Origin of the sequence: Curtobacterium sp. 1310, from assembly GCF_017834105.1 — a bacterium.
In the GTDB taxonomy this organism is placed as follows: domain Bacteria; phylum Actinomycetota; class Actinomycetes; order Actinomycetales; family Microbacteriaceae; genus Curtobacterium.
This window is the reverse complement of record NZ_JAFICY010000006.1, coordinates 56,952-172,294: the sequence shown is the minus strand read 5'-3', so window position 1 is coordinate 172,294 and position 115,343 is coordinate 56,952. Positions and strand designations below refer to the sequence as shown.

At 72.3% G+C, this 115,343-nt stretch carries 98 protein-coding genes and 3 tRNA genes (2 of these 101 cut by a window edge); 48 read left to right on the top strand and 53 right to left on the bottom strand.

Annotated features, from left to right (window positions below; all coding sequences use genetic code 11):
- Positions 1–1,471, top strand: partial view of a glycoside hydrolase family 127 protein gene (locus JOD95_RS14560; protein WP_066655652.1) — the 3' portion only. It extends 599 nt beyond the left edge of the window; the window shows 1,471 of its 2,070 coding nt (coding positions 600–2,070); its start codon lies off the left edge, out of view; the stop codon is at positions 1,469–1,471.
- Between the two features lie 117 nt (positions 1,472–1,588).
- On the opposite strand, the gene JOD95_RS14555 is transcribed toward JOD95_RS14560, so the two are convergent.
- Positions 1,589–2,638, bottom strand: coding sequence for a substrate-binding domain-containing protein (locus JOD95_RS14555; protein ID WP_066655657.1), 1,050 nt, complete (start codon positions 2,636–2,638; stop codon positions 1,589–1,591).
- A gap of 181 nt (positions 2,639–2,819) precedes the next feature.
- Here JOD95_RS14555 and chvE point away from each other — a divergent pair, with 181 nt between their 5' ends.
- From chvE to mmsB, 3 genes are all read left to right on the top strand, one after another.
- On the top strand, positions 2,820–3,953 hold the full coding sequence (chvE, locus tag JOD95_RS14550; protein WP_066655659.1) for a multiple monosaccharide ABC transporter substrate-binding protein: 1,134 nt from the start codon (positions 2,820–2,822) through the stop codon (positions 3,951–3,953).
- A gap of 102 nt (positions 3,954–4,055) precedes the next feature.
- Positions 4,056–5,606 (top strand): multiple monosaccharide ABC transporter ATP-binding protein, encoded by a 1,551-nt coding sequence (gene mmsA / locus JOD95_RS14545; protein ID WP_066655660.1) that lies wholly within the window; start codon positions 4,056–4,058, stop codon positions 5,604–5,606.
- The gene (gene mmsB, locus JOD95_RS14540; protein ID WP_066655663.1) at positions 5,593–6,774 is read left to right on the top strand and encodes a multiple monosaccharide ABC transporter permease; all 1,182 of its coding nucleotides are present in this window, start codon (positions 5,593–5,595) and stop codon (positions 6,772–6,774) included. The genes mmsA and mmsB overlap by 14 nt, the downstream gene beginning before the upstream one ends.
- Before the next feature lie 103 nt (positions 6,775–6,877).
- Here mmsB and JOD95_RS14535 read toward each other — a convergent pair whose 3' ends face one another.
- Positions 6,878–8,158 (bottom strand): alpha-amylase family glycosyl hydrolase, encoded by a 1,281-nt coding sequence (locus JOD95_RS14535; RefSeq protein WP_066658547.1) that lies wholly within the window; start codon positions 8,156–8,158, stop codon positions 6,878–6,880.
- 124 nt (positions 8,159–8,282) lie between these two features.
- Here JOD95_RS14535 and JOD95_RS14530 point away from each other — a divergent pair, with 124 nt between their 5' ends.
- The 3 genes from JOD95_RS14530 to JOD95_RS14520 all read left to right on the top strand — a co-directional run bounded on the left by JOD95_RS14530 (position 8,283) and on the right by JOD95_RS14520 (position 10,118).
- Positions 8,283–8,681, top strand: a complete 399-nt coding sequence (locus JOD95_RS14530; protein WP_066658549.1) for a DUF3253 domain-containing protein — start codon at positions 8,283–8,285, stop codon at positions 8,679–8,681.
- 35 nt (positions 8,682–8,716) lie between these two features.
- The gene (locus JOD95_RS14525) at positions 8,717–9,811 is read left to right on the top strand and encodes an SDR family oxidoreductase (protein WP_209685696.1); all 1,095 of its coding nucleotides are present in this window, start codon (positions 8,717–8,719) and stop codon (positions 9,809–9,811) included.
- 130 nt (positions 9,812–9,941) lie between these two features.
- Positions 9,942–10,118, top strand: a complete 177-nt coding sequence (locus JOD95_RS14520) for a CsbD family protein (protein ID WP_126891475.1) — start codon at positions 9,942–9,944, stop codon at positions 10,116–10,118.
- Between the two features lie 65 nt (positions 10,119–10,183).
- Here JOD95_RS14520 and JOD95_RS14515 read toward each other — a convergent pair whose 3' ends face one another.
- Positions 10,184–11,257: a spore photoproduct lyase family protein gene (locus tag JOD95_RS14515; protein WP_245172420.1), complete on the bottom strand. Its 1,074-nt coding sequence runs from the start codon at positions 11,255–11,257 to the stop codon at positions 10,184–10,186.
- A gap of 45 nt (positions 11,258–11,302) precedes the next feature.
- Here JOD95_RS14515 and JOD95_RS14510 point away from each other — a divergent pair, with 45 nt between their 5' ends.
- On the top strand, positions 11,303–11,641 hold the full coding sequence (locus tag JOD95_RS14510; protein WP_209685694.1) for a biopolymer transporter Tol: 339 nt from the start codon (positions 11,303–11,305) through the stop codon (positions 11,639–11,641).
- Positions 11,638–12,072 (top strand): hypothetical protein, encoded by a 435-nt coding sequence (locus tag JOD95_RS14505; protein WP_209685692.1) that lies wholly within the window; start codon positions 11,638–11,640, stop codon positions 12,070–12,072. The genes JOD95_RS14510 and JOD95_RS14505 overlap by 4 nt, the downstream gene beginning before the upstream one ends.
- A gap of 145 nt (positions 12,073–12,217) precedes the next feature.
- On the opposite strand, the gene JOD95_RS14500 is transcribed toward JOD95_RS14505, so the two are convergent.
- The 4 genes from JOD95_RS14500 to JOD95_RS14485 all read right to left on the bottom strand — a co-directional run bounded on the left by JOD95_RS14500 (position 12,218) and on the right by JOD95_RS14485 (position 17,469).
- Positions 12,218–14,044 carry a beta-galactosidase family protein gene (locus tag JOD95_RS14500; RefSeq protein WP_209685690.1) on the bottom strand — a complete coding sequence of 609 codons (1,827 nt, stop codon included), beginning with the start codon at positions 14,042–14,044 and terminating at the stop codon, positions 12,218–12,220.
- 75 nt (positions 14,045–14,119) lie between these two features.
- On the bottom strand, positions 14,120–15,451 hold the full coding sequence (locus JOD95_RS14495; protein WP_209685688.1) for a sugar ABC transporter substrate-binding protein: 1,332 nt from the start codon (positions 15,449–15,451) through the stop codon (positions 14,120–14,122).
- A 102-nt stretch (positions 15,452–15,553) separates the two neighbouring features.
- Positions 15,554–16,537: a carbohydrate ABC transporter permease gene (locus JOD95_RS14490; protein WP_066655680.1), complete on the bottom strand. Its 984-nt coding sequence runs from the start codon at positions 16,535–16,537 to the stop codon at positions 15,554–15,556.
- On the bottom strand, positions 16,534–17,469 hold the full coding sequence (locus JOD95_RS14485; protein ID WP_066655681.1) for a carbohydrate ABC transporter permease: 936 nt from the start codon (positions 17,467–17,469) through the stop codon (positions 16,534–16,536). Before JOD95_RS14485 ends, JOD95_RS14490 begins: the two co-directional genes overlap by 4 nt.
- Before the next feature lie 188 nt (positions 17,470–17,657).
- Between JOD95_RS14485 and JOD95_RS14480 the strand changes: the two genes are divergently transcribed.
- From JOD95_RS14480 to JOD95_RS14470, 3 genes are all read left to right on the top strand, one after another.
- A complete protein-coding gene (locus tag JOD95_RS14480; RefSeq protein ID WP_066655683.1) occupies positions 17,658–18,686 on the top strand; it encodes a LacI family DNA-binding transcriptional regulator in 1,029 nt (342 codons plus the stop codon).
- A gap of 63 nt (positions 18,687–18,749) precedes the next feature.
- On the top strand, positions 18,750–19,607 hold the full coding sequence (locus JOD95_RS14475; protein WP_209685686.1) for a 3-hydroxyacyl-CoA dehydrogenase: 858 nt from the start codon (positions 18,750–18,752) through the stop codon (positions 19,605–19,607).
- An 85-nt stretch (positions 19,608–19,692) separates the two neighbouring features.
- Positions 19,693–21,201: a GNAT family N-acetyltransferase gene (locus JOD95_RS14470; protein WP_209685684.1), complete on the top strand. Its 1,509-nt coding sequence runs from the start codon at positions 19,693–19,695 to the stop codon at positions 21,199–21,201.
- 279 nt (positions 21,202–21,480) lie between these two features.
- On the opposite strand, the gene JOD95_RS14465 is transcribed toward JOD95_RS14470, so the two are convergent.
- A complete protein-coding gene (locus JOD95_RS14465) occupies positions 21,481–22,983 on the bottom strand; it encodes an alpha-N-arabinofuranosidase (RefSeq protein WP_209685681.1) in 1,503 nt (500 codons plus the stop codon).
- Positions 22,984–23,214: 231 nt separating this feature from the next.
- Here JOD95_RS14465 and JOD95_RS14460 point away from each other — a divergent pair, with 231 nt between their 5' ends.
- The 3 genes from JOD95_RS14460 (at position 23,215) to JOD95_RS14450 (ending at position 26,521) form a co-directional block, all read left to right on the top strand.
- Positions 23,215–24,582: an extracellular solute-binding protein gene (locus JOD95_RS14460; protein WP_209685680.1), complete on the top strand. Its 1,368-nt coding sequence runs from the start codon at positions 23,215–23,217 to the stop codon at positions 24,580–24,582.
- A gap of 123 nt (positions 24,583–24,705) precedes the next feature.
- On the top strand, positions 24,706–25,602 hold the full coding sequence (locus JOD95_RS14455; RefSeq protein ID WP_066655692.1) for a carbohydrate ABC transporter permease: 897 nt from the start codon (positions 24,706–24,708) through the stop codon (positions 25,600–25,602).
- A gap of 1 nt (position 25,603) precedes the next feature.
- Positions 25,604–26,521, top strand: coding sequence for a carbohydrate ABC transporter permease (locus JOD95_RS14450; RefSeq protein ID WP_209685678.1), 918 nt, complete (start codon positions 25,604–25,606; stop codon positions 26,519–26,521).
- 226 nt (positions 26,522–26,747) lie between these two features.
- Here the strand turns inward: JOD95_RS14450 and JOD95_RS14445 are convergent, their stop codons facing one another.
- Together JOD95_RS14445 and JOD95_RS14440 are read right to left on the bottom strand one after the other, a co-directional pair.
- Positions 26,748–27,125: a VOC family protein gene (locus tag JOD95_RS14445; protein ID WP_209685676.1), complete on the bottom strand. Its 378-nt coding sequence runs from the start codon at positions 27,123–27,125 to the stop codon at positions 26,748–26,750.
- A 23-nt stretch (positions 27,126–27,148) separates the two neighbouring features.
- On the bottom strand, positions 27,149–27,976 hold the full coding sequence (locus JOD95_RS14440; protein ID WP_066655700.1) for a siderophore-interacting protein: 828 nt from the start codon (positions 27,974–27,976) through the stop codon (positions 27,149–27,151).
- 29 nt (positions 27,977–28,005) lie between these two features.
- Here JOD95_RS14440 and JOD95_RS14435 point away from each other — a divergent pair, with 29 nt between their 5' ends.
- From JOD95_RS14435 to JOD95_RS14420, 4 genes are all read left to right on the top strand, one after another.
- Complete coding sequence (locus JOD95_RS14435) at positions 28,006–29,085, top strand: iron ABC transporter permease (protein WP_235426357.1); 1,080 nt, start codon at positions 28,006–28,008, stop codon at positions 29,083–29,085.
- Entirely contained in the window at positions 29,082–30,203 is a 1,122-nt protein-coding gene (locus tag JOD95_RS14430) for an iron ABC transporter permease (protein WP_209685674.1), read from the top strand. Before JOD95_RS14435 ends, JOD95_RS14430 begins: the two co-directional genes overlap by 4 nt.
- Positions 30,200–31,105, top strand: a complete 906-nt coding sequence (locus JOD95_RS14425) for an ABC transporter ATP-binding protein (protein WP_245172419.1) — start codon at positions 30,200–30,202, stop codon at positions 31,103–31,105. The genes JOD95_RS14430 and JOD95_RS14425 overlap by 4 nt, the downstream gene beginning before the upstream one ends.
- Before the next feature lie 73 nt (positions 31,106–31,178).
- Positions 31,179–32,204, top strand: coding sequence for an ABC transporter substrate-binding protein (locus JOD95_RS14420; RefSeq protein ID WP_209685672.1), 1,026 nt, complete (start codon positions 31,179–31,181; stop codon positions 32,202–32,204).
- An 81-nt stretch (positions 32,205–32,285) separates the two neighbouring features.
- On the opposite strand, the gene JOD95_RS14415 is transcribed toward JOD95_RS14420, so the two are convergent.
- The gene (locus JOD95_RS14415; RefSeq protein WP_245172418.1) at positions 32,286–34,346 is read right to left on the bottom strand and encodes a transglycosylase domain-containing protein; all 2,061 of its coding nucleotides are present in this window, start codon (positions 34,344–34,346) and stop codon (positions 32,286–32,288) included.
- Positions 34,347–34,565: 219 nt separating this feature from the next.
- Here JOD95_RS14415 and JOD95_RS14410 point away from each other — a divergent pair, with 219 nt between their 5' ends.
- Positions 34,566–35,558, top strand: coding sequence for an alpha/beta hydrolase (locus JOD95_RS14410; RefSeq protein WP_209685670.1), 993 nt, complete (start codon positions 34,566–34,568; stop codon positions 35,556–35,558).
- A 20-nt stretch (positions 35,559–35,578) separates the two neighbouring features.
- On the opposite strand, the gene bla is transcribed toward JOD95_RS14410, so the two are convergent.
- Together bla and JOD95_RS14400 are read right to left on the bottom strand one after the other, a co-directional pair.
- Entirely contained in the window at positions 35,579–36,526 is a 948-nt protein-coding gene (bla, locus tag JOD95_RS14405; RefSeq protein WP_209685668.1) for a class A beta-lactamase, read from the bottom strand.
- Between the two features lie 183 nt (positions 36,527–36,709).
- A complete protein-coding gene (locus tag JOD95_RS14400) occupies positions 36,710–38,191 on the bottom strand; it encodes a mannitol dehydrogenase family protein (protein ID WP_066655718.1) in 1,482 nt (493 codons plus the stop codon).
- Between the two features lie 182 nt (positions 38,192–38,373).
- Between JOD95_RS14400 and JOD95_RS14395 the strand changes: the two genes are divergently transcribed.
- The 6 genes from JOD95_RS14395 to JOD95_RS14370 all read left to right on the top strand — a co-directional run bounded on the left by JOD95_RS14395 (position 38,374) and on the right by JOD95_RS14370 (position 45,170).
- Positions 38,374–39,009 (top strand): TetR/AcrR family transcriptional regulator, encoded by a 636-nt coding sequence (locus tag JOD95_RS14395; protein WP_209685666.1) that lies wholly within the window; start codon positions 38,374–38,376, stop codon positions 39,007–39,009.
- Positions 39,010–39,081: 72 nt separating this feature from the next.
- Entirely contained in the window at positions 39,082–41,790 is a 2,709-nt protein-coding gene (locus tag JOD95_RS14390; protein WP_209685664.1) for an MMPL family transporter, read from the top strand.
- Between the two features lie 152 nt (positions 41,791–41,942).
- Positions 41,943–42,389: a MarR family winged helix-turn-helix transcriptional regulator gene (locus JOD95_RS14385; RefSeq protein ID WP_209685662.1), complete on the top strand. Its 447-nt coding sequence runs from the start codon at positions 41,943–41,945 to the stop codon at positions 42,387–42,389.
- 49 nt (positions 42,390–42,438) lie between these two features.
- Positions 42,439–42,651 (top strand): hypothetical protein, encoded by a 213-nt coding sequence (locus JOD95_RS14380; RefSeq protein ID WP_209685660.1) that lies wholly within the window; start codon positions 42,439–42,441, stop codon positions 42,649–42,651.
- Positions 42,652–42,704: 53 nt separating this feature from the next.
- Positions 42,705–43,799 (top strand): alkene reductase, encoded by a 1,095-nt coding sequence (locus JOD95_RS14375; protein WP_209685658.1) that lies wholly within the window; start codon positions 42,705–42,707, stop codon positions 43,797–43,799.
- Between the two features lie 129 nt (positions 43,800–43,928).
- Entirely contained in the window at positions 43,929–45,170 is a 1,242-nt protein-coding gene (locus JOD95_RS14370; RefSeq protein WP_066655735.1) for a mannosyltransferase family protein, read from the top strand.
- Here the strand turns inward: JOD95_RS14370 and JOD95_RS14365 are convergent.
- The gene (locus JOD95_RS14365) at positions 45,078–45,836 is read right to left on the bottom strand and encodes an NTP transferase domain-containing protein (protein WP_235426360.1); all 759 of its coding nucleotides are present in this window, start codon (positions 45,834–45,836) and stop codon (positions 45,078–45,080) included. The two genes, JOD95_RS14370 and JOD95_RS14365, sit on opposite strands and share 93 nt — an antisense overlap.
- Positions 45,837–45,850: 14 nt before the next feature.
- Positions 45,851–46,792 (bottom strand): factor-independent urate hydroxylase, encoded by a 942-nt coding sequence (gene pucL / locus JOD95_RS14360; RefSeq protein ID WP_209685656.1) that lies wholly within the window; start codon positions 46,790–46,792, stop codon positions 45,851–45,853.
- Between the two features lie 283 nt (positions 46,793–47,075).
- On the opposite strand from pucL, the gene JOD95_RS14355 reads away from it, so the two are divergent.
- From JOD95_RS14355 to JOD95_RS14340, 4 genes are all read left to right on the top strand, one after another.
- A complete protein-coding gene (locus JOD95_RS14355) occupies positions 47,076–47,909 on the top strand; it encodes a xanthine dehydrogenase family protein subunit M (RefSeq protein ID WP_209685654.1) in 834 nt (277 codons plus the stop codon).
- Positions 47,906–50,701, top strand: coding sequence for a molybdopterin cofactor-binding domain-containing protein (locus JOD95_RS14350; protein WP_209685652.1), 2,796 nt, complete (start codon positions 47,906–47,908; stop codon positions 50,699–50,701). The genes JOD95_RS14355 and JOD95_RS14350 overlap by 4 nt, the downstream gene beginning before the upstream one ends.
- On the top strand, positions 50,701–51,693 hold the full coding sequence (locus JOD95_RS14345; RefSeq protein ID WP_209685650.1) for an XdhC family protein: 993 nt from the start codon (positions 50,701–50,703) through the stop codon (positions 51,691–51,693). The genes JOD95_RS14350 and JOD95_RS14345 overlap by 1 nt, the downstream gene beginning before the upstream one ends.
- Positions 51,694–52,058: 365 nt before the next feature.
- A complete protein-coding gene (locus JOD95_RS14340; protein WP_209685648.1) occupies positions 52,059–53,456 on the top strand; it encodes an amidohydrolase family protein in 1,398 nt (465 codons plus the stop codon).
- A gap of 31 nt (positions 53,457–53,487) precedes the next feature.
- On the opposite strand, the gene JOD95_RS14335 is transcribed toward JOD95_RS14340, so the two are convergent.
- The 10 genes from JOD95_RS14335 to JOD95_RS14290 form a co-directional block, all read right to left on the bottom strand.
- Positions 53,488–53,868, bottom strand: a complete 381-nt coding sequence (locus tag JOD95_RS14335; protein ID WP_066655762.1) for a hypothetical protein — start codon at positions 53,866–53,868, stop codon at positions 53,488–53,490.
- Between the two features lie 101 nt (positions 53,869–53,969).
- Entirely contained in the window at positions 53,970–55,496 is a 1,527-nt protein-coding gene (locus JOD95_RS17000) for a CdaR family transcriptional regulator (protein WP_209685646.1), read from the bottom strand.
- Positions 55,493–56,575 carry a DUF917 domain-containing protein gene (locus JOD95_RS14325; protein WP_209685644.1) on the bottom strand — a complete coding sequence of 361 codons (1,083 nt, stop codon included), beginning with the start codon at positions 56,573–56,575 and terminating at the stop codon, positions 55,493–55,495. The genes JOD95_RS17000 and JOD95_RS14325 overlap by 4 nt, the downstream gene beginning before the upstream one ends.
- 28 nt (positions 56,576–56,603) lie before the next feature.
- The gene (locus tag JOD95_RS14320) at positions 56,604–57,719 is read right to left on the bottom strand and encodes a DUF917 domain-containing protein (protein WP_209685641.1); all 1,116 of its coding nucleotides are present in this window, start codon (positions 57,717–57,719) and stop codon (positions 56,604–56,606) included.
- Positions 57,716–58,870 carry a DUF917 domain-containing protein gene (locus JOD95_RS14315; protein WP_209685640.1) on the bottom strand — a complete coding sequence of 385 codons (1,155 nt, stop codon included), beginning with the start codon at positions 58,868–58,870 and terminating at the stop codon, positions 57,716–57,718. The genes JOD95_RS14320 and JOD95_RS14315 overlap by 4 nt, the downstream gene beginning before the upstream one ends.
- Positions 58,867–60,423, bottom strand: coding sequence for a hydantoinase/oxoprolinase N-terminal domain-containing protein (locus tag JOD95_RS14310; protein WP_209685637.1), 1,557 nt, complete (start codon positions 60,421–60,423; stop codon positions 58,867–58,869). Before JOD95_RS14310 ends, JOD95_RS14315 begins: the two co-directional genes overlap by 4 nt.
- Positions 60,424–60,644: 221 nt before the next feature.
- Positions 60,645–62,036, bottom strand: a complete 1,392-nt coding sequence (locus JOD95_RS14305) for a cytosine permease (RefSeq protein ID WP_209685636.1) — start codon at positions 62,034–62,036, stop codon at positions 60,645–60,647.
- Between the two features lie 270 nt (positions 62,037–62,306).
- Positions 62,307–62,379, bottom strand: a tRNA-Arg gene (locus JOD95_RS14300).
- 112 nt (positions 62,380–62,491) lie between these two features.
- Positions 62,492–63,277 carry a dienelactone hydrolase family protein gene (locus JOD95_RS14295; RefSeq protein WP_066655775.1) on the bottom strand — a complete coding sequence of 262 codons (786 nt, stop codon included), beginning with the start codon at positions 63,275–63,277 and terminating at the stop codon, positions 62,492–62,494.
- A 102-nt stretch (positions 63,278–63,379) separates the two neighbouring features.
- Positions 63,380–64,804, bottom strand: coding sequence for a glucose-6-phosphate dehydrogenase (locus JOD95_RS14290; RefSeq protein WP_209685634.1), 1,425 nt, complete (start codon positions 64,802–64,804; stop codon positions 63,380–63,382).
- 81 nt (positions 64,805–64,885) lie between these two features.
- Between JOD95_RS14290 and JOD95_RS14285 the strand changes: the two genes are divergently transcribed.
- The 3 genes from JOD95_RS14285 to JOD95_RS14275 all read left to right on the top strand — a co-directional run bounded on the left by JOD95_RS14285 (position 64,886) and on the right by JOD95_RS14275 (position 70,393).
- Positions 64,886–66,055 carry a Gfo/Idh/MocA family protein gene (locus JOD95_RS14285; RefSeq protein ID WP_245172416.1) on the top strand — a complete coding sequence of 390 codons (1,170 nt, stop codon included), beginning with the start codon at positions 64,886–64,888 and terminating at the stop codon, positions 66,053–66,055.
- A gap of 52 nt (positions 66,056–66,107) precedes the next feature.
- Positions 66,108–67,922 carry a thiamine pyrophosphate-requiring protein gene (locus tag JOD95_RS14280; protein ID WP_209685632.1) on the top strand — a complete coding sequence of 605 codons (1,815 nt, stop codon included), beginning with the start codon at positions 66,108–66,110 and terminating at the stop codon, positions 67,920–67,922.
- A gap of 122 nt (positions 67,923–68,044) precedes the next feature.
- Positions 68,045–70,393 carry a bifunctional UDP-sugar hydrolase/5'-nucleotidase gene (locus tag JOD95_RS14275; RefSeq protein WP_209685630.1) on the top strand — a complete coding sequence of 783 codons (2,349 nt, stop codon included), beginning with the start codon at positions 68,045–68,047 and terminating at the stop codon, positions 70,391–70,393.
- 253 nt (positions 70,394–70,646) lie between these two features.
- Here JOD95_RS14275 and JOD95_RS14270 read toward each other — a convergent pair whose 3' ends face one another.
- Genes JOD95_RS14270 through efeU form a run of 3 tightly spaced genes read right to left on the bottom strand, consistent with a single transcriptional unit; the run spans position 70,647 to position 74,753 of the window.
- A complete protein-coding gene (locus JOD95_RS14270) occupies positions 70,647–71,930 on the bottom strand; it encodes a Dyp-type peroxidase (RefSeq protein ID WP_209685628.1) in 1,284 nt (427 codons plus the stop codon).
- On the bottom strand, positions 71,927–73,177 hold the full coding sequence (gene efeO, locus JOD95_RS14265; protein ID WP_209685626.1) for an iron uptake system protein EfeO: 1,251 nt from the start codon (positions 73,175–73,177) through the stop codon (positions 71,927–71,929). Before efeO ends, JOD95_RS14270 begins: the two co-directional genes overlap by 4 nt.
- Entirely contained in the window at positions 73,164–74,753 is a 1,590-nt protein-coding gene (efeU, locus tag JOD95_RS14260; RefSeq protein WP_209685624.1) for an iron uptake transporter permease EfeU, read from the bottom strand. Before efeU ends, efeO begins: the two co-directional genes overlap by 14 nt.
- Before the next feature lie 69 nt (positions 74,754–74,822).
- Here efeU and JOD95_RS14255 point away from each other — a divergent pair, with 69 nt between their 5' ends.
- Entirely contained in the window at positions 74,823–75,596 is a 774-nt protein-coding gene (locus JOD95_RS14255; RefSeq protein WP_066655795.1) for a trimeric intracellular cation channel family protein, read from the top strand.
- A 415-nt stretch (positions 75,597–76,011) separates the two neighbouring features.
- Positions 76,012–76,620, top strand: coding sequence for a TetR/AcrR family transcriptional regulator (locus tag JOD95_RS14250; protein WP_209685623.1), 609 nt, complete (start codon positions 76,012–76,014; stop codon positions 76,618–76,620).
- A gap of 412 nt (positions 76,621–77,032) precedes the next feature.
- Here JOD95_RS14250 and JOD95_RS14245 read toward each other — a convergent pair whose 3' ends face one another.
- The 7 genes from JOD95_RS14245 to JOD95_RS14215 all read right to left on the bottom strand — a co-directional run bounded on the left by JOD95_RS14245 (position 77,033) and on the right by JOD95_RS14215 (position 85,749).
- Positions 77,033–79,390, bottom strand: coding sequence for a DUF3488 and transglutaminase-like domain-containing protein (locus JOD95_RS14245; protein WP_209685621.1), 2,358 nt, complete (start codon positions 79,388–79,390; stop codon positions 77,033–77,035).
- A complete protein-coding gene (locus JOD95_RS14240) occupies positions 79,387–80,718 on the bottom strand; it encodes a DUF58 domain-containing protein (protein ID WP_209685619.1) in 1,332 nt (443 codons plus the stop codon). The genes JOD95_RS14245 and JOD95_RS14240 overlap by 4 nt, the downstream gene beginning before the upstream one ends.
- On the bottom strand, positions 80,718–81,710 hold the full coding sequence (locus JOD95_RS14235; RefSeq protein ID WP_235426362.1) for a MoxR family ATPase: 993 nt from the start codon (positions 81,708–81,710) through the stop codon (positions 80,718–80,720). The genes JOD95_RS14240 and JOD95_RS14235 overlap by 1 nt, the downstream gene beginning before the upstream one ends.
- A gap of 187 nt (positions 81,711–81,897) precedes the next feature.
- Positions 81,898–82,896 (bottom strand): glycosyl hydrolase family 18 protein, encoded by a 999-nt coding sequence (locus tag JOD95_RS14230; protein WP_209685617.1) that lies wholly within the window; start codon positions 82,894–82,896, stop codon positions 81,898–81,900.
- Between the two features lie 147 nt (positions 82,897–83,043).
- Positions 83,044–83,133 (bottom strand) — tRNA-Ser (locus JOD95_RS14225).
- 343 nt (positions 83,134–83,476) lie between these two features.
- On the bottom strand, positions 83,477–84,151 hold the full coding sequence (locus tag JOD95_RS14220; protein ID WP_209685615.1) for a GntR family transcriptional regulator: 675 nt from the start codon (positions 84,149–84,151) through the stop codon (positions 83,477–83,479).
- A 149-nt stretch (positions 84,152–84,300) separates the two neighbouring features.
- Positions 84,301–85,749: an MFS transporter gene (locus JOD95_RS14215; RefSeq protein ID WP_307810459.1), complete on the bottom strand. Its 1,449-nt coding sequence runs from the start codon at positions 85,747–85,749 to the stop codon at positions 84,301–84,303.
- Between the two features lie 201 nt (positions 85,750–85,950).
- On the opposite strand from JOD95_RS14215, the gene JOD95_RS14210 reads away from it, so the two are divergent.
- The 3 genes from JOD95_RS14210 (at position 85,951) to JOD95_RS14200 (ending at position 90,701) form a co-directional block, all read left to right on the top strand.
- A complete protein-coding gene (locus tag JOD95_RS14210; protein ID WP_307810457.1) occupies positions 85,951–87,150 on the top strand; it encodes a cobalamin-independent methionine synthase II family protein in 1,200 nt (399 codons plus the stop codon).
- Between the two features lie 124 nt (positions 87,151–87,274).
- Positions 87,275–88,690, top strand: a complete 1,416-nt coding sequence (locus tag JOD95_RS14205; RefSeq protein WP_209685614.1) for an AAA family ATPase — start codon at positions 87,275–87,277, stop codon at positions 88,688–88,690.
- Positions 88,683–90,701 (top strand): VWA domain-containing protein, encoded by a 2,019-nt coding sequence (locus tag JOD95_RS14200; RefSeq protein WP_209685612.1) that lies wholly within the window; start codon positions 88,683–88,685, stop codon positions 90,699–90,701. Before JOD95_RS14205 ends, JOD95_RS14200 begins: the two co-directional genes overlap by 8 nt.
- 120 nt (positions 90,702–90,821) lie before the next feature.
- Here the strand turns inward: JOD95_RS14200 and JOD95_RS14195 are convergent, their stop codons facing one another.
- From JOD95_RS14195 to JOD95_RS14175, 5 genes are read right to left on the bottom strand one after another with little or no spacing between them, the layout of a single operon-like run.
- Complete coding sequence (locus tag JOD95_RS14195) at positions 90,822–91,598, bottom strand: SCO1664 family protein (protein WP_066655828.1); 777 nt, start codon at positions 91,596–91,598, stop codon at positions 90,822–90,824.
- A complete protein-coding gene (locus JOD95_RS14190; protein WP_066655829.1) occupies positions 91,595–92,122 on the bottom strand; it encodes a DUF3090 domain-containing protein in 528 nt (175 codons plus the stop codon). The genes JOD95_RS14195 and JOD95_RS14190 overlap by 4 nt, the downstream gene beginning before the upstream one ends.
- A 33-nt stretch (positions 92,123–92,155) precedes the next feature.
- Positions 92,156–92,956, bottom strand: a complete 801-nt coding sequence (locus JOD95_RS14185; protein ID WP_209685610.1) for an MSMEG_4193 family putative phosphomutase — start codon at positions 92,954–92,956, stop codon at positions 92,156–92,158.
- A 10-nt stretch (positions 92,957–92,966) separates the two neighbouring features.
- On the bottom strand, positions 92,967–93,671 hold the full coding sequence (locus JOD95_RS14180; RefSeq protein ID WP_209685608.1) for an ABC transporter ATP-binding protein: 705 nt from the start codon (positions 93,669–93,671) through the stop codon (positions 92,967–92,969).
- On the bottom strand, positions 93,668–94,762 hold the full coding sequence (locus JOD95_RS14175) for an ABC transporter permease (RefSeq protein WP_209685606.1): 1,095 nt from the start codon (positions 94,760–94,762) through the stop codon (positions 93,668–93,670). The genes JOD95_RS14180 and JOD95_RS14175 overlap by 4 nt, the downstream gene beginning before the upstream one ends.
- Positions 94,763–94,912: 150 nt before the next feature.
- Here JOD95_RS14175 and JOD95_RS14170 point away from each other — a divergent pair, with 150 nt between their 5' ends.
- From JOD95_RS14170 to JOD95_RS14160, 3 genes are read left to right on the top strand one after another with little or no spacing between them, the layout of a single operon-like run.
- Positions 94,913–96,082: a sensor histidine kinase gene (locus JOD95_RS14170; protein ID WP_209685604.1), complete on the top strand. Its 1,170-nt coding sequence runs from the start codon at positions 94,913–94,915 to the stop codon at positions 96,080–96,082.
- A complete protein-coding gene (locus JOD95_RS14165) occupies positions 96,079–96,699 on the top strand; it encodes a response regulator transcription factor (RefSeq protein ID WP_066655832.1) in 621 nt (206 codons plus the stop codon). The genes JOD95_RS14170 and JOD95_RS14165 overlap by 4 nt, the downstream gene beginning before the upstream one ends.
- Before the next feature lie 49 nt (positions 96,700–96,748).
- Positions 96,749–97,207: a BLUF domain-containing protein gene (locus JOD95_RS14160; RefSeq protein WP_144411358.1), complete on the top strand. Its 459-nt coding sequence runs from the start codon at positions 96,749–96,751 to the stop codon at positions 97,205–97,207.
- Positions 97,208–97,239: 32 nt separating this feature from the next.
- Here the strand turns inward: JOD95_RS14160 and JOD95_RS14155 are convergent, their stop codons facing one another.
- From JOD95_RS14155 to JOD95_RS14135, 5 genes are all read right to left on the bottom strand, one after another.
- Positions 97,240–97,851, bottom strand: a complete 612-nt coding sequence (locus JOD95_RS14155; RefSeq protein WP_158407764.1) for a ScbR family autoregulator-binding transcription factor — start codon at positions 97,849–97,851, stop codon at positions 97,240–97,242.
- Between the two features lie 76 nt (positions 97,852–97,927).
- Complete coding sequence (locus JOD95_RS14150) at positions 97,928–98,398, bottom strand: BLUF domain-containing protein (protein WP_209685602.1); 471 nt, start codon at positions 98,396–98,398, stop codon at positions 97,928–97,930.
- Positions 98,399–98,512: 114 nt separating this feature from the next.
- Positions 98,513–99,886 (bottom strand): sugar ABC transporter substrate-binding protein, encoded by a 1,374-nt coding sequence (locus tag JOD95_RS14145; RefSeq protein ID WP_209685600.1) that lies wholly within the window; start codon positions 99,884–99,886, stop codon positions 98,513–98,515.
- A 12-nt stretch (positions 99,887–99,898) separates the two neighbouring features.
- Positions 99,899–100,852: a carbohydrate ABC transporter permease gene (locus JOD95_RS14140; RefSeq protein WP_209685598.1), complete on the bottom strand. Its 954-nt coding sequence runs from the start codon at positions 100,850–100,852 to the stop codon at positions 99,899–99,901.
- Between the two features lie 32 nt (positions 100,853–100,884).
- On the bottom strand, positions 100,885–101,856 hold the full coding sequence (locus JOD95_RS14135; RefSeq protein WP_081985026.1) for a carbohydrate ABC transporter permease: 972 nt from the start codon (positions 101,854–101,856) through the stop codon (positions 100,885–100,887).
- Positions 101,857–102,050: 194 nt separating this feature from the next.
- On the opposite strand from JOD95_RS14135, the gene JOD95_RS14130 reads away from it, so the two are divergent.
- From JOD95_RS14130 to JOD95_RS14120, 3 genes are all read left to right on the top strand, one after another.
- On the top strand, positions 102,051–103,286 hold the full coding sequence (locus JOD95_RS14130) for a Gfo/Idh/MocA family protein (RefSeq protein WP_144411460.1): 1,236 nt from the start codon (positions 102,051–102,053) through the stop codon (positions 103,284–103,286).
- 204 nt (positions 103,287–103,490) lie between these two features.
- Positions 103,491–104,504 (top strand): LacI family DNA-binding transcriptional regulator, encoded by a 1,014-nt coding sequence (locus JOD95_RS14125; protein WP_066655849.1) that lies wholly within the window; start codon positions 103,491–103,493, stop codon positions 104,502–104,504.
- A gap of 82 nt (positions 104,505–104,586) precedes the next feature.
- Positions 104,587–105,981, top strand: a complete 1,395-nt coding sequence (locus JOD95_RS14120) for a PepSY domain-containing protein (protein WP_209685596.1) — start codon at positions 104,587–104,589, stop codon at positions 105,979–105,981.
- Positions 105,982–106,039: 58 nt separating this feature from the next.
- Here the strand turns inward: JOD95_RS14120 and hxlA are convergent, their stop codons facing one another.
- Both hxlA and hxlB read right to left on the bottom strand, forming a co-directional pair.
- Positions 106,040–106,678 carry a 3-hexulose-6-phosphate synthase gene (hxlA, locus tag JOD95_RS14115; RefSeq protein WP_066658574.1) on the bottom strand — a complete coding sequence of 213 codons (639 nt, stop codon included), beginning with the start codon at positions 106,676–106,678 and terminating at the stop codon, positions 106,040–106,042.
- Positions 106,679–106,754: 76 nt separating this feature from the next.
- Entirely contained in the window at positions 106,755–107,327 is a 573-nt protein-coding gene (gene hxlB, locus JOD95_RS14110) for a 6-phospho-3-hexuloisomerase (protein ID WP_209685594.1), read from the bottom strand.
- A gap of 198 nt (positions 107,328–107,525) precedes the next feature.
- Here hxlB and JOD95_RS14105 point away from each other — a divergent pair, with 198 nt between their 5' ends.
- Together JOD95_RS14105 and JOD95_RS14100 are read left to right on the top strand one after the other, a co-directional pair.
- Entirely contained in the window at positions 107,526–108,266 is a 741-nt protein-coding gene (locus JOD95_RS14105; RefSeq protein WP_245172414.1) for a LuxR C-terminal-related transcriptional regulator, read from the top strand.
- A 201-nt stretch (positions 108,267–108,467) separates the two neighbouring features.
- The gene (locus JOD95_RS14100; protein ID WP_209685592.1) at positions 108,468–108,872 is read left to right on the top strand and encodes a hypothetical protein; all 405 of its coding nucleotides are present in this window, start codon (positions 108,468–108,470) and stop codon (positions 108,870–108,872) included.
- Positions 108,873–109,038: 166 nt separating this feature from the next.
- Here JOD95_RS14100 and JOD95_RS14095 read toward each other — a convergent pair whose 3' ends face one another.
- The 5 genes from JOD95_RS14095 to JOD95_RS14075 form a co-directional block, all read right to left on the bottom strand.
- Positions 109,039–109,566, bottom strand: a complete 528-nt coding sequence (locus tag JOD95_RS14095; RefSeq protein WP_209685591.1) for a GNAT family N-acetyltransferase — start codon at positions 109,564–109,566, stop codon at positions 109,039–109,041.
- Between the two features lie 3 nt (positions 109,567–109,569).
- Positions 109,570–109,654 (bottom strand) — tRNA-Ser (locus JOD95_RS14090).
- A 62-nt stretch (positions 109,655–109,716) separates the two neighbouring features.
- Positions 109,717–110,661 (bottom strand): HAD family hydrolase, encoded by a 945-nt coding sequence (locus JOD95_RS14085; RefSeq protein ID WP_081985027.1) that lies wholly within the window; start codon positions 110,659–110,661, stop codon positions 109,717–109,719.
- Positions 110,658–111,926 (bottom strand): serine--tRNA ligase, encoded by a 1,269-nt coding sequence (gene serS / locus JOD95_RS14080; protein WP_209685589.1) that lies wholly within the window; start codon positions 111,924–111,926, stop codon positions 110,658–110,660. Before serS ends, JOD95_RS14085 begins: the two co-directional genes overlap by 4 nt.
- 74 nt (positions 111,927–112,000) lie before the next feature.
- On the bottom strand, positions 112,001–112,462 hold the full coding sequence (locus JOD95_RS14075; protein WP_209685587.1) for a MarR family winged helix-turn-helix transcriptional regulator: 462 nt from the start codon (positions 112,460–112,462) through the stop codon (positions 112,001–112,003).
- 60 nt (positions 112,463–112,522) lie between these two features.
- On the opposite strand from JOD95_RS14075, the gene JOD95_RS14070 reads away from it, so the two are divergent.
- Both JOD95_RS14070 and JOD95_RS14065 read left to right on the top strand, forming a co-directional pair.
- Positions 112,523–112,888 (top strand): VOC family protein, encoded by a 366-nt coding sequence (locus JOD95_RS14070; RefSeq protein WP_066655875.1) that lies wholly within the window; start codon positions 112,523–112,525, stop codon positions 112,886–112,888.
- Between the two features lie 181 nt (positions 112,889–113,069).
- Complete coding sequence (locus JOD95_RS14065) at positions 113,070–114,152, top strand: diacylglycerol kinase family protein (RefSeq protein WP_066658581.1); 1,083 nt, start codon at positions 113,070–113,072, stop codon at positions 114,150–114,152.
- A gap of 234 nt (positions 114,153–114,386) precedes the next feature.
- Here the strand turns inward: JOD95_RS14065 and pheA are convergent, their stop codons facing one another.
- Positions 114,387–115,343, bottom strand: the 3' portion of a protein-coding gene (gene pheA / locus JOD95_RS14060; RefSeq protein WP_209685585.1) for a prephenate dehydratase. 18 nt of this gene lie beyond the right edge of the window; the window shows 957 of its 975 coding nt (coding positions 19–975); the start codon falls outside the window, past its right edge — the gene reads right to left on this strand; it ends in the stop codon at positions 114,387–114,389.

Below are 115,343 nucleotides of genomic sequence, written 5' to 3'. Positions count from 1 at the left end.
TGACGACCGCACCCAGGACGTCGACGGCCACCCCGTCGTCGAGATGGGGCTCGTCGAGCTGTACCGCGAGACCGGCACCCGCGCCTACCTCGACCTGGCGCACTGGTTCGTCGACGCCCGCGGGCGCGGCATCATCGAGCGCGCCGGCGGCGAGCCGACGTACTTCTCCGACCGGGTCCCCGTCCGCGAGGCCACCACCGTCGAGGGCCACGCCGTCCGCGCCGTCTACCTGGCCGCCGGTGCCGTGGACGTCGCGATCGAGACCGGCGACACCGAGCTCCTCACGGCGAGCGAGCGCCAGTTCGCGGACATGACGGCCACGAAGGCGTTCATCACCGGCGGCCTCGGCGCCCGCTGGGACTGGGAGGCGTTCGGCGACCCGTACGAGCTCCCGACGGACCGCGGCTACGCCGAGACGTGCGCGGCCATCGGCGGCATCCAGTGGGCGTGGCGGCTGCTGCTCGCGACGGGGAAGCCCGTGTACGCCGATGCGATCGAGCGCCTGCTCTACAACGCGTTCCTGCCCGGCGTGAGCCTCGCCGGCACCGAGTACTTCTACGTCAACCCGCTGCAGCACCGCGACGGCGCGCACCAGGACGAGAACCGCTCCCCCGCCCACGGACGTCGCGGCTGGTTCGACTGCGCCTGCTGCCCGCCGAACATCATGCGCACGTTCGCGAGCCTCGACGGGTACCTGGCGACGGCGACCGACGGCGGCCTGCAGGTCCACCAGTACGCGGACGCCGACCTCGGCCCCGTCCGCGTCGCGACCGGCTACCCGCACGACGGCCGCGTGGTCGTCACGGTGACCGAGGACGGCCCCCTGGCGCTCGGACTCCGCATCCCGGCGTGGTCGGACACCACCACCGTGACCACCCCCGACGGCACCGCGACCCCGGAGCCCGGCACCCTGCACGTGGTCGAGCGCGCGTGGACGGCCGGTGACACCGTCGAGCTCGCCTTCGACACGACGCCGCACCGCTACGTGGCGGATCCCCGCATCGACGCGGCACGGGGCCAGGTGGCGATCGAGCGCGGGCCGCTCGTCTACGCCGTCGAGCAGGCGGACCAGCAGGGCTTCACGGTCGACGACCTGACGGTCGACGCGAGCGCGCCGGTAACCGAGGAGCGCCGCGACGACCTGCTCGACGGCGTCGTCACGCTGCGCGTCGCCGGGCACGCTCCGGCGCGGCACGAGCAGGCGGCGTGGCCGTACCGACGGCTGGAGCGGACGGGAGGCGCGACGCACCCCGCCGACGCCACCCCCGTGACCGAAGCGGCCGGCTCCGCGACCGCGGCCGGTCCCGCCGGGGCGACCCCCGTCACCGACGCGGCCGGCTCCGCGACCACGGCCGGTCCCGCCGACGCGACCACCGGCCTCCAGGCCGTCACCGCGACCGCCGTGCCGTACTACGCCTGGGCGAACCGCGGCCCCGCACCGATGCGCGTCTGGCTGCCGCTCGCCCACTGAGCGCGGCACCGCCCAGGTCGCACGACGTGCCGTCCGTCCGCGCGACGGACGGCACGTCGTGCGACCGGGACGACCGCTGGCGGCACGTCGTGCGACCGGGACGACCGGCGCCGCCGCTCAGGCGGAGCGCCGCACCACGAGCTCGGGCAGCAGCAGCGTCTCGTCGAGGGGCTCCCCCTCGACGACGGCCCGGACCGCCTCGAGCACCCGCTGCCCCATCGCCATGAAGTCCTGGCGCACGGTGGTGAGCGGCGGGGTGAAGTGCGCGGCCTCGGGGATGTCGTCGAACCCCACCACGGCGATGTCGTCCGGCACGCGGAGTCCCTCGTCGGCGAAGGCGTGCAGCACCCCGAGCGCCATCTGGTCGTTGCCGGCGAAGACCGCGTCGACCGCGTGCACGTCGATCGTCCGCGCCGCCGCGAAGCCGCTCGCCGGGGTCCAGTCGCCGTCGAGCACGACCGGTTCGAGTCCGGCGTCGCGCATGATCCGCCCGTAGGTCTCCCGGCGGACCTCGGACTCCTGGGACACCGCGGGCCCGGCGATGTGCACGACCCGGCGGTGCCCCCGGGCGAACAGGTGCTCCATCACGAGGGTGGTGCCCGCGGCCTGGTCGATCGCGACGGCGGCGACACTGCGTGCCGCCGGGGTCCGGACGGCGTCGCGCTGCACGGCGTTCGCGACGACGACCGGCACGGTGACCGGGATCGTCAGCGACGCGAGCGCGTCGAGCACGCGGTTGTCGGCGGCGACCAGCACGATCGCGGCGACGTCCTGCGCGAGCAGCGTGGTGAGCGCCCCGGACAGGTCCACGGGGCGCGGGTCGTCCGGCAGCGTCGAGAGCAGCACGTGGTACCCGGCCGACCGCGCGGCACGCTCGAAGCCGACCGCGGTGCTCGACGGTCCGTACAGCGCGTCGCCCGCGGTGATGATGCCGAGCGCGCGACTGCGTCCGCCGGCGAGGGCGCGGGCGGCGGCACGCGGCCGGTAGCCGAGCTCGGCGACGGCGTCGGTGACCTGCGACCGGTAGGCGTCGCGGACGGTCGGATCGCCGTTGATCACGCGGGAGACGGTCTGGTGGGAGACCCCGGCGCGCTCGGCGACGTCGAAGATCGTCGGGGCCTTCCGGCGTCTGCCGCCGGGACCCCCGAGCGCGGTCGTTGTCGTCACGTGGCCGAGCGTAGCGTCCGGTCCGCTCGGCGCAACAACATCTCGGAACGGTCACGACGAGTTGACACCCCGGTACGGAACCCTCAGTATGTGAGCGCTCACACGAGCACATCCCACGGGGCACAGCAGCCCCAGCACCCGAGCGCGTCGAGGACGACGCGAGAGGAACAGAGGTACTTCGATGATGAAGCGCAGGATCATCGCGGGGGTCGCGGCCCTCGGCATCGCGTTCTCCCTGGCAGCATGCTCGGCCGGCGGCCGTGCGTCCACCGAGGGCGGCGGCGACACCGCGGACGGCAACAAGGGCGCCCTCGTCGGCGTCGCGATGCCGACCAAGGTCTCCGAGCGGTGGATCAAGGACGGCAACGCCGTCAAGAGCGACCTCGAGAAGGCCGGCTACAAGGTCGACCTCGAGTACGGCGACAACAAGGTCCAGCAGCAGGCCCAGCAGGTCAGCAACATGATCACCAAGGGCGCGAAGGTCCTGATCATCGCGTCGATCGACGGTGGTGCACTCTCCGACCAGCTCGACGCCGCCGCCAAGGCCGGCATCAAGGTCATCTCGTACGACCGCCTGCTCACCGGCAACAAGAACGTCGACTACTACGTGTCGTTCGACAACTACAAGGTCGGCGTCGACCAGGCCACCTCGCTCCTCACGGGGCTCGGCGTGCTGGACGACAAGGGCGAGAAGACCGGCAAGAAGGGCCCCTTCAACATCGAGGTCTTCGCCGGCTCGCTCGACGACAACAACGCCGGGTTCTTCTTCAACGGCGCGATGGACACCCTCAAGCCGTACCTCGAGGACGGCACGCTGAAGATCGGCTCCGGCCAGGACCAGCTCTCGCAGGCCGCCACGCAGCAGTGGGACCCGGCGACCGCCAAGGCCCGCATGCAGAACCTCGTCGCGTCGACGTACTCCGGCGGCACGAAGCTCGACGGCGTGCTCTCGCCCTACGACGGCATGTCGATCGGCATCATCTCGGCCCTCCAGGGCGCCGGCTACGGCTCGGGTGACCGTCCGCTGCCGATCGTGACCGGCCAGGACGCCGAGGCCGCCTCGGTCAAGTCGATCATCGCGGGCCAGCAGTACTCCACCATCTACAAGGACACCCGCAAGCTCGCGAAGCAGTCCGTGACGATGGCCGAGGACCTGCTCTCCGGCAAGACCCCCGAGGTCAACGACACCAAGAGCTACGACAACAAGGTCAAGGTCGTCCCGACCTACCTGTTCCAGCCCACGGTGGTGACGAAGGCCAACTACAAGGAGGTCCTCGTCGACAGCGGGTACTACACCGAAGCCGACCTCAAGTAGGACGCAACCATCCACAGGACTGGAGGCGCGGTGCACCCCCGCACCGCGCCTCCAGTCCGTCTCCACCCGCGCCCAGGCGCGGACGACGGAAAGGCGGTCCACATGGCGGACACCATCCTCGAGATGCGGGACATCACCAAGACCTTCCCCGGTGTGAAGGCGCTCCAGGGCGTCTCGATCGAGGTCGAGCGCGGTCAGGTCCACGCGATCTGCGGCGAGAACGGCGCCGGCAAGTCGACCCTGATGAAGGTGCTGTCGGGCGTCTACCCGCACGGCTCCTTCGACGGCGAGATCCTGCTCGACGGCAAGCCGGTGCAGTTCGGTGACATCAACGGCTCCGAGAAGGCGGGCGTGGTGATCATCCACCAGGAGCTCGCCCTCAGCCCGTTCCTGTCGATCGCCGAGAACATCTTCCTCGGCAACGAGCGCGTCAAGGGCGGGCTCATCGACTGGAACCAGACGAACCTCGAGGCGGCGGCGCTGCTCAAGCGCGTCGGACTCAGGGACAACCCGGTCACCAAGGTCACGGACATCGGTGTCGGCAAGCAGCAGCTCGTCGAGATCGCGAAGGCGCTCTCGAAGGAGGTCCGGCTCCTCATCCTCGACGAGCCGACCGCCGCGCTGAACGACGACGACTCGGAGCACCTGCTCGAGCTCATCCGCTCACTGCAGGCCGAGGGCATGACGGCGATCATCATCAGCCACAAGCTCAACGAGATCAAGGCGATCGCGGACAAGGTCACGATCATCCGCGACGGCAAGACCATCGAGACGCTCGACATGCACGCCGACGACGTCTCCGAGGACCGGATCATCCGCGGCATGGTCGGTCGCGACCTGTCCAGCCGCTACCCGGAGCGCGAGCCGAAGATCGGCGAGGAGCTCCTGCGCATCGAGGACTGGACCGTCCACCACCCGCTCGACGGCTCCCGCGAGATCATCCACCAGGTGAACCTGAACGTCCGCGCGGGCGAGGTCGTCGGCATCGCCGGCCTCATGGGCGCCGGCCGCACCGAGCTCGCGATGAGCGTCTTCGGGCACTCGTACGGCACCGGCATCTCCGGCACCGTCTACAAGCGCGGGGTGCCGATCAAGACGAACACGGTGACCCGGGCGATCGACAACGGCATCGCCTACGCCACCGAGGACCGCAAGCGGTACGGCCTCAACCTCATCGACGACATCAAGCGGAACATCTCCGGCTCGGCACTGGGCAAGCTCGCCGACTGGGGTTTCGTGAACGCCTCGAAGGAGACCACCGTCGCCGGCGGCTTCCTGAAGAGCATGAACATCAAGGCGCCGAACGTCGACGCCGTGACGGGCAAGCTCTCCGGCGGCAACCAGCAGAAGGTCGTCCTGTCGAAGTGGATGTACGCCGACCCGGACGTGCTCATCCTCGACGAACCGACCCGCGGCATCGACGTCGGCGCGAAGTACGAGATCTACACGCTCATCAACGACCTGGCCGACCAGGGCAAGGGCGTCATCGTGATCTCGTCCGAGCTGCCCGAGCTGCTCGGGATCTGCGACCGCATCTACACACTCTCCGAGGGCACGATCACCGCTGACGTGCCCCGCTCCGAGGCCACGCCAGAGGTCCTCATGCAGTACATGACCCAGGAACGGGAGACCCCAGTCAATGAACGCGCTTAAGTCCGCCGCCGGCTACCTCACCGGGCAGCTCCGACAGATCGGCCTGTTCATCGCGCTGATCGTCATCGTCATCTTCTTCCAGGTGGCGACGAACGGCATCACGCTGGCCCCGATCAACGTCTCGAACATCATCGTCCAGAACAGCTACATCCTGATCCTGGCGATCGGCATGGTCATGGTGATCATCGCCGGCCACATCGACCTGTCCGTCGGGTCGGTCGTCGCCTTCAGCGGTGCGATGGCGGGCGTCATGATCACCCAGTGGGGCCTCCCCTGGCCGGTCGCGGCGCTCCTCTGCCTGGTCGTCGGCGCCCTCGTCGGTGCCTGGCAGGGCTTCTGGATCGCGTACTTCGGCATCCCGGCGTTCATCGTGACGCTCGCCGGCATGCTCGCGTTCCGCGGCGCCACCCAGATCGTGCTGCAGAACCAGCAGATCTCGCCCTTCCCGGAGGGCTTCCGCTCGCTCGGCTCCGGCTTCCTGCCGTCGTTCGGCACCACGGGCTACGAGCCGCTCACGATGATCCTCGGCATCGCGGCCGCCGCCGTCATGGTGATCTCGGCCTTCCGGGGCCGCATCACGCGTCGCAAGTACCAGCTCGAGAGCGAGCCGTTCGCCTGGTTCATCGTGAAGACGGCCTTCGGCGCCGCGCTCGTGATCTACGTGGCGCTGCTCCTCGCCAGCTACAACGGCACCCCGATCGTGCTCGTCGTCCTCGGTCTGCTCGTGGTCGTCTACTCGGTCGTCATGCGCAGCTCGGTGTTCGGTCGCCACGTGTACGCGATCGGTGGCAACGCCCTCGCCGCGCAGCTGTCCGGCGTCAAGACCAAGCGCGTCACGTTCCTGCTCTTCGTGAACATGGGCGTCATCGCGGCCCTGGCGGGCGTGGTCTTCACGGGCCAGCTCAACCTGGCCGCCCCGGGTGCCGGCAACGGCTTCGAGCTCGACGCCATCGCGGCCGTGTTCATCGGTGGCGCCGCCGTCACCGGCGGCATCGGCACGGTGCCGGGTGCGATCGTCGGTGGTCTCATCATCGGCATCCTGAACAACGGCATGTCGATCCTCGGTGTCGGCACCGAGTTCCAGTCCCTCATCAAGGGCCTGGTGCTGCTCGCCGCCGTCGCGTTCGACGTGTTCAACAAGCGCCGGGCGGCGTCCGCCCGCAAGTAGCGGTCGATCCCCCTTCGCCGAGGCTCGGGTCGGCGGACAGTTCCGTGGTCGTGGGACCGCGGAACCGTCCGCCGGCCCGAGCCTCGTTCTGTACGCGGAAGCGTCAGGCGGTCAGGACGGCCCAGGCGGCGGCCGGGAGGCGCAGGGTGCCGTCCCGCAGGTCGCCCCCGCCCGCCTCGACCCGTGTCGCGTCGGCCGCGGGCACCTCCACCGGGTCGTCGGCCAGGTTCAGGGCGGTCACCACCGCGGCGTCGGCCGTCGCGGTGCGCAGGACCACGGCCGTGTTGGTCAGGTGGACGACGTCGGTGTGCGCCCGGTGCAGCCAGGGGTTCCGCCGACGCAGGGCGACGAGGGCCTCGTGCGCGTGGGTCAGGTCGTCCGGCTCGGGCGGCATCGCGGGCAGCTCCGGACGGACGGCGTCGTCGCCACCCTCGCGTTCCTCCTTGACCCCGGTCCAGCCGTACTCGTCCCCCGCGTAGACCACGGGGGTGCCGGCCACGGTGAACAGCACCGCGGCGGCGTGCCCGGCGAACCGCTCCCCCACCGCGCTCGCGATCCGCGTCACGTCGTGGTTGCCGACGAACGTGGTGGGGACGAACGTCGCGAGCAGGGCATCGTGCCGCTCCACGGCGTGTGCCAGCTCGAAGCAGTTCCGGTCGGCGATCCCGTGCCAGACCGCCTGCCACAGCTCGTACTGCGTGGTGGAGTCCATCGTCGACGCCGCGACGATCGCAGCTGCGTCACCGTGGATGACCTCGCCGCTGAACCAGGCGTCGGGGTACTGCTCGCGCACCCGCGGCAGCACCCGTGCCCAGAACGACGGCGGCACGGCGTACGCGGCGTCGAGCCGCCAACCGTCGACCCCGCGGGCGAGCCAGTAGGTCATCACCTCGACCACCAGGTCCTCGGCGGCGCGGCCCTCGTGGTCGAGCGCGACGAGGATGTCGTGCCCCTCGAAGTCGCGGACCGGCACGGGGTCCCCTGCCTGCCAACCGGACCGTTCGACCGCGAAGAGCTCCGCGGTCGGGGCGTCCGGGCCCTGTTCCTCGAGCGCACGGAAGGCGGGGTGCTCGCGCCCGACGTGGTTGAACACGCCGTCGAGCACGACCCGGACACCGCGCTCGTGGGCGGCCCCGACCAGCGCGACGAGGTCGGCCTCGTCGCCGAGTCGGGGGTCGACCCGGAAGTGGTCGACGGTGTCGTACCCGTGCGTCGAGCTCGCGAAGACCGGCCCGAGCAGCAGGCCGTTCAGCCCGAGGGCGACGACGTGGTCGAGCCAGGGCACGAGCCGCTGGAGCCGGTGCTCGACCGGACGGTCGTCGACGGGCGTCGTCGGACGGACCTCGGCGCCGACCGCGCCGAGCGGGTAGACGTGCCACCACATCGCGTGCTCGACCCAGGCGGGTCCGTGCGGGCGGGGGTCGTTCGGTTCGGGCTCCACCGGTCCGATCGTGCCAGCCGAGCCTGTGCTGTGGGTCGTGTCGGACCGCAGGACCAGGATGGTGCGCATGGGACGAGCGATCAGGACCGCTGCGGACGCATCGGCATCGCAGGAGGCGCACGCGGAACGGACCTGCGCGTCGTGCGGTCGGCGGATGCCGTCGTCCGCCTCCCCCGACGCGAAGTGGTGCTCGGCTGCGTGCCGGAAGCACGGCGTCGACGCCACCGACCGTGCCCTGGAGCAGCGGATCGACGAGCTGCTCGCCGCCCGCGCACGGACGTCGAGCATCTGCCCGTCCGAGGTCGCGCGGTCCCTCGAGCCCGACGACTGGCGCCCCCTGATGGAGCCCGCCCGACGGGCAGCACGTCGCATGGTCGCGCGGGGTGAGGTCGAGATCACCCAGCACGGCAGCGTGGTCGACCCGTCCACGGCGAAGGGTCCGATCCGGATCCGACGCCCCCGGTAGGGAACACCCGTCGTCGGCGCGCGTTGCACCCGACGATGACGACCACCACAGAACCGACCCCCGCCCGCCCCGAAGCCCTCGTCGTGGGTGCCAGCGGCATCACCGGCTCCGCCCTCGTCGACCACCTGCTCGGTCTCGGGTGGGACGTGACCGCACTCTCCCGCCGCCCGCTCGCGCGCGACGGTGTCCGGACCGTCGCCGCCGACCTCCGCGACCCGGACTCGCTGACGGCGGCCCTCGCCGACGAGCGGCCCACGCACGTGTTCTTCACCGCGTGGCAGCGCCAGGACACCGAGGCCGAGAACATCCGCGTGAACGGCGGCATGGTCCGCGACCTGCTCGCCGCGCTGTCCCACGCGCCGCTCGCCCACGTCGCCCTGGTGACCGGGCTGAAGCACTACCTCGGCCCGTTCGAGGCGTACGCGGCGGGCGAGATGCCGGACACGCCCTTCCACGAGGAGGAGCCGCGGCTCGACACCCCGAACTTCTACTACGCGCAGGAGGACGAGCTCTTCGCCGCAGCCGAGCGCCAGGGGTTCACGTGGTCGGTGCACCGCTCGCACACCGTCATCGGGTACGCCGTCGGCAACGCCATGAACATGGGCCTGACCATCGCCGTGCAGGCCACCCTCGCGAAGGAGCTCGGCCTGGACTTCGTGTTCCCGGGCAGCGAGGCGCAGTGGAACGGGCTGACCGACATGACCGACGCCGGCATCCTCGCCGAGCACATGGTCTGGGCAGCCACCAGCCCCGAGGGTGCGGACGAGCCGTTCAACGTCGTGAACGGTGACGTGTTCCGGTGGCGGTGGATGTGGCCGCGTCTCGCCGCACACCTCGGCGTCGACCCGGATCGGGTCGTCGGCTACCAGGACCGTCCTCGACCGCTCGAGGAACAGATGGCTCCGCACGAGGGTGCATGGGCCGGCATCGCCGAGCGGTACGGACTGGTCGAGTCGGACATCACCCGGCTGGCCTCGTGGTGGCACACCGACGCCGACCTCGGCCGGGCGATGGAGGTCGTGACCGACATGGGCAAGAGCCGCGAGGCGGGCTTCACCGCCTTCCGCCGGACCGAGCGGGCCTTCACCGACCTGTTCGACCGCTACCGCGCCGAGCGGCTCGTCCCGTAGGCGTACCCCGGCCGACCCGGTCGGGGTACACGAACCTCCGACCGGGCCGCGAGTCGGCGCCGACGCCCTGGTTGTCTCGGTTCCACAGACGCCGGGAGCCCTCGGCGGTTCCCGGAGGAAGGAAGACACCATGTCGCTCGGAGACAAGGCCAAGGACGTCACCCAGAAGGTCGCCGGCAAGGTCGAGGAGGCCGTCGGCAAGAAGACCGACGACGCCGAGCTCACGCACCAGGGCCAGAAGGACCAGGTCATGGGAGAGGGTCGCCTCGACAAGGAGAAGGCCAAGGACGCGTTCGACGGCAAGTGAGCCTCGCGCTCTGACGCCCGTACCGCTCGAGCGGTGCGGGCGTTCGTCGTTCCGGGGCGAGGTGCCTAGAAGGCGTACCGGATGCGGCAGGACGGCAGGTGTTCCGCCACCAGCTCACGGAACCGCTCGACGAGCTGCCCCTTCATGCCCGACCGGTAGCGCACGTTGACCGCACCGTTCTGCGACACCTTCTGCTCCTGCAGGTCGGGACGCCAGAGCAGGTCCTCGGCCTTCGGGTGCCAGCCGAGGTTGACCTCGTGCAGGGGCTGGTTGTGCGTCAGGAAGATCACCTCGGCCGCGAGCTGCGCCTTGGCCGCGGGGGACAGCACGTCGTCGACCTGGCGCAGCAGCTCGGCCCAGTCCGACTCCCACGTCGGCGTCAGGATCACGGGCGAGAAGTTGAGGTGCACCTCGTACCCGGCGTCCACGAAGTCGTTGACCGCGGCGATCCGCGCGGCGATCGGGCTCGTGCGGATGTCGGTGACCTTCGCGGTCTCGTGCGGCATGAGCGAGAACCGGATGCGCGTGCGGCCCATCGGGTCCCAGTCGAGCAGCTCGCGGTTGACGTACTTCGTCGCGAAGGACGCCTTCGCGGTGGGCGTCATCCGGAAGAGGTCGCAGAGGTCGCGCACGTTGTCGCTGATCACCGCGTCGACCGAGCAGTCGCTGTTCTCGCCGATGTCGTAGACCCAGGCGTCCGGGTCGCACTGGTTCGGCTCGGTCTTCGGCCCCTGCTTCGCGATGTTGCGCGCCACGTGCTTCGTGATCTGCTCGATGTTCGCGAACACCGTCACCGGGTTCGAGTACCCCTTGCGCCGCGGCACGTAGCAGTAGGCGCACGCCATCGCGCACCCGTTCGCCGTCGACGGGGCGATGAAGTCGGCGGAGCGCCCGTTCGGCCGGGTGACGAGCGACTTCTTCACGCCGAGCACGAGCGCCTCGGTCTTGATCCGGACCCAGCGCTGCACGTTGCGCTCGTCGCCGTGGACCTCGGGGATGTTCCAGTGCGAGGCGACCGGCACGATCTCGGCGTCCGGCCAGCGCCCGAGGACCTCCTGCCCGCGCGGGAGCTCGAGGGCAGCATCCTCGGCGTAGATCCGCTTGACGTCGAGCATGGGTCGCACGCGTGGTTCCGTCATCGGCACCTGTCTACCGCCGACCACCGACGGTGCAGACTCGGGAGCATGACCGCCGAGCCCGACGACCACTTCTTCGTCGTCGACGGCCGCCGGTGGCGTCGCACCGACCCCGCGTTGCCCGAGGAGGTCGCCGCGGCACTCCGCTCGCACCTCGGCCGCGGGCGCAACGCCGTGCGGCAGGCGAAGCGCGCCGGCGACGAGGACGCCCTCGCCGCCGCCCGGCACCGGAACGGCCTGGCGAAGCACGGGCTCGGCGAGCGCGGCCCCGAGTGGTGGACCCGCCCCGAAGCCGACCGGATCGCCGACGCCGAGCGCGCCCTGGCCGACCTCGGCGCCCTCGACGCCCTCGACGCCCTCGACGCCCTCGACGAAGACGCACAGTGACGATCCTGATCCGGCCGCCTCGTCCGGACCGGGTCCTCACAGCCGTGGTGTTCGGCCCCGTCGTGGTCGGTACCGGGATCGTCCTGGCATCGATCGCGACCGACCCGGATGCCTCGGCCCGCGTCTTCTGCTTCGTGCTCGGTGCTGCCGTCGTCGCTCTCGGGACGGTCGTGTCGGTCCGGCTCCCCCGCGTCGCCGTCCGCCTGACCGAGGACCGACTCGAGTACGTCGGCTTCCTGCTGTCGTGGTCCGCGCCGCGGGCCGGGATCGACACCGTTCTCGACGACGGCTTCGTCGAGTGGCGGGACGAGCGCGGCGTCGTGCGTCGGCGGCAGATCTGGCTCCTGACCCAGGCGTGGCAGGACGACGGCACGAGGTTCGCTCCGCTCTGGCGCTGGCGACGCGAAGGGCTGCTCCGGGTGCGCCACTGAGCGGACGCCTGAGTCCGCCCGATCCTTCCCAGAACACTCGCGATGGGAAGCGAGAACGGGCGTACCTGGTCGATTCGTCCGACCAGGTACGCCCGTTCTCACCAGGTACGCCCGGGAGTGCCCGGCGCCCGGAGACGCGCCCGCGTCAGGCCTCGGTGTGTCCCAGGTCGGGCTCGAGCAGCATGCAGACCGTGCGGGACGCCGAGGCGTGCAGCTCGAACACGACGACCTCGTTCCGACCGGCACGGAGCACCGGCCCCGGCACGGCCAGCGTCTGCTGCGGCCCGCGCGACCAGTACCGCCCGAGGCAGAACCCGTTCACCCAGGCGACACCCTTGCGGAAGCCGTCGAGCGACAGGTAGCGGTCCTCGGTGGACGTCAGGTCGAACGACCCGGCGGCGAGCACGGGCCCGGCCAGCACGTCACCGTCGTTGGGTGCCAGCGCCGCGAGCTGGTCGACGGCCGCCGGTGCGATCGGGTCGAGCGCGAGCGGTGACGCCGACCACCGGGCGAGCGGCACACCGTCGACGGCCACGCCGCCGATCAGGCCCTTCGGCTCGCCGATGCGGGGGCCGTAGTCGACGCGCCCCTGGTCCTCGACGAGGAGCTCGAGCGTGCCGGTGACCGGCGGGAGCGCGATCGCCCGGTCGTGGTGCTCGCGCTCGAGGACGCCGACGACGACCCCGTCCACCGAGACGACCGCACGGTCGCGGACCTCGGTGCCGACGGTCAGGACGCCGCCGTCCGGCAGGTCGACCTCGGTGCGGTACAGCACGAAGCCGCTCGCGGCGCCGAGGGCGTCGAAGGTCGGCGGCTCGTCGTGCGTCGACCAGTCGGTGAGCGTGGGCAGCAGGGAGCGGAGCGACGCGACGCGGTCCAGGCGGACCGCGAGGTCCGTGGCGGGGGTGACCCGCGCCTCCCGGCCGCTCGAACGATCATACGATTCAAGGCGGCCCGACCCACCCTCCCGCATCGACTCGGGCAGCGGCGGGACGGGTGCGTAGCGCTCGATGACCGCGCGGAACGCGTGGAACTTCGCCGTCGGGCGACCGGCCTCGTCGAGCGGGGCGTCGTAGTCGTAGGACGTCGCAATCGGCCGGTACACGCCCTTGTCGTTCGCGCCGTTGGTGAAGCCGAAGTTCGAGCCGCCGTGGAACATGTAGATGTTGACGGAGCCGCCGGCGGCGAGCAGGTCGTCGAGGTCCGACGCCGACGCGGACGCCGGGGTGGTGTGGTGGTGCTCGCCCCAGCTGTCGAACCAGCCGTCCCAGAACTCGGAGCACATGAGCGGGCCGGTCGGCTGCGCCTGGCGGAGGCGCGCGAGACGCTCCGTGGAGCGGGACCCGAACGAGCCGGTCTTGTGCAGCGAGGGCAACGAGCCGTCCTCGAGCATCGAGTCCATCGGCTGGTCGACGCTCGTGAACGGGACGGTCAGACCGATGGCCCGGTGCATCTCCTCGAGCGCCCTCAGGTAGGACGCGTCCGAGCCGTAGGCGCCGTACTCGTTCTCGACCTGCACGAGCACGATCGGGCCGCCCTGGTCGATCTGGCGCGGAACGAGCACCGGCGCGAGGTGCTCGAGGTACTCCTGCACGGCGGCGAGGAAGCCCGGCTCGTTCCGGCGGACGCCGACGGTGCCGTCGGCGAAGAGCCAGTAGGGCAGGCCGCCGTTCGACCACTCGGCGCAGATGTAGGGCCCGGGACGGACGATGGCGTGCATGCCCTCGGCGGCGACCAGGTCGAGGAACCGGCCCAGGTCGAGGCCGCCGGTCAGGTCGAACACACCGGGACGCGGCGCGTGGGCGTTCCAGGCGACGTAGGTCTCGATGGTGTTGAGGCCCATCAGCTTCGCCTTGCGGATCCGGTCCTGCCAGAGGTCCGGGTGCACGCGGAAGTAGTGGATCGCGCCGGACAGGACCCGGTGCGGCTCGCCGTCGAGCAGGAAGTCGGAGTCGCCGATGGCGAAGCGCATGGTGTGTCTCTCTCGTACGACGGGGCCGTGCGGACGTGGTGTCCGCACGGCCCCGGGGTGTGGGGAACGCGGGTGTTACTTGCTCTCGACCGTGAAGCCCTGGTCCTTGCCGTACTTCACGAGTGCCTTCTGCCAGGCCTCCAGACCGCCCTCGAGCGAGGTGCCGTTCTGGTATGACTGCCCCACGGTGTCGGCGTAGACGCTGTTCGCGTAGACCTGGTACGGCAGGTAGGTGAAGTCGTTCGCCGAGGACTTCGAGGCGTCGACGAGGACCTTGTTGATCTGCTGGCCACCGAAGTACTCGGGCTTCTCGTCCAGGAACGAGCTCGAGTTCAGGTCAGCGGTCGTCGACGGGAAGCCGCCGGACTGCATGAAGACCTTCGTGGACTCCTCCGACGAGTTCAGCCACTTCAGGAAGCCGGCGGCGAGGGCCGGGTTCTTCGACTGCTTCATGACGACCTGCGAGCTGCCGCCGTTGCTGGCGGTCTGGGCCTGGCCGCCGTCGTAGGTCGGCATCGGGGCGACGCGCCAGTCACCCTTCGCGTCCGGCACGCTGGCCATCAGGTTGCCGGGCATCCAGGCGCCGGTGACCATCGTGGCGATCTGGCCGTTGCCGAGCTGCTTGTACCAGTCGTCGGTCCAGCCGGTGGTCTTCGACAGCAGGCCCTGCTCGACGAGCTGGTCCCAGGTCTTCGCCCACTTCTGCGTGCCGGCGTCGTGCAGGTCGATGGTGATCTTGTCGCCGTCGGTCGTGAACGGGGTGCCACCGGCCTGGGCGATCATGCTCGTGGTGAAGCCGGCGTCGCCGGAGTCCGCCGCGATGTACTTCGACGAGTCCGCCTCGTGCAGCTTCTTGCCGGCGGCGATGTACTCGTCCCACGTCTTCGGCACCTCGATGCCGTACTCGTCGAAGACCTTCTTGTTGTAGAACAGCGCCATGGGGCCGGAGTCCTGGGGCAGGCCGTAGACCTTGCCGTCCATGGCGACGTTGCTCCAGGTGCCCTTCGAGAACTTGCTCTCGAGGTCGCCGAAGCCGTACGACGACAGGTCGACGAGCGAGTCGGACAGGGCGAACTGCGGCAGCGCGTAGTACTCGACCTGCGCGACGTCGGGAGCACCCGAGCCGGCCTTGATCGTGTTCTGCAGCTTCGTGTACTGGTCGGCTCCGGTGCCGGCGTTGACCAGCTTGACCTTGACCTTCGGGTACTGCTTCTCGAACGCGGCGACCTGGTCCTTGGCCGAGGGGGTCCAGGACCAGTAGGTCAGCGTGCCGCCGTCCTTGAGGGCCTTGTCGATGTCGTCCGCCGAGCCGCCGGCGGAGCTGCCGGAGGCGCAGGCGGTCATCGCGATGGCGGCGGTGACGCCGATGGCGAGGGCGCTGAGCCCGCGCCGGAGACGCTTGTTCATGGGTTGCCTTCCACTTCTTCGTGATCTGGGGCTGGGGTGGTGCTGCTGTGTCCCGGTCGGGAGGCGCGTGGCGGGCTGCCGGCGCGCCTCCCGTCCGGTGGGTCAGGCCTTGACGGAACCGGCCGCGAGGCCGGACTGCCAGAAGCGCTGGAGGAAGAGGAACGCGACCACGATCGGGATGATCGTGAGGAGCGATCCGGTGACGACGAGGTTGTAGATCGGCTGCGCGCCGGAGCCGGTGGCCTGGGCGTTCCACTGGTTGAGGCCGACCGTGAGCGGGTACCACTTCGGGTCGCTCAGCATGATGAGCGGCAGGAAGTAGTTGTTCCAGGTGGCGACGACCGCGAAGAGCAGGACGGTGACGACACCGGGCGTGAGGAGCTTCAGCGCGATGGTGAAGAAGATCCGGAACTCGCCGGCGCCGTCCATGCGGGCGGCCTCGATGAGCTCGGTCGGGATCGCGTCGATCGCGTAGGTCCAGATGAGGTACATGCCGAACGGGCTGATGAGCGACGGCAGGATGATCGCCCAGGGGGTGTTCGTCAGGCCGAACTGCGAGAAGAGCAGGAAGGTCGGGACGGCGAGGGCGGTGCCGGGGACGGCGATCGCCCCGAGGACGACGGCGAAGACCGCGCGACGGCCGGGGAACTGGAACTTCGCCATGCCGTAGCCGGCGACCGTGGCGAGCAGGGTCGCGCCACCGGCACCGACGACCACGTACAGCAGCGTGTTGCCGAGCCACTGCAGGAAGATGCCGTCGTTGTAGGTCAGGGTGTCGACGATGTTCTGCCAGAGGTTGAAGTCGCCGCCGAACCACAGGCCGAACGTCGACAGCAGGGACGCCTGGGTCTTGGTGCTGTTCACCAGCAGGTAGAACAGCGGTGCGAACGAGTAGACGACGAAGACGACCATCACGGCGGTCAGGAGACCGGAGCGCTTCACCTTGCGTCCGTCGACCGGCTTGCCGGCGCGGCGCGACCGGGAGGCGCGGGTCGCCCGGTCCCCCGGGTCGCGCTGGGTGGTGGTCGCCTCGGTGACCGTGGCCGGGCTGGTCGCGCCGGCGGCGGGCTGCTGCAGGGTGCTCATCGGTTCTCCTGGCGGGTTCCGCGGACCTGGACGACGTAGGCGATCACGGCGGTGATGACACCCATGACGATGGCGACGGTGGCGGAGTAGTTGAACTGCTGGCCACTGAAGGACAGCGAGTAGGCGTACATGTTCGGGGTGAAGGCGCTGCCGATGACGTTCGGCGCGAGCGTCTTCAGCAGGTTCGGCTCGTTGAAGAGCTGGAAGCTGCCGATGATCGAGAAGATCGTCGCGATGACCATCGGGCCGCGCAGGGCGGGCAGCTTGATCGAGAAGACGGTGCGCAGCGGGCCGGCGCCGTCGAGCTCGGCAGCCTCGTAGAGCTCACCGGGCACGACGCGCAGGGCGGCGTAGAAGATCAGCATGTTGTAGCCGAGGAACTCCCACGTGACCACGTTGCCGATCGACGTGAGGACCCAGGTCGGGCTGAACGGCTGGAGCAGGTCGATGCCGAGCGCGCTGTTCGCGGCGCCGGTGAGACCGAACTGGTTGCCGTAGATGAAGCCCCAGATGAGGGCGGCGACCACGCCGGGCACGGCGTACGGCAGGAACACGGCGATGCGGAAGAACCCGGTGCCCCAGAGCCGTGCGCTGTCGAGCGCGAGGGCCGCCACGAGCGCGAGGCCGAGCATGATCGGGACCTGCACGACCAGGAAGAGTGCCACGCGACCGAGGCCCTCCCAGAACTGGGCGTCCTGGAACAGCTGCACGTAGTTGGCGAACCACACGAACTGGTTGCCGCCGATGAGCTGGTCGCGGAACAGGCTGAGCCAGAGCGCGTAGCCGATCGGCACGATGAGCATCGCCACGAGGACGACGACGAAGGGGCCGACGAACAGCCAGCCGGTGTACCGCCCCCGGACCTTCGGGCGGCGAGCGGTCGGCCGCGCCGGCGGTGCCGCCTCGGCCGGGCGCGCTGCGAGCGTGCTCATGTGACTCCCTTGTCTGCTGCGTTCGGGTTCCGGACCGGGCACCCGACGGTGCCCACGGGTCGTGCCCTGCCTGCGCTGGCGCGGATCCGGAGGACGTCGATGTTGACGTCAACATCGAACGACGTCACCGTAGCATGGCAACGTCAACATGCACTAGCGTTCGGGGAAGTCGAACGGAGGGAACAGCGTTGTCGACCGATCTGACCGCACCGCGCCGTGCGCCGTCGCTGGCCGCCGTGGCCGACGCCGCCGGTGTCTCGATGCAGACCGTGTCGCGCGTTGCCCGTGGCTTCGACAACGTCAGCCCGGACACCCGGGACCGGGTCCAGCGCGCCATGGACGACCTCGGCTACCGGCCGAACCGTGCGGCTCGTGCGCTGCGGTCCGGGCGCTTCCGGACCATCGGCGTGATCATGTTCACGCTCGCGTCGTTCGGCAACATGCGCACGCTCGAGGCCATCTCGGCCGCTGCGGCCGCCGCGGACTTCACCATCACCCTGCTGCCCATGGCGTCGCGTACCGGCGAGGGCGTCCGCACCGCGCTCTCCCGGCTGCACGAGCAGGCGGTCGACGGCGTCGTGATCGTCATCGAGTCGCACATCATCGACACCGCCGAGGTCGTGCTGCCGAGCGGTGTCCCGCTCGTGGTCGTCGACTCCGCGGGCACGACCGACCGGCCCTCCATCGACATCGACCAGGCCGAGGGCGCACGGCTCGCCACGCAGCACCTGCTCGACCTCGGGCACGAGACCGTCTGGCACGTCGCCGGACCCACCGCCTCGTACTCCGCGGAACGCCGCCTCGTCGCGTGGCGCGAGACGCTCGAGCACGCGGGCCGCAGGGTCCCCCGGGTCCTCCCCGCAGGGTGGTCGACGGCCGACGGGCACCGCGCCGGGCAGGAGATCGCGGCGCGGCCCGAGATCACCGCCGTCTTCGCGGTGAACGACCAGACCGCGCTCGGGGTCCTCCGGGCGGCGCACGAGGCCGGTCGATCGGTGCCGGAGAGCCTCAGCGTGGTCGGCTTCGACGACTTCCCCGAGTCGGAGTCGTTCTGGCCGCCGTTGACCACCGTGCACCAGTCCTTCGACGAGGTCGGGCGGCGGGCGGTCGCGACGCTGCTGGCGCAGATCGAGGGCACCCCCGTCCGCACGTCGACCGACCTCGTGCCGGTGCGCCTGGTCGAACGGGCGAGCACGGCACCGCCGCCGCGGGCCTAGGCGCCCGCGTCGGGTCAGGCGCTCGCCCGCGCACTCCCACGGGTCGGGAGCACACTGGGCACCATGACCACCTTCAGCTCCGTCACCGTGCTCGGCGCCGGCGTCCTCGGCACCCAGATCGCCCTGCAGACCGCCCGACACGGCATCCCCGTCGTCGTGTACGACATCAGCGAGGACGCGGTCGCCGCCGGTCGTGAGCGACTCGCGGGCATCGTCGAGCAGTACCTCGGCGACGTCGGGCAGGACGCCCGACCGGACGCCGGCGCCGCCGTCGCGCGGATCACCTTCGACACCGACCTCGCCCGGGCCGTCGGTGGGGCCGAGCTCGTCGTCGAGGCGGTCCCCGAGCGACTCGAGACCAAGCGCGAGGTCTACGGCCGGCTCGCCGAGGTGGCGCCGGCGGAGACCGTCTTCGCGACGAACTCGTCGACCCTGCTGCCGAGCGCGATCGCGGACGCGACCGGCCGCCCTGACCGCTTCCTCGCGCTGCACTTCGCCAACCACGTCTGGCGGCAGAACACCGCCGAGGTGATGGGGACCGAGCAGACCGACCCCGAGGTGTTCGAGCGCGTCGCGACGTTCGCCGAGGAGATCGGCATGGTCCCGATCCGCCTGCACAAGGAGCAGCCGGGCTACGTGCTCAACTCCCTGCTCGTGCCGCTCCTCGACGCCGCCGCGGGCCTGGTGCTCCGCGGGGTGGCCGACCCCGCCACGATCGACACCACCTGGCAGATCGGGACCGGCAGCCCGGTCGGGCCGTTCCGCATGTACGACGTCATCGGGCTCCGCACCGCGCACGCGGTCGCGAGCGCATCCCCCGAGCCCGGCGCGCAGGCCTGGGCGGCGTACCTGCAGTCGGAGTACCTCGACCAGGGCAAGTACGGCGTCGAGTCGGGTGAGGGGTTCTACCGCTACCGCTGACGCGAGCAGGCCTGACGCCAGCAGGCCTGACGCGAGCAGGCCTGCCGTTGCGCACGCCGGACGTGAGCACCCCTAGGATCTCGGGATGGAACTCGTCGCCCCCTCCCCCGAGTACTACCCGTCCTTCCGCCGCGCCCTGCAGGAGTGGGACGGTGCCCACCAGGACGGCGCCGGGATCCGGGACGCCGCGGCGCTGCAGGACCGAGCGGGCTTCGAGCGCTGGGTCGACCAGCTCCTGGCCGAGGAGACGACCCCGGCCAGCCCCGACCACGTGACGTGCACCTACCGCTGGATCGTCGAGGGCGACGAGTACCTCGGCAGCATCGCGCTGCGGCACGAGCTCAACGACTTCCTCCGCTCGTACGGCGGGCACGTCGGGTACGGCGTCCGGCCCTCCGCCCGGGGCCGGGGCCTGGCGTCCGCGGCGCTCGCCGAGGTCGTCCGCGCGGCTGCCGAGCGCGGGCTGCCCGAGGTCATGCTGACGTGCGACGCGACGAACCCCGCGTCCCGCCGGGTCATCGAGCACGCCGGCGGCCGGTACGAGCGCAGCGTGGTCGACCCGGACGGGCACACCCTGCTCCACCACTGGATCCGCACCGGTGCGCACGCGCACCCCGACGTCACCGAGGTGGACATCGTCGGCGGCCCCGAACCGCTGACCGTCGGGCTCCAGGACCACGATCCCGCCTGGTCCGCCCGCTACGAGGAGCACCGTGCACGGATCGCCCACGCCCTGGACGGCCAGCACGTCACGATCGAGCACATCGGCTCGACGTCCGTGCCGGGACTCGCCGCGAAGCCGATCGTCGACGTCGCGGTCGCCGTGCCGGACGTCACCGACGAGGCCGCGTACCTCACCCCGCTGCTCGGCGCCGGCTACGAGCTCCGGGTACGCGAGCCCGGGCACCGCCTCGTCCGCACGCCCGAGCGCGACGCGCACGTGCACGTGTACGAGCACGGCGCTGCCGAGCTCGACGACTACCTGCTGCTCCGCGACCAGCTCCGCCGCGACGACACCGACCGGCAGCGGTACGAGGACACCAAGCGTGCGCTGATGGAGCGGTCGTGGGACGACACGAACGCCTACGCCGACGCGAAGACCGCCGTGATCACGGACATCCGGTCCCGAGCGCGCGCCGCGGTCGTGCGCATCCGTCCGGTGCGGTCGACGGACGCCGCTGCGTGGCAGGCCCTGTACGCCGGCTACCGCGCGTTCTACCGACTGCCGGAGGACACCGAGGCCGTCCGGACCACCTGGCAGTGGGTGTCGACGGGTGCACACGGGCTGACCGGCCTGGTCGCCGAGGACGCCGACGGCCACCTGCTCGGGCTCGCCGACCTCCGACGGTTCGCCCGCCCGTCGTCGGCGACGACCGGCCTGTACCTCGACGACCTGTTCACGGCTCCCGACGCCCGGGGGCGCGGCGTCGCGACGGCACTGCTGCACGAGGCGGCGGCCACCGCCGCTGCCGAGGGCGCGAGCGTCGTCCGCTGGATCACCGCCGAGGACAACGCGACCGCGCGGGCGGTCTACGACCGCGTCGCCGCGGCGACCCCGTGGGTCACCTACGACATGCGGCCGTCCGCGGACTGACCGAGCGGCGGACGGGAGGCTCGCGGCCGGACCGCACCGCGCCTGCCGTCCGGCACGTCCCGGGTCGGGAGGTCCGTGGCGGTACCGCACCGCGCCTCCCGTCCGGCCCGCGCCGGCACGCTCCGGCAGGCTCCGGCAGGCTCCGGCCCGCTCCGGCCCGCTCCGGCACGAGCGAAGGGCACCGGTCCGCTCGCGCGGGCCGGTGCCCTCCGTGCTCACTCGACGCTCACCGGAGCGCTCGCCGAGGCGTTCGTGCGCCGACCGTGGTCGGCGGTCGGGTCAGCCGATCGACACCGCGGTCCAGGAGACCGGGGGCAGCTCGATCGTGATCGTGTCGCCCTCGCGACGGACGGTCTCGTTCGTGCGGAGTCCGACGCGCTCGCGGCCCTCGAGGTCGTTGACGGCGTGCACGTCGTCGTCCCAGATGCCCTCGGCGCGGACGTCACCGTCGGCGCCGATGCCGGCCAGGTCGATCGTGACGGTCGTCGACTCGGTCTGGTGACGGTTCACCAGGAAGACCGCTGCCCTGCCGTCCTCGACCGTCGCGGCGGAGTCGACCACGGGGACCTCGCCGTACTTGCCGCCGTCGACCGTGTCGCCCGAGGCCTTGACCTGCAGCGACGTGCCGTTCGCGAGCTTCGAGGTGAGCGAGAACGGGAAGAACGTCGTCTGGCGCCAGGCCGGGCCGCCGGGCTCGGTCATGATCGGGCCGATGACGTTGACGAGCTGCGCGAGGCTCGCCGACGCGACGCGGTCGGCGTGCCGGAGCAGCGAGATGAGGAGCCCACCGACGACGACGGCGTCCGCGACGGTGTAGACGTCCTCGAGCAGGCGCGGCGCGACCGGCCAGTCCTGCAGCTCGAAGGTCTTCTGCTGCTCGTTCCACTTGCTGATCGACCAGACGTTCCACTCGTCGAACGAGATGTCGATGCGCTTGTCCGACTTCTTGTGCGCCTTGACGTGGTCCGCCGCGGTGGTGACGGTGTCGATGAAGTGGTCCATGTTGACGCCCGAGGCGAGGAACGTCGACATGTCGCCGTCCTCCTCGTAGTAGGCGTGCGCCGAGATGTAGTCGACGTCGTCGTAGGTGTGCTCGAGGACCGTGCGCTCCCACTCGCCGAACGTCGGCATCGAGGCGCCGGACGAACCGCAGGCGACCAGCTCGAGGTCGGGCTGGATCTGTCGCATGGCCTTCGCGGTCATGGCGGCGAGCTTGCCGTAGTCCTCGGCGTTCTTGTGGCCGAGCTGCCACGGGCCGTCCATCTCGTTGCCGAGGCACCACATCTTGATGGCGAAGGGCTCCTGGCGGCCGTTCGAGCGGCGGTACTCGCTGAGCGCGGTGCCGGCGTCGATGTTCGCGTACTCGAGGAGCTCGATGGCCTCCTGCGTGCCGCGGGTGCCGAGGTTCACGGCGAGCATGAGCTCGGAGTCGACCGCGTCGAGCCAGTGCTGGAACTCGTGCAGGCCGACCTCGTTGGTCTCGGTCGAGTGCCAGGCGAGGTCGAGGCGACGGGGGCGCTGCTCGACGGGCCCGACGCCGTCCTCCCACTTGTAGCCGGAGACGAAGTTGCCACCGGGGTAGCGGATCGCGGAGACGTTCAGCTCCTTGACGAGGTCGATGACGTCCTTGCGGAAGCCGTGCTCGTCGGCGGTCTCGTGTGCCGGCTCGTGGATGCCGTCGTAGACGTGGCGCCCGAGGTGCTCGACGAACCCACCGAACAGGCGACGGCGCACCGGCCCCACGGTGAACGCGGCGTCGAGGACGAGGTGTGTGCGAGGCATGGATCTCCTTTGATCAGCGTGGGGGCTCGTGGTGCGACGTGATCGGCCCGGAACGAAAGTGAGCGCTCACGTCCCCATGAACGCTAGCGGGTTCCGGGCGGATGGGGAAGCGGGGACGCGCCCCGGTCGTGACCTTCACGAAAGGGGTGGCGCACCCCCGGACCTGCCGCTACTGTGAGCGCTCACGGAGCAACGACCGCTCCGCTCGGCCCGTCCCGATGGAGTGATGCCATGCCGATCCGACCAGCCGTACCCACCCCGCAGTCCCGCGGCGGTGCCTTCACCCGCAGGACCCTGCTCGCCGGTGCAGCCGCCGGCGCCGCGGTCCTCCCCCTCGCCGCGTGCTCGAGCCCGCTCGCCGCCGGCGTCGCCGGTGCCCCGCTGAACCCCGAGACCCTCGTCTTCTGGAACCTCTTCGGCGGTGGCGACGGTGTCCGTATGCAGACGATGGAGGCCGGCTACGCGAAGCAGCACGGCGGGCCGTCCTCGCTGCAGGCGACGACGTTCGCCTGGGGCAACCCGTACTACTCGAAGGTCACACTGGCCACCGTCGGGAACAAGCCGCCGGACGTCGCGATCGCCCACCTGACCCGTGCGAAGCCGCTCTGGGACGGCGGGCTGCTCGACCCGATCACCGAGGACGACCTGGCGAGCGTCGGCCTGAGCGCCAGCGACTTCAACCAGAAGGCCTGGACCGCGCAGAAGACCGACGGCAAGAACATCTGCGTGCCGCTCGACACGCACCCCTTCGTGCTCTTCTACAACGTTGACGTGTGCCAGAAGGCCGGGCTCATCGACTCCGACGGCAACCTGAAGGACCTCAACGGGCTCGAGAACTTCGAGGCCGCGCTGGCCGCCGTCGCGAAGGTCACCGGCGGCACCGCGCTCAACGTCGCGAACGTCAGCGAGGTCGCGACCCCGTGGCGCTTCTTCTGGTCGATGTACAACCAGATCGACGGTGCGACGCCGTTCATCAGCGACGGGGGCGCGAAGCTCACCGTCAACGAGGACGCGTACACGAAGGTCACCGACATGACCCAGAAGTGGGTGAAGGAGGGCTGGCTGAACAAGGGGCTCGACTACGCCACCGCCCAGACGCTGATGTTCACCGGCAAGGCGGGCTTCTTCATGCAGGGCGAGTGGGAGATCAGCACCGCGCAGTCCATCAAGGGGCTGAAGTTCGGCATGGTCCCCGTCCCGCAGCTGTTCGACAAGCCGGCGACGCAGGCCGACTCGCACACGTTCATCCTGCCGCGGAAGGACCGGACGCCCGAGCAGCGCAAGGCGCACATGCTCTTCATCAAGCAGATGCTCGAGCAGAGCCTGACCTGGGCCGAGGGCGGGCACGTCCCCGCGTACATGCCCACGTTCGACAGCACCGCGTTCAAGGACCTCAAGCCGCAGTCCAACTACGCCTCGGCAGCCGAGTCCGCCGTCTTCGACGACCCCGCCTGGTACGGCGGATCGGGCTCGACCTTCGAGAACACCGTCGGCGCCCAGCTCGCACTGGTGCAGCAGGGCAGCAGCTCGCCCGCCCAGGCGCTCGCGGCCATCAAGGACCAGCTCGCCACCTACCTCAACACCCCGAGCCCGCTGTGACCGGGCACGCCTCCCCGACGACCGACGTGAACACCGCGCGAAAGGCACGATGACGTGACCGCTGCACCAGTTCTCACCCGACCCACGGACGCCGCCGCGGTCACCCGTGGCACGCGCCCCCGCGTGAACTCCACCAACCGGGGACAGGGCCGCACCGGCTGGCTCTTCCTCGCGCCCTTCGGCCTGTTCTACCTGGCCTTCCTGCTCGGTCCGACGGTCTGGATGATCGTCACGAGCTTCTTCAACACCTCGACCGTCCGCACCGGGCTCGGCAGCTTCGCGGGCTTCGCGAACTACGCCGAGATGCTCGGTCGCGCCGACTTCTGGTCGTCGCTCTGGCACACCCTGCAGTTCACGCTCTACACGACGCCGCCGCTGGTGATCCTGGCCTTCGTCTTCGCCGTGCTGACGAACCGGATGAACCGCGGGCAGTGGTTCTTCCGCCTGGCGTTCTTCCTGCCGTTCATCCTGCCGTCGGCGACGATCTCGCTCATCTGGGTGTTCATCTTCACCCCGGCGACGGGCCTCTTCGCCTCGATCCAGCAGGCGATCGGCCTGACCCCGGGTGCGGGTGTGCTCGCGAGCCCGAACACGGCCATGATCGGCGTCGCGATCGCCACCGTGTGGTGGACCCTCGGCTTCAACTTCGTGCTGTACCTGGCCGGCCTGCAGGAGATCCCCCGCGAGCTGTACGAGGCCGCCGCGGTCGACGGTGCGTCCAGCTGGCAGCAGATCAAGTCGATCACGCTGCCGCTGCTCGGCCGCACGACGACGCTGGTCATCCTGCTGCAGATCATCGCGAGCCTGAAGATCTTCGACCAGGTGTACCTGATGACGAACGGCGGCCCGGGCATCTCGACCCAGGTCTCGCTGCAGCTCATCACCGGCGTCGGCTTCACCGACAACCGTCTCGGCGCCGCGTCCGCCGCGTCGGTGCTCCTGTTCATCGTGATCGTCGCGATCGCGGTCATCCGGCAGCTCGTCGAGCGCGCTGCCGCCAAGCGAGAGATCGGGGCCTGACATGACCGCCACCGAGAGCATCACCACGTCGCGTCCGCGGAAGCTGCGCTCCGGCGTCTCGGCAGCCGCTCCCGCGAACGCGGCGAAGATCGGCGTCTCCGGCAAGGGCTTCAACACCGCCGCCGCGATCGTCCTGACGGTGTTCGCGATCATCTGGCTCATCCCGAGCCTGTTCGCCCTGAAGACGTCACTGTCCGACAACGGGGTCGCGGCCCTGGGCGCGAACGCGATCCTGTCGAACTGGAACCCGACGCTGCACTCCTACGCGTCGCTGTTCCGGTCCGGCGACATCTGGAACTGGTACCTCGCCAGCGGCGTGACGAGCCTCGTCACCACGGCGCTGACGGTGCTGTTCGCCTCGATGGCGGCCTTCGCGCTGTCCCGTCTGGCGTTCCGCGGCCGGAACGTCGCGTTCCTGCTCATCATCCTGGGCATCATGATCCCGACGCAGGTCCTGATCATCCCGATCTTCCAGGAGCTCAACGCGGTCAACCTGCTCAACACGTACTGGTCGGTGATCTTCCCGCAGGTGCCGGCCGTGATCGCGGTCTTCATCTTCAAGCAGTTCTTCGACGGCATCCCGAAGGAGCTCGAGGAGGCGGCGCGCATCGACGGTGCGGGCATGTGGAAGATCTACTGGTCGGTGATCATGCCGCTGTCCCGTCCGGTGATCGCCGCGGTCGCGATCCTGACCTTCGTCGGGGTGTGGAACAACCTGCTCCTGCCGCTGTTCGTCCTGTCCAACCCGGACCTCATGACGATCCCGGTCGGGCTCGCCACGGTGCAGGGCAGCTTCGGGCAGCGCTACGCCGACATCCAGGCGGGCGCGATCCTCGCGGCACTGCCGCTGATCATCCTCTACCTGGTCTTCCAGCGGCAGATCGTGGAGGGCGTGACGGGCTCGGGCCTCAAGGGCTAGACGCTCCGCGTCGACGGACGGGAGGCACGGTGCCAGCTGGCACCGTGCCTCCCGTCCGTCGTGCGCGTGGTCGGACCGGGCGTCCCTGGTGGACGCGGGCGTGCCTGGTGGACGCGGGCGTGCCTGGTCGAAGCGGGCGTGCCTGGTGCTCCTGAACGACCAGGTACGCCCGAGATCGCATTGCATCGCGCCTGTCTTGGGAAGGAACGGGCGGCGCGAGGGCAGGTCAGAGCGGGTCGAGCCGCGTCCGCAGCAGGCAGAACTCGTTCCCCTCGGGGTCCTGCAGCACGTGCCAGGACTCCTCGCCGGTCTGTCCGACGTCTGCGGGTCGGGCACCGAGCGCGAGCAGCCGCTCGAGTTCGGCCTCCTGGTCGCGATCGACCGGCGAGAGGTCGAGGTGGAGCCGCAGGGTCTGGGTCGGCGCGTGCTCGACCCGGTTGAGGATGATCGTCGGGGTCGCGCCGCCGAAGCCCGATGCGGGCCCGATCTCGATGCCGTCGTCGTCCGTCCCGAGTTCGACGTAGTCCAGGACCGCGCACCAGAAGCGCGACAACGCCTCGGGGTCGCGGCAGTTCAGCACGAGTTCGCTCAGTCGACTGCTCATGCCCGCACGCTACGCGGGGACGGTCAGGCGGGGACGACCTGGCGCGCGTCGTGCTTCCAGAACCCGGAGAAGGTGATCCGGGTCTTCGGCAGACCGGCACGGTGCAGGTGTCGCCGGCCCTCGGTCGCGAGCCGCGACTCCCCGACCACGAAGGCGTACCCACGGTCGTCGGCGGGCACGTACCGCTGCAGTTCGGCGAGCGCCGCGCGTCCGGGGACGTCGTGCTCGGTGTCCGCCCGGACGATCCACGTCACCGTGACACCGACCGGGGCGTCGAGCACGCGGACGTCGGCGGCGGTCGGGACCTCCTGGATGATGCGGCCGACGGCGTCGCGCGGCAGCGACGCCGCGATGCCGACGACGGCGGGCAGGCCGGTCTCCTCGGCGGCGACGACGACCTCGCCGGCGTCATCCGGGCAGTCGAAGATGCAGCCCTGGTCGAGCATCGCGAGCTCGTCGCCGGGACGGGCACCGCAGGCCCAGATCGCCGCGCGGCCCTCGGGCTCGCCGTCGGCGTCGCAGTGCACGACGAAGTCGACGTCGAGCTCGCCGACCTCGGGACGGAAGGCCGCGACCGTGTAGTTCGCGCAGTGGGGACGGACGTCCTCGGGGATGGCGAGGAACGACGGCCACCAGCGGCGACCGTCCAGGTCGGGCATCCGGAAGGCGTCCTGGTCGGGGCGCGGCACGAACAGGCGGAACCAGTGGTCGAAGCCGAGGAACGGGAACTCGTGCAGGTCGTCGCCCGTCACGGTGACCCGCTGCACCGACGGGGTGTGCCGGACGGAGCGGAGCACCCGAGCACGGAAGAGCCGGGGTGCCTCGGGCATGAGCCGCGGGATCTTCGCCATGAAGGGAAGGCTACCCTAAGCTGGCCTGCGTGCCATCCCCCGAAACCGTCCTGACGCCCGACCGGGCCGCCCGGAGCGAGGCCCCGCCGCGTGCCGACGGCGTGCACCGCCGGGCCGTCCGTCGTCGGCTGCTGGTGGTCGTGGCCCTGGTCGTCGCGCTCGTCGTCGCCGCGGTCGCGAGCATGCTCCTCGGGAGCAACCGGCTCGGCGTCGACCAGGTGCTCGCGGGGCTGACGCGCAGCGGATCGAGCACCGCCGAGGCCGTCGTCTGGGGTTCCCGCATCCCGCGCACCCTGATCGGGGCGGCCGTCGGCGCAGCGCTCGGCATCGCCGGGCTCCTCATGCAGGGCCACACCCGGAACCCGCTCGCCGACCCCGGGCTGTTCGGCGTCTCCTCCGGCGCCGGGCTCGCGGTCGTGCTCGGCGTGTACGTCTTCGGGGTGACGAGCACCGGGGCCACCGTCTGGTTCGCCCTCGTCGGGGCCGTCGTCGCGAGCGTCGTCGTGTTCTCGGTGACCGTCGCCGGCAGCGGCACCGCGAGCCCCGTGCCCCTCGCCCTGGCCGGGGCCGCCGTCTCCGCCCTGCTCGGGGCGATCACGTCGTTCATCGTCCTGACCGACCAGGACTCCCTCGACGCCTACCGCCTGTGGGTGGTCGGGTCGCTCGCCTCCCGGCAGCTCGACGTGCTCGTGGCCGCGGCACCGTTCCTGCTCGTCGGCGCCGTGCTCGCGGTCTGGAACACCCGCGCCCTCGACGCCCTGGGGCTCGGCGCCGAGCTGGCGAAGGGCCTCGGCGAGAACGTGCTCGTCGCCCGGCTCGTCGGGCTCGGCGGCATCACGCTCCTGGCGGCCGGTGCCACCGCCGCCGCCGGACCGATCGGCTTCGTCGGCCTCACGGTGCCGCACGTCGCCCGCGCCCTGGTCGGGACCGGGCACCGCTGGACGCTCCCCGTGTCGGCACTCGTCGGCGCTGCACTCGTGCTCGTCGCCGACGTGGTGGGCCGACTGGTCGGCGGGTTCTCCGAGGTCGAGGTCGGCATCGTGCTCGCCGTGCTCGGCGGTCCGGTCTTCGTCGCCGTCGCCCGTCGCCGATCGCTGGTGTCCCTGTGAGCGCCGCCACGGACGGACGGCTCGAGGCCGAGCGCGCGGTACCGTCCGGCACGGACCGTCCGCCCGCCGGTCGCCGTGGTGTCCGGATCGGCCCGGTCGGACTCGCCTGGCGTCCGCGGGTGCTCGGCTGGACGGTCGGTTCGCTCGCCGTCGCCCTGGCCCTGGTGGTGCTCGGCGTCGCGGTCGGCAGCACGTTCATCGCGCCGGGCACCGTCGTCCGCGCACTGCTCGGCGCCGAGGACGGCCCCGAGGGCTTCATCGTCACCACGCTCCGACTCCCCCGCGTGCTCACCGGCGCCCTGGTCGGCCTGGTGCTCGGGACGGCCGGCGCGCTGACCCAGACGGTGACCCGGAACCCGCTCGGCACGCCGGACATCATCGGCGTGACCTCGGGAGCGAGCGTCGGCGCGGTCGCCGCGATCGTGCTCGGCGGTGGCACCTACTCGGTGTCGGCGGTCGTCCTGAGCGGCGGCATCCCGGTGGCGGCGACGATCGGCGCACTCGTCGCCGCGGCCGCCGTGTACGGCCTCGGCTGGCGGGGCGGCGTGCAGAGCTACCGGTTGGTGCTCGTCGGCATCGGGGTGAGCGCGACGCTCGACGCCGTGACCAGCTACCTGCTCGTCCGCGCGAAGATCACCGTCGCCACGGCGGCGTCGCAGTGGCTCGTCGGCAGCCTGTCGAGCACCTCGTGGACGACGGTCTGGCCGCTCCTGCTCGTCGCAGCGGTCTGCGTCCCGATCGCCCTCGCCACCAGCGCCGCGCTCGGCATCGGGCAGCTCGGCGACGAGGTCGCGACCGGCGTCGGACTCGGCGTGCAGCGTCACCGGCTGCTCGTCCTCGCCCTCGCGGTCGTCCTCACCGCCGCCGCCGTCGCCGCCGCCGGACCGATCGGCTTCGTCGCGTTCGTCGTCCCCCAGGTGGCCCTGCGGCTGGCCGGGACGAACCGTCCGCCACTGCTGCTCGCGGGGGCGCTCGGGACGGTCCTCGTCCTCGGCGCCGACCTGCTCGCGCGCTCCGCCTTCCCGTGGCAGGTGCCCGTCGGCATCGTGACCACCGTCGTCGGGGCCCCGTACCTGATCTGGCTCCTCGTCCGCCACCGCAAGGAGATGTCCCGATGACCGCCACCACGACCGACGGCAGGACCGCGGGCGCACCGGACGCGACCACCCACCGGAGCGCGGGCGGCGCCTCGACCGGCACCGTGCCTCCCGTCCTCGAGGCCCGCGGACTGTCCGTCGGCTACGACCGCGACCCCGTCCTCCGCGACCTGGACCTGCGGATCGAGCGCGGGACGGTGACGACGTTCCTCGGCGCGAACGGGTGCGGGAAGTCGACGCTCCTCAAGGCGTTCGGCCGCGTGCTGAAGCCACAGTCGGGCGAGGTGCTGCTGGACGGCTCCCCCATCCGCCGGGAGCCGAACCGCGCCGTCGCCCGGCGGCTCGCGATCCTGCCGCAGACGCCGGTGGCTCCCGCCGGCACGAGTGTCCTCGACCTCGTGATGCGCGGACGGAACCCGCACCAGTCGTGGGCGAAGCCGTGGACGGCCGACGACGCCGACGTCGCCGAGCAGGCCATCGCGGCGACCGGGCTGACCGACGTCGCGCACCGCGACGTCGCGAGCCTGTCCGGCGGCCAGCGGCAGCGCGCCTGGATCGCCCTCGTGGTGGCGCAGCAGGCGGAGACCCTGCTGCTCGACGAACCGACGACGTACCTGGACCTCGCGCACCAGCTCGACGTGCTCCGGCTCGTGCGGCGCCTGAACCGCGAGCAGGGGTCGACCGTCGTGATGGTGCTGCACGACCTGACGCTCGCGGCGCGGTACTCGGACCGGCTCGTCGTGCTGCACGACGGCGGTGTCGTCGCCGACGGCACGCCGCAGGACGTCCTGACACCCGCCGTGCTGCAGACCGCCTTCGGGCTGCACGCCCGCGTCGTGCCGGACCCGGTCACCGGCGCGCCGATGATCGTGCCCGAAGCGGACGAGCACGAGGCGGACGAGCACGAGGCACCACGCGCCTGACCGCCGCCGGTCCGGGTCCGTGTTCGCGTCCGATGCTGGCGGGTCTCTCAGAGTTAGGTTAGGCTCTCCTAACGTGAAGATCCCCCGCCGCGGCTCCCTGCGCGCCGCCCTCGTGACCTCCGTGGCCGTCTCGGCCCTCCTCCTCACCGGCTGCTCCGGTGCGAACGACGAAGCCGGCTCCGGCGACACCGCCGGCACAGGTTCGGCCGCCTCGGGCCCCTGGTCGTACGAGGACGCCACCGGCACGACCGTCAAGACCGACAGCACGCCGAAGCGCGTCGTCGTCCTCAACGACGTCGCCATCTCGTTCATCGAGTACGGGCTGCGCCCGGTCGGCACCTTCGGCCAGCTGACGATGGCGAAGGACAAGCGGTTCGCCGACCTCGACACCGACGGCATCACCCAGCTCGGCGAGGCGTACGGCGACATCGACCTCGAGGAACTCGCGGCCCTGAAGCCCGACCTCGTCGTCACGTCGGTGTACCCGAAGGACGAGCAGGGCACGCTCGACACGACCCAGCCCGGCTACGGCTTCAAGGACAAGGAGCAGCAGCAGCAGGTCGAGGCGATCGCACCCGTCGTCCAGGTGAAGTGGGGCGGCAAGGGCGAGGACGTCATCGAGACCATCGCCGACCTGGCCGAGTCGCTCGGCGCCCCCGAGGCGAAGGTCCAGGCCGCCGAGGACCGCTTCGACGCGGCCGAGAACGAGCTCGAGCAGGCCGCGAAGTCGAGCGACGTCTCCGTCGTGTCGATGTTCGCCGACGGCTCCGGCGCGTACGTCACCCGCCCGAGCGACGAGCCGAGCCTGCAGATGTACTCGTCGTTCGGTGTCGACTTCGTGGACCCGAAGCCGAAGGGCTTCTACTGGGGCGTCTACTCGTGGGAGAACGCGGGGCAGATCACCGGTGACGTGCTCCTGCTGTCGCAGCAGGGCTACCAGGTCGCGGACCTCGAGAAGCAGCCGACCTTCGCCGACAACGCCGCGCTCGAGGCGGGCCAGGTCCACAGCTGGACCTTCCCGGCGCTCGACTACGCGTCGCAGGCGGACTACATGACGAAGCTCGCGGGCTGGCTCGAGGACAGCAAGAAGGTCTCGTAGCGACCCACGTGCGGACGGGAGGCGCGGTGCCGGCTGGCACCGCGCCTCCCGTCCGTCACGGGGTCGCTCCGCAGCGGACGATCAGCCGGCGGGCAGCGCCGCGTTCACCGCCGTCTGCGCCTGCCGCCACACGTCCGCCCGGGACCCGGCGTAGGTGCCGCCCTGGCCGCTCCCGACGTACCGCAGGTTCGTCTTCCCGCCGTCGGTGTTGCCCTGCCAGTACGCGGTCACCGCCCGCGAGGTCCCGCCGACGAGCCAGATCTGGTCCGCCGCGTCGGTCGTGCCCGTCTTGCCGAACAGCGTCGCCCCGTCGAGGGTCTGCCCACCCGACGCCGTGCCGCCGCGGAACGCACCCTGCATCACCGCGAACGCCTCGGCCGCGACCGACGCCGACACCGCCTGCGTGCAGGACCGCGGCTGCCCACCGAGGGCCGTCCCGTCCGGCCCGGTGACCTGGTCGACGACGACCGGGGCGCAGTACACGCCGCCGTTCGCGATCCCGGCGTAGGCGGCCGCCATCGTCAGCGGTGCGATGCTCGTCGTCCCGAGGATCGCCGCCGGGTTCGCCGGGAGCTCCCCACCCGTCGCCGGGTGGACACCCAGTCGCGCGGCGGTGTCGCGGATGTCGCAGAGATCGAGCTGCGACGCCATGTCCGCGTAGGCCGCGTTCACCGACTGGGCCGTCGCCGCGCGGACCGAGTACGGCCCGGTCTGCCCCGGCGAGTCGTTCTTCGGGTCGTACGGGGTGTCCAGCGTGACCCGCTGCCCGCACTGCGTCCACGTGGCGCGAGCCTTCCGCGTCCCGTCCACCACCGTGTCGGGGCTCCGGCCGGACACGAGCCACTGCAGCAGCGTGAACATCTTGTAGGTCGAGCCGACCTGGAACCCCTTCGAGCCGCCGTTCGACTCGTCGGTGGCGTAGTTGAGCGAGGTCGCCGTCGCCGGTGCGTCGGCCGACCGGTCGAAGTCCTTGTTCTGCGCCATCGTCAGCACGCGACCGGTGCCCGCCTCGACGGTGTCGAGCGTCGCACCGAGGGCGAGCCGGCTCTCGGTCGCCGGGTCGTGCAGGGCGAGCAGGTCCTTCTGCTGGGTGTTGAGGTCGAGGTCGAGGGTGGTCTGCACCCGGTACCCGCCCGTGCGCCACGCGGCGGCGCGGGCACCGGGGTCGGCGCCGAGCTGCGGCAGCTCCTTCGCCACCTGTTCGGCGTACGCGCAGAAGAACTCCGCGCCGCGCACCGCCGACTCGCACCCCTGCTGCGGCGCCGTGAGGCGGACGTAGTCGGCGGGACGGGACGCGAGCGCCGTCGCGAGGTCCGCGTCGCCCAGGTGCCCCTGCTCGTGCATCGAGCGGAGGATGACGTCCCGCCGTGCCTGGTTGTCGGCGTGGTGCTCGGGCGTCGACAGGTCACGGCGCTCGGGCCACTGCACGATGGCGATCAGCGACGCGGCCTCGGCCGGGGTCAGGTCGGAGGCGTCCTTGCCGTAGTACCGCTGCGCGGCTGCCTGCACACCGTAGGTCTGGTCGCCGAAGTACGCGATGTTCAGGTAGGCGGCGAGGATCTCGTCCTTCGAGTACTCCTTCGCGAGTCCGATCGCCAGCTTCACCTCGGCGAGCTTGCGCTCCGGGCTCTTCTTCGTCGCCTCGCGGTAGCCGGCCTCGCGCTCCTCGGCGGTCGGCAGTTCGCTCGCCTGCTGGATCTTGATGTTCCGCACGAGCTGCATCGTGATGGTGGAGCCACCGGACCCGCCCTGCCCGCCGGAGGCGATGACGCTCGCGACCGACCGCACCAGGCTCGTCGGGTCGACGCCGCCCGTCTCGCGGAAGCGCTTGTCCTCGCCGTCGATCGCGGCGTGCTCGAGGGTGTCGCTGATCTGGTCGAGCGACAGCTCCTGGCGGTTCTGGTCCCACACGTCGACCAGGTGCACGGGCTGTCCGCCCTGGTACGCCCAGATCTCGTTGCGCTCGGGCAGGTCACCGATCTCGATGTACTCCGGCATCGAGTCGAACAGGTCGATCGCCGAGGTCGTCCCCACGCCGGCCACCGCGAGCACCGGTGTCACCCCGACCCCGACCAGCAGCCCCGCCAGCACGCTGCCGCCCACGAAGCCCAGGGCTGCCCCGGTCGCACGTCGCATCGCCATGTCTCCCCCTCGTCGTCCCGCCCCCGTCGTCCGGAGGCGTCGGGTGACCCTCCCAACGCTGTTCGGACGTCTGCCCGGGGTTCCCCGGGCAGAACCGGCACGACCGCTGGGAAAGGACCGAGTCGGTACGGATCGTTACCGCAGGGGCTCCCGCCGTCACCGTCCCGTAACCCGACCGTGACCGCGTCGTGACCGTGCGCTCGTCGGTACGCTCGGGGGATGGGGACCGGACGGTGGCACGAGGACGTGCTGGGGGCCTCCTTCGAGCGCCTCGAGCTCCCGCTCGGCGAGGACGGTGAGGGACCGGTCGTCGCGACCCTGGTGCGGCGCCGGCGGTCACCGAACGACCTGCTGCTGCACGCCCGCGGCCCCCTGCACGGCGTGGACGTGCTGTACGTGCACGGCTGGTCCGACTACTTCTTCCAGGTGGAGCTGGCGGAGCACCTCGAGCGGCTCGGAGCGCGCTTCCACGCCCTCGACCTGCGGAAGTACGGCCGGAGCCTCCGCCCGCACCAGACGCCCGGGTTCGTCGACGACCTGGCCGTGTACGACGAGGACATCGGCGCCGCCCTCGACGCGATCGCCGCCGAGCACCACGGCGGTCCGCGCCGACGACTCGTCCCGATGGGGCACTCCACCGGCGGGCTGACCCTGGCGCTCTGGGCCGCGCGGCACCCCGACCTCGTCGACGGCCTCGTGCTGAACAGCCCGTGGCTCGAGTTCCAGGCGAGTGCACTCGGCCGGGCGATCGTCACGCCGGTGATCAAGCTCGGGGCACGGCGGAACCCGCTCGCGCCGATGCCCGCGGTCGACCCGGGCTTCTCCACCCGCACGGTGTCCGCCACGGGCGAGGGGTCGTGGACCTACGACCAGCGCTGGCGGCCCGAACGGGGCTTCGCCCTGCACCCCGGGTGGCTCGCCGCGGTGTTCGCCGGGCAGGAACGGGTCGCGCAGGGGCTCGGCATCGCGGTGCCGACCCTCGTGCTGCTCAGCGACAAGAGCATGCTGCAGCCGCGGTGGGACGACGCGATGACGCGCGCCGACGTCGCGCTCAACGTGGACGTGGTCGCGCACCGGGCCCTGTCGCTCGGCGCCGAGGTGACCGTCCGGCGCCTGCACGGGGCCCTGCACGACGTGGTGCTCTCCGCGCCCGAGGTCCGCGACCAGGTGTGGGACGTGCTCGGGCGCTGGGCCACGACGCTCCCGCGCTGAGCACCGCCCGGGGGTGTCCCTCAGCCGATCCGCTGGACCGCCAATCGGGTCGCCGCGGCCACCAGGGCGTCCGACGGCTCCGCGTCCGCCCGCTCGTGCGCCGTGAACACGACGAGCACGACGGGGTCCCGGCCCGGCGGCCGGACGACGGCGATGTCGTTGCGCACCCCGTACGAGGCGGTCCCGGTCTTGTCCGCGACCGTCCAGCCCGCGGGGACGCCCGCCCGGATCGTGCCGTCGCCGGTCGTCGTCCCCGCCATCGACGACCGCAGCAGCTCGCGGTCCCCGGCGTCCAGCGCGTCGCCCACGAGCACCGCCCGCAGGTCGCTCGCCGACTGCGCCGGGGTCGTCGTGTCCCGCGGGTCACCCGGGACCGCCGTGTTGAGGTCGGGCTCGACGCGGTCCACCCGGGTCACGTCGTCCCCGATCCCCCGCAGCCACCGCGACACACCGCCCACCCCGCCGAGCCGCTCCACGAGCAGGTTCGCAGCCGTGTTGTCACTCTCGCGCACCGCCGCGTCGACGAGCGCCCGGACCGTCATGCCCTCGTCGACGTGCCGGCTCGTGACGGGTGCGTACTCGAGCAGGTCGCCCCGTCCGTAGTGCACGACCTCGTCGAGGTCCTCGCCGCTCGACGCGTCGAGGACCGCCGCGGCGATGAACGCCTTGTTCGTCGAGGCGAAGGCGAACCGCTCGTCCGCCCGGTACCCGACGCTGCTGCCGTCCGCCGTGTCGATCGCGACGACGCCGATCCGGGCGTCGTCCCGCTCCTCGAGCGCGGCGAACGCGCGGGACGTCGCCGCGTCCGCGGTCGCGGTCGGTGTCGGTGTCGGTACCGGCGTCGTGGTCGCCGTCGGAGCGCCGCCCGCCGTGCCCGAGGGGTCGCCACCACCACTGCCGCTGCACCCGGCGAGCGTCAGCGCGGCCACCGCCGCGATCGTGGCCAGGGTCGTCCTCGTCGTCCGCACGCTGACGAGCATGCCGACCCCGCCCGCGATCCACCTGCACGTCGCGTCCCGCCGTGCGAGCGACGCGGCCACGGTCGGACGGGAGGCACGTGGCGGTGCCACCACGCGCCTCCCGTCCGGTGGTGGCGGAGCCGGGACGCATGGTCGGGGTCCGCACGCGCCTCCCGTCCGGCGGGCGACGTGTCAGGAGCGCGACAGGCGCGTGACCGTCGCGTGTGCGCCGTCCTGCAGGAGCCCGTCGAGCGCGTCGCGGTACGCCGCGACGAACCGGTCGTCGTCGACCAGGTCGCCGAACACCTGGCGGTCCTGCAGGAAGGCGAGCCGGTCCTCGTCCTGCCGCCGCGCGGCCGCCGTCAGCCGGTCGGCGAGACGGTCCACGACCTGGATCGGCTGCCCGTCCTCGTCGGTGCCCTCCGCGTAACGCGCCCACGAGGCGACGATGCCGGCCGAGAGCGCGACGGGACCTCCGGATGCGAGGTTCTCGCGGACCACCGGGAGCAGCCACTTCGGGATGCGGTCGCTCGACTCGGCGCAGAGCCGGGCGAGGGTGTCGCGGACCTCGGGGTTCCGGAAGCGCTCGATGAGCGTCGCCGTGTAGTCGTCGAGGTCGATCCCGGGGACCGCGTGGAGCGTCGGGGTCGCCTCCTCGGCCATGTAGCGGCGGAGGAAGGTGGCGATCGCCTCGTCCTGCGTGGCCTCGTGGGCGTAGCGGTACCCGGACAGGTACCCGAAGTAGCAGAGCCCCTGGTGGCTGGCGTTGAGGAGCCGGAGCTTCATCAGTTCGTACGGCTCGACGTCGTCGACGAGCTGCACGTCGGCGTCCTCGTACCGGGGGCGGCCGGCGGGGTGGTCGTCCTCGAGCACCCACTGGAAGAACGGCTCGGCGACGACCGGCCAGGCGTCCTCGATGCCGAGCTCGTCACGGACCCACGCCCGGTCCTCGTCGGTCGTGACCGGGGTGATCCGGTCGACCATCGAGTTCGGGAACGACACGTGCTCGCCCATCCACGCCGCGAAGGCCGGGTCCTGCAGGCGGGCGTAGGCGGTGAACATCTGCCGAGCGACGTGCCCGTTGCCCTGGATGTTGTCGCACGACATCACCGTGAACGGCTCGAGACCCCGGTCGCGACGACGCCGGAGCGCCTCGACCACGAGGCCGAAGACCGTCCGCGGCGGGGCGTCCCCGCGCAGGTCCGCTGCGACACCCGGTTCGTCCGCGACGAACTCCCCCGTGACGTGGTCGAAGTTGTAGCCGCCCTCGGTGATGGTCAGGCTGACGATCCTGGTGTCCGGGTGCGCCATCTTCTCGACGACCGCGTCCGGGTCGTCCACCGCGAGCAGGTACTCGACGATGCTGCCCACGACCCGCGACTCCCGCGTGCCGTCCGGGTGCTTGAGCACGAGCGTGTAGAGGCCGCCCTGCTCCGCCATCGCGGCGGCCATGCGACGGTCCTGCTCGAGCACACCGACACCGCAGATGCCGTACTCGCGGGCCTCGCCCTGCTGCAGGAGCCGGTCCACCACCATCGCCTGGTGCGCACGGTGGAAGCCGCCGACGCCGAAGTGCACGATCCCCGGGGTGATCCCGTCGCGGTCGTAGCTCGGCACGGCGACGCCGCTCGCGGCGATCCGGTCCAGGGTCTCCGGGCTCAGGCGGACGGTCATGGGTACTCCTTCGTACGGCGGTCGCGAGCCCCCAGTCTGGCAGCCGGAACCGGTGTGCGGAACCGGTGTTCCGACCCGACGCATCCGGATCGACCCGCGACCCTCCGTGCCCGGGGGACGAACCTGAGGGAGCGCTCGGAGAAGGTGCACCGAGTGCATCGATGCACCTAGTGTTGGCACACGTGACCACCACCGACCGTCGTGCCGCGCTCAAGGCGAAGCACCGTGCCGCGATCCTGCAGGCAGCGCGGGACCTGGTCGACGAACGCGGCGGACGCGGTTTCGGCGTCGACGACCTGGCATCGCGTGCCGACATCGCGCGACGGACCGTCTTCAACCACTTCGCGTCGCTCGACGAGGTCCTGCTCGCGGTGTGCGAGCAGGAGCTCTCGGTGATCATCGACCGGTTCCTGGCCGACATGGCCCGGACCCCGATCGGTGACGGCAGCCGCGCGTCGATGTTCGAGGAGCTCGAGTCGGCCGCACGCGGGGCCGACCTGGCGCCGGCGATCTCCGGGATGTACCGGATCATCGGTGAACCGGGGAAGGAGGACCCGAAGGCCGCGGTCCTCACCCAGACCGCGTTCTCGCGGGTCACCGACCGGCTGCGCGACGAGGTCGCCCGGCGACACCCGGGTGCCGACCCGCTCGACACCGCACTGCTCGTCGACTCGCTCATGAGCGGGATCGTCGTCATCGCCGACCACTGGCTCACCCACGACGGCCCCGAGCTCACCCCGGCGTCACTGACCGCGTGGGACGCCCTGCTGAGCAGACTCGTGCACAGCGTCCGCTCCGGCTACATGCCGGCCTCCTGACCACTCCCCCCGGGGTCCACCGGCGCACCCCGCACCACCACAGCACCTGACACGAAAGGACGGGGCAACCGCATGGCCGGTCTCCTCTACCGTCTCGGACGGTTCTCCGCACGACGCCACTGGCTGGTGATCATCGCCTGGATCGTCATCATGGGCATCGCGGGGCTCACCTACAGCCTGTTCGCGGGCACGATCTCCTCGTCCATCACGATCCCGAACACCAAGACGAGCCAGGTGCAGGACGAGCTGGCGGACAAGTTCCCGTCGGCGAACGGTGGCAACGGCACGCTGGTCTTCGAGACGACCGACGGGAAGGCGTTCACCGCGACGCAGAAGGCCGACGTCAAGGACTTCCTGGACGGGATCGCCGACCTCGACGGGGTGAAGGAGGTCCGTGACGGCTTCACCACGCAGGACCAGCTCGACGAGCAGCGGCAGAAGATCGTCGACGGGCGCCAGCAGATCGAGGACGGTCGCAAGCAGATCGAGGACGGCCAGGCCCAGCTCGACCAGCAGAAGGACCAGCTGGAGTCGGGCAAGCAGCAGATCGAGCAGGCGCAGGCGCAGCTCGACCAGCAGAAGGCCCAGGCCGAGGCGCAGGCCCAGGCCGCCGGGGCCGCCGCCGCGAACAGTGCGGCCGCGCAGGCCGGTCAGCAGCAGCTCGAGCAGGCCCAGGCGCAGATCGACGCCCAGCAGCAGCAGATCACCGCGGGCGAGGAGCAGATCGCCGACGCCCAGCAGGAGATCGACGACAACACGAAGAAGCTCGAGGACAACGAGCGCGAGCTCGAGCAGGGGTCCGACCTGCTCGACCTGTCGAAGGACATCCGCTTCGTGTCGTCGAACGGCGCTGCCTCGATCGGCACCGTGCAGTTCACGAAGTCGACCTTCGAGGTGCCGCAGGAGACCAAGCAGGAGATCTCCGACCGGGCCGAGAGCGCGAAGATCGACGGCGTCGAGGTGTACGTCTCGAACGACATCGCGCAGGGTGTCCCGTCGATCCTCGGCCCCGGCGAGATCGTCGGTGTCATCATCGCCGCGCTCGTGCTCTTCCTGATGCTCCGCACGGTCATCGGCGCCGCCATCCCGCTGCTGTCCGCCGTGCTCGGCGTCGGCGTCGCCACCCTCGCGTCGCTCTCGTTCTCGAGCCTGGTCGAGTTCATCTCGGTCACGCCGGTGCTGGGGGTGATGCTCGGCCTGGCGGTCGGCATCGACTACTCGCTGTTCATCCTCAACCGACACCGGACGCAGCTGAAGGCCGGCATGGGCGTCCACGAGTCCATCGGTCTCGCCAACGGCACCTCCGGCAACGCGGTGGTCTTCGCGGGCACGACCGTCATCGTGGCCCTGCTCGCGCTCAACATCACCGGGATCCCGTTCCTCGGCCTGATGGGCACCGTCGGCGCCGTCGCCGTGCTGTTCGCGATCCTCATCGCGACGTCGTTCACCCCGGCGCTGCTGTCCCTGCTCGGCATGCGCATCCTCCGGAAGAAGGAGCGGCAGCAGATCGGGCACACCGGGTCCGTCCGGGTGCCGAACAAGCCGATGTCGACCTGGCGCGCGGTCGTCACGCTCGTCGCCGGCATCGCGGTGCTCGGCACGATCGCCCTCCCCGCCACGCAGATGCGCCTCGGCCTGCCGACCGGTGCCTCCGAGGCCACCGACTCGTCGCAGTACAAGGCGTACAAGGCGCTCGAGGACGAGTTCGGCGCCGGCCAGAACGGTCCGCTGCTCGTCGTGGCCGACCTGCCGGAGGCGATCGCGAAGGACGACGTCACCGCGACCGAGGTCACCATCGGCCAGGCGCTCGCGAAGAACGACGACGTCGAGGCCGTCCTGCCGATCGGCGCGTCGTCCGACCGCGACATCATCGCCTTCCAGGTCAAGCCCGCGGGCGGCCCGGACAGCGTCTCGACCGAGACCCTGGTCAAGGACCTGCGCGAGCAGACCGTGCAGACCGACGACGGCACGGTGACGCTCGGGGTCGCGGGCAACGCCAGCGCGAACATCGACGTGTCGGAGAAGCTCGCGAACGTGCTGCCGCTCTACCTCGTCGTGGTCGTCGGCCTGTCGCTGATCATCCTCATCGTCGTGTTCCGGTCGTTCCTCGTGCCGATCACCGCGACGGCCGGGTTCATCCTGTCCGTGCTCGCGTCCTTCGGTGGTCTGACGGCCATCTACCAGTTCGGCTGGCTGGGCTCCGTGTTCGGCGTGCACGACCCTGCGCCGATCCTGAGCTTCCTGCCCATCATCGAGATCGGCATCCTGTTCGGGCTCGCGATGGACTACCAGCTCTTCCTGGTGTCCGGCATGCGCGAGGCGTACGCGCACGGCGCCTCGGCCAAGGTCGCGGTGCAACGCGGTCTGCACGCCGGTCGTGCGGTCGTGACGGCAGCTGCGATCATCATGATCTCGGTGTTCGCGGGCTTCATCTTCTCGGAGTCCTCGACCATCAAGCCGATCGGCTTCGGCCTGGCGTTCGGCGTGCTGGTCGACGCCTTCGTCGTCCGGATGCTGCTCATCCCGGCGGTCATGCACCTGCTCGGGAAGAGCGCCTGGTGGATCCCGAAGTGGCTCGACCGGATCCTGCCGGACGTCGACGTCGAGGGCGCCAAGCTCGAGCGCTCGCACCCCGGTGACGACCGCGGCCACGGCGCCGAGCCCGCCGTCGCCGGTGCCACCGCCGGGGCCGGAGCCGGAGCACACCGCGGGTCGCACGCCGCCGACGTGGAGCCCGATGCGAACCCGCACGAGGGGCACACGCCGACGCACCGCGCCTAGGCGTCGAGCGTCCGCGGGGGCGCCAGCCCCACTGCACCGCCGGGAGGCCCGGTGCCGGTCCACGAGACCGGCACCGGGCCTCCCGTCCGTGTGCCGTGCACGACCGCGGCACCGGGCGCCCGATCCGTTCGTGGACGAAGTACCGTGGAGGCATGACCGCGACCGACGTCGACCCCCTCGCCCTCGACCGGCAGCTCTGCTTCGCCCTGGCCGCCACGAGCCGCAGCGTCATCGGCCTGTACCGCGACCTGCTCGACCCGCTGGGCCTGACGCACCCGCAGTACCTCGTCATGCTCGCCCTGTGGGAGCACGACCCGCGATCGGTGCGCGAGATCGCCGCGGAACTCCGCCTCGACTCGGCCACGCTGAGCCCCCTGCTCAAGCGCCTCGAGGCATCCGGCTACGTCCGACGCCAGCGCAGCGCGGCCGACGAACGCCAGCTCGAGGTGTCGCTCACCACCGCCGGTCGGGCACTCCGCGAGCGGGCGAGCACCGTCCCGATCGCGGTGGCCGACCGGCTCGGCTGGCCGCTCGACCGGCTCGAGCGGCTGAAGGACGACCTGACGGAGCTGCTCGGACGCGTCGACGCACTCGACTGAGCAGATACTTCGTGGCAGAATGATTCGTGTACGAACGAAAGGACGGACCGTGGGTCGCTTCGGCAGCTGGTACGACCGCTGGAACCGCACGCTCATCGAGAAGATGGGCCCGTCGCAGATCGGCGCCGGACGCGACGAGGGCATCGACGACCGCAGCGTGGACCGTCCGTGCCCGATCTGCCACCAGCCGCTGTCGCAGCACACGGTGATCCGACCCGAGGGGCAGGTCCGCTCGAGCACCCTGGTGTGCCCCGGTCGCTGAGGATCTGCTCCCGAACCGGAATTGCTCGCCGCAACACGTGGTTGAACGGACACGTGAAGCTCTTCGAAGCCGCCGACCTCGGCGCACTCCACCTCCGCAACCGCATCGTCATGGCACCCCTCACCCGGACGCGCGCCGGTGAGCAGGGCATCCCCAACGACCTCCTCGTCGAGCACTACGCGCAGCGCGCCGGCCTCGGCATGATCATCACCGAGGGCACCTGGCCCGTGCAGGAGGGCCGCTCCTACCCCGGGCAGCCCGGCATCGAGACCGACGAGCAGGTCGCCGGGTGGCGCCGCGTGACGGACGCCGTGCACGAGCGCGGCGGCACGATCGTCATGCAGCTCATGCACGGCGGTCGCGTCTCGCACACCGACATCTCGCAGACCCCGCGCATCGTGGGCCCCTCGGCGATCGCCGCTCCGGGGCAGACGCACCTGGCCGACGGCTCGAAGGCCGACATGCCCGTGCCGCACGAGCTCACCACCGACGAGGTCCGCGAGGCCGTCCAGGGCTTCGTCCGCGCCGCTCGCAACGCGATCGCGGCCGGGCTCGACGGCGTCGAGGTGCACGGTGCGAACGGATACCTCGTGCACGAGTTCCTCTCCCCCGTGTCGAACACCCGCACCGACGAGTACGGCGGGTCCCCCGAGAACCGGGCGCGCTTCGCCGTCGAGGTCACCACGGCGATCGCGGAGGCCGTCGGCGCCGACCGCGTGGGCATCCGTCTGTCGCCGCAGCACAACATCCAGGGCGTGCTCGAGGAGGACGACGCCGACGTCCGTGCGACCTACACCGCCGTCGCCGAGGGCCTCGCGCCGCTCGGGCTGGCCTTCGTGGACGTCCTGCACGCCGAGCCGGCCAGCGAGCTCGTGCAGCACGTGCGCCGCACCGCAGGTGCCCCGTTCATCGCGAACTCGGGCTTCTCCTCGATGACCACCCGCGACGAGGCGATCACGCTGCTCGACGGTGACCTCGCCGACGCCGTCGCGGTGGGCCGGGCCGCCATCGCGAACCCGGACCTCGCCGAGCGCTGGGAGCAGGACGCGCCGCTCAACGAGCCGCGTCCCGAGCTCTTCTACGGTGCGAGCGCCGAGGGCTACACCGACTACCCGACGCTCGACCAGGTGCGCGAGCCCGTCGCGTAGTCGACGCGACCAGGGACGGACGGGAGGCGCGGTGCCGGCTGGCACCGCGCCTCCCGTCCGTCCGTCCGTCCGTCATCCGTGTCGCACCGGTGCCGGGTCGGAGGCTCCCGGCCCACCTAGGATCTTCCGGTGAGCACCGCGACCGCGCCGCCGACGCCCCTCGACCGCCCCGACCACCTCGTCGGCGAGTCGACGCACGACCCCTCCGGAGCGCTGCACGACCGCGGTCGACGGGCGCTTCGCGGGACGCTCGCGGCGCTGGCGATCTGGGCGGCGGCCCGGGTGCTGCTCGAGGGAGCCGCCCTCGTCGCCTGGCTCGTCGAGCGACCGGGACAGCTCGGCCTGCGGACGCTGCCGACCGTCCTGAACCACTGGGACGCGGAGAACTACCTGCACGTCGCCCTGGCCGGCTACCCGACCTTCGGCGTCGTGCCGTTCGACGAGGCGTTCCTGCCCGGGTACCCCTTCCTCTCCCGCTTCGTCGCCGAGGGTGTGTTCTTCACCGTCACCCCGAACCCGACCCAGGTCGCCGCGGCCATGTGGCTCGTGACCGGCCTCTCCGCCGCCGTCGCCGCGGTGCTGCTGTGGAAGGTCGTCCGCGACCGCTTCGACGCGCGCGTCGCGGCCGGCGCCGTCGCGCTCCTGGTCGCGGGGCCCTACGCCCACTTCATGGTCGCGCCGTACGCCGGGTCGCCCTACCTGGCCTTCGCGATCGCCGCCTGGCTGCTCGTCCAGCGCGGCCGCTGGCTCACCGGGGCGCTGCTCTGCATCCCGGCGGGACTGATCCGTGTGGAGACGGTCTACCTCGTGGCGGCCCTGGTCGTCGCGCAGCTGCTCGGCCCGCGGATCCGGCCGTTCTGGTCGCGCCTGTGGCGAGCCGCCGCCTTCGGTGCGGTGGGGTCGCTCGGCCTGGGCTACTACCTCGCCTGGCTCTGGCACCAGACGGGCAACCCCACGCACTGGTTCCTCGTGCAGAAGCTCGGGTGGCACCGCGAGACACAGTGGCCGTGGGAGACGTTCCGCACGACGCTCCGGATCGCGACCGGGACGACCGGGTCGGGGCAGTTCCAGGAGTGGTCGGACATCGTCATGGTCGCGGTCTACCTGGTCGCGGTCGGCTTCCTCATCGCGAAGCGGTGGTGGCCCGAGCTGGTGTACACGGGCCTCATGGTGGTGTCCATGGGGACGAGCTACGCGTGGACCTCGATGGCCCGCGAGAGCTCGGTGCAGTTCCCGCTCATGGTGCTCGTGGCCTCCACGCTGGCCGGCCGTCGTCGCTCACGGTGGGTCTTCTGGGTGGTGCTCGGCATCGGGATCGTGGACGCGACCTACCAGTCGTACCGGTTCGCACTCGGCGACTGGGGCGACTGAGCCGTCAGCGGTCTGGTCGACGGGCGGTCCGGGCGTCGGGCGGTCCTGGTCCTCGCCGTCCCACAGGTCCGCGCAGTCGACCGCGGAGACCCCCGCCCGCCGGAGCCAGGCACCGGCGACCCGGTCCCCCGGGTCGGCCGTGACCGCCGCGACGAGCGCCCCGCGGTGCGCCGGACCGACCAGCACCGGGTGACCCGGTCGGCCGTCGAACGCGGCACGCCGCAGGACGTCCGCACCCGCAGACGCCCCGATGACGCGGCGCACGACCGTCGGTGGCATCGTCGGCAGGTCGACGAGCGCGACGCACGCGACGACCCCGTCGTCGAGCACCTGCAGCCCCGCCGCGAGCGACGCACCGGGTCCCTCGGCCCAGTGCTCGGCGACCACCGTGCGGACGGACGGCAGGTCCGGCACGAGCACTCGGGCGTCCCCGGCCGCGGCGCCGAGGACCACGACCACCGAGGCGCAGCCGCCGTCGAGCAGTGCCCGGCTCACGGACCCGAGCCACGGCGTCCCGTCCGTCGTCCGCACCAGCGCCTTCGGCATGCCCATGCGCGTCCCGGCACCGGCGGCGAGCAGGACCCCGGTCACCGGCAGCGGGCCGTGCGGGTCGACCGGCAGCGGGACGTGCGGGGCGACCGGCAGCGGGTCGTCCGGTCGCGGCACGCGCGGGCCGCCGCTCAGACGAACGCCGGGACGGACGTCCAGGCTGCCGGGGCGTCCTCGACCCCGTCACGCACGACCGTGCCCGAGATGAGCCCGTAGGGACGGTCGGCGGCGAAGAACACCTCGCCCGGGTTCTCGAGCCCGAACGGGGACAGGTCGACCAGGAAGTGGTGCTTGTTCGGCATCGAGAAGCGCACTTCGGCGATCTCGGGGAACGACTCGATCGCCGCACGCCCCATCGCGAACAGGGTCTGCTGCAGGGCGAGCGAGTGCAGGTCCGCGAAGGTCGCGAGCATCCGGTCGAGCACGCCGGTCCACACCCGGTCGTAGTCGATGCCGTCGGCGACCGCCTCGGGTGTGTAGCGCCACCGCGCGGTGACCGACGTCGCGAGGATCCGGTCGTCGGTCTCGGCGAGCGTCGTGTACGCGTCACGCGGGAAGCCGTGGAACTCGCTGCCCGTCGACTTCAGGACCGTCAGGTCGGTCACGCCGGCGAGCACGTGGACGTCGTCGCCGTCGACCTGCACCACGGCGGTGCGGGTGCCGCGGCCGGACCGGACGAACGCGTGGTCGTGCGCCCGACCGTCGACCGCGATCCGCTCCCAGGCGTGCTGCTCGGCGGACAGCGTCGACCCGTCGTACCAGTCGAACGCCGTCGCGAAGTGCCGGCCGAGGCGGAGGAGGAACTCCTCCGGGGCGCCCACACCGTGCTCCTTCGCGAACGCGTAGACGGTGTTCTTCTGCGTGTCCGTCGCGACGACCTTCGCGTTGTCGCCCTCGGTGTAGGACTCGGCGAGCGCCGCACCGCGCAGCTGGGTCGTGACCGTCAGGTCCTCGATCTCGTGGCGGTCGGTGTCGCGGGTGACCCGGACGAGGCGGACCTCGGCCTTGCCGTACTGGTTCGCACCGAGGCGGACGGACGTGCTGACGGGGGCTGCGGTGGCGGTGGTGTCCATGCGGCGACGATGACAGCCGCGTGTTTCGGTGGTGCGTCGATCAGGTCACGAGCTCCGTCCGCCGAGCCGGCCCGGTCGTGACGCGGCCGTCGTTCCCCCGTAACGGTGCCGAAACACCCGTTCCCTAGCGTTGCCGCCACGAACCGATCCGACCGAGGAGGCACCGTGGCGCGCAGCACCGCACCCCGAGCGTCCTCGGCGTGGAACCGCGGGATGATCGCGCACGGCCGACGACCGGGCGACACCGTCGTCACCCGTCCCGCCACCCCGATCGGACCCCTGCATGGACCTCGTCACCGTCCGCACCCTGCGGACACCGTCGCACCGCGACGACCTCGCGCTCGCACCCGGTGAGCAGCCGCTCGCCGGCGGCACCTGGCTGTACTCCGAGGAGCAACCGGGAACCACCGGCCTCGTCGACCTGACCGGCCTGGGCTGGCCGGACGCCGAGCACACGCCGGAGGGCCTGCGGCTCGGTGCGACGTGCACCATCGCGGCGCTGCTGCGGCTCGACCCCGAGCCGGGGTGGCGTGCGTGGCCCCTCGTCGAGCGGTGCGCGAACGCCCTGCTCGCGTCGTTCAAGGTGTGGAACGCGGCGACGGTCGGCGGGAACGTGGCGACCGCGCTGCCCGCGGGAGCGATCACGGCGTTGCTGGTGACCCTGGACGCGACGGCGGTCGTCTGGACGCCGGACGGCGGGGATCGCCGCCTGCCCGTCGCCGCCCTCGTCACCGGGGTCCGCGCCACGGCACTGGCGCCCGGCGAGGTCGTCCGCGCGTTCGACGTGCCGGAGTCGGCGCTCAGGAGCACCACCGGGTACCGCCGTGTGTCGCTCAGCCCCCACGGTCGGACCGGCGCGCTCGTGACCGCGCGCTGGGACGCCGACGGCTTCGTCCTCGTCGTCACCGGCGGGACCCCGCGACCGGTCGTGCTCCGGTGGGACGCGGTGCCCACGGCTGCCGAGGTCGACACGGTGCTCGCCGCCCACGACGACTGGTACGACGACCCGCACGGCTCCCCCGACTGGCGTCGGGCGGTGTCCCGCCGCTTCGCCGCCGAACTCGTCGCCGAGGCCGGCGGCTCGGGTCTCGCTGCTGCGGAGGGGGACGCCCGATGAGGTTCGAGGTCGACGGGACGACCCTGGACGCCGCCCCGCAGCCGGGCCAGGTCCTCCGCACCCTGCTCCGCGAGCACGGGGTCACCAGCGTCAAGAAGGGCTGTGACGCCGGCGACTGCGGTGCCTGCTCGGTCCTGCTCGACGGGGTGCCCGTGCACTCCTGCATCACACCGGCGCACCGGCTCGAGGGTCGCGTGGTGACGACGGCCGCGGGCCTCGGCACGCCGGAGCAGCCCCACCCCGTGCAGCGGGCGTTCGCCGAGGCCCCCGGGTTCCAGTGCGGGTTCTGCACCGCCGGGTACGTCGTCACCGCGTCCGCCCTCGACGACGACCAGCTCGCCGACCGACACCGGGCGCTCAAGGGCAACCTCTGCCGGTGCACGGGGTACCGCGCGATCGAGGACGCCCTCGACGGCGTGCGCAACACGGCGTGCCCGGGTGCCGGGGCCGCCGTCGGCACGTCCGTCGCGGCCCCGGCGGCGATGCGGATCGTGACCGGGGGCGAGGAGTACACGCTCGACGTCCGCCCGACCGAGGCGCTCCTGCACGTGGCGGTCCTCGGCAGCCCCCACCCGCACGCCCGCGTCGTGTCGATCGACGCGAGCGCGGCCGAGGCCCTGCCCGGTGTGCACCTCGTGCTCACCCACCACGACGACCCCGGCGTGCTCTTCTCGACCGGGCGGCACGACTCGCGGCTCGACGACCCCGACGACACCCGCGTGTTCGACCGGGTGCTGCGGTTCCGAGGGCAGCGCGTGGCGGCCGTCGTCGCCGACAGCGTCCGGATCGCGGAGCAGGCGTGCGCCGTGCTGCGGGTCGAGTACGAGCTGCTGCCGAGCGTGCACGACGTCGACGCCGCGCGCGGCCCGCGCGCTCCCCTGCTGCACGGCGACAAGACGACCGCCGAGCACCGCATCGCCGAGCCCGGCCGCAACGTGGTCGCGGCCCTGCACGGCGAGACCGGCGACGTCGAGGCCGCGCTGGCGTCCGCCGTCGCGTCGGTCGACGGCACCTGGACCACCGGTCGTGTCTCCCACGCGGCGCTCGAGACGCACGCGACCCGCGGTTCGCTGGACCGGGACGGGAGGCTCGTGCTGCGGACCGCCACGCAGGTCCCGTTCCTGGTCCGCGACGAGATCGCGCACGTCTTCGGCCTCGACCCGTCGCGTGTGCGGGTGGTCGCCAAGCGCGTCGGCGGTGGGTTCGGCGGGAAGCAGGAGATGCTCACCGAGGACCTCGTCACCCTCGCCGTGCTGCGTACGGGTCGGAGCGTGCAGTACGAGTTCAGCCGCCGGGACGAGTTCACGATCGCGCCCACGCGGCACCCGATGCGGGTGCGTGTCCGGCTCGGTGCGGACGCGTCCGGCCGCCTGACCGCGATGCACGTCGACCAGGTGATGGACACGGGCGCCTACGGGAACCACGGCGTCGGCGTCATGTTCCACTCGGTCAGCGAGTCGGTCGCCGTCTACCGCTGCCCGGCGAAGCGGGTCGACGCCGAGTCCGTCTACACGAACAACCTGCCATCGGGGGCGTTCCGCGGGTACGGCCTGGGCCAGGTGGTGTTCGCGATCGAGTCGGCGATGGACGAGCTCGCGCGTCGGCTCGACCTCGACCCGTTCGAGCTCCGGCGGCGCAACGTCGTCGTTCCGGGCGACCCCCTCGTCGTGACCGACCCCGACGAGGAGGACGACCTGCGCTGGGAGGGCAGCTACGGCCTCGACCAGTGCCTCGACCTGGTGGAGGACGCGCTGCGCGCGCCGCTGCCCGAGGTCCCGGCGATGGACGGCCCGGAGCTCGACCCGCCCACGGCGGACGGCACCGGGGACTGGGCGTACGGCACCGGCATCGCGCTGGCGGCCATCGCGACGATGCCGCCCCGTGGGCACCACGCGCACGCGACCGTCGAGGCCACCACGGACGGCCGCTACCGGATCGGGGTCGGCACGGCGGAGTTCGGCAACGGCACGACGACCGTGCACACCCAGCTCGTCGCGACCGCCCTCGGCACCACGCCGGACCGGGTCGACGTGCACCAGTCCGACACCGACGCCGCGCAGTACGACACCGGTGCGTTCGGCTCCGCCGGTGTGGTCGTGGCGGGCAAGGCGCTGTTCGCGGCGGCCGAGGACCTCCGCGAGCAGCTGACCGCCCGGGCGCTCCGGATCGTCGCCGCGCGCACACCCCGTGCCGCCTCCGGGCCGCTCGGCCCCGCCGTCGAGGTCCTGCCCGGCGGCGTCCGCGTCGGTGACGAGGTCGTCGGACACGCCGAGCTCCTCGCCGAGGGACCACTGGTCGCACACGGCAGCCACGACGGCACCCCGCGGTCGCTCGCGTTCACGGTGCACGGTGCCCGTGTCGCGGTGCACCGACCGACCGGCGAGGTCCGGGTGCTCCACAGCGTGCAGGCCGTCGATGCCGGGACCGTCCTGAACCCCGAGCAGCTGCGCGGACAGGTCGAGGGCGGCGCAGCACAGGCGATGGGATCGACCCTGTACGAGGAGGTCGTGCTCGACGACACCGGTCGCGTGACCACCGACGCCTTCCGGTCGTACCGGGTGCCGAAGATCTCCGACGTGCCCCGCACCGAGGTCCGCTTCGCCGACACGCACGACCCGCTCGGACCGCTCGGGGCGAAGTCGATGAGCGAGGCCCCGTACAACCCCGTCGCCCCGGCGGTGGCGAACGCCGTCCGCGACGCGATCGGCGTGCGTCCGTACCGCCTGCCGATGACGCGCGACCGTGTCTGGGCGCTGCTGCAGGGCGACGCGACCGACGCCGGAGGTGCGTGATGTTCGAACTGGCACCGCGCCTCCTGGCCGTCCTCGACACGGGTGCACCGGTCGTCGTCGCGACGGCGGTCTCGATGACCGGCAGCGCGCCGAGCGGCGTCGGGACCTCGATGGCGGTGCTGCCGGGCGGACAGGTCGTCGGCACCATCTCCGGAGGCTGCGTCGAGGGCTCGCTGTTCCTCACCGCCGAGCAGGTGCTCGAGACCGGCGAGGCGGTGTTCGAGCGGTTCGGCTTCGACGACGCCCCCGACGACCCCGATGCCGTGTGGGCCCCCGCGCTCCGGTGCGGTGGTCGCGTGGAGGTGCTCGTCCAGCGGGTCACGTCCGACGACGCCCTGCTCGTGAGCGCGCTGCGTGACGCCGCGGCCGGTCTGCCGACCTCGCTCGCCGTCTCGCTGGAGCCGGGGACGCTCGGGGTGGTCGTCACCGCTCCGGACGGGTGCCGCGACCGGGTCTTCGTCGAGCGCAGTGACCACCGCCCCCGCTGCGTCGTCGTCGGCGCCGTCGAGACCGCCGTCGCCGTGACGAACGCCGCCGCGGTGCTCGGCTACGCCGTGACCGTGGTCGACCCGCGGCCGGTGTTCCTGACGGACGAGCGCTTCCCGGCCGCGGACGAACGGATCGTGGGCTGGCCGACGCGCGTGCTCGAGGGGTTGCCCGTGGACCGGACGACCGCCGTCGTGGTGCTCGCACACGACGACCGGTTCGACGCCGAGGTGATCGACCAGGCGCTCCGCCGCGGAGCCGGGTACGTCGGCGCGATGGGCTCCCGATCGACCCACGAGCGGCGGCTCGCGGAACTGCACGCGCTCGGCACGCCGGACCTCGATCGGCTCCGCTCCCCGATCGGTCTCGACATCGGCGCGCGGACCCCGGCCGAGACGGCCGTCGCGATCATGGCCGAGGTCGTCGCCGTGCGGACGGGCTCCTCGGGAGGGGCGCTGACCGGCGGGTCCGGCCCGATCCACCGCGTCCCCGCGCGGGTCCCCTGACGCGCGCGCGTCGTGTACGTCGTGCCCGTCGAACGACGCTCCCGGGACGGCACCAGGGGCGGCGCCTGGTTCGACCTCGCATCCGTGGTTCGACGTCGCATCCGTGGTTCGACACGGCCGTCCCGCTCGGCGCCGCGAGCGTCCGGGCGAGAGGAGCCCGAAGGGCACGGGCTCCCACGCGCCTTGAACGGTATGACGATTCGAGCGCACACAGAGCGGTCCAGTGCACGAGGACCGACCGGCACCGACCGCTCGTCACCGCCGCGACCGGGCGACGACGACTCCGGGTTCCGACTGCGCCTCCGGGCGCCGAGGGGAAACCCCGCGGTGACACCGGCGAAACACGGGCACCCTAGGTTCGCCCCATGACGCAGACCCTGATCCGCGCCGGCTGGGTGCTCACCGCCGCACCGGACGGCTCCTCCACACCCGCAGCGATCCGCGACGGCGCCGTCCTGCTCGACGGGGACCGCATCGCCGCCGTCGGCACCTTCGCCGAGCTGTCCGCTGCGCATCCCAACGCACCCGTCCGCGGCGGCGCGTACGACATCGTGACCCCGGGCTTCGTGAACACACACGGCCACTTCAGCGAGGGGCTCATCACGGGCATCGGCTCGCAGTACACGCTGTGGGAGTGGCTCACCGCACTGATCGGCCGCGTCAATCGGGTGATGACCCGCGAGAAGGCGTACGCCGGCACGGTGCTCCAGGGCATCCAGCTCCTCCGGAGCGGTGTGACGACCGCGAACGACATGTTCTGCGCCGACCCGGTGCCCGACGAGCCGGCGACCCCGGGTGTCGTGCAGGCACTCGAGGACCTCGGGCTCCGCGGTGTCGTGTCGTTCGGCTCCGGCGACGTCGACCGCGACTTCGGCGCGACCCCGATCCTCGACGAGTTCGAGGCCCTGCGCGAGGCCGCCGACGCCAGCCGCTACAGCACCTTCCGCGTGGGCGTCTCGTCGATCGGCCGGTACACCGACGACACCTGGCAGGAGCACGTCGACTACGCGGTCGCGGGCGGCCACGGGGTGCACGTGCACTTCCACGAGGTGCGCGAGGAGGTCACCGCCGCCCGGCAGCGCACCGGTCGGACGGCGATCGGCCACGCCGAGGCGACGGGCATGTTCCAGGTCCCGGTGATCGCCGCGCACAGCGTCTGGGTCGACCGCGAGGACCGCGAGCGCTACGCCACGCACGGCGTCGGGGTCGCGCACAACCCGGTCGCGAACGGCATCCTGGCGAGCGGCATCGCGCCGGTCGCCGAACTGCGAGCGCTCGGCGTCCCGGTCGGGATCGGGGTCGACGGTCCGGCGTCGAACGACTCGCAGGACTTCCTGCAGGCGATGAAGACCGCGGCCCTGCTCGCCCGCGTCCGCGACCTGCAGGCAACCGCGATGAGTGCACGCGAAGCCCTCGAGATGGGCACGATCGGCGGCGCCCGCGCCCTGCGGATGGAGCAGGAGATCGGGTCGCTCGAGCCCGGCAAGCGCGCTGACCTGGTGGTGTTCGACGGCGACTCCCCGACGCTGGCGAACGTGCACGACCCCTACCAGGCGGTCGTCTTCGTCGCGGGCAGCCGTGAGGTCCGCGACGTCTGGGTCGACGGCGAGCTGAGCCTCGCCAACGGCGACGTCACGAAGGTCGACGTGCGCGAGGCGGTGGACCGCGCCCGCCCCCTCGCCCGCCAGCTCGTCGCCGAGGCAGGGCTGGAGCGCCTGTCGGCGCTCACCGGTGGCGCGCTCGACGACACCGAGCGTCCGTAGCGGCGCACGTGCGACCGATCGGCCGTGGGGCTCAGCCGAGCGTGATCTCCCGGATCGTCGCCGACACCGTCGACGGATCGTCGGCCGTGGTCTGCGCGGAGCACGACCACTCGACCGGTTCCGTCGCCGTCCCGTGCTCCTCGCGCCGCACGGACGACTCCCCGGTGACGGCTGCCACCGTCACCCCGCTCGGACCGGACGATCGCTGCTCGACGCCCGTCGACCGGGTGTCGACGACCTTCCACGGGGTCGTCCCGTACTGGTCACGCCACCAGGCGACGATCGCCGGCCCGACCCTCGTCTCGCACGCCGCGCGCGCGACCCCGTCGAAGGAGGTCTGCTGCTTCGTGCACCCGGTGAGCGCGACGAGGACGACCACGACGGCCGTGGCCGCGACGGTGCGGGTCCTCATGCACCCATCGTGCCGAACGCCGTGCGGCGCGTACAGCCCGGGGACGCCGCAACGCGCGACGCGGCGACCGATCCGCTGCACGACGCACGGTCGCCCCCGCGCTACGCCCCGCCGAGCGCCCGCGTCGCCAGGTGCAGCGCGAGCCGAGTCTCCGGGTCGCCGAGGTCCACGCCGAGCAGCCGCTGCACCCGGTCGATGCGATCGGCCACGGTGTTGCGGTGCACCCCGAGCACCGCGGCCGTCTCCGCCACCGAGGACTCCGCGTCGAGGTACGCCGCCAGGGTCGAGCGGAGCGCCCCGCCTCCGCGCTCCAGGGGCGCGAGGAGCTGCTCCGCCGCCGGCAGGAACGTGTCGGTCTGCGTCCACGCGAGCAGCAGCTGCGCGAGGCCGAGCCGGTCGACGTGCACGAAGAAGCCCGACTCCGGTCGCGCGGCGGCGAGGCGGACGGCGTCGCCCGCTTCGCCGAGCGTCCGCACGAGCCCCGCCGGACCGGCGTGCACGCTGCCCACGCCGGCGTTCGTGTCGACCGCGGTGCGCAGGGCGTTCTGGGCGGCACGCACCGAGGCGGCGATCGCGGCGACCGTGGCACGGTCGGGTTCGTCGGACGACGAGCACCAGAGCGCCCACCCGTCGGTCTGCTCGACCACCACCACGTCGAGCCCGTGCGCGTCGAACGCCGTCTCGACCTCGCGTCGCAGGGCCACCGCGTCGACCGGCTCCCGCGCGACGAGCCGGACACCGACGTGCCAGGCGTCGAGCTCCCAGCCGGCGGCGATGGTCCGCTGCACCAGGGGCGGCGCCGGTGCCCCGTCGGCGGTCCGGAGGTCGTCGAGCATCGCCATCCGGTACCGGGCGTCGCGCTCGTCGTCGAGCCGGGTGAGCACGAGCCGGTGTCCGGCCGCGACCGCCGCGACCCGCAGTGCGGTCGCGAGCACGACCCGCTCGGCACGCACGGGCGTGGTGGTGCCGACCGCGAGCCAGGCCCGCGGTCCGATGCCGGTCGGGACGGGCACGGCCACGACCGTCTCCCGGTCGTCGGTCGCCCAGACCGGCTCGCTCGTCCCGACCGTGCGCGCGAGCAGTGCCGCGGTCGCCGGCGCGACCCCCGCACCACGCAGGGGACGTCCCGACGCGTCGAGGAACCGGATCGCGTGTCCGAGCTCGTGCTCGAGCCGGGTGAACAGTTCGTCCAGGGCGGGTCCGGCGTCGAGTCCGACCCGCGCCGCGACGACGGCGGCACGGGCAGCGGGAGCGTCCCCGGACCCGATGAGCTCGTGCACCCGCACGGAGGCGGCCCACGGGTCCGGGGTCACGACCACCGCGACGCCGAGTCGATCGGCGAGCGCGGCGGTCCCGGCGCCGGGCAGCGGTGCCCCGTCGGCGAGCCCGACGACGAGCACCGCGACGCCGGCGGTCGCCGCCCGGCGGAGCAGCACGTCGAACCGGGCGTCGAAGTGCTCGACCGGGGTGAGCAGGACGACCGCGGAGTCGTCCGTCCCGAGCTGCCGACCGACGTGCTCGGGCGGGCCGACGAGTCCGCGCACGGTGGTGACCGTGCCCGTCGCCGGTCCGACGAGCAACGTCGTGCCCTCGGGCAGCAGGGGCAGGAAGTCCGAGACGGGGATCACGCTGCGGCCTCCGGCACGGCGTCGGCGTCGATCCCGAACGCGCGGGGCGCCACGCGTGCCGTGCGCTCCGGCGACGCCCACCACCACGGCGCACCGGGCAGCACGAGCACCGCGAGCTCGTCCCCGACCCGGGCTCGCTCGGTGCTGACGGGCCGCAGGGACCTGGCGTCGACGACGACGATGCAGCTCGGGGTGCTCGCGACCGGTTCACCGTCCACCAGGCAGTGCACCCACTCGCTGCCCGCCTCGACCCGGACGACGGCGCCGGTGGCCGCGTCGCGGATCGCCATCGACCCGTGCACGAACGCGACCGCGTCCCCGCCGCGCTGCACGTCGAGCACGCGGCCGCGGGCGACGGCACGAGCGCCGTCGAGCCCGACCACGAGGTCCTCGACGCCGGCCGCGGCTGCAGCGACGCGTCCGGTGCGCAGGGCCCGGTCGACACTGCCCGTGATGCAGCGTGCGGCGAGCACCTCGGCGTCGACGGGGCCGACCGCGAACGCCGCCCACCCGCCGCTGTGCGAGACCGCCTCGCGCCAGACCGTCTCGAGGTCCCGTGGGTCCGACGAGTCGACCACGATCCGCAGGCCGCTGGACGTCACCGCAGCGGCGGTGACCGAAGGCGACGACCCGACGAACAGGGAGAGCTGGTCGATGCGCGGCGTCGCCCGACCGACCAGGTCGGCGTCGACGAGCGGCAGGCCGACCGCGTGCGCCGTGAGCGCCGCGGCCGGTCCGGTGACGCCGCCGATCTGCGCTGCGACGACGGCGTCCGCCCGACGGCCGGTCCAGCGTTCCACCGCGGCGAGCGCGTCGGGCAGCTCTCGCCCGCTCGGCGTCTTCTCCTCGAGCACGGTGGTCGACCCGACGAGCCCCACCGCCATCACCGCGCGGACACCGCCGCCGACCGGCACGACCGGCACCCGGGCGTCGCCGAGCGCCCGCCGCAGGGCGTGGGCCATGTGGTCCACCTGGCCGCCACCGCCGCACCCGAGGAGCGCGGTGCCGCGTGCGAAGTCGTCGACGTCGTCGGCCCGGAGGCCGGTCACGACCCCGTCACGCTGCTCGCCCTGGTGCACACCTGCGATCCTCGCGCATCGGCGCCGCTCAGCGCGCCCCCACCGGCGCGCGATCGTGCAGCTGCTCGACCGGGACGAAGTCGTCGTCCAGGCCGAAGCACGACGGCCCGAACACCGCGAGGGCCTCCGGTGTGCGCATGAGGTCGGGCGTCGACACCCCGATCACCCGGACGCGCTGGCCGTAGCGCAGGCGCTCCGTGGTGATCGGTTCCGCCGTCTCGGCGTCGAGCACACAGATCAGGTCCGGCACCACCGCGACGAGGCGACCGTCCCGTCGGGCGACGAGGTTCTCGTTCTGGAAGGCGATCTCGAGCTCCGACCCGTCGGCGCCCTGGACGACGGCCCGGCCCTTCGCGAACCCGTCGACCGTCCGGCGCTCGACGTCGACGACCTTGCCGTCGAACAGCTCGCGCAGGTGCGTGTAGATCGTCTGCCCGAACGCCTCGGCGAGCCCCTCGACGGGGTCGCGGTGCTCCTCGCGTGCCCGTCGGATCGCCCGACCGACCGCCAGCGCGAGCGAGAGTGTCCGCGGGACGGCGGTCTCCCGGACCTGGCGGCCGCTCATCGCGTACTCGGCGATGTACGCCACCCCGCCGAGGCGGATCGTGACGCCGCGGGCGAGCCACTCCATCTGCCGGTTGTCGTGCCCGGTGTCGATGACGACGCCGTGGCTGTTCTCGTCGCTGATCGCCAGCGGGGACCCGGGCACCCCGTACACCGAGAAGGTCTCCATCTGCAGCTCCGGGAACGCGCGCCCCATGCCGTCCGCGTCGACGACGGGCAGGCCGCCGGTCGCGCCGACGAGCAGCGGGATCATCGAGTTGATGCCGCCGCACTCGATCGGCATCGTGGCGGTGGCGGTCCGGCCGAGGTGCGCCTCGAGTCGGCGGAGGGCACCGAGCGGCTCCGGGCCGGCGGGCAGCCGCTCGAGCACCACGGTCGGGGCGCCCATCTGCGCGGTGGGGATGACGAGGGCGTCGTCCGGCACCTCGGACGGGTCGAGGACCGTCACCGGTCCGTGCTCCTCGATCGCCGCCTTGACGAGCAGCATGCCGATGAGCGGGTCGCCCCCGCCCCCGGTGCCGAGCAGTGCGGCGCCGCGGGCGAGGTCGGGCAGGTCGTCGACGTCGATGGTCCAGCTCATGCGTGTTCTCCCTCGCTGACGGTGCCGTCGTGGCGGACCGCCGGGGTGTCGTAGCCGAAGTACCGGGGTCCGGCGAGCGCGAGGCCCGCCGGGGTGTGCCAGCGCGGGTCGGCCGGTGCGGTGACGATCCGGACGCGTGCGCCGAAGCGCAGCCCCTCGGTGGTGATCGGTTCACCGGTCTCGGCGTCCAGGGTGACGATCAGGTCGGGGGTGGTGGTGCGGACCGACCCGGCCACCTCGACCAGCAGGTGCTCGTTCTGGAACCGGAGCACGGCCTCCAGGCCGGTGTCGCTGCCGGAGCCGGCGATGCGGGCGGTCCCGCGGGCGAAGCCGGTGACGGTCTTCCGCTCCACGTCGGCGACCTTGCCCTCGAACACGACGGTCCCACCGAGCACCGCGGCGACGGCGTCCACGGGGTCCTCGTTCGCGGTGCGGGCGGCGACGAGTGCCTCGCCGATCGCGACGCTGAGCGAGAGGCTGCCGCGGACGTACGACTGCTTGAGCTCGGCGCCGGACATCGCGTACTGCGCGGTGATCGCGGAGCACCCCATCTCGACCGTCGCGGTGCGGGCGAGCCGTTCCGCCCAGCGGTTGTCGACGGTGTCGAAGACGGCGGCGTTGCCCTTCTCGTCGGCGAGTGCCATCGGCGTGGCGCTGATCCCCGACAGGGTCGGCAGGACCATCTGCACCTCGGGGAAGGCGCGGCCCATGCCGTCGCCGTCGACGAGCGGCAGGCCGAGTTCAGCCGCGGCGACGATCGGGCTGGTCGAGTTGACGCCGCCGACCTCGATGCACGCGACGTGCGTCGGGGTGACGCCGAGGTGGGTGGCGAGGCTGCGGATCGCCTCGGCGAACTGCGCGCCGGACGGCAGCTTCTCGACCATGACGGTCGGTGCGCCGATCATCGCGACGTTGAGCACGACGGCGTCGTCGGGCAGGTCCTCGACCTGCACGACCGGCACGGGGCCGTGCTCGCGGACCGCGGCCTCGGCCAGCAGTCGGCCGATGTAGGGGTCGCCACCACCGCCGGTACCGAGGACGGCGGCGCCGCGGGCGAGCGCGGAGCAGTCCTCGCCGATCTCGGTGAGGGGACGGACGGTGGTCGCCGACGGACGCGTGTCCGCGCCGGGTGCCGTCGCCGTCGTCGTCATCGGACCAGCGCCCCGAGTGCGAGGTCGCCGACCGCCTTGGCGCGGATGCGCGTGGCGTTGCCGGGCAGGTACGGGATCGGGACCTCGTCGAAGTCGACGATCGCGACACTGGACGGATCGGCTCCGGCGGCGACGGCTCGGTCGACGGCCTCCTGGCGGGCCTCGTCGACCACGGCGGAACGCCTGCCGTCGCTGATCGCGTAGACCTTGTCGACCTCGCCGGACACCTGCGCGATGGCGGCGCCGATCGCGTTGGCGACCGAGTGGTGCTCCGGCCGGTGCACCGTGCCGAGCCCGGGCAGGGTGTCGGGCAGCAGGACGGACCCGCCACCGACGGCGACCACGGGCAGCGGGTCCGACGAGGTGCGCATGCGCTCCACGACGTCGGCGACGCGCTCGGCGATCACCGCGAGGGCCCGTTCGGCGACCTCGGCCGGCACCCCGGCGACACGGGAGACGTCCCCGATGGCGCCACGGCCACCGCGGACGGCCACGTCGGTCGCGGTGAGGGTGTCGCCGCCGAAGACCAGGCCCTCCTGGGTGAGCCGGTAGCCGACCGAGTCCGGGCCGACCAGGGCGCCGTCCTCGCGGATGCGGGAGCCGCCCCCGATGCCGATCGACAGCACGTCGGGCATCCGGAAGTTCGTGCGGATGCCCGCGACCGCGACCTCACCGGTGGCCTCGCGCGGGAAGCCACCGGTCAGCACGCCGACGTCGCTCGTGGTGCCGCCGACGTCGACGACCGCGCAGGTGTCGAAGCCGGAGAGCACCGCGGCACCGCGCATCGAGTTCGTCGGGCCCGAGGCGAACGTTGCGACCGGGTAGCGCCGGGCGTACTCGACGTCCATGAGCGTGCCGTCGTTCTGGCTGAGGAACAGGGGCGCGTCGATCCCGCTGCCGGCGACGGAGCCGGACAGACCGTCGACGATGCGGTCGGCGAGCTCGCGGAGCGCCGCGTTGATGATGGTGGCGTTCTCGCGCTCGAGCAGCCCGATGCGACCGATCTCGCTCGACAGCGAGAACGCGACGTCCGGTCCGAGCTCGGCGGCCATGATCGCCTGCGCCCGCTGCTCGAACTCGTCGTTGATCGGGGAGAACACCGACGAGATCGCGATCGAGCGGATCCCGGCGGCACCGATGGCCTCGGCGTGCCGCTTCAGCTCGTCCGGGTCCAGCTCGGAGATGACCCGGCCGTCGAACTCGTGGCCGCCGTGCGCCAGGAACGCCCGTCCCTGCACGGCGCCCACCAGGTGCTCGGGCCAGTCGGTGAAGGGCGGCAGCGACGCGGTCGCGGGCAGGCCGAGACGGACGGCCGCGGTCGGGGCGAGCCCCCGGGCCTCGACGAGCGCGTTGATGAAGTGCGTCGTACCGATCATCACGCCGTCGATGTCCGCCGAGGTGAAGTCGCGCTGCTCGCGCAGGCCGGCCAGGGCGGCGACGATGCCGGACGTGACGTCCTGCGTCGTCGACCGCTTCACAGCCGCGGCGACCGTGCTGCCGTCCATCAGGACGGCGTCCGTGTTCGTGCCGCCGACGTCGATGCCGATGCGCATGGGGTTCCCTTCGGGGTGGTGCTGTCGTGGTGCTGACGGAGTGCCGGTGGTGGTGCTGTCGTGGTGCTGTGGTGGTGCCGGTGGTGGTGCTGACGGTGGCGGTGCTGTCGTGGTGGTGGTGCTGACGGAGTGTCGGGCCGACCGTGCCGTGTCCGGGTCAGGGGGCCACGGCACGGCCGGCGACGAGGTGGCGGTCGGCAGGGGGGCGCCGACCGCCGGCTTCAGGGCGCCGGTGCCGGCGCGGGTGCCGCCGCCGGGGCGTCGCTCGTCGTGCCGTCGCCGACCGCTGCCGGCGCGTCCTCGGTGCGGCTCACGCCGACCCCGCGGACCCATCCGGCCTTGCCGGCGATCACGTAGAGCACGAAGGCGATGACGACGGAGTTGATCGACGGGATGCCGATCGCGACGAAGTAGCCGACCAGTGCCGCGACCGCCCAGATGACGAGCGTCGCCGGGACCCACGTCGGACTCGTGGCCGGCAGGCCCTCGCTCTCGCTGAGCTCACGGCGCCAGCGCTGCACCACGAAGTACTCGGCGATCATGATCCCCGCGATCGGCGGGAACACGACACCCAGCACGATGAGGAACGGGGTGAACGCGTCGAGGAACCCGACGGCGGCCAGCACCGACCCGACGATGCCGAGCACGAGGGTGACGACACCACGGTTCACCTTCCTGCCGAACACCACGTCGATGAAGTTCGTGACGCCGAGGCTCGAGCTGTAGATGTTCCAGTCGTTGATCTTGAACGTGCCGAGCAGGATCACGAGGATGCCGACCCAGCCGACGCTCGACGTGATGACGCGGGTGATGTCGGACGACCCGACGGCGTGGGCGAGCAGGACGCCCGCGAGCCCGATGACGTACTCCCCCAGCGTGACGCCGAGCGCGGTCTGCTTGACGACGTCGCCGACCGAGCGGTTGAAGCGCGTCATGTCGGGCGTGATGACCGCGCCGACGATGAAGCCTCCGGCGACGAGGGTGGTGCCCGCGACGAAGCTCAGCTCCGGGCCGGCCGGGGCCTTCGCGGCGAGCTCGGCGATCGAGTGCTGGCTCAGCTCGACGACGACCGCCCAGCCCACCAGGACCAGGAACAGCGGCACCGTGATGTTGGCGAGCCACTGCATGGAGTGGAAGCCGCGGAGCACGATCGCGGTGACGAGCAGGCCGAACACGAGTGACCACGCCCACGCCGGCAGGACCGGCAGGATCGCGACGAGCCCGGCGGCGGAGACGCCGGACTGGATGCCGAACCACCCGATCAGGCTCAGGCCGATCGCCAGGCCCACCAGTGCGGAGCCGGCCTTGCCGAACCCGGTCCACCGCGCGATCACGGAGGTGTTGAGGCCCTCGCGCATGCCGATGATGCCGACGAAGACCGACACGATCTCCAGGATCACGGCACCGAGGGTGATCGCCCAGAACGCCTCCCAGAAGCCCATGCCGAAGCCGAGCGTGGCACCGAGCAGGAACTGGGACAGGGCGGAGATCTGGCCGAACCGCTGCACCGCGACCTGGAACCAGCCGTAGCGGGCGGAGGCGGGGACGCGGGACAGGGAGTGGTCGTCGACGACGACGGACGGGGCTGGTGGTGCTGACGCTGCACTGGCCATCGGGTGCTCCTGGGGGACGGGGAGCCGGTCGGGGCGACCGGGTTGCGGCAACCGTAGTGACGTGACGGGAGCGGGTACACGTGCACGATGTCGTTACCGGCAGGTGAACCGGTGCACTCTGCACAGAGGCGTCCCTGGGAGCGTCGGCTGGCGCTGTCCGGCGCCGAACCCCGAACACGACGGAGGCCCGGGAACGACAAGGCCCCGGGAACGACATGGGCCCGGGAACGACGAAGGCCCCGTCGCAGTGCGACGGGGCCTTCTCAGATGTGCGCTCGAAGGGACTCGAACCCCCAACCTTCTGATCCGTAGTCAGATGCTCTATCCATTGAGCTACGAGCGCATCCGGTCTTGCGACCGATGCTGGCCTTGCGGCCGTGGAAGACTCTACAACAGGTGCGGCGCGGAACGCCAATCGAGCCGCGCCGCACCGAGCCCTCGGCGTGTCGCGCCGTTCAGACCACGGTCGGCTCCTCGTCGAACACCTCGGCGAGGAACACCTGCAACGCCTGCCACGAGCGGCGGTCGGCGCGCTCCTGGTACTGCGCCCCGTGGTCCGGCGCATCGGTGCCCGGCACCGCGAACGCGTGCATCGCGCCGGCGTAGGTGGTGACCTGCCAGTCGACCGACGGCACCGCGCGCATCTCGTCCTGCCACTCGGCGACCGTCGTGTCCGGCACCATCGGGTCCGCTCCCCCGGTGAGCACGAGGAGCTTCGCCCGGATCGCGGACGCGTCCGAGGGCTCGTGCACGATCAGGCCACCGTGGAACGACACCGCGCCGGCGAGGTCCGCACCGGTGCGCGCGAGTTCGATCGCGCCGGAGCCGCCGAAGCAGTACCCCATCACGACGATGCGGGAGTGGTCGACGTCAGGGTCCTCGCGCAGCCGGTCGAGCCCCGCGGTCAGCCGGGCGCGGAACAGCGGCAGGTCCTGGTAGAACGAGCCCGCGACCTCGCCGGCGGTGTCGTCGCCGGGACGGACGCCCTCGCCGTAGACGTCCGCACCGAAGGCGACGTAGCCGAGACGGGCGAGCATCGTCACCCGGGCCTCGACGTGCTCGTTGACGCCGTGCCAGTCGTGGATCACGAGGACGGCGGGGCGGGGCCCCGACACGGCGTGGTCCTTCGCCAGCACACCGAGGAGCGCGGTGCCCTCGTGGTCGTAGCGGACGGGCTCGACGCGGACGTCGGAGCCGGCGGGGACGGGGACGGTGGACAGGACGTCGTCGGTGGTCTTCACGTCACCGGACGCTACGCCGCGCGACCGGCAGACGGACGGGAGGCGCGTGGCGGCCCCGCCACGCGCCTCCCGTCCGGCACCGCGCCTCCCGCCGACGCGACGTCAGCAGTCGATGTTGTCCCAGCTGTCGGGACCGGCCGACCCGGCCGCGTACTCGTCGAGCGGCGCCTTCCCGTCGCGCCACGCACGCAGGAACGGCTCGACCACCTTCCACCCCTGCACCGCGCTGTCACCGCGCACCGACAGCGTCGCGTCGCCCTCGAGCACGCCGGCCAGGACCTCGCCGTAGGCGCTGAGCCGACCGGGGTTGAAGTTCACGGACAGCGCCGTGTGGTCGATCGTGTACGGGTCGCCGGGACCGTTGACGTTGAGCTCGAGCTGCATCTCGTCCGGGGCGATCCAGATCCGCAGCTTGTCCGGACGCTCGGCGCCGCTCAGCCCGTTCGGCACGTGCGGCGAGTCCTTGAAGGTGATGACGATCTCGCGACGCTGCTGCTCCAGCGCCTTGCCGGACCGCAGCGTGAAGGGCACGCCGGCCCAGCGCCAGTTCGCGACCTCGAGGGTGAGCTGCGCGAGGGTCTCGGTGCCGAGCGACGGGTCGACGCCGTCCTCGTCGACGTAGGACGGCAGCTCACGGTCGCCGATCGTGCCGGCGGTGTAGCGCGCACGCTTGCCGGCGGCGACGACGTCCTCGCCCCACGGCCGGACGGCGCGGAGGACGAGCTCCTTCTGCGTGCGGAGGTCGTCGGCGTCGATGGATGCAGGCGCCTCCATCGCGACGACGGCCATCACCTGCAGCAGGTGGCTCTGGATCATGTCGACCAGTGCACCGGCCTTGTCGTAGTAGCGCGCGCGGCCCTCCAGCCCGAGGGTCTCGTCGTAGACGATGTCGACGCGGTCGACGTGCGCCGACGACAGCAGCGGCTCGATGATGCGGTTCGCGAAGCGCAGCCCGAGCAGGTTGAGGACCGTGGAGCGGCCGAGGAAGTGGTCGACGCGGTGGATGCGCTCCTCGGGCAGGAACGAGTGCAGCAGGTCGTTGAGGTGCTCGGCGCTCTCGGCGTCGGTGCCGAACGGCTTCTCGAGCGCGAGCCGCGTGCCACCGGGCAGGTCGAGGTCCTTGAGGACGGCGCAGCTCTTCTCGGTCACGGCCGGCGGCAGCGCGAAGTAGATCGCCGGGTCGTGGTGGCACGCGTCGAGCAGGGCCCCCAGGTCGTCGGCGTCGGTGACGTCGGCCTTGCGGTAGGTCGAGGCCTCGATGACCTCGACGAGCCGCCGGCTGAGCTTCTCGCCGCCGTCGTGCGCGCCCTCGTCCTCCTCGTTCTTCGACGCCTGCGCGTTCTCGAAGGACGTGCGCACCTGCGCCTTCCAGTCGTCGTCCGAGATGTCCTCCACGCCGGCCCCGACGAGCTGGACGTCCCAGTCGTCCTTGACCTCGAGGAGGGTGGCGAGACCGGGCAGCAGCAGTCGCTTGGACAGGTCGCCGCTGGCTCCGAGGATGAGCAGGCTGGTCTGGAGGCTCGACATGCCCCCGACCGTACTCACGCGTTCCGGCGCGTGGCCGGGTTGCGTCGGTACGGTGGGGCGAGTCCGGCGCGAGGGAGCACCATGAGCAGTGGGTACGGAGGGCGACGCATCCGCGTCGCCGTGGTCGGCACCGGGATGATCGCGGGGGTGCACGCCCGTGCGGCACGGGCCGCGGGCGCCGAGGTCGTCGGGGTGCTCGGCCGGACGCCGGCCCGGTCGGAGCAGGTCGCCGCACAGCTCGACGTGCCCCGCGGCTACGCCTCGCTCGACGAGGTGATCGCCGACGCCCCCGACGTCGTCCACGTCTGCACGCCGAACGACCAGCACCACCCGCAGTCGCTCGCGGTCGTCCGCGCCGGGATCAACGTCGTGTGCGAGAAGCCGCTCGCGATCAGCGCCGAGCAGGCCGCCGAGCTGGTCGCCGCAGCCGACGAGGCCGGCGTCGTCGCGACCGTGCCGTTCGTCTACCGGTACCACCCGGTCGTCCGGGAGATCCGTGCCCGCATCGCCGCCGGTGAGCTCGGCCGGTTGCTCGCCGTGCACGGCCACTACCTGCAGGACTGGATGCTCGACGAGGACGCCTCGAGCTGGCGGGTGGACGCCGGTGCCGGCGGGGTGTCCCGGGCCTTCGCGGACATCGGCTCGCACTGGTGCGACCTGGTCGAGTTCGTGACCGGCGACCCGTTCGCCGCGGTGAGCGCCGCGACCGACATCGTCTACCCGACCCGTCCGGCTGCCTCCGGGCCGTCGTTCTCGGGCTCGCCGGACCCCGACCCGGTGGCGGACGCCGGGCAGCGGGCCGAGGTCACCACGGAGGACACGGCCGTCGCGACCTTCCGCACCGGCACCGGGCGCATCGGCAACGTCGTCGTCTCGCAGGTCGCGGCCGGGCGGAAGAACCGGCTGTGGTTCGAGGTCGACGGCACCCTCGGGTCGGCGGCCTTCGACCAGGAGCAGCCCGAGGCGGCGTGGTTCGGCAACGAGCGCGGCGCCCAGATCGTGGTGCGCGACCCCTCGCTCGGGTTCCCCGACCAGCGTCGGCTGGCGGTCGTGCCGGCCGGGCACCCGCAGGGGTACCTCGACGCCTTCGCGGCGTTCGTCGCCGACACCTACGCGGCGGTCCGGGCGGAGGGCGACCGTTCGGCGTGGCCCGAGGGGCTCCCCACCTTCGCCGACGGTGCTCGTGCGGCGTCGGTCATCGAGGCCGTCGTCGCCAGCGCGGCCGACGGGACGTGGCTTCCCGTCGCCTGACGTCCTCCGGGCGACCTGAGCGCGTACAGGAACCGCCGAGCACGGTGGGTTCATGAGCACGACCGTGAGCGACTTCGTCATCGACCGCATCAAGGCATGGGGCGTCTCGCGCGTCTTCGGTTACCCCGGGGACGGGATCGGTGCGTTCGACGGGGCGCTCGGCAAGGCCGACGGCAGCGAGCGGGAGCTCGAGTACGTCCGCCCGACGCACGAGGAGATCGCCGCGCTGATGGCGACCGCGCACGCCAAGTTCACCGGCGAGGTCGGGGTCTGCGTCGCGACCTCGAGCCCCGGCGCGTTCCACCTGCTCAACGGGCTGTACGACGCGCAGATGGACAACCAGCCGGTCGTCGCGATCGTCGGGCAGCAGGGCCTGGCGTCGATCGGCACGTTCACGCAGCAGGAGTCGAACCTCGAGCGCGTGTTCGCCGACGTCGCCTGCTACGTGGAGACCGTCGCCACGCCGGACGCGGTCGGCGTCGTGGTCGACACGGCGTTCCGGACGGCGATGCTCCGGAAGCAGCCGGCCGTCGTCGTGCTCCCCCACGACGTGCAGGCGATGGCGTACGAGGCCCCGGCCGCCGAGCACTGGGTGTCCCGGTCGAGCGACGTCGCCCCCTCGACCCGGATCGTGCCGCCGCAGGACCAGATCGCGCGCTTCGCCGAGATCCTGAACGCCGGGGAGCGCGTGACGTTCCTGGTGGGTGCCGGCGCGCGCGGCGCCACGGACCTGGTGCTCGAGGCCGCCCAGAAGACCGGCGCCGGCATCATCACCGCCCTGCGCGGGAAGGACGTCGTCCCCTCCGACGTGCCGTACCACACGCAGCAGGTCGGGCTCCTCGGCTCGCGCCCGAGCCTGACCCAGGTCAAGGAGTGCGACACGATCGTGCTCCTCGGCTCGAACTACCCCTACGGCGAGTACCTGCCCGCCTCCGGTCAGGCCCGCGGCGTGCAGGTCGACATCAAGCCCGAGCAGATGGGCCTGCGGTACCCGACCGAGCTCAACCTGTGGGGCGACGTCGGTGCGACACTGCAGGCGGTCATGCCGCTGCTGCGCGACAAGCAGGACACCACGTGGCAGGACAAGCTCGCCGGCGAGATGCGTGAGTGGGAAGCGGAGATGCACCGCCAGGCCGAGGTCGCGTACGACGACGGCGTCAACCCACGACGCGTCATCCGCGCCGTGAACGAGCGCCTGCCCGAGCGCGTCACGGTCACCTGCGACGCCGGGACCACCGCCGACTGGTACGGCCACCACATCCGGCTGCGCCGCGGTATGCACGGCGACATGTCCGGACGGCTCGCGACGATGCTCGCGGCGATGCCGTACGCCGTCACGGCGAAGTTCGCCTTCCCGGACGCCCCGGCGGTCTGCACCATCGGCGACGGGGCCTTCCAGATGCTCGGCATGAACGAGCTCATCACGGTGAAGAAGTACATGGCCCAGTGGCCGAACCAGCAGCTCGTGATCGTGGTCATGCACAACGACGACCTCGGCCAGGTGTCGTGGGAGATGCGGACCGAGGACGGCAACCCGATGTGGTCCGGGTCGCAGGACGTCGAGTCGATGGACTACGCCGGGTACGCCCGGCTGCTCGGCTTCGAGGGCATCGCGGTGCACGGTGACGATGAGGTCGAGGCAGCCGTGGAGCGGGCGTTCGCCAACCCCGGGGTCACGCTCATCGACGCCTACGTCAGCCGCAACGTGCCGCCGCTGCCGCCGCACATCACCGCCGAGTACGCGGTGAACACCGCGAAGAGCCTGCTCAAGGGCGACCCGGCGGAGATCGGCGTCATCAAGGACTCGGCGAAGGCCATGGCCGCCGAGGCCGTCGAGCGGGTGAAGGGCGCGCTGGGCCGGGACTGACGCCGATCCCGCCGTGGTTGTCCCCCGAACGGGAGGAACGTCCCCCGTGGTGTGAACACCACGTGACGTGTTGCGGCAACCCCTGGCGCGTCGGCTGTGGGAGTTCATAGGTTCTTGCGGTGATGAACGCTCACACTCCCCCGCGTCGCCGGCGCCTGGCCGGGGCCTCCGCCCTGGTCGCCGCCGGCGTCCTCACCGCCCTGACCGTCCCGTCCGCCGCCCTCGCCGCCGAGGGCGACACCACGATCGACCTCTACAACGTCAACGACTTCCACGGCCGCATCGCGCAGTCGATCTCGAAGGACTCCGCCGGTGCTCCGGCACCGCGGGACGGCGACGCCGCCGGTGCCGCGACCCTCGCCGGTGCACTCGAGCAGCTCCGGGGTGCCGATCCCTCGACGTCCGCCTTCGTCAGCTCCGGCGACAACATCGGCGGCTCGACGTTCGAGTCCTTCATCCAGGACGACCAGCCCACCATCGACGTCCTCAACCAGATGGACCTGTCGGTCAGCGCCATCGGCAACCACGAGCTCGACAAGGGCCAGGACGACCTGCGCGACCGCGTGATCGGCGGCCAGGGCGAGGGCGTCCGCGCGGCACAGTGGGACTACGTCTCCGCGAACATCCTCGACTCGGCCACGGGCGAACCCGCGTTCCAGCCGTACTCGATCCAGGAGATCAGCGGCAAGCGCGTCGGGTTCATCGGTGCGACGGTCGACCTCGTCGGCCAGGGACTCGTCGCTCCGGACGGCATCGCCGGACTGGAGATGGGCGACATCACGACCGAGGTGAACAAGGTCGCGGCGCAGCTCACCGACGGTGACACGGCGAACGACGAGGCCGACGTGCTCGTCCTCCTCGTGCACGACGGCGCCGAGTCCCCCGCCGAGGTCGCGCCCGGCGACGACTCCGACTTCGCGCGCGCGGTCCACGGCGTCACGCCGAAGGTCTCGGCGATCCTGTCCGCCCACACGCACCAGACGTACGCCTACTCGGTCGTCCCGACCGGCGGTACCGTCGCCCGCCCCGTGATCCAGACCGGCTCGTACGGCTTCAACCTCGGTCACGTCGAGCTCACGGTCGCCGCGGACGGCACGGTGACCGCGGCGACGCCCGAGAACCTGCGCCTGGTCGACGGCACGTACACGCCCGACCCCGCCGTGCAGACCACGGTCGACGCCGCCGTGCAGGAAGCCGACCGCCTCGGCGCCGTCGAGCTGGGCACGGTGGACCGCGACCTGCAGCGCGCCGTGCAGTCGAACGGGTCGGAGAACCGCGGCGGCGAGTCCACCCTCGGCAACTTCGTCGCCGAGGTGCAGCGTGACCAGACGCAGCGCCAGGGCTCGCAGATCGCCTTCATGAACCCGGGCGGTCTCCGCGCGGACATCGCTTCCGGCGCGGTGACGTACAAGGAAGCGGCGGTCGTCCAGCCCTTCGCGAACACGCTCGTCGTGCTCGACCTGACCGGCGACCAGATCCGGCGGGCGCTCGAGCAGCAGTGGCAGCCGTCGACCGCGAGCCGCCCCTTCCTCAAGCTCGGCGTCTCCGAGGGCTTCAGCTACACCTACGACCCGCTGGCCACGGCCGGCGAGCGCATCACGGGCATGACCCTCGACGGTGACCCGATCGCGTCCGACCGCACCTACAAGGTCACGGTGAACTCGTTCCTCGCGACCGGCGGAGACAACTTCGCCGCCTTCAAGGACGCCGCCGCGAAGCAGGACAGCGGCATGGTCGACCTCGAGGCGCAGGTCCAGTACTTCCGAGCACACCCGACCGTCGCGGTCCAGGAGGACCAGCGGGCCGTCGGCGTCCGGGTCTCCGAGGCACCTGCCGGCGGCTTCGGCCCCGGCGACGACGTCCGCATCGACCTGTCGTCCCTGACCTTCAGCAACGCGGCCGACCAGGGCGGCACCGTCTCGGTCAGCGCCGGTGGTCAGGAGCTCGCGTCCGCCGAGGTCGACACGACGGTCGTCGACACCACCGACGAGCAGGGTCGCGCGACCCTCGCGTTCACCGTGCCGGGCACGCCTGCCGCGGACACGGAGCCGACGGCCGTTCCGACCGCTGCTGCCCGCGCCGCCGCCCCGACCGCGACGACCGACCAGCCGCTCGTCCTCACCCTGCCGAACGGGCAGACCGTGACCCTCGCCGTGACGGTCCCGGTCGAGACGGCCGTCGAGCCGGAGCCGGGCACCGGCGAGCCGACCGACCCGGGTACCCCCGGTCCCGGCCTGCCGGGCAGCGGCGACACCGACGGCGACGGCAGCGCGGGCGGTGCCGACGGCGCGGGCACCGGTGTCGTGGACGCCGACCGACCGGACGCCGCTCGCGGCGACCTGGCGTTCACCGGCGCCGACCTGGTGTTCCCGGGCATCGCCGCCGGCGTCCTGCTGCTCGCCGGCGCCGTGGCGCTGGTGCTCGCACGCCGGAAGCGCGCCGTCGAGGACGGGCCGGTCCTGACGGACTGACACCGCGCCTCCCGGCCGACGACGCGACGGGCCGTCCCACCTGGTGGGGCGGCCCGTTCCGCTGTCCGATCCCAGAACGGGACTGCTCAGGGGCAGTCCCGCGAGGTACGCTCCCCCTGTCGCATCGCGATGCGTCGCGCCGGGTCGTCCCCCCAGGGGGCGGGCGGTGGTTCCGTCCGCCGGACTCCGCGGCGCGGGTGCTCTCCGTCTCCAGGGAAACGACGGAGGGCACCCACCTCGACTCCCGCCGGGGTCAGTGGAAGAGCTGCTCCCCGATGTACGAGCCCTTGCGGGGTGCCGGCGGCACGGCGAACACCCCGGACCCGATGTGCGACACGTACTCGTTCAGGCGGTCGGACGCACCGAGCTTCCGCTGCAGCCGCGTGACGTGCTCCGGGTCGTTCACGTACGCCGCGAAGAGCAGGCCGGCGTCGAGCTGCCCGTACTGGTTCAGCCCGTCGGTGTAGTTGTACCCGCGGCGCAGGATCTTCACGCCGCCGTTGTTCTCGTGCGCCGCGAGGGCGACGTGGGAGCGCGGGTCGATCGCGGTCCCGCCGTCCGCGTCGGTGCCGTGCGGCGCCCGGGCGTGGAAGTCCGGCGTCGTGTGCTCCGACCCGCCGGAGAGCGGCGCGCCCTCGACCTTCGTCCGGCCGAACACCCGCTGCTGGTCGGAGACGACGTCGGCGTCCCAGGTCTCCAGGTTCATGCGGATCTTCCGCACCACCTGGTACGTGCCACCGGCCATCCAGTCGGCTCCGCGGTCGAGCCACACGAACCGGTCGTACTCGTCGTCCGTCGTGACGTTCCGCGTCCCGTCCTTGAACCCCATCAGGTTGCGCGGCGTCGACTGCGTCGGACCGGCCGAGGCGCGGCCGAACCCGATCACGGTCCACCGCACGGTCGCGGTGCCGCGGGCCATCCGGGCCAGGTCGCGGACCGCGTGGTACGCCACCTGCGGGTCGTCGGCGCAGGCCTGCAGCGACAGGTCGCCGCCGGTCAGCTGCGCGTCCAGGTCGTCGCTCGGCAGCGGCGGGATCGCGGCCAGGTGCGCCGGACGCTTCGCGGCGAGGCCGAAGCGCTCGTCGAAGACGCCGGGCCCGAGCCCGACGGTGACGGTCAGTGACGCCGGGCCGAGGTCGAGCGCCTCGCCCGTGTCCGCTCCCACACCGTCGCCGTGGACGGGTTCGACGCTGCCGATCGTCCGGCCGGCCTGCAGCTGCGCGATCGCGGCCGACCAGCGGGCGAGCAGGACCTGGAGTTCGGTCGCGGTGGACGCCGTCAGGTCGAACACCATGAAGACGCAGTGCCGCTGCGGCGTCGTGCGGATCCCGCCCTGCGGCTGCCGGGCGGCGGTCGCGTAGAACGGGACCGACTGCGACAGGTCGACGGACTCGTCGCCGTTCGCGGCCGCGGTGAACGGGTCGACGCCGGTGGCGGCGGCCGACCCGGCGACACCCGCGACGGCACCCACGCCCGCACCGGCGGCCGCGAGCCCGGCACCGATCAGCCCGCGGCGGGAGAAGCGGGAGTCGTTCACGCCGTCGCGACCTTCTCGGCCAGGCGCGAGAGCGGGTCCTGCAGCGCCTGGACCTGCTGCGAGATGCGGTTGGCGTCCTTCGCCTTCGCGGCGGTGTCCCACGTGGCGAAGCCGCCGAGGGAGTCCGCGTCGCGGAAGCCGTCCATCAGTGTGTTCGTCGTGTCGAACTGCGTGGCGATCTGCTTCGTCAGCGCCGGGTCGACCTTCGTCAGGCCGGGCTTGAGGTACGCGAAGGCCTGTCGGGCACCCTCGACGTTCGCGGCGAGGTCGACGAGGTCGATGTGGCTGTACGCCTCCTCCTCGCCCGTGATCTTGTTCGACTGGACCTCCTCGAGCAGCCCGGCCGCGCCGTTCGCCAGGTCCTCGGGCTTGTACTCGATCGACGGCACGCGCTTCGCGAGGAGCTCGACGTCGGCGGTCAGTGCGGCCGCGGTCTCCTTCGTCGACGCGGTGATCGCGCCGGCCTGGAACAGGTCCTTCTCGACGGCGTGGAAGCCGCTCCAGCCGACGGCGTCGTCGAGGTTCGACGCGCGCATGTCGATCAGGTAGTCGAGGTTGCCGGCGTTGTCGGTGGCCGAGAACCCCTTCTTGACGAAGCCGTCGACGTCGCTCTCGACGTGCTCGTAGAACGGACGGGCCGCCGCGTAGTCGCGCTTCGCCGCGTCGAGGTCGCCGGCGTCCACGTCGTGCTGCAGCTGCTGCACGGCCGCCACCATGTCGGTGACCTGGCCGTCGACGTAGGTCGCGTAGCCCTTCGCTCCGTCGGCGAGCAGGGTGGCCGCGCTGCTGTTCGCGGTCGACGCAGCCTTGCCGGTCACGGTGAGGTCGGTGAGCTCGTGCTCGGCACCCGGGCAGTAGACCTGGTACTCCCCACCGCTCAGCGTGGCGGTGAAGCGGACGGCGTCGAGCCCCGGGGCGAGGTTCTCCTTCTCGCCGAGGATGCGCTGGTCCTGCAGGAGCTCCACCTCGGTGATGGCGGTGGACGACTCGTTGTGCACCGTGAACGTGACGGGGCCCGCGGGGACCTTCGTGGTCGACACGGCGCAGGCGTCGGAGCCGTCGTTCGTCAGGGTGATGGTGACACGGGAGAGCTTCCCGGTGCTGATCGAGCTGTCGTCGGCGGGCGACCCCGTCGAGCAGCCGGACAGGGCGAGGGCGGTGACGGTGCCGAGCGCACCGAGGACGATCAGGGGGCGGGCGGCCAGGGGGTGGGCGGCGCGGGGGCGGGCGGTCCTACCGAACGGCATGGTCGAGGCTCCTTGCAGGGACGTCGGCGGGCGGTCCGCGCGACGGGTCGGTTCCGGGGGTGGTGGTCGGTGGGGCGACGGCGCGCCGACGGTCGCGGAGGGCGAGCAACGCCTGTGCGGCGGCGGCGACGGCGAGCGCGATCGGCAGCCAGGTGCTCCAGAGCCGCAGCTCGGCAGCGCGGGTGTGCGCCGCGGCCAGGTCCGCGGCCGCGCGGTCGACGCGGTCGGTCGGCACCGCCCACACCGTGCGTTCCAGCGTGGTGGTCCGGGCGGCCGGGAGGCCCCCACCGCGCAGTGTGAGCACGTCGCGTTCCGAGCGGGTCGCGTCCAGGACACCCCCACCGACGGTGGTCAGGGTGACGGTCTCGCGGACGGACCAGCGGGCCGTGAACGGCCCGGGGTCCGTGCTCGGCGAGATGCCGACGGGGACCCGGCCGAAGAGGCCGACGAGGTCGTCGAGCGTCAGCGAGGTGGGGCGGCCGGCGACCGGGACGTCCTCGGTGACCTGCCAGCGGTCGGCGGCGACGCCGGAGCGGGTCACGCGGCGGTGGGCCGACGCGGGGAGGGTGCGTCGTGCCTCCCGGCCGGTGCCGGAGACGCGCAGGACTGCTGCCGGACCGTCGACGTCCGCCGTGACGGACCGTGCGTCACCGGTGACCGCCGTCGTGCGCGGCAGGTCGACGTCCGTGCTCGGGACGACCAGGGCGAGGACGACGGCCGTGGCCGCGAGCCCGGCGGCGACCGCCGCGCGGACCACCGGGACGCGGGCCGGCGACGGACGCCAGCGGCGCGGCCAGACCGCGACGGCGAGGACGGGCACGACGTAGAGGAACCAGCCGAGCACCTCGATGACGCGCGGATCGGCGGGGATCCCGAGGACGCCGGTGACGAGGGCGCCGCGGAGCGACCCGTTGGGGGCGAGCCACCCGAGGTCGACCGTGCGCTGCTGGCCGATGACGAGCCACCCGGCCTCGTGCGCGTGCCGCAGTGCGGTGAGCACGAGGCCGCCGGCGACGAAGACGAGGAAGACGCCGGTACCGGTGAAGAACCGGCCGAGGTCGAGGCGGACCCCGCCGGTGTAGATGCCGTACCCGACCGCCACCGCGACCGCGATGCCGATCACGGCACCGACGGCTGCCGTGCCGGTGTCCGACGACGCCTGGAAGGTCGCGAGGAGGAAGACCGAGGTCTCGAACCCTTCCTTGAGGACCGCGAGGAACGCCATGCCCGCCAGCGCCCAGGCGGTCCCCCGTCCGAGCGCCGCCGACGCACTGGCCTGCAGGTCCCGCGACAGCGTGCGCGCGTGCGTGCGCATCCAGACGATCATCCCGGTGACGAAGACCACGGCGACGGCTCCGATGACCGTCTCCATGCCCTCCTGCTGGGCCTGGGGCAGTGCCTGCTCGACGAGCTGCAGGCCGAAGCCGACGGCGATGCTCAGCGCGACGGCGAGCCCGACGCCGGCCCACATCGGGGCGAGAGGCGCGCGGTTGCGACGGAGGAACGCGGCGATGATGCCGACGATGAGCGTCGCTTCGAGGCCTTCGCGGAGGCCGATGACGAGGGTGGCGATCATGGCGAAGGTGAGGCTAACCTAACCAGCGCTCGGCCCGCCACTCCGGCGACGTGGGGTTTGATTGTTCTCATGAACGTGCTGACCCCGGAGGCCCTGGCGTCGGTCACCAACGTGCTCGACCTCGCCGGCGTGTTCGCCTCGGCACTGCTGGGCGGCTCGCTCGCACGCACGATGGACTTCGACCTGTTCGGCTTCCTCGTCGTCGGCTTCGTCTCCGGCCTCGGCGGCGGCATGCTCCGCGACACCCTGCTGCAGAACGGGCCGCCCGTCGCGCTCGTCGACCCGCTCTACCTGCCCGTGGCGATCGCCGGCGCACTGGTCGCATTCTTCGTGTCGTTCTCGGAGCTCACCTGGGACCGACTGTTCACCGTGCTGGACGCCGCCGTCATCGGCTTCTGGTCCGTGGTCGGGGTCCAGCGGACCTTCGACGCCGGTCTCGGCTGGCCCGCCGCGATCATCATGGGCACCATCACCGCGGTCGGCGGCGGGGCGATGCGCGACCTGCTGCTCCGTCGCGTGCCCGCGGTGTTCGGCGGGAACGCGCTCTACGCCACCGTGGCCGTCGCCGCGTCCGCGGTGATGGTGGTCGCCTCGTACCTCGGATCGCCGTCGATCGGCATCATCGCCGCGATCGTGCTGTCGCTCGGGCTCCGGTACGGGGCCGTCAAGCGCGGCTGGGGGCTGCCGAACGGTCGCGAGTGGCAGCCGAAGTCGACGCTCGGCGCACTGCTGCAGCGCGGGCGACGGCTGCGCCCCGACGCGATCCGGCTGCTCCGTCGACCCGGACGCCGAACCGGCGACGGGGCCGTCCGCAGCGACCGGGACACACCCGACGGCGTCTGACGAGCCGCGGTCGGCGTTCCGTCAGCGCCCGTCAGCACCCCGGCCGGTGCCTCGGTCAGCGCCTCGGTCAGCGCCTCTGCCCGGGCTCCGGTCGGTACCCGGGCACGGCGGTGGCCCACCGTCCGGACGACGCACGACCCCGTCGCTGCAGCGGCCTGCCGCGGTACGATCGCTCCCGCCGGGTACCGACCCGGTGACCACCGTCCTCGACGCACCGACACGACCCGAACGTGGCGGTCCACCGAGCGACGGGGCCGGGGGCTTCGCTGGTGCCGCGCGTGATCACGACGCGCGGCGCGGCAGGTCTCCGAGGGTCGCACCGGACCGGGTGCGGCACGGCCCGTGCGCCACCGACGCGCGGGGATCGACAGGACGGCGCACCACCGTCCACGACGACGATCACGGACCAGGACCCATGCGCGACGACGCTTCCTCCCCCAACCCCCGGACACCCCGCGCCGAGGTGCGCGAACGACTGCTCGTCGCCGGAGCCGACGTCTTCGCCGAGTCCGGCGTGCACGGCGCCCGGCTCGACGACGTGGCCGCTCGCGCCGGCTTCAGCAAGGGCGCCGTCTACTCGAACTTCACGTCGAAGCAGGACCTCGTCGCCCAGGTCATGCAGCGCTCGACGAACCGGATCCTCGCCGCGCTCCAGGAGGTCGTCCACGAGGACGTCGCCGCCGCGAGCATCGCCGAGGTCGTCCGGGCGGCGTTCGGGCGGTACGACCAGGGTCGGCAGTTCGCCCTCGTCTCGGAGCTCCGGGGGTACGCACTCCGCGACCCGGAGTTCATGCCCGAGTTCGTCCGGCAGCGGCGCGAGCTGCAGGACGGCGTGCTCGACCTGGTCCGGTCGTGGTTCGGGGCGCACCCCGAGGTCGAGCCGGGCATGCCGCTCGAGGACTTCGCCACGCTGCTCATCGGCGCGAACACCGGGATCGTGTTCGACGGGCCGGCCCTGCCCGGGGTGAACCCCGGCGACGTCATCGCGAGCCTGGTCGACGCGGTCGTGCGCCCGCGTCGCTGACGCGGCCGCGGCGGCGGCGCCGCCGCATGCGCGCCGGCGCGGCAGGGCGCATGCGCCCGGCGCGGCGGGGCGCGAGCAGCCGTCCGCACAACCGGAAGCACGTCGCGCCACGCGATTCCGCGGCGCGACGTGCTCGCCGTTGTGCGCGAGCACGCCACACCACGCCCGGCCCGGCGAGGCCGCACCAGGCCCGGGCCGGCACGGCCGGCCCAGCCGGCCCAGCCGCCGCGGTCGTGCGCCCGCGGCGCTGACTCGACCGCGGCGGCCGCGGCCGAGTCCCGCCGCGGCCGTCCGCACAACCGGAAGCACGTCGCGCCACGCGATTCCGCGGCGCGACGTGCTCCCCGTTGTGCGCGAGCACGCCACACCACGCCCGGCCCGGCACGGCCGGCGCGTAGCCGCCGCGCGGCGGCTAGGCCGTGCGCCGGCGCTGCCGGCCCTCGTGGGACCACGCGGACGAGGGCAGCAGGCTCGGCGGGAACAGCCGCGCCCGGACCACGCGCGCCCGCGGGACGGACGCGTCGAGGGCGACACGAGCCTCCAGGACGGCCCGCCGGAGTGCTGCCGTGTCCACGCCCGCCGCACCGTCCGCGGCGAAGCGCTCCAGGTCGACTGCATCGACGATGCTCGTCAGGTGCGGGAGCACGCTCGCGGGGACGGTCCCGACGAGCCGACCGCGCACCGCTCGCGCCGTCCGCGCTGCTGCGGCGGCGTCACCCGGCGGCGCGAGCCCCGGTGCGTACCCGTGGTCGGCGACGTCGTCGAGCACCTCGCGCCAGGCCTGCAGTGCGGGCGAACGTCCCGCCTGCACCGCGGCGAGCCGTCGGCGCCGACGCACCACACGGACGACCCCGGGTGCGACGAGCACCGCCAGCAGGAGCAGCAGTCCGACCACCAGGCCGGCGGCACCGGGTCCGGCGCCGCCGCCCGTCGTGGCCGCCGCGCCCGCTCCGGTCGAGGCGGAGGGTGTCGGGGTGCGCGAGGCCTCGGCAGGAGCGGTCTCTCCCGGGGCCGGCAGCGGCGTCTCCGACGGGGCCGGAGCCGGCGTCGCCGACGACTCGGTCCCCGCCTGCGCTGCGGCGTCGGAGCTCGGGGTCGGCTCGAACGACACCCAACCGGCGCCACGGATGTACAGCTCGGGCCACGAGTGCAGCTGTCGGTTCGAGACGGTGTACTCGCCGTCCTCCGTCTGGTCGCTGCTCGCCCGGTACCCGACCGCGATGCGCGACGGGATCCCGAGCGTCCGCGCCATCACGGCCATCGACGACGCGAAGTGCACGCAGTAGCCCTGGCGCACGCGCAGGAACGTGTCGATCACGTCCATGCTGTCGCCGTCGTAGCCCTGCTCGACGGGGGCCGTCTCGGAGTAGGTGAAGAGGTCGCTCCGGAACCACTGCTCCAGGGCACGCGCGCGGGCGTAGTCGTTCGGCAGCCCGCCGGCCACCCGCTGGGCCGCCGCCCGGATGTCACGTGGCAGGTCCTCGGGCAGTGCCAGGTCGGTGCGGAGCTGCGTCTCGCTCGGCGCCGTGAACCCACGGCCGTCGGTGCGCCCGAGGATCCCGCTCGCGGCGATCGCGTCGAGGTACTCTCCCGACCAGGTCGAGGCGCCGAAGACCTGGTAGGTCGAACCGCGCTGGGTCACGGGACCGGTCGACCGGACCGTGCTCGAGTCCCCCATCCAGCGCCACTGCGACAGGTCCAGGTTCGTCGACTGCGACTCGAGCGACACGGCGCCGCCGGGCACGGGCAGGTAGTTGCTCGACAGCCCGGTGATCCGCACGGTCAGGTCGCCGCGGCTCGCCAGACGGGGGTTGATCCCGACCGCCCACTGCTGCTGGTCCGCGGTCTCCGCGGTGCTGGCGTCGGTCACGGTCGGCACCCAGTCGCCGGTGCCGAACTCGTCGAGGTCGGCGAGCTTGAGGTACTCCGGCTGCCCGTCGGCGGTGCGGTAGCGGAACACCTCGAGCTCGTTCGGCTGGCGGAGGTCGCGGCCGAGCTCGAGCAGCGTGCCGGGACGACCGGGCTGGATCGGGGCCTGCAGCGCGCCCGTCACGCCGGACAGCCAGCTGGCGTTGATCGGGACGAGCACCGGGAGCCCCACGGCGACGACGAGCCCGATCGCGCCCACGACGGCGGCCGGGAACGCCCGTTGCACCGGTCGGACGGACAGCCAGAGGAGGCCGAGGAACGCCGCCCCCACCAGGACGACGAGCACCGGCGAGGCGGGCTCGCCCGTGACGACACCGGGGACGATGAGCACGACCAGCGCGGGCACGGCCGCGAGCGCGACGGTCGGCGCGATCGCGGCGAGGAACAGGGTCACCCCGGCGACCCAGGCGATCGCGACGGTGACGATCAAGCGGATCGCGTCGCTCTGCGGCAGCGGCGCGGGGTTGAGCCGGATCGCGGCGAGCGCCTCGCCGAGGGCTCCCTCGCGGTCGAGCCAGCCGAGGGGGTGGACGTCGTTGACGACCGCGGCGACGCACGACCCGACCACCAGCGTGGCGACGAGGGCGATGAAGCGCACGCCCGGAGCGCGACGGCGGACGGCGAGGACGACGGCGACGAGCACCGCCGTGAAGACGACGCCGGACAGCCACCAGGCGGTGCCCTGCACGAGCGGACGCATCGCGAGCGCCGCGATGAGGACCGGCAGCGGTGCCAGGGCGACGACCCACGGCCCCGGGGCGTCGTCGCGTTCGGCCGGACGCTCGGGGCGGCCGCTGCGCGTGGGCGTCCTGACGCGGTCGGCGGTCGAGGTCCCGCTCACCGGGTGCTCCCGTGCGCCTGCGCGCCCGCGACGGGCACGACCAGGGTCCGCCAACCGGCACGGTCGAGGATGCCGCGCACCACGGGGTCGGGCGGGACGATGGTCGCGAGGATGCCGCGACTGGACCCGCTCGTCGCGGCGACGAGCTCTGCGGCCTGCTCGGCGGTGCACCGGCCGGTGACGACGGCGGTCATGCCGTGGACGTCGCGACCGTGCACGTCGGACAGGACCTCGGTGACCGGGCGGGCGTCCGAGCGGACCCGGACGTCGGCGAGTCCGACGAGCAGGTCCGTCAGGCTGCCGACGTCGCCGGTGTGCCGTCCCGCGCCCGGAGTGTCGTCGCTCACGAGCACCACGCGCGACGTCCGCGCGCTGAGGGCACGGGCGACGCTCGCGGCGACGACGACGGCGTGCTCGAACGCGGCGTCGCCACCGAGGTCGCTCAGTTCCGCGAGGTCGTCGCGGCCGAGCGCCTGGTAGGACTCTCGGCGGAGGTCGATGGCGATGACGGCCTCCGGCGGCTGCGCCTGCGTGGTCTGGCGGACGTGGAGTTCGCCGCGTCGGGCGCTCTGTGCCCAGTGCACGCGGCGGATCGGGTCGCCCTGCCGGTACGGCCGGAGCTCGCTGTCGTCGGCGGAACCGCCCTGACCCACACGGCCCTCGTCCGCCGAGACGGCACCCGCGAGCGCACCGGTGTCGATCGCGCCGAGGGTGGTGGATGCGGGGACGATCACGACCTCCTCGGCGGGGACGACCGGCCGGTCGATGCGCAGCAGGCCGAAGGGGTCCTCGACGCGGATGGTCACCGGACCGACCAGCGTGCGGCCCCGGTGCATCGCGAGGGCCTCGACGTCGAGCACCGCCGGGGGCTCGTTCGGGCCGACCAGGGCGTAGGTCTGCGCGTCGGACACGCTCGCGAGGGCGTCCTCGAGCTGCTCCCGCACCAGCAGGGTCGTCCGCGGCCCGATCGGCAGCGACGTCCCCCGCAGGGTGATCCGCTCGCGGTGGACCTCACCGACCTGCACGACCGAGCGGGCGGTCGACCGGGTCGCACGCAGCGGCGCCGCGACGACGAGTGCCATGACGATCCCGAGCACGAGCAGCACGAGCAGCAGGAGCCCGGCGGAGACGGCGATGCTCGTCGTGGCGACGAGACCACCGCCGACGAGGGCGATCCCCGACCCGAGCACCGTCCACCCCCTGGCCGTCGGCCGCGGGAACGGGGTCCGGCGGAGCATGGCCGCGCCGCGTCGCCCGGTGCGGAGCACCCACGACCGCACCGCGCCCGCACGCAGCGCGGACGTCGAGGGTCCGCTGCCGTCGGGCATCAGGAGCGGACGGCGGCCGAGGCGAACGGCACGGCGGTGTCGGACACGATCCGGACGACCACGTCGCGCGCGGTGTCCTCGGCGGCCCCGCCGAGCCCGCGGGCGACGGGGACGAGACGGTGGGACAGGATCACCGGTGCGAGGTGGGCGACGTCGTCGGGGGTGACGAACGGGCGACCGAGCAGCGCGGCGTGGGCACGAGCGGCCTGCGCCAGGTGCAGGGTGGCGCGAGGGCTCGCGCCCAGCACGAGGTCCGGGTGCGTGCGGGTGGCACGGACGATCGCGACGATGTAGGCCTCGACGTCGTGGGCCAGGTGCACCCCGCGCACGGCGTGCACGATCGCCCGCAGCGTCTGCACGTCGACGATCGGTCGGAGCGCGGACAGCGGGTCGCGGGTCCCGCGCGCCGCGAGCATCTGGCGCTCGGCGTCCGCGCTGGGGTACCCCATCGCGATGCGGGCCATGAACCGGTCGCGCTGGGCCTCGGGCAGCGGGTACGTGCCCTCCATGTCGATCGGGTTCTGGGTCGCGACGATCATGAACGGCGACTCCAGTGGCCGGGTCACGCCGTCGACGGTCACCTGCGCCTCGGCCATCGCCTCGAGCAGGGCCGACTGGGTCTTCGGGCTCGTGCGGTTGATCTCGTCACCGATGACGACGTTCGCGAACACCGGGCCCGGCGAGAACCGGAACGTGCCCGACGACTGGTCGTAGATGTTCACACCGGTGACGTCGGACGGCAGCATGTCCGAGGTGAACTGGATGCGGTTCACCGTCCCGCCGACCGAGGCACCGAGCGCCTTCGCGAGCACGGTCTTGCCGACGCCGGGGACGTCCTCGACGAGCAGGTGCCCCTCGGCGAGCATCACGGTGAACGCCGTGCGGATGGCGTCGACCTTGCCGTCCACCACGGTGGAGACGGCTGCGACGACGTCGTCGCCCACCGCTCGCACGTGCTCGATCGGGAAGGCTTGGTCGGTCTGGTCCGGCACGCAGGCCTCCTCGTCTCGGGACAGGTGTCGTGCATGCTACAACGGCGCGGTGACAGGCACCGGAGGATGCGTCACCGATCATCCGGAAGGCACACACGGGCCCTGCCCGCGACGGACGGGAGGCGCGGTGCGGGGCCGCCACGCGCCTCCCGTCCGCCTCCTGGTCACGGTCCGGTCGGTGCGGGCGTCAGCGCGGCAGGGCCTCGGTCGTCAGCGACCAGAGCGCGACGCCGTGCAGCCCGAGTCGCTGCGCCAGCGCGACACGTGCCCGGTAGGAGCGGGCGTCCGACCAGTGCAGCTCGTGTCCGTCGCGGAGGGTCGCCGACCACTCCCCCGTGCGGTCCGACCAGCGTGCGGCACCGCCGGCCAGCGCACGGGCCCGCGCCGGCGACACCTGCCCGGCGTCCGGTCCACCCCAGCGGTACCCGTACCCGGCGACGCCGAGGTCGGTGCGGTCGGCCGGCAGTCCCTCGTGCTCGGCCACCTCGACGACGCGCTGCGCCCACGGCAGGGCGCCGATCGTGCCCGGTCCGCTCCACGGGCCGTGCTGGTCGTAGGTCATCAGCACGAATCGGTCGACGTGCTCCGCCAGACGGCGGAGGTCGTACCCGGTGTCCCGGAAGCCCGCGGCCGAGGTGGACGCCATCACGGCCATCGACACCGGGGCGTCGGCACCGAGCTCGTCGTGCACCGCGTCCTCGAGCGCGGCTGCGAAGGCGACGAGTCCCGCGCGGTCGCGGTCGCGCAGTGATTCGAGGTCGATCTGCACGCCCGTGCAGTGGTGGTCGTGCGCCAGGGCCGCCAGGTCCCGAGCCACCTGTGCGCGGGCGACCGGGTCGGCCAGCAGCGCCGAGGCGGTCTCCGGCGAGAAGTCACCGAGCGTCTCGGAGTAGTTGCTGACGAGGAGCTCCGGTCGCGCGCCCCGGCGGGCCGCGGCGAGGGCCAGACGGTCGACGCCGTCGGGCAACGGCGCGAGGCCCGTGCCGTCCGCGGAGAGCGTGACACCGTCGATGCCGATCGTGTCCGCCCGCTCGGTGGCGGCTCGTACCCGGGCGACCGCCGTCGGGGCTCCCGGCTCGACGTACGCCTCGACGGCGACGCCGCGGGCAGCGGACGCGTCGGCGCAGCCGGCGACCGTGGTGACGATCACGACGAGCGCGACGGCGAGGGCGGATGAGCGGAGCACGGGGCAACGGTAGTGGGCGGGGCCAGGGCACCCGTGCCGGGCCGGCCCGTGCCTCCCGACCGTCGAGCACGGCCGCACCGTCGTGTTCCCGCGCGCACCCTGCCGGAACGACGAAACCCCCGCCGGTGGCAGGGGTTTGGTCGACTGCGGAGACGGAGGGATTTGAACCCTCGGTCCCCTCAAAGGGGACTCCACCTTAGCAGGGTGGTGCACTCGGCCGGACTATGCGACGTCTCCGTGCGCTCTCACGAGCGCGAGACCCACCATACAGGAGGACGAGCCTCCTCTCGACCTCCCGCCACGACACGATCATCTCGGGTCGGTCACCGGGTCCCCTGAAGTGGGGACAGGTGGGGCTTGTCCGCTCGTACCCCGACGCCTAGCATCGTCGGGACGCGGACATCACGTTCCGGGGGCATCACCTCCCCCGTCGCCGCGACACAGCACCAGACGTCGTCCCCCCTTCTGCCGAGCCCGACGCACCCGACCGCGGCGGCCCGGACGGGGACGACCAGGGGGCGCGGACCCGGTCCGCGCCCCCGCTCTGGGTGCTCTCCGGTGGGCGCTGCCCCACCGTGCCTCACGCGGCGGAGCGGAACCGGTCGGGCAACGCGATGAGGTCCTCCGCCAACCCCACGAGCGCTGCGGCGCACTCGTCGAGCTGTCCACGCTCCGCCGCAGCAGCCGCCCGTTCGACCTGCTGCACACGAGCACGCCGCCCGACGACGGCGTCGATGCCGTTCGCCACGGCGACGTCGTCCGTGAAGAAGGTGTCGAGCACGGCCCGCTGCGCCGTGAGCCAGTCGGCACTGACGATCGCACCGCGCCGACGGAGGTACCAGGCACCGAGCTCGACGAGCGCCCCGGCCTCGGTCAGGCAGGACCTGAACGCGAGCGCGTCGAACTGCTCGTCCACCCCCTGGCAGCCGGGAGCGGGATCGGCGATCATCGCCCGGGCCACCCGGAGTCGCTCGACCATCTGGCCGACGGACCAGTGGGCGACGACGACGCCGACGTACCGCTGCACGCTGACGAGCCGCAGCGACTCGAGCGGGACGAGGGCTTCGCGGACGGGTGTGCGCGAGACCTGCATGTCCCGGGCGATGTCGTCGAGCCGGAGCCGTTGCCCCCGCCGGTAGACCCCGCGCAGGACGTTCTCGAGCAGCTTGAGGAAGACGGCGTCACGCAGCAGGCTGCGGCGGATGCCGTTCGGGTCGGGGACCCGGTCGTTCCCCGAGGACGATGAGCGATCCATCGCCCCAGGGTCACGCACGACGACCACCCGGTGCTCCGGGAGCGGGCGACCAGGGGAACGATCCGGTCGGGGTCGGGATGTGGAGGAGTGCCATGCCGAGACCCTCCCAGCGGGAGGGTCTCGGCGCTAAACATCACGTATACGAAATACTACTTCTTGGACGCGTCGGTGAGGACGGACAAGGGTTGGGTGATGTCCTCCAGCCCCTTGCGCGCCGCGTCGACCCCGAACACCAACGCCACGATCCCGCCGGCGATCATCACCGCCGACCCGAGCAGGTACCCCCAGAAGAGCGGTTCACGTGACGACCCGTCCCCGATGAACGCGCCGTAGATCGCCGGGGCGACCGCTCCGAAGATCTGCGCGAGGGCGAAGAAGTACGAGATCGCCTGCGACCGCAGCTCGAGCGGGAAGATCTCGCTCACGGTCAGGTAGGCGCTCGAGGCACCGGCCGAGGCGAAGAAGAACGAGACGCACCAGAACACGACCTGCACGGTGGCGCTGATGGCGTCGGCTCGGAACAGGAACGCCGAGGTGGCGAGCACCAGACCCGACACCAGGTAGGTCAGGAAGATCATCTGCCGACGACCCCAGGTGTCGAAGAACCGGCCGAGCACGATCGGCCCCAGCAGGTTGCCGATCGCGAACGGGAAGAAGTACACGGCCGTCTCGGCGGTCTTCAGCCCGAAGAAGTTCGTGAGCACCAGGGCGTAGGTGAAGAAGATCGCGTTGTAGAGGAACGCCTGGGTGATCATCATGGTCGCGCCCACCAGGGTGCGGGTCGGGTACTGCTTCAGCAGCACCTTGGCGATCGTCAGGAACCCCACCTTGTCCAGCGGCGTGACGGTCATGGCCTTCGACTCGTCGACGTCCGGCAGCCGGTGTCCGGTGGACTTCTCGACGGAGGCCTCGATCTCGGAGACCGTGCGCTCGGCCTCCTCCTCGCGTCCGTGAGTCATCAGCCACCGCGGGCTCTCCGGGATGTGCCGCCGCAGGAAGATGATCGCGATGCCGAGCACCGGGCCGAGGAAGAACCCGATGCGCCACCCGATGTTCTCGGCGAAGATCGACGTGTCGAGCAGGTAGATGTTGGCGAAGGCGCCGAGCGCCGCACCGCCCCAGTACGTGCCGTTGATGGCGATGTCGACGTGCCCGCGGTACTTCGACGGGATGAGTTCGTCGATCGCCGAGTTGATCGCCGCGTACTCACCGCCGATGCCGAGGCCCGCCACGAAGCGGAACGCCGCCAGGAACCAGAAGTCCTGGGCGAGTCCGGCGATGCCCGAACCGATGAGGTAGATCGCGAGCGTCAGGATGAAGAGCTTGCGGCGGCCGAGCCGGTCGGACATCCGTCCGAAGACCAGGGCGCCGACGACCTGTCCCACCAGGTAGATGGTGCCGAGCAGGGTGACCTGCTGCGTCGACAGGTCGAGGTCGGCCTGGAAGCCGGCGTTCGAGACGATCTGGATCTCGAGGCCGTCGAGGATCCAGGACACCCCCAGACCCACCACCACGCTCCAGTGGAAGCGCGTCCACGGCAGTCTGTCGATCCTGGCGGGGACCAGGCTCTTGATCGCCCCGTTCGTCGTGCTGCTCACGAGAGCGGACCGTACTCCGGAGATTCCAGGCTGGTTCCCAGTACCAGCGCAGCTTTACGTCCTCACAGATTCAGGAACTCGTGCGACGCGGACGGGAGGCGCGGGGCGGGCCCGCACCGTGCCTCCCTTCTGCGTCGGGTCGCGGTGACGCGCGACGTCACGACCGCACGCGGCCGCAGCCCGCGTCGGTAGCGTGACGACGTGCCCACCCAGAACTCGATCGACCGCATCCTGACCACGCACACCGGGTCGCTCCCCCGTTCGCCCGAGCTGACCGCGCTCCTGGTGGCCCGCGACCAGGGGAAGCCGCACGACGAACAGGCACTCCGCGAGGAGACCGCCGCCGTGCTCGCGCGCACCGTCGACGCGCAGCTCGACGCGGGCCTCGACGTCGTCAACGACGGCGAGGTCCCGCGCGTCGGCTTCTCGACCTACATCCGCGACCGGCTGTCGGGGTTCGGGGGCTCCGGTCACCGCAAGCCGACGCTCGACAGCGTGAAGTTCCCCGAGTACGCGGCGTTCCAGGCCCGGCAGATCGACGAGGGCACGGAGTTCGCCCGGGTGTGGGACACCCCGCTCGCCCAGGGGCTGCTCGAGTACGACCAGGAGCGCGCCGGCATCCGCGAGGACCTCGACGGCTTCGAACGCGAGCTCGCCCGGAACGCCGCCGACGGCCGCACCCCGGCCGGCACCTTCATCTCCGCCGCGACGCCGGGCATCGTCGCCACGACCCTGCTGCTCGACGACGAGAACCCGCACTACCGCGACCACCGGGAGTACGTGTTCGCGCTGGCCGAGCAGCTCCGCGTCGAGTACGAGGAGATCGTCGCCCGCGGGCACGTCCTGCAGCTCGACGCCCCGGACCTCGCCATGGAGCGCGTGATCCACTTCGGCGACGCGTCGCTCGACGAGTTCCTGGCCGCCGTGGACCTGCACGTCGACGCGCTCAACCACGCGCTGCGGAACATCCCGAAGGAGCAGACGCGGCTGCACGTCTGCTACGGCAACTGGCAGGGCCCGCACCAGGACGACGTCCCGGTCGACGTGCTGCTCCCCCACCTGTACCGCGCCGAGGTCGGGTCCTTCAGCATCCCGTTCGGCAACCCGCGGCACGCGCACGAGTTCCCGGCCTTCCGCGACCTGCCGCTCCCCGACGACGCGGTGCTCGTGCCGGGCGTCATCGACGTCACGACCAACTACCTGGAGCACCCGCAGCTCGTGGCGAACCGGATCGTCGAGGCCGCCGAGGCCGTCGGCGACCCCACCCGCATCGTCGCCGGGACCGACTGCGGCCTGGCGACCTTCGCGAGCTACGAGTTCGTCGCCGCGGACGTCGCGTGGGCGAAGCTCCGAGCACTCGTCGAGGGTGCGGAGATCGCGTCGCGCCGCCTGTTCGGCTGACGCTCCCGCCGCGCTGTTCCCGCAAGACGCAACGTCGGCAGGCCCTCGCAGCGGTACAGCGCTGCGAGGTGTCGCCGAGGTTGCGTTCTCCGGAGCCGAGCGCCGAGACGCGCCTCCCGTCCGCATGTCGGTGCGCGGGCGTAGCGTGCGGACCGTGACCCGACCTGACATCCACACGGTCGGCGAGCTCCGCGCTGCTGGGCACGTCCAGAAGTCGGTCCGCGCCGAGATCCGCGACAACCTCCTCCAGGCCCTGCGCGAGGGCCGCGACCCCTGGCCCGGCCTGCACGGGTTCGAGACGACCGTCATCCCCCAGCTCGAGCGTGCGCTCATCGCCGGGCACGACGTCGTGCTGCTCGGCGAGCGCGGGCAGGGCAAGACCCGCCTGCTCCGCACGCTGCAGGGGCTGCTCGACGAGTGGACCCCGGTGATCACCGGGTCCGAGCTCGGCGAGCACCCGTTCGAGCCGATCACCACCGCGAGCACCCGCCGTGCCGAGGAGCTCGGCGACGCCCTGCCGATCTCGTGGGTGCACCGCGACGAGCGCTACGTCGAGAAGCTCGCGACCCCCGACACCAGCGTGGCGGACCTGATCGGTGACGTCGACCCGATGAAGGTGGCCGAGGGCCGCAGTCTCGGCGACCCCGAGACCATCCACTTCGGGCTGATCCCCCGCGGGCACCGCGGCATCGTCGCGATCAACGAGCTCCCCGACCTCGCGGAGCGCATCCAGGTCGCGATGCTCAACGTGATGGAGGAGCGCGACGTGCAGATCCGCGGCTACGTGCTGCGCCTGCCCCTCGACGTGCTCGTCGTCGCCAGCGCCAACCCCGAGGACTACACGAACCGCGGCCGCATCATCACGCCGCTGAAGGACCGCTTCGGCGCCGAGATCCGGACGCACTACCCCATCGAGCTCGCCGACGAGGTCGCCGTCATCCGGCAGGAGGCCCAGCTCACCGCCGAGGTCCCCGACGCCCTGGTCGAGATCCTCGCCCGGTTCACCCGCGCCCTGCGCCAGTCCAGCGCCGTCGACCAGCGGAGCGGCGTCAGCGCCCGCTTCGCCATCGCCGGCGCCGAGACGATCTCCGCCGCCGCCGTGCACCGCGCCGCGCGGCAGGGCGAGGAGCACCCGGTCGCGCGGCCGATCGACCTCGAGACCGCGGTCGACGTCCTCGGCGGCAAGATCGAGTTCGAGAACGGGGAGGAGGACCGCGCCGACGAGGTCCTCGAGCACCTGCTCCGCACCGCCACCGCCGAGACCGTCCGCTCGCGGTTCCGCGGGATCGACTTCGGCGTCCTCGTCGAGGCACTCGACGGCGGCACGATGGTGACGACGGGCGAGCAGGTCAGCGCCCGGGCCTTCCTCGAAGGGCTCCCGTCGATCGGCGAGTCGGACGTCTACGACCAGGTGTGCGAGCGACTCGGGGCGACCGACGACGGCGAGCGGGCCGGCGCGATCGAGCTCGCGCTCGAGGGGCTCTTCCTCGCCCGGCGCATCAGCAAGGAGTCGGGGGGCGGCGAGGCCGTCTATGGCTAGCCGGCAGAACCGCCGCCTGACCCGCGACGCCCGCTACGGGAAGTACGAGGGCGGACCGGATCCCCTCGCTCCCCCGGTCGACCTGGCCGAGGCGCTCGACGCCATCGGCGAGGACGTCATGGGCGGCACCTCCCCCGAGCGCGCCCTCCGCGAGTTCCTCCGGCGCGGCGGCCAGACCCAGCGCGGGCTCGACGACCTCATGCGTCGGGTCGCCGAACGTCGGCGCGAGCTCACCAGCCGGAACAACCTCGACGGCACCCTGCAGCAGGTCAAGGAGCTCCTGGACCAGGCCCTGCTCGCCGAGCGCGGTGAACTCGCCCGGAACGTCGACCTCGACGACGGCGACCGCGCCCTGGCCGAGCTGCAGCTCGACAGCCTGCCGCCGTCGCCCGCGAGCGCCGTGCAGGAGCTGAACGGCTACGACTGGACGAGTCCGACGGCCCGGCAGAAGTACGACGAGATCAAGGACCTGCTCGGGCGCGAGGTGCTCGACCAGCGCTTCGCCGGCATGAAGCAGGCGCTCGAGAACGCGAGCGACGAGGACCGCGCAGCCGTGTCCGCGATGATGCGCGACCTCAACCAGCTGCTCGACGACCACCGCCGAGGCACGGACACGCAGGAGCAGTTCGACGCGTTCACGGCGCAGCACGGGCAGTACTTCCCGTCCCGCCCGCAGAACGTCGAGGAGCTGCTCGACGACCTCGCCGCACGAGCCGCGGCCGCGCAGCGGATGCGGAACTCGATGACGCAGGAGCAGCGCGACGAGCTCGACGCGCTCGCGCAGCAGGCGTTCGGCTCACCGGACCTGATGGGTCAGCTCGGGCAGCTCGACGACACCCTCCGCGCGCTCCGCCCCGGCGAGGACTGGGGCAGCTCCGAGCGGATGGACGGCGAGCAGGGCCTCGGACTCGGCGACGGGACCGGGGTCTTCCAGGACATCGCCGACCTCGACGCCCTGGCCGAGCAGCTGGCGCAGTCCGGGCCCGGGTCCGACCTCGCCGACCTCGACCTCGACGCCCTGCAGCGTCAGCTGGGCGACGAGGCCACCGTCGACGCCAGGACCCTGCAGCGGTTGGAGCAGGCCCTGCGGAACGCGGGCGCGGTGCAGCGCGGCACGGACGGACACCTCCGGCTGACCCCGAAGGCGATGCGGCAGCTCGGCAAGAGCCTGCTCAGGGACGTGGCCGAGCGGATGTCGGGGCGCCAGGGCGCGCGTGACCTCCGTCGCGCCGGGGCGTCGGGCGAGCCCTCCGGGGCGACCCGACCGTGGGCGTTCGGGGACACCGAGCCGTGGGACCTCCCCCGGTCGATCACGAACGCCCTGGTCCGGACCGCGGCGGACGGACGCACCGGACCGGGTGTCCGCCTGACGATCGACGACGTCGAGGTGCAGGAGACCGAGGCGCGGACCCAGGCGTGCGTGGCGCTCCTCGTCGACACGTCGTTCTCGATGGCGATGGAGGACCGCTGGGTCCCGATGAAGCGGACGGCCCTCGCGCTGCACACCCTCGTCAGCACGAGGTTCCGCGGCGACGACCTGCAGCTCATCGCCTTCGGGCGCGAGGCGGAGGTCATGGACGTCGAACGACTCGTCGGCCTCGACGCCCAGTGGGACAAGGGCACGAACCTGCACCACGCACTGCTGCTGGCCAACCGGCACTTCCGGAAGCACCCGACGGCGCAGCCCGTGCTCCTGGTCGTGACCGACGGCGAGCCGACGTCGCACCTCGAACCGAACGGCCAGGTGTGGTTCGGCTACCCGCCCGATCCCGTGACGATCGCGCTGACGGTCCGCGAGCTCGAGAACGCCGGCCGGCTCGGGGCGCAGACGACGTTCTTCCGGCTCGGTGACGACCCCGGGCTGGCGCGGTTCATCGATGCCATGGCCCGACGGGTGGACGGCTCGGTCGTCGCGCCCGAGAACGACGACCTCGGTGTCGCCGTGGTCGGGTCGTACCTCGGTTCCCGTCGCGGAGGCGCGTCCCTGTTCGGCGACGACCGGGCAGGCTGACCGGGGCCAGCCGACGGACGGGAGGCTCCCCACCGGGCACGGCCCGGCAGCCGCTGGCGCGTCTGCCGGGAACCGGCCGGCGTGGGCCCCGGTGCCGGCTGGCACCGCGCCTCCCGTCCGTCAGAAGAGGGGCCAGGGGACGGCGGGTCCGTGTCCGGGCGGCGGCGGGAACATCCCGACCGCGCGCAGCGCGGCGCACCGGGCCCGCAGGTTGTCGATCTCCCCGCGGGTCAGGTGCTCGGCGAGCGCGACACCGAGGTCGCCGCGGAGCGCCTCGGACACCCGGTCGAGCCCCTCGAGCTCGTCGGGGTCGAGCGGCTCCCCGATCCAGCCCCAGAGGACCGTGCGGAGCTTGTGGTCCACGTGGAAGGTCAGGCCGTGGTCGACGCCGTAACGGTGCCCGTCCGGCATGGCGAGCACGTGCCCGCCCTTGCGGTCGGCGTTGTTCACCACCACGTCGAACACCGCCATCCGGCGGAGTGCCGCGGTGTCCTCGTGCACGAGCGTGACGGGCTGGTCGTGCTCGTCGATGGCCTCGAGCACGGGCAACCACGGGGTGCCCTCGGCGTCGGCCTCCTCGGTCGGCACCAGGTCGACGGGGTCCTGCTCCGGGTCGACGTCCTGCCAGCGCTGGACCATGCCGGGGCCGAACGGGCCGTCGCCGAGCCAGGTGGGCGGCACGATGCCCCACCCGAAGGCCTCGGAGACCAGGTGTGCCGCGACCTCCCGGCCGGCGAGCGTGCCGTCCGGGAAGTCCCACAGCGGACGCTCCCCCTCGACGGGCTTGTACACGACGGACTCGCCGTCGAGGTCGGCGAGGAAGGTGGCGTTCGACGCCTCGCGGATGCGCGCCCGGATCGTCAGCGGGCCGTCGTACCGGGGTGCGTCGTCGCTCATGCGTCGCCGGGGCGCCGACCGGCAGCGACGACCTCGCGCGTGCGTTCGACGAAGGCCCGGGCGCTGCCGACGGGGATCTTCACCTGGAAGACCTCGGCGGGCTCGGGCATCTCGACGACGGCCTCGACCTCGTCGCCGTCCTCGTCCGTCTCGGTGACGATCTCGAGCTCGTCCTCGATCGGGTACGCCTCGATGACCACCTGCGCCGTCGCCGGGTCGAACCCCAGGCTCAGGGCACCCGCGCGGAACTCGGGCTCCACCGGCTGGTCGAGCGGCGCGGCGTCCCGGAGCTCGGACGGTGCAGCCGGCGGGACGCTGAAGCGGTTGTCCTCGACGGTCGCGACCTCGTCGAGGAGCTCGGCGACCTTGTCCGCGAGCACCGCGGACTGCTCCTTCTCGAGCGCGACGCTGGTCACCCGCTTGCCGTCGCGTGCCTGCAGGTAGAAGGCGCGTTCACCCGGGCGGCCGACCGTCCCGACGACGAGACGTTCCGGCCAGTCGAAGCCGTGCACGATGGTGGGCATGACCCGATTGTAGGAGCGTGCGGCTCCGTCCGTTCAGGGTCGAGCGGTCCCCGGCTCACTGCTGCCGACCGCCCCGTCCGCCGAGCCGGTCCCGTCGTGTCCTGCTCCGCCGCCGGTCCCGTCCGCTCCGCCTCCGCCGCCGGTCCCGTCGTGTCCTGCTCCGCCGCCGACCGCGGCGTCGCCCGAGGGGGCCGGTGCCGCGGCGAGCCACGACAGGTCGCCGGAGTCGGTGTTGGTGGCGACGACCTCGGGCCGGTGTTCCCCGTAGCGGACGACCGAGACGGACGCCGGACCGACCGCGATGCGTTGGAACAGGTCGAGGTGCATGCCGAGCGCGTCGGCGAGGACGGACTTCACGATGTCGCCGTGGCTCACGGCGACCCACACCGCCGTCGGGCCGTGCTGCGCCTCGACCTCGGCGTCGATCCGTCGGATCGCGGCGACCGCACGGGACTGCATCGTCTGCATGGACTCGCCGCCGGGGAACACCACGGCGCTGGGGTTCGCCTGCACCGTGCGCCACAGTGGTTCCTTCGCGAGGTCCGCGAGCTTCCGGCCCTGCCAGTCGCCGTAGTCGGCCTCGGTGATCGCCCGTTCGACCCGCACGTCGGGGCTGCCCTGCTGGCGGGCGAGCAGGGCGCGTGCGGTCTGTCGGCAGCGCTCGAGCGGGCTCGTGACGAGCGCGGCGAGCGGGATCGGCGCGATGCGCTCGGCGGCCCGGTCGGCCTGCTCGCGGCCGACGCGGTCGAGTGCCACCCCGGCGGTGCGACCCGCCAGGACCCCGGTCGCGTTCGCGGTGGTGCGTCCGTGCCGGACGAGGAGGACGGTCGCCATGCGGTCGATCCTAGGCCGCGGCGGCCACGCCCTCCGGCGCGGTCACGATCCGCCCGTCGACGACGGTCACCAGGTCGTCCAACGCGTCCCGGTGCACGAGGTCGTGCGTGACGAGCAGGGTCGCCGTCCCGCGCTCGTGCGTCAGACGGGCGATCAGCTCCATCACGGCACCGCCCCGCTCCTGGTCGAGCGCACTCGTGGGTTCGTCGACGAGCAGCACCTCGGGGTCGTGCACGAGCGCCCGGGCGATCGCGACGCGCTGCCGTTGTCCCCCGGAGAGCTGCGCCGGTCGTGCATCGCCGTGACCCGAGAGCCCGACCGCGTCGAGCAGGTCGTCGACCCGGGCGCCGGGGACCCGACGATCGCGGGCGCCGAGGTGTCCCATCACGAGCAGCTGTTCGCGCGCGGTCAGCGACGGCAGCAGGTTCGACTGCTGGAACACGATCCCGATGCGGTCCCGGCGGAGGTCCGACGCTGCGTCGCGGGACAGCGACGCGGCGTCGACCGCCGTCGATCCGCTGCCGACGAGCACCCGACCGGAGTCGGGGCGGACGAGCGACGCGGCGACGGCGAGCAACGACGACTTACCGGACCCGGAGGGGCCGGTGATGCCGGTGACGCTGCCGGCCGGAGCGGCGAGGGAGACGTGGTCGACCGCGGTGACGCGACGGTCGCCGTCGGGGAAGGTGAGGGTGACGTCGTCGAGGGTGATCATCGGTTGCTCCCGAGTGCGGTGAGGGGGTCGGCTGCGGTGACGGTGCGGAGGGCGACCGCGGCGCCCGCGAGACCGAGCACGGCCATCGCGACACCCGGTACCAGGGTGGTGAGGGGGCTGAGGAGGAACGGCAGCGTGCCCCCGGCGAGCGCACCGAGCACCGCGACGAGCGCCGTCCCGGTGCCGATGCCCGCCACGAGGACCACGAGCGCCTGACCGAGTGCGTCGCGGACGAGCGACCCGGTGCTCGCTCCGAGCGCCTTGAGCACGGCGACGTCACCGGCGCGTTGCATGGTCCAGACGGTGAAGAAGGCGCCGACGACCAGCGCGGAGACGCCGAACAGCATCGCGATCATGAGACCGAGCGACCCGACCTCGGACCGGAAGGTCTCGAGCGCCGTCAGCGATCCGAGCGGTGTGGTGGCGGACGTGTGCGTGGTCGCGGCGACGGCTCCCCAGTCCGGCGAACCGGACACGGCGAGCACCGTCGGTGCGCCCTCGCCGCCGAGCCGGCGGTCGGCAGCGGCCCACGCACCGGGGGTCATCACGACGACCGGGGTGTGGCTGTACCAGGCGTCCCCGCCGACGGACGCGACGCGGTGGTCGGTCCCGGAGACCGAGATGCGGTCGCCCACCACGACGCCGAGCTGCTCCGCCGCCGCCGCCGACAGGCCGACCGAGTCGTCCTGCGCGGGCGCCAGCGCAGCCACGACACCGTCGCCGCCCCGCGGCAGCCCGAACAGGGCGACGCCGACCGCGGACGCACCGGCACCCGACGTCGCGGGAGCAGCGCTGGCGCGTCCCTGGACGATGCCCACCGGCACCACGTCGTCGACGCCGGCCGCCGTCCGCCAGCCGTGTCGTGCCTCCCGTCCGATCGCGGACGTGGCGAAGGACGGCTGCCCCGCGGACGGCTGTTGCAGCACCAGCCGGTCGCCGGGCAGGTCGAGGACAGCGGAGATGTTCTGCGACGCCAACCCGCCCGTCAGTCCCGCCAGGAACCCGACCAGGAGGGTGATGAGCGCCACGACGGCACCGATGAGCACGAAGCGTCCACGAGCGAACCGGAGATCGCGCCAGGCGACGAACACGGCCGTTCCTTCCCGGTCACGGACCCTCCGTGACCTCCAGAACCAGCGTCGTGTGCCGACGGCGAGCGGTCATCGCCGGCACGGACGGTCCCACGATCGAACTTCTGGTTGATCCAGCGGGCCCGGGCCGTCCGTACGCTGGCCGGTGACATGGTCCACGGCACGCTCACCCCCGTCTTCGTCGGTCTCCGCACCGGCCTGTACGTGCTGTCCGCCGCGCTCCTCGCGCTCGTCGTCGTCCGGATCGTGGTCGAGGGCGGCGCCACGGCACCCCTCGCCGGCGTCCTGGCAGGTGCCTTCGCAGTCGTGTACCTGCTCGGGGCGGTGGTGGCACGCGGCGCCCCGGGTCGCCGGGCGGTCGCGGGCCCGCTCTGGGTCGGCGGGCTCTCCGTCGTGTGGGTCGCGCTCATGGTGCTCGTCCCCGAAGCCGCCTACCTGGTCTTCCCGCTCTTCTTCCTCTACCTGCACGTGCTGCCCCGGATCGTCGGTCCCACGGCGGTCGTCGTCGCGACGCTCGTGGCCGTCGTCGCGCTCGGAGTGCACGGGGGCTTCACGCTCGGCGGGGTCGTCGGACCGCTCGTCGGCGCCGGGGTGGCGCTGCTCATCGGGCTCGGCTACCGCGCACTCGCCCGGGAGGCCGTCGAGCGCGAAGCACTGCTGGCAGAACTGATCGCCACCCGGGACCGACTCGCGGCGACCGAGCGGGAACAGGGGGTCCTCGCGGAGCGTGCGCGACTGGCGCGGGAGATCCACGACACGGTCGCGCAGGGGCTGTCGAGCATCCAGATGCTCCTGCACGCAGCCGAGCGCGCCGACGGCGACCGCCCCGGCACCGAGCACATCCGTCTGGCCCGGGAGACCGCGGCCGACGGCCTCGCCGACACGCGTCGCTTCATCCGCGAGCTCGCGCCGCCGACGCTGGACCAGGGCCTCGGTGCAGCACTCCGTCGGCTCGCGGACCAGCAGTGGACGCGGGACGGACTGGCGGTGTCGGTCGCGGTGTCGGACGACGGGCTGCCGATGGACGTGGAGACCGCGCTGCTCCGCATCGCGCAGGGCGCCGTGGCGAACGCGGTGCAGCACGCCGCGCCGTCGCAGGTCGACGTCACGGTCACGGTCGACGGTCGGGAGGCACGGCTGACGGTCGTCGACGACGGCGTCGGCTTCGACCCGGTCACCTCCGGCGACGACGTCTCCGCGTCCGACTCCTTCGGCCTCCGCGCGATGGCCGAGCGCGTCGAGCAGTTCGGCGGACGACTCGACGTCGACAGCGCACCGGGCCGCGGCACCACGGTCACGGCCGTCCTGGAGGTCCCGTGATCCGCATCGTCATCGCCGACGACCACCCCGTCGTCCGGGCCGGTCTCCGTGCGCTCCTCGACGGTGAGGAGGGCATCGAGGTCGTCGGCGAGGCAGCCACTCCGGACGCCGCGACCGCCCTCGCCGAGGAGCTGGCCCCGGAGCTGGTGCTCATGGACCTGCAGTTCGGCCAGGACACCACCGGCGCCGACGCCACCCGGTCGATCCGCGCACTCGAGGCGGCACCGTACGTGCTCGTCCTGACGAACTACGACTCGGACGGTGACATCCTCGGCGCGGTCGAGGCCGGGGCGAGCGGGTACCTGCTCAAGGACGCCCCACCGGACGAGCTCGTGGCGGCGGTCCGTGCCGCGGCCTCCGGGCAGAGCGCCCTCGCCCCGGCGATCGCCGGACGGCTGATGGCGCGGATGCGGGCTCCGCGCGTGAGCCTCTCCGCCCGCGAGATCGAGGTGCTCCGACTGGTCGCGGACGGGGCGTCGAACGGTGAGGTCGCCCGCGCACTCCACATCAGCGAGGCGACGGTCAAGTCGCACCTCGTGCACGTGTTCTCGAAGCTCGGTGTGAGCTCGCGGACAGCGGCCGTGTCCGCGGCCCGCTCTGCGGGTGTCCTCCGGTGACCCCCGGGACCCATCGGGGGGTCCGTGCGGCACGCGGACAGTGGTCGGCGTGCGCCGCACCATGCACGAAGATGGTGCGGTGCTCGTCTCCATCGTCTACATGAGCCGCTCGGCCGTGCCCTTCGACGACGACGCGCTCGCCGAGCTCCTGCGCGAGTCACGGCTCCGGAACGAGGCACTCGGGGTCTCCGGTCTGCTCGTGGCGAAGGGCGGCCGGTTCATGCAGCTGCTCGAGGGCCCGGCGTGGAGCGTCGACGACCGCTTCGGCGCCATCGCGCGCGATCCTCGGCACGACGGGGTGAAGTCGCTGATCCGCGAGGACATCGAGCGCCGGCGGTTCGACGGCTGGTCGATGGCCTACCGGTCGCTCGACGAGTCCGACGTGGCGACCGAGGACGGCTTCAGCCCGTTCCTGTCCGGCACGATGGACTTCGCGCCGGAGTTCGACGGCACGAGCGCCGCGTGGCTGCTCAAGTGGTTCCGCGACCGGGAGCTCACCGACCGCTGACGCGGACCTCCGCCCGTCGACGGTCCACGAGGTCAGCCTGCCGCGCGGAAGGTGTCGGCGACCACCCCGAGCAGACGTGCCCGGTGCGCCGGCGCGGCCGTCGCCTGCAGGAGCACCCGCCACATCACCGCGACCGCGGGGTCGAGGTCCGCGCGACCGCTCCGCACCTCGGCGACCAGCTGCACCCCGGTGAAGTAGGGCACGACCGAACCGCCGAGCTCCTCCGGGGTGAGGTCGGTCTCGAGCTCACCGCTGCCGATCGCGACGCAGAACACGTCCACGATGCCGCCGATCCACTGCTCGTAGAACGACGACGTCGCTCCGGAGAACTCGCCGCGTTCGAGCGAGAGCCGGATGCCGGCACGCACGATCGGGTCGGTGCGGAGCAGGTCCGCGATCTGCTTCGACGCCCCGATCAGGGCGGCCGTCGGCGACGCGGCGTCGTGGCTCACCTCCGCGAAGGTCCGCGCGTTCTGCTCGTCGATCACGCCGAGGGCGAGCGCGAGCTTCGTCGGGAAGTGGAAGTGCAGGGTGCCCTGCGCCACGTCGGCGCGGCGCGCGACGGCGGCGATCGACGTGGCGGCGAAGCCGACCCGGTCGAACTCCTCCGCCGCGGCCACCAAGATCTGCTCACGTTTCCCCACGTGACCAGTGTCTCGAACTGGAGGCACGGTGCGGGCCCGCACCGTGCCTCCAGTCCGAGGGGGTCCCGTCAGGTCGTCACGCGGCGTGGCGGGCCAGGGTCATGCGCTCCTCGGGCACGTCCTGCAGGTCGCGTCCGCGGAACCAGCGGAGCAGCCAGTCGGCCGGCGAGCCGGACAGCTCGGCCGGCAGGCCGGAGCGCTCGGTGAGGAAGGTGTTGAAGCCGGGCTCGTCGCGGACCTCGAGGTCCGACGGGTTGCCGAACGCCATCGACCAGCCGTCGAAGCGGCGGGTGTCGATGTCCTCGCGGGAGAGCGACTTCACGCCCTCGTGGCGGGTGTCGCGCTCGATCGCGGCGAAGCGGTCCTCGACGCTCCAGGAGGGACCCTCGAGCACCTGCATGAAGCGGCCGCCCTTGGCGAGCAGGAGTCCGGAGACACCGAGCGCCTCGTTGCGCAGGCGGGCTTCACGGAGCATGGCGACCAGGTGGTCGTCGGTCATCTCGTCGACGGCGACGGACATGTACACGAGGGAGGTGAGTTGCGTCATCGGCGCCAGTCTGTGTGCTGCTCCGGTGGAGGGTCAATGCGGTCGTCCGCACACCGCAGTCGGGTGCGGTGTGCGGACGACCGGTGGGGGTGGCCGTGCTCGATCCAGCGGGGCTCAGGTCAGCGCGAGGAGCGTGTTGACCTGCTCGTTCACGCCGGTGAGCGTCGACACGGGCTTGCCGTTCGCGTAGATGCCGTCGAACGCCGGCTGCACGAGCGCCTGGACGTCGGCGGGGTTCCGGGTGACGGGGAACAGGAACGTCGTGCCGTCCGCCACCTGCTCGGTGAACGCGGAGACGTCGAGCCCGCGCTCCCGGAAGGCGGCGACCGCGGCGTCCGTGCCCGACCGGCGGGCGGGGAAGACGATGCCCGCGCGGCCGACGATCTCCTGCGCGGCGGCACTGCCGAGGAACGCGACCCACTTCGCCGCGGCCTCCGGGTTCCGCGCCTGCTTCGTGATCGAGTCACCCAGGCCGTTGAACATCGACGCGCGGTGCCCGATCGGCCCCTTCGGTGTCGGGGCGATGGCGACGTCGACGCCCTGCAGGTCGGCGTAGGCGCCGATCATCCACGACCCGTTGAACGAGAGCGCGACCTTCTTCGACCCGAGCTGCACGTCCGGACCGGTCGTCGTGGAGAACACTCCGTACTTCGGCATGTAGCCCTTCTCGGCGAGCCCGAAGTACCAGGAGATCGTCTTCTGGAACGCGGGGTCGTCGTAGCGGAACGCGTTCCCCCACGGGTTCCGGTTCGTGTAGGACCAGTCGATCGACCCGGTGAACGGCGACCACTGCGTCTGCCCGAACCCGTCGCCACCGCTGCCGTTGGCGCTGATGCCGTAGACCGCCACGTCCGACCTGTCGAAGCCGGGCTCGTCCCCGCGGCGCCCCTTGCCGTCGATGGTCAGGTGCGCGACCGCCCGTTCGAAGGTCCCACCGTCGTCCGGGTTCCACTCGAGCGCGGCGAGGTCCTCGGCCGAGTAGCCGGCCTTCGCGATCACGTTCCGGTCGTAGAACATCGCGACCGTGTCCCAGTCCTTCGGCGACCCGTAGCGGTGCCCGTCGCGCCCCTTCCAGAGCTGCGCGAGGCCGGACTGGTAGTCGTCGTCGCGGATCGCACTCGTCGCCTCGAGTTCGTCGAGCCGGTGGAGCACGTCGAGGTCGGCGAACTGCGGGAACTTCGACAGGTGGTCGGTGAACACGTCGGGCGCGGTACCGGCGATGAACCCGGCGGTGAGCTTCGTCCAGTAGTCGCTCCACCCGAGCTGGGTGATGCGGATCCGGATGTCGGGGTTCTCACGCTCGAAGGCCTTCGCGACGGCCTGGTACGCCGGGAGCTGGTTCGCGTCCCACAGCCAGTAGGACACGGTGCCGGTCGCGCCGCTGCGGGGGTCCGGCGTGCTCGGGGACGAGCAGGCGGCGAGGGCGCCGAGCGCGAGGGCCGAGGCACCGCCCGCGAACAGTGCGCGTCGGGAGATGGAGTGCGTCATGTGCGGGGTTCCCTACTTGATCCCGGAGAAGCCGATGGAGTTGACGATGCGCTTGGCGAAGACGCCGAACAGCACGATCATCGGGAGCGCGGCGACGAGGGTCGCCGCCATGAGGCCCGCCCAGTCGGTGCCGGACTGCGGCGTCTGCGACTTGAACACCCCGAGCGCGACCGTGAGGACGCGGGAGCTGTCCGTGTACGACACCATGAGCGGCCAGAAGTAGTCGTTCCACGCCGTGATGTAGGTGAGGACCGCCAGCGTCGCGATCGGCGCCGATGCCATCGGCAGGACGAGCCGGAAGAACACGCGGACCTTCCCGGCGCCGTCGATGAGTGCGGCCTCCTCGACCTCGCGGGAGATGCCGAGGAAGAACTGCCGGAGGAAGAACACCGCGAACGGGGTCATCAGCATCGAGGGCAGGGCGATCCCGAGCAGGGTGTCGACCAGGCCGAGCGACTTGATCAGGGTGAAGTTCGGCAGGAGCGTGAAGATCGTGGGGACCATGAGCCCGGCGAGGAACACCCCGAACACCCGGTCGCGTCCCGGCCAGCGCAGGCGGGCGAAGGCGTAGGCGGCTCCGGCGGAGAAGAACACCTGCCCGACCGTGATCATCGTCGCGGTGACGACCGAGTTGAGCAGGTACTGCCAGAAGTTGATCGCCGCGCCGGAGCCGCCCTGCGCCAGGGCCTCCTCGGTGGACTGCAGGCCGAACACCCGCTCGAACCCGCCCATGCTGAAGCCGGTCGGCAGCAGTGAGGTGGGGTCGGCGGAGATCGCGCCGTTCGACGACAGCGCGGTCCGGAGGATCCAGTAGAAGGGGAACAGGGTCATGACGATCACGGCGATCATCGCGGTCCAGGCGAGGACCCGTCCGACGGACGGCTTCGGACGCGGGGGCTTCGCGCCGCGGGTGGTGAGGGCGCGCGTGGTGGTGGGTTCGACCACCGGGGGCAGGGTGCTGGTCATCGTCGACTCGCTTCCGGTTGCTTCGGTGGCCGTCAGTCCAGGTCGCTCTCGCCGGAGCGCGAGAGTCGGTACTGGACGATCGTGATGATGCTCAGGACGACGAGGAGTGCCACCGAGACGGCGGACGCGTACCCGAACTGGAACCGGCCGAAGGCCAGGTTGTAGATGTAGTTCTGCACGACGTTCGTGGCGTTGGCGGGGCCGCCCTGGGTGGTGATCGCGACCGTGTCGAACACCTGGAACGAGCCGATGATCGTGATGATGAGCACCAGTGACAGGATCGGGCGCAGCAGCGGGACCGTGATCCGCCAGAACATCTTCCACTCGCTCGCACCGTCGATGCGGCCGGCCTCGTAGACGCTCTCCGGCAGCGCCTGCAGGCCCGCGAAGATGAGCAGTGCGGTGTAACCGACGTTCCGCCAGACGTTGATGAAGGCGATCGTGGGGATGCCCCAGACGTCGCTCTGCAGGAACGGGATGCGTCCGACACCGATCGCCGACAGGACCTCGTTGCCGATGCCGAGCTGCGTGTCGAGGATCCAGAGCCAGATGAGTGCCGCGACGACGTTCGACACCAGGTAGGGCGCGAGCACGATGCCCCGGACGAAGGTCGACTGCGTGAGCCGGTGCATCATGACGGCGATGAAGAGCGCCAGGACCGTCTGGAAGCCGATGTTCAGCACGACGTACTCGACGGTGACGAGCATCGAGTTCCAGAAGATCGAGTCCTGCACCAGGCGCTCGTAGTTCTGCAGGCCCGTGAACACCGGCGGGGTGAGCAGGTTGTACGTGGTGAAGCTGAGCCAGATGCCCCGGATCGTCGGCCAGAGCAGGAACACCGCGAACCCGACCGACGCGGGGGCGATGAACACGAGCGCGAGCCACAGGTCGTTCCGTCGTCGGCGGCGTGGTGTGGTGGTCCGGGCACGTGCCGTGTCGGCACTCCGCGCGGTCCGTGGTGGTGCCGTCACCAGGGGTGACGACAAGGGGCTCTCGGTTGCCATCGCGACTCCTTCGTCTGCGGTGGACTGACGTCGGCAGTCCGTGGCGGGGAATCTACACGTGGGGACTCGGCGTCACAAGGAGCGATTTGTGGCGCGCTCCAAGGGGTTGTCACGTGTAGACCGCTGTGCAATGCTTGGCGGCGATCGCGACGGAGCGACCTGCTCGGCGACACGTCCCCCACCTCGGAAGGTCACTGATGATCAGCATCGGAATGGTCGGAGCCGGCCAGTTCGCGCCCCAGTTCGCCAAGCTCTTCAAGATCCACCCGGACGTCGACCGGGTGTTCGTCACCGACGTGGTCGAGGGCCGCGCCGAGGACCTCGTCGCCGCCCAGCACCTCGACGGCACGCTCGAGGACTTCGACGCCGTGCTCGCCTCGGACGTCGACGCCGTCGCGATCTTCACCCAGCGGTGGACGCACGGTCCGCTCGTCGTCCGCGCTCTCCGGGCCGGCAAGCACGTGTACTCCGCCGTGCCGATGGCGGTCACCGAGGACGAGATCGCCGCGATCATCGAAGCCGTCCGCGAGACGGGGCTCACCTACATGATGGGCGAGACGAGCCACTACAACCCGGCGACGGTCTTCGCGCGGAAGCAGGTGGCCGAGGGCGCCTTCGGCCGGGTGTTCTACGCCGAGGGCGACTACGTCCACGACATGGACCTCGGCTTCTACGCCGCCTACCAGTACAGCGGCGGCGAGCAGTGGAAGCGCACTGCGAGCTACCCGCCCATGCTCTACCCGACGCACTCGGTCGGTGGCGTCCTCGGCGCGATCCCCGGACACGCGGTCAGCGTCAGCTGCATCGGCGTCAAGGACGACCGCGACGACGGCGTCTTCGACAAGGAGGTCAGCCAGTTCGACAACGACTTCTCGAACGCGACCGCCCTGTTCGAGCTCGACAACGGCGGTGTCGTCCGGATCAACGAGATGCGACGGGTCGGCTACCCGTCGCACCTCCGCGAGTCCCGCTTCCGGTACTTCGGCACCGAGGCCAGCTTCGAGCAGCTCGCGACGGTCAGCGTGTGGCAGGACAAGGAGGCCGTGCACGACGTCAGCGACCAGATCGACACCCGCCCGACGATGGAGCTCGACGACCCGCGTCTCGCCGACGTCGACCCGGCCCTCCGGGACGCGTTCGTGTCCGGCTACGCCCCCGTGCACGACGTCGACCGCCTGCCCGCCGAGTTCGACGGGGTGCCGACCGGGCACGAGGGCAGCCACCACTTCCTGGTCGACGACTTCGTCCGCGCGGTCGTCGACGGGACGCTCCCCCCGGTGAACGCCTGGGTCGCCGCCCGGTACACGCTGCCCGGCATCGTCGCGCACCGGTCGGCCCTGCAGGGCGGCGTGCGGCTGCCCGTCCCCGACCACGGCGACGCACCCGAGCCCGCCACCAGCACCGTCTCGTCTAGGATCGCGAGCGAGTAGCCCGCCGCTCGGCGACGGACGGCGCCCGACCACGGTCGTCACCCGACGTCGGACGGCGCCCGACGACGACCGTCACCCGACGACGTCGAGGAGTCCGCGCGGGCATCCCGTGCGACCAGTGCGGCCCGGCCCCGTCCCGTGACGGCGCCGGGCCGCTCCCCGTCGGCCCGAGCGGCCGACGGACCGACCGACGAAGGTGATCCCGTGACCGTGCCGACCAACCCGAGGGCGGTCACCCGTGCGGACGTCGCCCGGTACGCAGGGGTGAGCACGTCGGTCGTCAGCTACGTCGTGCACGACGGACCGCGCCCGGTCGCCGCGGAGACGGCAGCGCGGGTCCGCGAGGCCATCCGGGTGCTCGGCTACCGCCCGAACGCGAGCGCCCAGGCACTCCGCACGGGCTCCTCGAAGATGCTCGGCCTGATCGTGCCCGAGCTCGACAACCCGTTCTGGTCGGAGCTCGCGGTGGCCGTCACGCACGCCGCGGCGGCCCGGGGGTACGACCTCCTCATCGCGAACAGCGACGGGGACGCCCAGCAGGAGCGGGAGCGGCTCCGCACGCTGTCCGCCCGGCAGGTCGACGGGATCATCGTGACGAGCATCATGACGCACCCCGACCTGTCGTCGACGACCGACCCCGGCATCCCGATGGTGCTGCTCAACACCTTCTTCGAGGTACCCGAGTACGCGAGCATCGGCGTCGACGCCCTGCGCGGCGCCCGCGAGGGCACGCAGCACCTCGTCGACCACGGCTACCGGGAGATCGGGCTCGTCATGGGGCACACCGGGTCGATGGAGCTCCGCGAGCAGGGGTGGATGCAGGCCCTGCGCGCGGCCGGGCTGCCGGACGGACCGATCGTGCGCTGCTCGTTCGACCGCGCCGGCGGGTACGAAGCGGGCCTCCGGATGTTCGGCGGCGGCACCGGACCGCGCGCCGTCTTCGTCAGCTCCGACCTGCAGGCCGTCGGGCTCCTGCGCGCCCTGTACGAGCTCGGGCTCCGCTCCCCGGACGACGTCGCCGTGGTCTCGTTCGACGGCGTGGCGGAGGCCGACTACACGAACCCCCAGCTCACCGTCGTCCGGCAACCCGTCGAGGCGATGGCCGCGGCCGCGGTCGACCGGGTGCTCGCGCGGGAGGACCCCGACGACCACCACCTCGACCTGGTGCCGGCGGAACTCGTGCTCGGGGCGAGCTGCGGCTGCGACGTGCGACGCTGACGTTCTACGTCTTGTAGAGTGAGCGCTCGTGCGGCACGGTGCCGCACCTCAGCCCGACAGCCCGACAGGACCCTGCGCTCCGATGCCCGTCACCGCCCCGCCTCCGTCCCGCGGCTGGTTCGCCCAGCTCCTCCTCCGCCTGCACTTCACCGCCGGGCTCTTCGTCGGCCCGTTCGTCCTGGTGGCGGCGCTCTCCGGCGCCGTGTACGCCGTCGCACCGACCGTCGAGCAGGGCGTGTACCGGCAGGAGCTCACGGCGCCGTCGTCCGCGCCTGCGCTCCCCCTCGCCGACCAGGTCGCGGCCGCCGAGCGCTACGTGGCCCGCCACCACCCGGACGACACCGTCGCCGAGGTCCGCCCGGCCCCCACGCCCGGCACCACCACGCGCGTGATGTTCACCGAGGAGGGCCTGCTCGAGTCCCAGACCCGTGCGGTGTTCGTCGACCCGGGCGACGCCGCGGTGCGCGGGGACCTGCCGGTCTACGGCACGTCGGGGTCGCTCCCCTTCCGCACCTGGATCAGCACCGTGCACCGCAGCCTGTTCCTCGGCGACGTCGGGCGGCTCTACAGCGAGACCGCGGCGTCGTGGCTCGGCATCGTGTCGCTCGCCGGCATCGGCATCTGGGCGTTCCGCATCCGGCGCGCACGGCGGAAGCGCGACCTCGTGCTGCCGGACAACCGTGCGACCGGGTACCGGAGGACGTTCTCCTGGCACGCCGCGACGGGCGCGTGGGTGCTCCTCGGCGCGCTCTTCCTGTCGGCCACCGGCATCACCTGGTCGCACTTCGCGGGCGACAACGTCAGCGCGCTCCGCTCGACGCTCAGCTGGCAGGCGCCCACGGTCGACACCGCACTCGACGGCTCGTCGGCGACGTCGGGCGGGGAGCACGCCGGGCATCACGGCGGTGGCTCGATGCCGATGGGCTCCCCGACGACGACGCCCGAGCAGTTCGACGAGGTGCTCGCGGTCGCCCGCGACTCCGGTGTCCGCGCGGCCGAGGTCCGGATCCGTCCGCCGGCGGCCGCCGGCACGGCGTGGACCGTCGAGGAGATCAAGCTCAGCTGGCCGGTCGCGATGGACGCGGTCGCGGTGGACCCGGGCACGATGACGGCGGTGTCGCGGGTCACCTGGGCCGACTACCCGCTCATGGCGAAGGCCGCCAAGCTCGGCATCAACACGCACATGGGCGCGCTGTTCGGCCTGGCGAACCAGGTCGTGCTGCTGCTCGCGGCGCTCGGGATCGCGGCGATGGTCGTGTTCGGCTACCTCATGTGGTGGCAGCGGCGTCCCACCGGCGCGCGTGCGGGTCGCGCGCCCGCCGCGGGTGCGCTGGCCCGGGCTCCGTGGTGGGGCACCACCGCGGTCGTCGTCGCCGCCGTCGGCCTCGCGCTGCTGCTGCCCGTCGTCGGGGTCACCCTGCTCGGGTTCCTGCTGGTCGACGCACTGGTCACGACGTTCCGTCGCCGCGCCCGGTGACGGACGGGAGGCCCGTGGCGGTGTCGCCACGGGCCTCCCGTCCGTCAGGTGGTCCGGATCAGGCGGAGGCGGGCTCCGAGATCGCGTCGCGGAGCGCGGACGCGGCGGCGGCCACGTCGTCGGCGCTGTAGATCGCGCTGCCGGCGACCGCGATGCGGGCGCCCGAGGCCTGCACGGCCTCGATCGTGTCGGTGGTGATGCCGCCGGCGACCGAGAACGGGACGCCCGAGGCCTCGCCGTCGCGCAGCAGCGTCTCGAAGGTGAAGCCCTCCTCGGCCTGCTCGTCGAGGCCGGCGTGCATCTCGACGAACTCGGCGCCGAGCGCGACGACCTCCTTCGCGCGGGCGGCCTTGTCGGGCACGCCGATCAGGTCGACGACGATGCCCTTGCCGTGCGCCTTCGCGGCCTTCACGGCACCGGCGATGGTGGAGTCACCCGCGACGCCGAGCACGGTGACGAGGTCGGCACCGGCCGTGAAGGCGATGTCGGCCTCGAGCTCGCCGGCGTCCATCGTCTTGAGGTCGGCGAAGACGACCTTGTCCGGGTGCGCCTCCTTGATCGCGGTGATCGCGGAGAGGCCGGCGCTCTTGATCAGCGGCGTGCCGAGCTCGATGACGTCGACGTACGGCGCGGCCTTGCCGGCGAGGTCGAGGGCGGCCTCGGTGGTCAGGGTGTCCATGGCGAACTGGAGCTGCATGGTGGTGTCCTTCCGGTGGTGGTTCGTGGGGGTCTCGGTGGCGCGCTCGGGTGGCACCGGCGGCGTCACGGTCGGTTCACTCGAGGTTGGCGTGCCGCGGCCACAGGTCGTCGGCGGAGTGCCCGCTGCGCTGCCAGAGCGCGTGGAACAGGGCGTCCCCGAGGAGCGCGACGCCCTGCTCGAACAGGCCGCCCGCGTACTGCGCCGAGGCCGTGCCGGAGCGGTCCGTCTTCGTGGCGGCGGGCAGGACGAGCGTGGTGTCGGCGACCTCGGACAGCGGGGAGTCGTCCGTCGTGCTGACGGCGAGCACCTGCGCACCAACCTCGGTCGCGGTGCGTGCTGCCTGCACGATGCCGCCGGTGGTGCCCGAGCCGCTCGCGACGAGCAGCAGGTCGCCCCGCCGGATCGCGGGCGTCGTGACCTCGCCGACGACGTGCACGTCGAGCCCGAGGTGCATGAGGCGCATGGCGGTCATCCGGAGCGCGAGTCCGGACCGTCCGGCGCCGTGCACGAAGACACGCTCGGCGTCGGCGAGCAGGGCGAGGGCACGCGCGAACGGTGCCTGGTCGGCGCGGCGGACGGTCGCGATCAGCTCCTGGAGCTCGTCGCCGATCACTCCGAGGGCGTCGGCGGTCGTCGTGGTGGCCATGACTCCGATGCTCCTCGCGCGGGGTCGATCGCGCCGCTGCCCGGGCAGGCGGTCCACCCACCCGATCGGGTGGGACCGTCCGTCCGGGTGGGCCGGGTACGTTCGGTCCTCGTGGAGACGGAACCGGACGCACCAGCCAGCCGGATCGCGGCGTCGGAGCACGCCCGGACGGTTGCGGAGCAGGCCGACCGTCACGCGTTGACCCTCGAGTCGGTGCTCGCCGCCCTGCGCGCGAACCGCCTGTCCGACGCCGCCGCCCGCGCCGAGGCCGTCGAGATCGCCTCGGCCGCACTCGTCGAGCTCCGGACCGTGACCGACCGGCAGCGGAGCACCCTGCTCGAACCCGTCACCGGGGCGTTCTCACGATTGCGGGCCGACCTCCGCCCGCTGGTCCGGTTCGGTGACCTCGACGTGCAGTTCGTCGAGCCGCCGACGACCGGCAGGGCCCTGCCCGGGGACGTCGCGCACAGCGCACGAGCGATCGTCCGCACGGCCGTCCTCGCCCTGGTCGACGGCGGGGTCGCCCGACGCGTCCGGATCCAGTGGGACTGCGACGGGCGCAACCTGCTCATGCAGCTCCGGGACGACGGTGCCGGCACCCTCGACACGCACGACGATGCCGTCCGCCCGATCGCCGAGCGGGTCGTCGCCCTCGACGGCACGATGCACGTCGACTCCACGCCGGGCTGGGGCTCGACCCTGGACATCTCGCTCCCCCTCGACCCGGCGCCGGGCGCGGCCGACCTGCCGGAGGACACCGACCTGACCGAGCGGGAGCGCGACGTGCTGCGGCTCGTGGTGACCGGCGTCGGGAACCGGGAGATCGCCGAGGGGCTCGGGATCAGTCCGAACACGGTCAAGTACCACGTGGCGAACCTGCTCCGGAAGCACGGTGCCCGCACGCGTGCGGAACTCGCCGCGCTCGGCGCCCGCCCCTGAGCCCGGCCGCTCCGCGGTTCGCCTCCGTGTCGGCGGGATCGTGATTCGACGGCGGGATCGTGGTTCGACGTGCGCGCGCACAACCGGGAGCACGTCGCGCCACGTCGTTCCACGGCGCGACGTGCTCCCCGTTGTGCAGCGTGCAGCGTGCAGCGTGCAGCGTGCAGCGTGCGGCGCGAGGCGGCGCGCTAGGCTGCCCCGATGACAGCGGGGGCGACGGTCGGTACGGACGAACGGTCGGGGTGGACGCGACCGGGCTGGGTCGCGCTCTACTGGGCGACCGTGGGGCTCGGCGTCCTCGGCGGGGCCTGCTCGTGGCTGTGGCTGTTCCTGGCATCGGAGGAGGCCACCCGCGGCGCGACCCCCGACCGATCGGGAGCGAACCCCGGCATCCCCCTCGGACTCGTCGGACTCGTCGTCGGCCACGTGGTGGGGTTCCTCCTGCTGCTGATGGTGGCGCGCCTCGCTCGCCACGGCGGGGCGTCGGCGGCGCGGTTCGCGGTCCTCGGGCTCGTGATCGGCTCCGGGGTCGGGCTCGCGTGCTCGCTCGCACTCACCGGCGGTGCGCTCGTCGTGCCGTGGCCGGACGCCCCGTACACCCCCTGACGATCGCGCACTGGCTCGACGTCGGGGTCGTGGTTCGACACGCCCGCGCACAACGGGGAGCACGTCGCGCCACGTCGTTCCACGGCGCGAGGTGCTTCCCGTTGTGCAGCGGGCAGGGCGCAGCGGGCAGCGGGCACCGCGCGCGTTCGGCTCGGGCGTCCGCGCGTCAGGCGTCCGGCGCGAGCACCTGGAACATGACGTGGTCCCGCCACTCCCCGGCGATCCGGATGTACTTCGGCGCGAATCCGTACCGCTCGAAGCCGTTCCGCTCGAGCGCCCGCTGCGAGCCGGTGTTCTCCGGGAGGGTCTCTGCCTGGACCCGGTGCAGCCCGAGCTCCCGGAACGCGTGGTCCACCGCGAGCCCGACCGCACGGGTCGCGTGCCCCTGCCGCGTTCGGTCGGCACGGACCCAGTACCCGAGCGCACACGACTGCAGGGCGCCCCGGGTCACACCGCTCAGGGTGATCCGTCCGAGCAACTCGTCGTCATCTCCCACGATCACGAAGGGCACCGAGCCGTTCTGCGCGGCGGCGAGCAGGACACCGATGGTCGCGCGCTGCCCGGCCTCGGTGAAGTAGCTGTCCGGCCGCGTCGGCTCGAACGGTCGCAGGTGATCGGCGCTCGCGCGGACGATCGCGGCGAGCTCGGCTGCATCGGACAGCTCGATCAGTCGGAGGCGGGTCCCGGTGCTCATGTGCGGAGGGTGTGGGATTCGAACCCACGAGACATTGCTGCCCACCTGTTTTCAAGACAGGCTCCATCGGCCGCTCGGACAACCCTCCGTGACGCGACCACGTGGCGAGACGTGATCGCGTCCCGGGCAGTCTAGCGAACCTGCCGTCCGTCAGCGCGGCAGCGCGTCGAGTGCCGCGGCGAGCCCGTCGTCGGTGACCCCGCCGGTCAGCTCGTTGCCCGCGTCGACGACGTCGTCCGGGGCCTGCCCCATGACGACTCCGCGGCCCGAGGTCGACGCCCAGCGCAGCATGTCGATGTCGTTCCGCCCGTCACCCGCCGCCATGACGCGGGAGCGTGGGATGTCGAGCCACTCGCGGACGCGCTCCATCGCGGTGGCCTTCGTCACGCCCTCGGGAGCGATGTCGAGCCACGACGTCCAGCCGACCGAGTACGACACCTTCTGCAGCCCCATGCGCTCGACGACCTGCAGGAAGTCCTCGGTGTCGTGTCCCGGCGAGATGACGACGACGCGGGTGGCCTCGGTCCCGAGCAACTGCTCGAACGGCACGTGCTCGCCGGCGACGGTCATCGTGTCGTCGGGGAAGTTGCCGGAGAGCAGGAAGTGGCCGGTCTCGTCCTCGACGCCGAACGCCGCGTTCGCGAGCGCACCGTGGATGACCTGCAGGACCTCGGTCGGGTCGAACCGCTCGACGTGGACCCGGCGGTAGGACCCGTCGTCCTGACGGGCGAGGGTCAGCGCACCGTTGGCGCACACGACGTACTTCGACCGGAGCCCCAGGCGTTCGAGCAGCGGGATCGTCATGCCCTCGCTGCGTCCGGTGGAGAGCATGACCTCGTGCCCGGCGGCCTCGGCGTCGCGGACGGCGTCGATCACCGTGTCCGTGATGACACCGTCCTCGCGCATCGTCGTGCCGTCCACGTCGAGCGCGACGAGCCAGCGCTTCGTCCGCGGAGAAGTGGCAGCACCACCGGCAGCACCACCGGTGGCACCAGCGACAGCGCCGCCGGCAGCGACCGAGCCCGAGCCGGACGCACCGGCGCCGGAGCCGCCGCCCTGCGCCGACCCGTCGACGAACCGCTCGTGCGCGCTCATCGGGGCTCGATGACCTCGACGCCGCCCAGGTACGGCCGCAGCACCTCGGGCACGACCACCGACCCGTCGGCCTGCTGGTGGGTCTCGAGGATCGCGACGATCCAGCGGGTGGTCGCGAGCGTGCCGTTCAGCGTGGCGACCGGCGCCGTCTTCCCGGTCGACGTGCGGTAGCGGGTGTCGAGGCGACGAGCCTGGAACGTCGTGCAGTTCGAGGTCGACGTGAGCTCGCGGAAGGTGCCCTGCGTCGGGACCCACGCCTCGATGTCGTACTTGCGTGCGGCGCTCGTGCCGAGGTCACCGCCGGCGACGTCGATCACGCGGTAGTGCAGGCCGAGGTCCTGCATCATCGACTCCTGCATCGCGACCAGGCGCTGGTGCTCCGCCTCGGCCTGCTCCGGGAGCACGTACGAGAACATCTCGAGCTTGTTGAACTGGTGCACGCGGAGGATGCCCCGGTTGTCCTTGCCCGCGGACCCGGCCTCGCGCCGGTAGCAGGTCGACCAGCCGGCGTAGCGGATCGGGTCGCCCGACTCCGGGAACGACAGGATCTCGTCGGCGTGGAACCCGGCGAGGGCGACCTCGCTCGTGCCGGTCAGGTAGAGGTCGTCGGCCTCGAGCCGGTAGACCTCGGCCGCGTGCTCGCCGAGGAACCCGGTGCCCGCCATCGTCTCCGGACGCACGAGCGTCGGCGTGATGAGCGGCTCGAACCCGTGCTCCACGGCGCGGTCGAGCCCGAGGTGCATGAGAGCGATCTCGAGCCGGGCGCCCAGGCCGCGGAGGAAGTAGAAGCGCGATCCGGAGACCTTCACGCCGCGCGGGATGTCGATGATGCCGAGGTGCTCGCCGAGGTCGGCGTGGTCCTTCGGCTCGAAGGCGAACTCGGGCTTCGTGCCGACGGTGCGCAGCGTGACGAAGTCGTCCTCGCCGCCCTTCGGCACGTCCGGCAGCACGACGTTCGGGATCGTACGGACCACCCGGTCGAAGGTCTCCTCGGCTGCGGTGACCTCGGCCTGGGCCTCCTTCACGCGTGCGGCGAGCGCCTGCGCCTGCTGCACGAGCGCGGGCTTCTCGTCCTTCGGGGCCTTCGCGACGGTCTTGCCGAACGCGTTCTGCTCGGCGCGCAGCGCCTCGAACGACGTGATCGCAGCGCGGCGGGCGGTGTCGGCGGACACCGCGTCGTCGACGACGGAGACGGAGGCGCCGCGCGCCTCCTGCGAGGCCTTGATGAGGTCAGGGTTGTCGCGCAGGAGCTGCAGATCGATCACCGGATCATCCTAGAGGGAGCGTGTGACCGCCGGACGGGAGGCCCGTGGCGGCCCCGCCACGGGCCTCCCGTCCGTCAGTCGGTCACGGCACCCGACGGGACGTCACGCAGGGCGGCGACCATCCCGCGCAGCAGGCGGAAGGCCGCTGCGCGGCCCGCCTCGTCGAGGTCCCGGGTCATCCGGAGCTCGACCTGCCGGACCGCCGCACTCGCCGCCTCGCGCTGTCGCCGTCCGGCTGCGGTGAGCGTGGTGGGGAGCACCTTGCCCGTGGTCGGGGTGGCCGGCCGGGTGACGATGCCGTCGCGCTCGAGCTGCTGCAGGAGCGTGTTCATCGACTGCCGGGTGACGAAGGTGCCGCGCGCGAGGTCGGAGTTCGACATGCCGGGGCGCTGGGCGAGCAGTTCGAGGCACGAGTAGTGCGTGACCGTCATGCCGAGGGGACGGAGGGCGTCCTCCATGGCGGCACGCAGGGCACTGGCGGCCTCCTTCAGGACGTAGCCGACCGAGCTGTCGAGGTCGATCCGCGCTTGACGCATGTCAGGAGTCTGACACATACTGCTCGTGTCAGGCATCTGACACAGACGAAGGAGCACACCATGCCCGCCACCGGGATCGACTTCACCTCGCTGCAGGTCCGCGACCTCGACGCCTCGCAGGCGTTCTACGAGCGGTACCTCGGACTCGTCCGCTCCCCCGCCGGCCCGCCGCACGCCGTGGTCTTCCAGACCGAGCCGATCGCGTTCGCGCTCCGCGACCTCGTACCCGGGACGGACCTGTCCGCCGGGCAGCCCGCGCTCGGCGTCGCACTGTGGTTCCACGCGACCGACGTCCAGGCGATCCACGACGCGCTCGTCGCCGACGGGCACACGATCGTGACCCCGCCGTTCGACGGCCCGTTCGGTCGGACGTTCACCTTCGCGGACCCGGACGGCTACCCGGTCACGCTGCACGACCGGCGCTGAGCCGGACGGGCGGGTCGCCGACGCGGGCGGGTCGCCGACGCGGGCGGTCGCGCCGACCCGGACGGGCCGGTCAGCGACGCGCGCGGTCGTGCGCCGGTACGGCCGGTCGGGTTGCCGACCCGGGCGGTCGCGCGCCGACCCGGCCGGTCGCTCGCAGGCGTCCGTCGGTAACGTCGGCAGCATGTCGACACCATCGGAGACCGCGCCCGCGGGCCAGGACGCCCTCCCCACCGAGCAGAAGACGGCCGCGGTCGTCTACAACCCGGTGAAGGTGGACCTCGAGACCCTGCAGCGCACCGTCGCGGAGCACGAGCAGGAGGCCGGCTGGGCCGAGACCCTCTGGTTCGAGACCTCGGAGGAGGACCCGGGCGGCGGCATGGCGAAGGCCGCGCTCGACGCCGGAGCCGACGTCGTCGCAGCGGCCGGCGGTGACGGCACCGTCCGTGCCGTGGCCGAGATCGTGCACGGGTCCGACGCCGTGCTCGCCCTGCTGCCGAGCGGCACCGGCAACCTGCTCGCCCGGAACATCCCGGCGCCGATCGACGACCTCGGTGCGAGCGTCCGGACGATCTTCCGCGGCGAGGACCGCCCGATCGACTTCGGTGAGCTCGAGGTCGAGCGCGAGGGCGGTGAGCGCGAGCAGTTCGGCTTCGTCGTCATGGCCGGGCTCGGGCTCGACGCCCGGATGCTCGCCAACACGAACGACGACCTGAAGAAGAAGGTCGGCTGGCTCGCCTACGTCGACTCGCTCTTCCGGTCGCTCCGCGACGCCGACGCCTTCGAGTTCCGGTACCGGCTCGACGGCGAGGGCAACCAGTCCGTGCGCGCGCACTCGCTCATCGTCGGGAACTGCGGGATGCTGCAGGCCGGCGCGACGCTCCTGCCGGACGCCGAGATCGACGACGGTGTGTTCGACATCGTCGTGATGCGGCCCCGCGGGTTCTTCGGGTGGGTCCGGATCGGCGCCCGGGTGTTCTGGGAGAACGCGATCCTGCGCTCGTTCCGCCGCTCGAAGATCGGGCAGACCCAGGTCGGCAAGCGCATCGCCACCGCGGCCCGCGACGAACGACCGCTGCGCTACATCCGCGGTCAGGAGTTCGTGGCGCGGCTCGAGCGTCCGGACGAGTTCGAGATCGACGGCGACCCGGTCGGCGAGGTCGTGGCGTTCAAGGCGCGCATCGACACCGGTGGGCTGCGGGTGCGCGTCGCCGGACCGCAGGACCAGACCCGCAACACGCGCCGGGTCGAGAACGCCCACAGCTGACGCGGGCCCCCTTCCGGCGGGCGTGCGCCTGCTGGGACGGAGAGCGGCCCGCACAACCGGAGGCACGTCGAACCACCGAAGAGCGTGGTGCGACGTGCCTCCGGTTGTTCGGCGGCACGTCGCGCCACTGCCGGACCAGCCGCTCCGCCGGGCTCGGCCGCGCGCGCCAGGCTCGGGCTCGACGTCGGGCTCGGCCGGGCTCGGGCTCGGCCGGGCTCGGGCTCGGGCTCGGGCTCAGCCGGCCTCGGGCTCGGGCTCGACGTCGGGCTCGCCGGAGACGATCGCGCGGAGCCAGTCCCGCGCCTCGACGAACGCCTCGTCCGAGTAGCGCGCGGAGACCTCCGGGCGGAAGCCGTCGGCGCGCGGGTACGACCCGAGGAACGTCACGCGGGGGCTGAACCGGCGCAGGCCGAGCAGGGCGTCGGCCACCCGCTCGTCGTGCACGTGGCCGTCGAGGTCGATCACGAACCGGTAGCGCCCGAGCTCGTCGCCGATCGGCCGCGAGGACAGCAGCCCCATGTTGATGCCCCGCGTCGCGAACTGCTCGAGCATGTCGACCAGGGCGCCGGGGTGCTCGCTCGGCAGCTCGACGATGACGCTCGTCTTGTCCGCTCCCGTGCGCTCCGGGATCGCGAGCGTGCGTGACACGAGCACGAAGCGGGTGACCGCCGAGGCGTTGTCGCCGATGGACGACGCGAGCACCGCCAGGTCGTGGTGGTCGGTGATCCCCGGCGGGGCCACGGCGGCGTCCGCGACGGGGTGCTCGTCGAGCAGCGCGGTCGCGGCGGCGACGTTCGACGACGCCGGGATGTGGCCGTGGCCGCGCAGGTTGGTCTCGAGCCAGCGGTGCGTCTGCGCGTACGCGACCGGGTGCGCGTTCACGGTCCGCACGTCCGACAGGGCGGTGCCGTGCCGGGCCACGAGCACGAAGTCGACGGGCACGAGGTACTCGCCCACGATCCGCACGCCGGGGATCCGCGCCAGGGCGTCCTGCGTGGCGCTGACGCCGCCGTCGACGCTGTTCTCGATCGCGATCACCGCTCCGACCGACCGTCCCGTCACGACGTCGTCGAGCGCCTCGCCGACGTTGTTCACGCTGCGCCAGGGCTTGCCGGCGGCGGCCTCGACGAGCTTGAGTGCCGCCTCGGTGAACGTGCCGGCGGGTCCGAGGTAGGAGTACGTGTCGGACGG

Coding starts and splice junctions, on each gene's coding strand:
- chvE (WP_066655659.1), top strand. CDS start 2,820: ATGATGAAGCGCAGGATCATCGCGGGGGTCGCGGCCCTCGGCATCGCG.
- mmsA (WP_066655660.1), top strand. CDS start 4,056: ATGGCGGACACCATCCTCGAGATGCGGGACATCACCAAGACCTTCCCC.
- mmsB (WP_066655663.1), top strand. CDS start 5,593: ATGAACGCGCTTAAGTCCGCCGCCGGCTACCTCACCGGGCAGCTCCGA.
- JOD95_RS14535 (WP_066658547.1), bottom strand. CDS start 8,158: ATGTGGTGGCACGTCTACCCGCTCGGCGCGGTCGGCGCCGAGGTCCGT.
- JOD95_RS14530 (WP_066658549.1), top strand. CDS start 8,283: ATGGGACGAGCGATCAGGACCGCTGCGGACGCATCGGCATCGCAGGAG.
- JOD95_RS14525 (WP_209685696.1), top strand. CDS start 8,717: ATGACGACCACCACAGAACCGACCCCCGCCCGCCCCGAAGCCCTCGTC.
- JOD95_RS14520 (WP_126891475.1), top strand. CDS start 9,942: ATGTCGCTCGGAGACAAGGCCAAGGACGTCACCCAGAAGGTCGCCGGC.
- JOD95_RS14515 (WP_245172420.1), bottom strand. CDS start 11,257: ATGACGGAACCACGCGTGCGACCCATGCTCGACGTCAAGCGGATCTAC.
- JOD95_RS14510 (WP_209685694.1), top strand. CDS start 11,303: ATGACCGCCGAGCCCGACGACCACTTCTTCGTCGTCGACGGCCGCCGG.
- JOD95_RS14500 (WP_209685690.1), bottom strand. CDS start 14,044: ATGCGCTTCGCCATCGGCGACTCCGACTTCCTGCTCGACGGCGAGCCG.
- JOD95_RS14495 (WP_209685688.1), bottom strand. CDS start 15,451: ATGAACAAGCGTCTCCGGCGCGGGCTCAGCGCCCTCGCCATCGGCGTC.
- JOD95_RS14490 (WP_066655680.1), bottom strand. CDS start 16,537: ATGAGCACCCTGCAGCAGCCCGCCGCCGGCGCGACCAGCCCGGCCACG.
- JOD95_RS14485 (WP_066655681.1), bottom strand. CDS start 17,469: ATGAGCACGCTCGCAGCGCGCCCGGCCGAGGCGGCACCGCCGGCGCGG.
- JOD95_RS14475 (WP_209685686.1), top strand. CDS start 18,750: ATGACCACCTTCAGCTCCGTCACCGTGCTCGGCGCCGGCGTCCTCGGC.
- JOD95_RS14470 (WP_209685684.1), top strand. CDS start 19,693: ATGGAACTCGTCGCCCCCTCCCCCGAGTACTACCCGTCCTTCCGCCGC.
- JOD95_RS14465 (WP_209685681.1), bottom strand. CDS start 22,983: ATGCCTCGCACACACCTCGTCCTCGACGCCGCGTTCACCGTGGGGCCG.
- JOD95_RS14460 (WP_209685680.1), top strand. CDS start 23,215: ATGCCGATCCGACCAGCCGTACCCACCCCGCAGTCCCGCGGCGGTGCC.
- JOD95_RS14450 (WP_209685678.1), top strand. CDS start 25,604: ATGACCGCCACCGAGAGCATCACCACGTCGCGTCCGCGGAAGCTGCGC.
- JOD95_RS14445 (WP_209685676.1), bottom strand. CDS start 27,125: ATGAGCAGTCGACTGAGCGAACTCGTGCTGAACTGCCGCGACCCCGAG.
- JOD95_RS14440 (WP_066655700.1), bottom strand. CDS start 27,976: ATGGCGAAGATCCCGCGGCTCATGCCCGAGGCACCCCGGCTCTTCCGT.
- JOD95_RS14425 (WP_245172419.1), top strand. CDS start 30,200: ATGACCGCCACCACGACCGACGGCAGGACCGCGGGCGCACCGGACGCG.
- JOD95_RS14415 (WP_245172418.1), bottom strand. CDS start 34,346: ATGGCGATGCGACGTGCGACCGGGGCAGCCCTGGGCTTCGTGGGCGGC.
- JOD95_RS14410 (WP_209685670.1), top strand. CDS start 34,566: ATGGGGACCGGACGGTGGCACGAGGACGTGCTGGGGGCCTCCTTCGAG.
- JOD95_RS14400 (WP_066655718.1), bottom strand. CDS start 38,191: ATGACCGTCCGCCTGAGCCCGGAGACCCTGGACCGGATCGCCGCGAGC.
- JOD95_RS14390 (WP_209685664.1), top strand. CDS start 39,082: ATGGCCGGTCTCCTCTACCGTCTCGGACGGTTCTCCGCACGACGCCAC.
- JOD95_RS14385 (WP_209685662.1), top strand. CDS start 41,943: ATGACCGCGACCGACGTCGACCCCCTCGCCCTCGACCGGCAGCTCTGC.
- pucL (WP_209685656.1), bottom strand. CDS start 46,792: ATGGACACCACCGCCACCGCAGCCCCCGTCAGCACGTCCGTCCGCCTC.
- JOD95_RS14355 (WP_209685654.1), top strand. CDS start 47,076: ATGGACCTCGTCACCGTCCGCACCCTGCGGACACCGTCGCACCGCGAC.
- JOD95_RS14350 (WP_209685652.1), top strand. CDS start 47,906: ATGAGGTTCGAGGTCGACGGGACGACCCTGGACGCCGCCCCGCAGCCG.
- JOD95_RS14345 (WP_209685650.1), top strand. CDS start 50,701: ATGTTCGAACTGGCACCGCGCCTCCTGGCCGTCCTCGACACGGGTGCA.
- JOD95_RS14340 (WP_209685648.1), top strand. CDS start 52,059: ATGACGCAGACCCTGATCCGCGCCGGCTGGGTGCTCACCGCCGCACCG.
- JOD95_RS14335 (WP_066655762.1), bottom strand. CDS start 53,868: ATGAGGACCCGCACCGTCGCGGCCACGGCCGTCGTGGTCGTCCTCGTC.
- JOD95_RS14320 (WP_209685641.1), bottom strand. CDS start 57,719: ATGAGCTGGACCATCGACGTCGACGACCTGCCCGACCTCGCCCGCGGC.
- JOD95_RS14315 (WP_209685640.1), bottom strand. CDS start 58,870: ATGACGACGACGGCGACGGCACCCGGCGCGGACACGCGTCCGTCGGCG.
- JOD95_RS14310 (WP_209685637.1), bottom strand. CDS start 60,423: ATGCGCATCGGCATCGACGTCGGCGGCACGAACACGGACGCCGTCCTG.
- JOD95_RS14305 (WP_209685636.1), bottom strand. CDS start 62,036: ATGGCCAGTGCAGCGTCAGCACCACCAGCCCCGTCCGTCGTCGTCGAC.
- JOD95_RS14290 (WP_209685634.1), bottom strand. CDS start 64,804: ATGTCGAGCCTCCAGACCAGCCTGCTCATCCTCGGAGCCAGCGGCGAC.
- JOD95_RS14285 (WP_245172416.1), top strand. CDS start 64,886: ATGAGCAGTGGGTACGGAGGGCGACGCATCCGCGTCGCCGTGGTCGGC.
- JOD95_RS14280 (WP_209685632.1), top strand. CDS start 66,108: ATGAGCACGACCGTGAGCGACTTCGTCATCGACCGCATCAAGGCATGG.
- JOD95_RS14275 (WP_209685630.1), top strand. CDS start 68,045: ATGAACGCTCACACTCCCCCGCGTCGCCGGCGCCTGGCCGGGGCCTCC.
- efeO (WP_209685626.1), bottom strand. CDS start 73,177: ATGCCGTTCGGTAGGACCGCCCGCCCCCGCGCCGCCCACCCCCTGGCC.
- efeU (WP_209685624.1), bottom strand. CDS start 74,753: ATGATCGCCACCCTCGTCATCGGCCTCCGCGAAGGCCTCGAAGCGACG.
- JOD95_RS14255 (WP_066655795.1), top strand. CDS start 74,823: ATGAACGTGCTGACCCCGGAGGCCCTGGCGTCGGTCACCAACGTGCTC.
- JOD95_RS14250 (WP_209685623.1), top strand. CDS start 76,012: ATGCGCGACGACGCTTCCTCCCCCAACCCCCGGACACCCCGCGCCGAG.
- JOD95_RS14240 (WP_209685619.1), bottom strand. CDS start 80,718: ATGCCCGACGGCAGCGGACCCTCGACGTCCGCGCTGCGTGCGGGCGCG.
- JOD95_RS14220 (WP_209685615.1), bottom strand. CDS start 84,151: ATGGATCGCTCATCGTCCTCGGGGAACGACCGGGTCCCCGACCCGAAC.
- JOD95_RS14205 (WP_209685614.1), top strand. CDS start 87,275: ATGTCGGTGCGCGGGCGTAGCGTGCGGACCGTGACCCGACCTGACATC.
- JOD95_RS14200 (WP_209685612.1), top strand. CDS start 88,683: ATGGCTAGCCGGCAGAACCGCCGCCTGACCCGCGACGCCCGCTACGGG.
- JOD95_RS14195 (WP_066655828.1), bottom strand. CDS start 91,598: ATGAGCGACGACGCACCCCGGTACGACGGCCCGCTGACGATCCGGGCG.
- JOD95_RS14190 (WP_066655829.1), bottom strand. CDS start 92,122: ATGCCCACCATCGTGCACGGCTTCGACTGGCCGGAACGTCTCGTCGTC.
- JOD95_RS14185 (WP_209685610.1), bottom strand. CDS start 92,956: ATGGCGACCGTCCTCCTCGTCCGGCACGGACGCACCACCGCGAACGCG.
- JOD95_RS14180 (WP_209685608.1), bottom strand. CDS start 93,671: ATGATCACCCTCGACGACGTCACCCTCACCTTCCCCGACGGCGACCGT.
- JOD95_RS14170 (WP_209685604.1), top strand. CDS start 94,913: ATGGTCCACGGCACGCTCACCCCCGTCTTCGTCGGTCTCCGCACCGGC.
- JOD95_RS14150 (WP_209685602.1), bottom strand. CDS start 98,398: ATGACGCAACTCACCTCCCTCGTGTACATGTCCGTCGCCGTCGACGAG.
- JOD95_RS14145 (WP_209685600.1), bottom strand. CDS start 99,886: ATGACGCACTCCATCTCCCGACGCGCACTGTTCGCGGGCGGTGCCTCG.
- JOD95_RS14140 (WP_209685598.1), bottom strand. CDS start 100,852: ATGACCAGCACCCTGCCCCCGGTGGTCGAACCCACCACCACGCGCGCC.
- JOD95_RS14135 (WP_081985026.1), bottom strand. CDS start 101,856: ATGGCAACCGAGAGCCCCTTGTCGTCACCCCTGGTGACGGCACCACCA.
- JOD95_RS14120 (WP_209685596.1), top strand. CDS start 104,587: ATGCCCGTCACCGCCCCGCCTCCGTCCCGCGGCTGGTTCGCCCAGCTC.
- hxlA (WP_066658574.1), bottom strand. CDS start 106,678: ATGCAGCTCCAGTTCGCCATGGACACCCTGACCACCGAGGCCGCCCTC.
- hxlB (WP_209685594.1), bottom strand. CDS start 107,327: ATGGCCACCACGACGACCGCCGACGCCCTCGGAGTGATCGGCGACGAG.
- JOD95_RS14100 (WP_209685592.1), top strand. CDS start 108,468: ATGACAGCGGGGGCGACGGTCGGTACGGACGAACGGTCGGGGTGGACG.
- JOD95_RS14095 (WP_209685591.1), bottom strand. CDS start 109,566: ATGAGCACCGGGACCCGCCTCCGACTGATCGAGCTGTCCGATGCAGCC.
- JOD95_RS14085 (WP_081985027.1), bottom strand. CDS start 110,661: ATGAGCGCGCACGAGCGGTTCGTCGACGGGTCGGCGCAGGGCGGCGGC.
- JOD95_RS14075 (WP_209685587.1), bottom strand. CDS start 112,462: ATGCGTCAAGCGCGGATCGACCTCGACAGCTCGGTCGGCTACGTCCTG.
- JOD95_RS14070 (WP_066655875.1), top strand. CDS start 112,523: ATGCCCGCCACCGGGATCGACTTCACCTCGCTGCAGGTCCGCGACCTC.
- JOD95_RS14065 (WP_066658581.1), top strand. CDS start 113,070: ATGTCGACACCATCGGAGACCGCGCCCGCGGGCCAGGACGCCCTCCCC.